Source organism: Cystobacter fuscus (genome assembly GCF_044360685.1).
Taxonomy (GTDB): Bacteria; Myxococcota; Myxococcia; order Myxococcales; family Myxococcaceae; genus Cystobacter; species Cystobacter fuscus_C.
The window spans coordinates 10,210,123-10,325,465 of the sequence record NZ_CP043491.1 but is presented as its reverse complement, the minus strand read 5'-3'; the positions used below and the strand labels follow the sequence as shown (position 1 = coordinate 10,325,465).

Here is a 115,343-nt window from a genome sequence, read left to right as displayed (position 1 = left end):
GTAGCGCGAGTCCTCGCTGGACACGAGCCGCAGGGGCTGGTTGGCGTAGTCCACGAAGAGCCGGCCACTGACGGTCAGGTGGTCCGGGACCCGCGCGGACTGGACGCCGAGGAGGTCATCCCGGCCGGGCTGCGCCTGGAAGCGCTGCACGAGAAACGAGCGACCCAGGTTCTCCTGGGCCTGGGACACCATGGGGACCGCGACCACCGCGGCGGCGGCGGCGGCCACCGTGCTCCGGCGGCGGCGCAGCCACAGGGCGAGCGAGCTGAGCAGCAGCGGCAGGCCCGCGCCGGCACCGCCCGTGCTGGAGCAGCCGCTGCCCTCGACGAGCAACGTGGAGCCCGGCTTGCACTCGCCGGACAGGCAGACCGAGCCCGTGGCGCACTGCGCGTCGGAGGTGCAGGAGGAGAGGCAGGCGACCTCACCGCAGACGTAGTCGCCGCAGCTCTGGGTCTCCTGGGCACAGGCGCCCGCGCCGTCGCAGGTGCCGCTGGTGATGCCGACGCCCTCGGAGCAGCTCGCGTTGCCACACTGCACGGACGCCTGCGGGTAGACGCAGGTGTCGCGCACCGAGCCATCGCAGACGCCACCGCACACGGTGCCATCCGAGCCGCACGCGGGACGTCCGCCCTGGGGCGCGCCCGTCACCGCGGTGCAGGTGCCGACGGAGCCCGCCGCGTTGCAAGCCTCGCACTGGCCCTGGCACGCGGTGTCGCAGCACACGCCATCCGCGCAGAGGCCGGTGGAGCACTCACTGTCCTGGGTGCACGCCCCGCCCTGGTCCGTACCCGGGCGCTGGGTGAAGAGGGCGCTCAGCTCGTGGGAGCCGGTGACGTGGGAGATGATGTACTGGCCGCCCGTGACGGACGTGGAAACCTGCACGCCATTGTCCGTGAGCGAGCTCAGCTCGTAGCCCGGCCGCGGGGTGACGGTGCAGGTGACGGACTGGCCGTACACGACGGGCGAGGGGCAGGTGACGGTGCCGCCCGGGCCGCTGCGGGTGGTGATGTCGTACCGGATGGGCTCGAAGCGCGCGGTGACGGTGGTCGCCTGGTCGACCGTGACGGTGCAGGGGTTGGCCGTGCCCGAGCAGCCGCCGCTCCAGCCGACGAAGACACTGCCGGGAGCCGCGGTGGCGGTGAGGCTCACCTGGGTGCCCGCGAGCACGTCCGCGCTGCTCGTGGTGCAGTTCACATCGCACTGGATGGCCGCGGGGCTGCTGACGAGGGTGCCCTGGCCTCCTCCCGCCGGATCCTTCTCCACCGTGAGGGTCGCGAGGGTGCCGATGCCATTGGAGTCGACGGCCACGTTGTTGGTGTCGTTCGGATCCTGGATGCCCGCGGGAGGCGAGATCTGCGCGCGGTTGACGAGCGTGCCCGAGCCCGAGCCGGGCACTACCCTGGCGTCGATCGAGTAGGTGACCTGGCCGCCCGGGGGGATGTCCAGGGTGGAGTGGATGGGGCCCGTGCCCGTGGCCGCCGGGCAGGTGGCGCCGCCGGTGGCGGTGCACGTCCAGGTGACGCCGGTGAGCTCGGGAGGGAAGTCCTCATCCAGGGAGGCGCCCGTGACGCCAGCGGGGCCGTTGTTGGAGGCGACGAGTGTGTAGTGGACGGGCTTGTCCCAGCCCACGCCCACGACGTTGTCACTGAGCGAGACGGCGAGATCCGCATAGATGACGCCCGTGCTCACGGTCGTCTCCACCAGGGGCCCGATGAGCGGGGACACTCCCTGGCCCTGGACGCTGTAGTTGCCGTGGGACACCTTCTCGGTGGCCGTCGGAGCGATGTGCACCTTCATGTCGAACTGGGTGCTGGCGGTGGGATTGAGCGTGCCCAGGTCACACGTCACCGTGCGGGTGGTGCCGTCGTAGTTGCACGTCGCGCCCGGCGGCGGATGGATGGACACGAACTCGGTCTGAGCCGGCACGACGATGGAGACCTGGGTGTTGTTCACCGCGCCGTCGCCCGAGTTCTTCACGAGATAGGTGTAGGTGAGATCCGAGTCCACGTTGGCCGAGCGGGGGGCGCTGGCGGCGATGGAGAGGCCGGGCAGGAACGCGCCGAAGCCGTCCACGTACACGTGGCCCCAGTGGCCACCCGGCTGGCAGCCGGCGGCGATGACCTCGAGTTCCACGGTGTCGCCCACGGCGAGGCGCGCGTCACCCGGCGCCACGTCGATGGCCTGCCAGTCGGTGTACTGCACGTCACCGAGCGTCTTCCACGGTACACCCGACTGGTTGGCGAAGTTGAAGGTGGACCAGAGCTGCGTGTCGCGCGTCACGTTGCGCAGGGAGATGAAGAAGTAGGGCTGCTGGTCCGCGGTGTGGGCCGGGGCCTGGAGCACCGGGGCGATGGCGAAGCGCACGTGCACCTTGCCATCGGCCGGATCCACGTCGGACGAGACGAGCTTGGTCGACTGCACCAGCCGGTTGACGTTCCTGTTCTTGCCCAGCTCGTTCACCACCGCGGCCCATTGGCCGTAGCGGGGCCAGCGCAGGGAGGCCGCCGCGGACAGGCCGGCGGGAATCTCTGTCTCCGGGCCTCCGGCGGCCTGCCGCGCGAAGGTGAAGGAGGTGCCACCGTTCTGGAGGTTGAGGTTGTCCCGGCTGGTGACGGGCAGGGTGATGCCGGGGTTGAGGTGGGTGGCGACACTCCAGCCGTTGAGCGTGCCTTCCTCGAAGCTGCCGTTGCTGAAGAGCGGCTGGGCGCTGTGGGTGTTCGCGGGGGGAGGCGGCGAGACGGGTTCGCCGCGCGTGCAACCCGCGGTGCTGGCCAGCAGCAGCGCGATCACCACGCAACGAGCACGATGGATCAGGGAGGTAGGGAGTCGGGTCATGGATGGCCTCGCGTCGTCCCCCGGCGGGCAGGTGAGCCGTCCGGGGGAACGTGCGGTGCCAACGCAAGGCCCATGCCGGGCACCGCTTCGAGGCACTCCAGAGGGAGACCTTCTGGAAGAAGGGCGCCCGAGCGCTTCCCGACATGTCACTGACATGTCAGAGACCGAGTGACCTCGGTCTCGGGCAAACCCTGGCTTCGCCGCGCCCCCTACTTGTTCTGGCAGGCGGCGCCGTTCAAGGTGAACAGCGCCGGGGTGGGATTCGGTCCCGCCGCCGGAGCTCCGAGGAAGCCGAAGGAAACCGCTCCACCCGGCGGGATGAGGGCATTCCAGGGCAGGTGGGTCGCGCTGACCGTGGCGCCGGACTGAGAGGCGTTCGCGCTCCACGCCTGGGTGACGGTCTGTCCGCCCAGGAATGACCAGCGCAGGGTCCAGCCGTTGATGGCGCTGGCGCCGGTGTTGTGGAGGGTGACCTGGACGTTGAAGCCGTCATTCCACTCGTCCTGTTTGACGTAGCTGACCTGACAAGAGGCGGCGGGAGCGGCCGACCCGTCCCCCTGACCGGCGAGGAACGCGGCGATCCATGCCAGAGGGGCGTTCCAGTTGATGGTCAGCTCGTTCGTGGAATAGGACTCGATGTCGTCGATGAAGCAGAACTGGGCCACACAGCCCTTCAGCTTCTGCTGGACGATCGGATCCTGGAGGGACGAGTTCGGACCACCCGACAGGGTGCCCCGTGGCGGGTGGGGCAGCGCCGGGTTGAGCTGGTGCGCGTACCACCGGCTGTGCTGGTTCTCGGCGCTCACCTCGCCGTAGCCCGTGACGTAGGAGATGTTCAGGGCGTTGCGGCCCAGGATGTAGTCCATGCCCTGCGCGACGCCGTCCGCGAAGCGCTTGTCGCCCGTGATGTCGTGCGCCGTCGCCAGGACGACCATGTTGTTGAGGACCTGGCTGGTGGAGCCCCATGCGAACATGTTGTCGGCGGGCGCGTAGGGCAGCCCGTACGCATGGGCGTTGAGCGTGTTCAGGTACTTCGTGGCGCCCGCCACGACGGACAGCCGCACCGCGGCGCGGTCCGGCAGGTTGCTTGGCACCATCGCCAGGTCCATGCGCGCCAGCGCGGCGACTTCCCGCCAGTTGATGCCCTGCTCGCTCCAGATGTCGGCGGTGTGCAGCGGAGAGCCCAGCACGAAATCACGGAACGGTGCCTCGCCCGTGGTCAGGAAGAGTTCCGCGGCGGCCCAGTAGAACTCGTCCCTGACGTCGGAGTCCTCGTACGCGCCTCCACCGGTGCTGTCGGACGGGCTGGCGTGGAGTGCCGGGTGGGCGAGCGCCGCGGCCCACGCCGCCCGTGCCGCCGTCAGACTCCGCCGCGCGAAAGCCGGATCATACGGGGCGAACAGACGTGCCGCTTGCGCGGCGGTCGCGGCGAGGTTGAGCGTCGCCGCCGTGGATGGCGGGTGCAGCTCGCGCTGCTTGGGGTCCAGGTGCGGAAGGAGCGGCAGGCCGGTCCATTCATTGTCGTGCACCTTGTGGTGGACCATGCCGGCCAGCGGCTTGCCCGCGGGCACCTGCATGCGGAGCAGGAATTCCATCTCCCAGCGCGCCTCATCGAGGATGTCCGGCACACCATTTCCGCTCTCCGGGATGGCGAGCTGACCGTCCGTGAACGGCTGGGCGGCCCGGGCGTAGCGGGTCCGCTCGAAGGCATTCATGAGCTGGAAGACCGAGATTCCGCCGTTGACCACGTACTTCCCATGGTCGCCCGCGTCGTACCACCCGCTGGACACGTCGAGCGTGTAATCACAGACGCCCGGCTGACACGGTACGGCCGTATCTCCGGCGTTCGGCGCGACCCCGAGGTGCCCGGCGGGACGGGCGTAGCCCGGCCTCAGGCTCCCGAGAATCTCGATGCCGTTGCGCTGCGGGTAGTAGAACTTCAACGCATCATCGCGCAATTGACCGTAGAGATTGCCGCCGAGGTCGAACGGGCGGCTGGTCTCACCATCGGCGACCAGGGTGTATCCAACTCCAGCCACGACGTATCCGCTGAAGTCGATGGAGTGGACGTTCTGGCCAGAGCTGATGTCCACGCCGCGAGGGGTGCTCGAGCCGCGCGCCACCACCGTGCCGGAGCCGTTGACGAGCTGCCAGGGCAACGCGTTCGTGGCCTCGGTGACGAGGGTCGCGTTCTTCGGACCGTGGGTGAGATAGCCCACCTGGTTGACCCTGACGCGGGGGCCCGTGTCCGGCTTGTAGACATCAGGCGGGGCTCCCCCTTGCAGGGACACGTTGTCGACACAGAAGCGCCACGGCGTGGCACTGCCGCCTATCTGGAAGGCCACCTGCGCGTTGGGCAGGCTCACCGGAGAGGTGAAGGTATAGGTGTACGTATTGGCCTCCGCGGTCATCTGCGGATAGACGGCCAGGTACTGCGTCCACGGGTCGACGGGGAGTTGGATCAGCGCCCTGCCAGGGAAGTCAGGCGCCGCGGTCGCCACGAAGCTGTACCGGTACGTCTCGCCCGCGACGAGCGGCACGTTGTCCTGGCCGATGATCACATCCCAGGGGTTCACCGTCGCCCCGGGGATGTCGGCGCAAAGTTCGCCACTGCTCGAGTCGAGAGTGATGTTGCTGGTGCCCCACCAGGGCGCGTGGCCGGAGTCGAAGGTGCCGTTGACGATCTGCTCGGGAGACTGGGCCAGGGCTGGCGCCGGAACCCATGTCAGCGTGGTGACGGCGAGCGCCAGCACGACCGGAGCACGGAAGGGAGCTGCGCGCGTGGGAGGCTTCCTCTCGAGGGTGCCTTCACGCAGTACACTCAAAGTGGAAAGTTCTTGAGATTTCATGGTTTACATGATTATCTCGAATTGGTCTGCCGTATGTCAATACGTTCAGGGTCCCCGGTGGGTGGGTGCGGCGAGAGGCGGGACCGTATGGATTGTTGCTTGACTGTTTGTGTTGAGCAGGCAGGGGCCTGGGCATCTTGGCTGTGATGGCTCGAGCCTCGACCCCCCGTGGCCAGGGGGGCCGTGAACAACTCGCCCCCCTCGCCGCTACTGCCTGTCAACGCGGCCGTGCCCGGCCCTCACAGCGTGCCGGCATACTCCGGCTCCGGCAGGCCGCATACGCCCGGCCTCACGGCGAATACCGCGCCGTCGTCATCCGAGGCACTGCCTGCTGGCTGGATCGATGTCACGAACAACGTATCCAAACCGTTGCCTCCGAAAGCGCACATCGACGGCTTCACGGCGGGCACCGCGATCTCCCGGTCCAGCTTGCCTTGGGGCGTGAATCGCAACAGCCGCCCCGCGTCGTTCGCGCATGTCCAGTAGCAGCCGTCGGCGTCGACGGCGGCGCCATCGGGCCGGCCGGCGTAGTGATGCAGATCGGCGAACAGGCGCCGGTTGTGCGGCGTGCCCGTCTCCGTGTCGAAGTCGAAGGCCCAGATCATCCGCCGTGTCGGATGCGAATCGGACAAGTACATGGTCGCGCCGTCCGGCGACCATGCCAGCCCATTCTGCGTGATGAGCCCGTCGACGATCGGCGCCGACAGCGTACCCTGTGTGTCGAAGCGGAACAGTGCGCCGGCCGGGCTGCCAAGCGACATGTCCTTCACCATGGTGCCGGACCAGAAGCGCCCCTGGCGATCGCAGCGCCCGTCGTTGAAACGCATGCCGGGCGCGGGGAAGGCCGGCGCGGCGAGCGGGCGAAGCCGCGCCTCGGCCGTCGCGCCGGGTGCTCCGCTGGCGGCGAGCGTCACCGCGAAGAGTCCCGTCTCGAGCCCGGCGAGGACCGTCCCGCCCCGGTCGAATGCGATGCACGCCACATGTTCCGGCAGGACCCATTCGGAGCGGCGGCCCGAGCCCGTGTGCATCCGGACGATCCGGCGGGCGGGGATATCCACCCAGTACAGCGCCTGCTCCGACGCGCGCCAGACCGGGCACTCGCCTACCTGCGCGCGCCCCGCCACCTCGATGCGCTCGACGCTCACCTTCATGCTCATCGATTGCGCTCCATCGGCTCGCCGATCACGAACGCGCCGCCCTGGAATCGTTGTGCCGGATCGTCGCGATCCGCGGTCGGCGCGCTCGGCGGAAAGCGCTCGGCGAATTGCTGCGAGCTGTCCTTCGGCCGGAAGCCGAGGAACGACGCCTTGGTGTTGTCCCACCATTTCATCGGGTTGTCCGACACGCCATAGACGATGGCGTGCCCGACCCGATTGGTGAACAGCGAGCAGCGCACCAGCTCGATGAAATCCCGGTAGCTCAGGTAGGTGACCATCATCCGCGGGTTCCTGGGCTCCTCGAACGAAGAGCCGATGCGCAGACACACCGTCTCGATGCCGAAGCGGTCGAAGTAGTAGCGCGACAGCGACTCGCCGAAGCACTTCGTCACGCCGTACAGGCAATCGGGCCGCAGCGGTGAATCGGCGTCGAGCACCTCGGTGACCGGATGAAATCCAATCGCATGATTCGAGCTCGCGAAGACCACCCGCTTCACGCCATGCTTGTGTGCCGCCGCGTACAGGTTGTAGGTGCCGCGGATGTTCGCCTCGAGCAGATCGTCGAACGGTGCCTCGACCGAAATGCCACCCAGGTGCACCACCGCATCCACATCCTGCAGCAACCCGTAGACGGCTTCCCGATCGGCCAGGTTGGCCTGTACGGCTTCCTCGTGTGCGGCGGCCTCGCCGAGTGGGGCGAGGTCGGTGACGCGGACAATGTCCGCCCATTGGGCGAGCGCACCACGCAACTGGCGGCCGAGATTGCCGGCTGCGCCGGTCAGAAGCAGTCGACGGAAGGGTTTGCGTGGCGTGGATGGGTTGTTCATCGAGAGCTCCTCGTACTCGGAGTGGACTGCGGACGGGTTCGCCCGGTGGAGAGATTCGCCGACCCGGGCGGGAAAACCGAGCCGAACTTTAACGGAGAAAACATGCGGGGGAAAACGTTTTCCGGCCCACGCGCGGTGCAGCGCGGGCGCGTGCGGCCCTGGGACACCGAAACTTTTGCCGTACCACGCTGGCTGCTTTCCTGCGAAAATTGGTTAACACTGCGAGGAAACATTACCTTCCAATGAAAAAACCCTCACCGACCATTCGCGACGTGGCGGCCGCCGCGGGCGTGTCGGTCGCCACGGTGTCGAAATACATCAACGGCGCGCAGCGCTTCTCCGCGCCGGTCGAAGCGAAGCTGAAGGCGACCATCGAGCAGCTCGGCTATCGGTCGAATCCGCTGGCGCGCTCGATGATTACCGGAGAGACGCGCACCATCGGCCTGACGATCCTCGACATCAGCAATCCGCATTTCACCGGTGTCGTGAAGGGCGCGAACCGCGTCGCGTTGCAGCACGACTACACGCTGCTGCTCGTCGATACCGAGGAAAACCAGGCGCGCGAGCGGCCGCTGATCGAAGCGCTCGCACAACGTGTAGACGGTCTGATCGTCAGCTCGCGCATGCCCGAAGAGGCATCGCAATGGCTGCTCGAGCTCAACAAGCCCGTCGTGCTGCTGCGCCGCAGCCAGCAACTGCCGATTCCGAGCGTCGGCATCGACAACCAGCTGGCGACCTACATGCTCGCGCGGCATCTGCTGAACCAGGGACATCGGCGCATCGCGTATCTCGGCTTCGGGCAGGCGCGCATCAACGACGAGCGGATTCGCGGCGCCCGCTCCTGCCTCGCCGAGTCCGGCCTGACACTCGAGGTCCATGATGCGCATGCACCCACCGCGCAGGCCGGCGAACGCGCGTGCTCGCGCGTGATGCTGGGGCCGAACCGGCCCGAGGCGGTCATCTGCTACAACGATCTGATCGCGCTCGGCTTCATGAAGGAAGCGGCCTCGCTCGGGTTCCGGCTGCCGCAGGACGTGTCGGTGACCGGCATCGACAACGTGCCCTACGGAGAGTACTCGGCACCGTCGCTCACCACGGTGGACATCCAGAGCGAGAAGATGGGCGAGCTCGCGATGCGCAAACTCCTCGACGCGCTGAGCGGCGTGACCGACAGTGGGTACGCGACCTTCGAGCCGCGGCTGATCGTGCGCGAGTCCACCGCCCGGCGCGGATGAGCCGCAGCGCGAGCGGCGGCCGCGCGGACGATGCGCGGCGCGCCGCCTCACTGCCCGCCGCTCACGTATCGAGTCTGGCGGGCTTCATGTCCGACACCAGCAGATGCATGATCGAGAGCGCGAGCAGATAGCCGAGGGCACCGATCACGAACAGCACCCAGTAGTGGCCGGTGCGCTGGAGCACCTGTCCGATGACTTCGGAGAACAGCACGCTTCCGAAGGCGCCCGCCATTCCGCCGATGCCGATCACCGAGGCGACGGCGCGCTGCGGAAAGAGGTCCGACACGATGGTGTAGAGATTGGCCGACCAACCCTGATGCGCCGCCGCCGCCAGTCCGATGATCACCACCGCGCCCCACAGGTTCTCCACCTGGGAGACGAAGGCGATGGGCAGCACGCAGCACGCGCAGATGAACATGGCCGTCTTGCGCGCGCGGTTCACGTTCCAGCCGTTGCGCAGCAGCGTGGATGAAATCCAACCGCCGCCGATGCTGCCGATCGTCGTGAGCGCATAGATGCACACGAGCGGCAGCCCGATGTGCTGCAGGTCCATGCCGCGCGCCTCGTTGAGCCACTTCGGCAGCCAGAACAGATAGAACCACCACACCGGATCGGTCAGGAACTTGCCGAGCAGGAACGCCCAGGTCTGGCGCTTGCGGATCAGCACTCCCCAGCCGGGGGAACCAGTGCCCGTGTCGGCGTGCACCGGCTCGGCGTCCTCGTACGCGGCCTGCGTGGCGGCATCGGCCGGACGGTAGATGGTGAGCCAGAACACCATCCACACGATGCCGATCGCGCCGATGATCACGAACGCGGCGCGCCAGCCGAGCGCGAGCGCCAGCGGCGGAATGATCGCCGGTGCGAAGACCGCGCCGATGTTCGCTCCCGAGTTGAAGATGCCCGTGGCGAGCGCACGCTCGCGGCGCGGGAACCATTCGGTGGTCGCCTTGATCGCGGCCGGGAAGTTGCCGCCTTCACCGAGGCCGAGCAATGCCCGCATGAACGCGAAGCCAGCCACCGAGCCCGCGGCCGCATGCAGCATCGCCGCCGCGCTCCACATCACCATCGCCACCGCGTACGACACACGCGTGCCGAGCCAATCGACGATGCGGCCGAAACACAACTGCCCGACCGCGTAGAAGGCCGAAAACGAGATGACGATGCGGCCGTACTCCACCTGCGACCAGCCGATGTCCTTCTGGAGGACCGGCGCGAGCAGGCCGAGGATCTGCCGGTCCATGTAGTTGATGACGGTCGCGAAGAACAGCAGCGCACACACGGTCCAGCGATAGCGGCTGGAGACGTGAGCGCTGGTGACGACGGCGGCGGGTTGCATGAGTGTCTCCGTGCATGGCACGGCTCGTCATGCCGCGCCAATCTCGTTGTTGTCGGGTACAAGCACCGGAACACCACAAGGCGGTCTGCCCGCGTGTGGGTGGCACGCTGGCTCACGGCTCGTGTCTACCAGGGAAAACGTTTTCCGGGGAGGATATAGCCTCCCTGGATGCGCTTGGATAGTCCGAAAAATCAATCTGGCGCGAGATACCGCGGAGGGCGGCATGTGTTGAGTTGCCTTGCCCTGCTGCGTCATGGCTATCGAGAAGCAGACGTCAGCGCTTGGACTCGCGGGCCCAGACGAGCAGGAAGGCGCTTGCCGCGATGCGGCATCCTGATCTCCGGAGAAGGTGTTCGGACTCGAATCACATGAGAGCTGAAACGAGACACCCAAGCAGCAGGTGTCAGAGAACTCGTCCCGGAGAACTCGTCCCACGGACTCACGGTTGACGTTGAGCACCAACCTGGCGGCTGGGAAGAGTTCCTTTTGCGGCGCGCGGTAGCGCCTCCACGCGGCGATGAAGGACGTGGCGTTGCTCGAGGTGACGAGGACAGCGCCCCATGCTCCACACGTGCCGCTTCCCCCCACCCAGAGCGAAATGACCTGACAAGGACGTTCTTTCGTGTCGGGGCGTGATGTCCGTCCCCGGTCACTCCGAGCGTTGACGAGTCATCGCCTCGGGGCGGCTCCGTTCACCAGCCCGGAGGCAGGGGGCCCCCTGTCTGGTGGCCTGGCGAGGCCGTGTTACCTCTTACCCATGCGTGAGCGTCCTTCGTCCCCGTTTTCCTTTCCCGCGCCGCCGAGCGGGAAGGGACGGGTGCGTCACGTGCTCATGAGCACGCAGTCCTCGCGAGAGGCGTGGACGTGCGCGCTGGAGCTGAGCCGGGCCCTGGGCGAGCGGGGTCTGGCGGTGACGCTGGCCACCCTGGGCGCTCCGCTCACGCTGGCACAGTGGGCCGAGGCGCGTGACGTGCCCGGGCTGCGCGTGGAGCAGAGCGTCTGGCGCTCCGAGGACATGCCGGATGCCTGGGACGACGTCGCCGAGGCGGGGGCCTGGTTGTTGGAACTGGAGGCCAGGTACCTGCCGGACGTGGTCCATCTCAACGGCTACTGCCACGGCGCGCTGCCCTGGAAGCGCAAGCCGCTGGTGGTGGGCCATGCGTGCCCCCTGGCGCGAGCACGGCGCGAGCCGCGCTATCTCGCGGAGGTGACGCGGGGGTTGAGGGCCGCGGGCCACGTGGTGGCGCCTTCCCACGCGTTGCTCGAGTCCCTGGAGCTTCAGGCCGGCGCCCTGTCCTCCACCAGCGTCATTCCGCCCGCGCGCCGCCATGTGGACTTTCCGCCCTCCCCGCTGCGCGAGCCCTCCCTCTTCACCACGGGGGCGCCGTGGGACGAGGCGGGCAACCTGGAGGTGCTGGAGGCAGTGGCGCCCCGGCTGGACTGGCCCGTGCTCGTGGCCGGCGCCCGCGAGCACCCCGCTGGCGGCCTCGTGCGCTCGCGCGCCCTGCACCTGCTGGGGGAACTGCCCCGCGCGGCGCTGGCGGAGCGCCTCGGCCGGGCCTCCCTGTTCGTGCTCCCCTCGCGCGAGGAGCCCTCGGGCCTGGCCGCCCTTGGCGCCGCGCTCGCCGGGTGTGCCTTGGTGTTGAGTGACATCCCTCCCCTGCGGGAGATGTGGGAGGACGCCGCCGTCTTCGTGCCACCAGAAGACACGGAGATGTGGGGGCGGGCGCTGCGCCGGCTGGTGTCGGAGCCTGTCCTGCGGGGCCGTATGTCCACCCTTGCACGGACGAGGGCACTGGAGTTCTCCCCGGAGCGCATGGCGGATGCCTACGTTGCGCTCTACGGCCGCATGGGGGAACTCTCCCAGCGGAGTGTGCCCTCCCAGCCCCAGCTGGCACGGGCGAAGACGGGAGCGGATTGGGGCCGCTCACGGGTTCTTTGAGGGGGAAGCCCGCGTCGACACCCGTCTGGGGGGGCTGGTGGGCGCGGGAAAAGGAGCGGACATGCGCAGCCAGGGACTTCGGATCGCCTTCTTTGGCGCGAGCCTTGCCTCGGCGTGGTGGAACGGGGCCTCGATGTACTACCGCGGTATTCTCCGGGCGCTGCACGCGCGCGGGCACCACATCACCTGCTACGAGCCAGCGCTCGCCGGCCATCCACTCCAGCACGCCATACCGACGCCGCCCTGGGCGCGCGTCGTGGTGTACCCGGCGGAGGACACTTCGGGGCTGGAGCGGTGTCTGGAGCAGGCGCGGGGCGCGGACGTGGTGGTGAAGGCCAGCGGCGGGGGCGTCCACGATGAGTTGCTCAACCACCGGGTGCTGGAGCTGCGCTCGGGCCGCACCCAGGTGGTGTATTGGGACCTGGACGCGCCAGTGACCCTGGAGCGCCTGCTGCGCGAGCCGGGGGACTCCTTGCGAGCGCTCGTGCCGCTCTACGATCGCATCCTCACCCAGGGTGGGGGAGACCGGGTGATGCTGGCCTACCGGGACCTGGGGGCACGCGACTGCGTACCGGTGTACAGCGCGGTGGACCCGGATGTGCACTACCCGGTGTCCATGGATCCACGCTTCGGTTATGCCCTGGCGCTGCTGGAGGATCGGCTGCCGGACCTGGATTCGCGCGTGGAGTGCTTCTTCCTGCGGGCCGCGGACCTGCTGCCGGACAAACACTTCCTGCTCGGGGGCGCGGGGTGGGCGGACCGGCCGCGCCCCGCCAACGTGCACTACCTGGGCGACCTCACCCCGTGCGAGCACAACGTCGTGCGGGGCTCGGCGCGCGCCGTGCTCGACGTGAGTCGTGAGGGAATGGCGCGCTTTGGCTTTTCGCCCACCTCGCACCTGTTCGCCGCCGCGGGAGCGGGCTCGTGCCTCGTCACCGATACCTGGGAGGGCATCGAGCTGTTCCTGGAGCCCGGGCGGGAGTGCCTGGTGGCCCGGGATGGATTGGAAGTGGCCGAGGCGGTGCTGTGCCTCACGGACGAGGGGGTGCGCGAGCTGGGTGACGCGGCTCGCCGCCGGGTGCTGGCCGAGCACACGTACGCACACCGGGCGGTGCAGGTGGAGCAGGTGCTTGGCCACACGGGGCGCCCGTCCGCCCCGCGCGAGCTTCGTGTCTGAGTCCCACCCGGGTCGTCGGCTGGCGGATTACAGCTTGCCCGCGCCGACGTTCGCCAGGACCGCCGTCTTGGCGGTGTCCGCCGGCTGCAGCGTGTAGCTGTAGGGCGGGGTCCAGAGGTTGGCCACCGGGATGCCGTCGCAGCCCTGCAACTGCACGTCGATCGTGGCCGTCATGGGCTTGCCGGCGTCGTCCTTGTTGCTGATGAAGCGGGCCCCGCTGCTGCGGAAGCTCACCCCCTTGCCGTGATCGGTCACCAGCTTGCCGCAGACCTCCTTCGGCTTGAGGGTCTTCATGTTGTAGTAGTTGTTCTCCGCCAGGATGTCGGCCTTGTAGCCCACGCCGATGGCGCTCTCGAACTTGACGTCCGACGCGGCCGCTCCGGCGGGAATGGTGCCATTGGCGGCGCTCGGGTTGGTGTCACCCGTCACCAGGTTGTTGTAGATGTGCACCTGGCCATAGCGCACTCGCGGCGTCCGGCTGTTCACGCCCTGCCAGTGGTTGCCGGTGAAGGTGACATGGAGACGGCCCTCATCGCTCCACTGCCGCCCGCCGTCGCTGTTGCCCACCAGGGTCGTCTTGCCGTGCACGGTGAAGTAGCTGTTGGAGATGGTGACGTAGTCGGAGCCACGTACCACGTCCAGGCCTCCGTCATGGCGCGTATCCGAGGACAAGGACGACGGTGTCGGGAGATCCGTCAGGGTGATGTGATCGATCCAGACATTCTGGGCCCAGGAGACGCAGATGCCGTCGGCATAGGCGTTGGCTGAATCCTCCGGATTCACGTCCCACATGGTGTCGATGGCCAGGTTGCGGACGATGACGTTGCGGGTCCAACCCGGGAAGGCATCCGGGTTCTTTCCCGCCGCCACCCAGGCCTTGAAGTCCACCTCGAAGTTGGCGTTCTCGTTGCCGATCAGCAGCTGCGTACCGGAAATCCTGGCGGGCTTGCCACTCGCGTCCTTGATTCCCACGAGCGTGGTGTTGGACGGAATGAAGAGGGAGCCGCCGCTCTTCAGGTCGTCATAGCTGGTGTATTCCTTGAACACGCCACCATCCACCCGGAAGTCGATGTGCCCGACCACCCGGATGATCTTGGGCTCGTTCCTGGCCTCGCGGATGGCATTGACCAGCTGCTCCTTGGTGTACACGGTGTAGATACGGTTCGCCGCCGCCGAGGAGCCGCCGGAGACCAGCACCTGGCGATGCTTGCCAGCCGCTCCGTCGCGGGCCCAGGCATGCCACCCTTCCAGGGGCGCCGTTTCACGCTCGAAGGTCAGCACGCCTCCCGTCGGATCACTCTTGGCCGGCACGATGCTCGGCACCAGGGGCGCCGCCTTGTAATTGGAGGGCTCATGCCCGCTCGACGTCTCGACCGGAGCGCTGTAGGTCCGGGTCCCGGCCAGCGGCAGCAACAGCGGCGCCGTGGTGTCCGTCAGGGTCTTCGCGTCGATCACCGCCAGGGGCGTGGAGGCGGCGCTCAGCAGCTCGCTGTCCGTGTCTGGGGTGACAGTGTTGTCGGCGCCTCCACAGGCCGACGCCAGGGCAACCGCCAGGAACACAGCCGAAGACACCCTTCCCTTTTGTGGGGATTTCAAGCGCATGGTTTTCCTTCTCTCTGAAGGCAGCAGTTGTTCCCGAGCGGAGGGGGAGAATCCGCTCGACCGCGCGAAGCTCGGCGGTGACGTGCGGGAGGGAGAGCCTCGGGCATGCCGGTCCCAGGACACCTACAGCCGAAACGGATGGAGAGACGCCACCCGAGGGCCATTATTACATGTTTTGCTGGGTAAGTATAGGAAAACGTTTTTCCTTGGAGAGAAATGGCTTTGGGGATGGCCGCACCTATGCGTTCTCGCTCTTCCTCGTGCGCCAGCGCGGTGGGCACTGGGAGACGGCCCAGCACAGGACGGTGTACCGCGCGCTCCGGCGCGTCGAACTGGATGCGGCGCTCGGCGCGGCGGGCTTCACGCACATCCGTTGGCACCCACCCGAGGCGTCGGGCTTCTATGAGCCCGTCGTGACCGCGCGCCGCTGAGCAGGCAGGGAGGCCATCAGGTGCCTCGTGGGGGGAAGGCTCGAATCCTCTGACACCTTCCCCCTTGTCTTCACCCTTCCATCACCGGGCGCCGGCGGGCTTGGTGAAGCGCAGCGTCATGCGGTCGCTCTCGCCGATGGCCTGGTACTTCGCATCGTCGGCCGCGTCGTGCCTGTTGCTGGGAGGCAAGGTCCACACACCGTTGGGATGGTCGGCGGTGTCCTTCGGGTTGGCGTTGATTTCGCTCCTGTCCGCGAGCACGAACCCGGCGCCCTGGGCCAGCTCGATGACCAGCTCCTCGGTCAGATAACCGGACTTCTTCATCACCTCGAGGTCGGTCCCCGGTTTGGCGCGGTGATCGACGACGCCCAGGGTGCCTCCCGGCTTCAACACGTCGAAGAACGCCTTGAAGTACGCCGGTGCGGTGCCGTCGCTGACCCAGTTGTGCGCGTTGCGGAAGGTGAGCACCGTGTCGGCCGACCCGGCGGCGCCGAAGTCCGGCTTCGCGGGATCGAACACGCGCACGTCGGGCGTGCCGTAGACCGCGGCGTTGCCGGCGAACCTCTCGCGCAGCTTCTGGTTGAGCTCGTAGCGGTACTTGGGCTGACCGGGGATCGCGTCGTCCCACACCGCGGCGACGTAGTGGCCCTTGTCGCGCAGATACGGCGCGAGGATCTCGCTGTACCAGCCACCACCGGGTGTGATCTCGATGACCGTCTGGTCCGGCGTGACGCCGAAGAAGCCCAGCGTCTGCTTCGGATGGCGGTACACGTCACGGGCGACATTCTTCGGATCGCGCCAGGCGCCAGAGAGCGCTTCGTCGAGCGCGGCAATGGTGGGGTGGGGCGCCGCCGAAGCGGGGCGCTCCGAGGGCGTCGCGGCGGTGGTGCTGGCGCAACCGGAGAGCAGCAGGGTGGGAATCACGGCGGTGAGCAGGACTCGTCTCATGTGACATCCTCCAGAAAGGGGCGTCACCCTAACCCGAGTCGCGGGAACGGCCACGCGACCCGTCGTGCCGCTCGCCGCCAGGGCGCAACGGGGCTCATCCACCCTTTAAGGCGAGGCGGGTCCTGGCCACCCACGCCTCGACGCGCTGCTCCAGGATGTCCAGCGGGAGGGAGCCGCCGAGCAACACCACGTCGTGGAACTCGCGGACGTCGAAGCGTGCGCCCAGCTCGCGCTCGGCCCGCGTGCGCAGCTCGCGGAACTTGAGCTGTCCCACCTTGTAGGCCAGGGCCTGACCCGGCCAGACGAGGTAGCGGTCGACCTCGTTGATGACGTCCAGGGACTGGCGCGGCGAGTTCTCCAGGAAGTAGTCGATGGCCTGCTGCCGGCTCCAGCGCCGGGCATGCATGCCGGTGTCCACCACCAGCCGCACGGCGCGCCACATGTCGTAGGAGAGCTGACCGAACTTGTCGTACGGGTCGTCGTACAGTCCGAGCTCGTCTCCCAGCGTCTCGCAGTAGAGGGCCCAGCCCTCGCCGTAGGCCACGTGGTAGCCGTAGCGCCGGAAGTCGGGGAGCTGCTCCTGCTCGGCGGCGAGCGACGTCTGCAGGTGGTGTCCGGGCATGGCCTCGTGCAGCGTGAGGGGCACCATCTCCCAGGTGGGCCGCGTCTCGGGACGATAGAGATTCACCAGATACGTGCCAGGGCGCGAGCCGTCGGACGCGGCGGGGTAGTAGAAGCCCGTGGTGGCATCCGGGGCCATGGCTTCCGGGGTCGGCTCGACGCCATAGGGTTGCCGCGGCAGGGTCTTGAACAGCTTCACCAGGCGCGGGTCGATCTGCTTGGCGAGGGCGCGATAGCGCAACAGCAACTCCTCGCCGCTCTTGCAATAGAAGCGGGGGTCCGTGCGCAGGAACTGGAAGAACTCGTGGAGCGAGCCCTGGAAGCCCGTCTTCTCCTTCACCGCTTCCATCTCGGCGTGGAGGCGTTGGACCTCGGCCAGTCCGAGCTCGTGGATCTGCTCCGGGAGCAGGTTCGTCGTCGTGTACTTGCGAGCGAAGAAGCCATACAGCGCCTGCCCCTCCGGCAACTGCCAGGCACCCACCTGCTCGGGCGCGGCGGGGATGTAGTCGGTGGTCAGGAACTGGTGGAAGCGCGTGAGCGCGGGCAGCACCCCGCGCGCGATGGCGGCATGGCCGGCGGCGGACAGCCGCTGTTGCTCGGACGCGGGGATGCTGCAGGGAAAGCGCGTGAAGGGACTGTAGAACCCGCTCTTCGTGGGGTCCTCCACGAGCTGCTTCTCGAGCTGGGGCGGAATGCGCTGCAGGACGATCCGGGGAAACATGAGTCGCTCACGCATGCCCTCGCGCATGAGCGCGATGATCTGCTCCACGTAGGTGCCGAAGCCGTCGAGGCGGGTAATCCACTCCTCATAGTCCTTCGTCGTCGAGAAGCGCAGCGTGTCGGCGAGCTGGTAGGCCGTCTGGAGGCCCGGAGGCTGCTTGATGCCCTCCGGGATCCCGCCCATATGGTTCGTGGGCAACAGGTGCCACTTGAGCCGGTGCTCCTCGATCCACAGCTCGTAGTCGCGGCGGAACAGGTCGTAGGTGAGCTGGTCCTCGGCGGGGAGCTGCTGGCGATCCAGCTCCTGGAGCCTCGCGAGAATCTGGAGGTTGTGCTGATGGTCCGCCTCGATGGCGGTGAGGCTCCGGTCGTCCCAGCGGTCGTTCCAGCGGCGGTCGCCCAGCACCGACGCATAGGTGGGGCAGTGCTCGAGCTGGTACTGCCACTCGCTCGCGATCAGCGCGTGGAGCGTGGCCGTGGCGGCGTTCTTCTTGTTCTCCTCCGCGGTGACTGCTTCCAACATGAACCGTCCTCTCTGTGGGGGCGGCCAGCATACCCCCGCCCTCACGAGGTGCCCCGGAGGAAAGGTGTCGAGGAAAGGTGTCAGAGGATTCGTCCCCGAGGAAAGGTGTCAGAGGATTCGTCGGGGGAAAGGTGTCAGAGGATTCGTCTCCGGCCCCCTACGAATCGTCTGACACCTTTCCCGGGGGGGGGTCCTACCGATCCGGCCGGTGGATGATCCGCAGGGCGTTGACGAGCGGCTCCCCGTAGCCCTCGCGTGGAATGAACCGGAGGTTGAGCTGGCCGTCGGTGATCTCGAGGAAGAAGCCGTGGTCATCCGCCGTCAACCTGCCCACCTCTCCCGCGATGTCATGCGCCGGCAGCAGGAGGGTCTGCTCCGCCACCACGTCGAAGAGGCGCTCCTGGCGCTGCTTGTCCTGGATCTCCGCGAAGCGCAGGTCGAGCTGGTACACGCCCGGCGGCAGGCCATCGAAGCGGTACTCGAAGAAGCCACGCCTCCCCGTCTGGTAGAGTGGATCCTCGTCCGTGTCGCGGATGGCGGCGCCGGTCCGCACCTCCCGGGACGAGTCGACGTATCCCCAGCTCCCGCTGTTGTACCGCCGGTCGGGCGCCCAGAGGTTGCCCGCGCGGTCGACATGGGAGCCGGCTCCCACGTTCACTCCCTGGTAGTACTCCGGCACGATGAGGACGACGCGCACCTGCAGCGTGGGCTCGCGCCCGCTGTTGCCCTGGAGGTACAGCGTGGCGTGGTAGATGCCCGGCTCCAGGCCCGAGGCATCGGCCGTGACGGCGATCCGCTGCTCGTGGCGAACGGGCAGCCTTCCGCGCTCGGGGCTCTCCGAGAGCCAGGGCACGTCCGAGAAGACCGGCACGCCGCTTTCGACGAGGTACGCCTGGGAGGTGCTCTGACTGACCATCCACAGGTGGCCCCGCTCATCCAGCTCCAGGCCTCCACCGCTGAAGCCGGGAGTGGGGTGCGCCAGGGTCGCCAGCACCGTGCAGGTCTCCGGGTTGAGCTCGTAGAGGGTGTCACTCGGGCTGTTGGTGGCCATCCAGAGCACTTGGAAGGACGGATTCCAGGCCAGGCCGGAGATGCTGCCATCCGGCGGGCTGCACTGGCCGATCACCGCGCCCCTGTCCGGGTAGGACAGCCCCTTGACGTGGTAGATGATGCCCTCGTTCCAGCCACCGACGTAGAAGGTGTCATCATCGGGCCGGTAGGCCAGGCCTCGTTGCGAGAGCCCGGTCCAGGGGAACTCGCCCGTGATGGAGTCCACCAGGTTGCCGGTGTCTGGCTCCCAGCAGTAGATGCCGTTGTCACCTCCGACGTTGACCTGGCACATCAGTCCGCGGCCCGCGTCGTGGGCCATGTCCGCCAGCCAGTCCCCCGCCCACGGCGTCAGCCAGCTGCGTCCCGTGGTCACCCCGTCCACGGTGAACTGGTGGTTGCTCTTGCCGGGAGCATCCGAGAGCCAGGCGTCGCCCATGTAGCCCACGCCCCAGGGCTGCTCGAGCCCCTTGGCCGGCCAGTTCCGCAGGACGTTTCCCGCCAGCGTCGGTGCCCAGCCGGGCCGTGCCCCGCCGCCGAAGACCTCCCGCGTGGTGTGGCTGTCCGGGTCATATTTCAGGCCGCGGATGAGCCCTCGCCGGGAGACGACGCCCACCCGGTCGCCGCCCGCCTCCTGCAACGTCCACCCGAGGGGCGCGGAGCCCGTGTTGCGCAGGGTCAGGTCCCGGGTCCGCCGCTCGCCTCGCGGCACGAGGAACTCGAGCACGGTGGGTTCGAGCACGGCGCGCGCCGTGCGCAGCACCCAGTCCCGTCTCACCACCTGGCCGTCCGTGGAGAGTGTCACCATGTCCGTCTCGGTGACGTAGTTCGGCGCGGAGACCTCCAGTTTGTACGTGCCCAGGAAGAGCTGCATGCGGTAGCGGCCGTCCGCGCCGGTGGTGACCGTACGCACCACCCCATCACTCTCGAGTGCGCGCACGGTGGCGCCGGAGAGCGGCAGACCGTCATTGGCGTCGGTGACCACACCTTCGATGATGCCGTTGGGGGGCAGGGTGAAGTGGATCGCCCGCTCATCGCGCAGCGAGGGCGTGTTGAACGCATACTGCAAGCCGACGGTTCCCGTCTCGTTCTCGATGCCCACCGTGGCCGACTCTCCCCTTTCGAACCCGGTGTCGGAGAGGCCGCGGTACTGCAGCAGGATGCCTCCCCGCTCGGAGAGGATGATCTCGAAGTCGACGCGCTGGGACGCGTCGCTGACGAAGGCCACGTTGCGCCACTCGATGACGAACTCGCGCGTGGGGGCCGAGCCCCTCGTCAGCGTCAGCACCCTGGACTCTCCGTCGACGAGGAGATCGTCCCAGAGCGCGTAGATGGCGGCGTTGGGCGGGAGCGGGCTGGGGATGGGCTCGTTGAAGAAGCTCGTGTTGAGTTCGAGGAAGTTCAGGTTGCCGTTGGTGGAGACGTAGGCGGCGCCGTATGTCTGGCCATAGAAGGTGAAGGGGAAGGGCAGATCCACCTGGACCCCGCTGTCATCCCCGTCCAGCGGCAGGGGCGTGGTGGCCTCGACGTAGGTGGGCGCCTCGTACCGGCAGGAGTAGCCGTAGGCGTCCGTCCGGGACTCCAGCACCAGGTCCAGCGACTCGTCGCCATCCACGACCAGGTGCTCGGTGCGCGGCAGGAAGCAGCCGTCCGCCTCCACCCGCACGTCGTACTCGCCTTCCGGCACGCCCTCGATGCGCCAGGTGCCGGCCGCGTCGGTGAGGACGGTGGGCAGGGGAGTGCCCGAGAGGGTGACGCGGGCGAAGGCGATGGGGGCCCCGGAGGTGTCGAGCACCCGGCCCGAGACGGTATGCACCGGCGCGGGGCGCAGCGCGAAGTCCAGGCGGACGACGCCGCCCTCGGTCACCACCACCCCCTCCACGCTCTGGCGCTCGTAGCCGAAGAGGGTGGCGGAGACGCGGTACGTTCCCACCGGCAGCGTCAGGGAGTACCGGCCCTCCGCATCCGTGACCGTTTCCCGTGAGAAGGGCCCCTCGGTCACGACCCGCGCGCCGGCCAGGGGGGCCCCGGTGGAGGCATCGGTCACCACGCCGTTCACGATGCCGGTGGGACCGACGGGAGCGAGATCCACGGCGGCGAAGGCGTCGAGTTCGCCCTCCCCCCAGACGTTGTTGTCTTCCGGCGTGCCTCCACAGCTCAGATCTTCCCGGTCCACCGCCGAGGCACCGAGCAGCGCGCGGGTGGCCTCCACGTCTCCCAGCAGCGACGGGGCCGCGGACCACATCAGCGCCACCGTGGCCGCCACGTGAGGCGCCGCCATGGAGGTGCCGCTGAGGACCCCGTAGCCATTGCCCGGCACGCTGCTGCGGACGTCCACGCCGGGCGCGGCGATGCCGGGCTGGGTGATGCCCTCGAACGCCGAGGGGCCCCGGGCGGAGAAGGAGGCGATGTTCCCGTGGCTGTCGAAGGCGCCGACCCCGTAGCTCTCGGGGTACGCGCCCGGCACGCCCACGCTGCCGCAGGTGGCCGGCTCGGGGTTGCCGACGGAGAAGACGGGGAAGATGCCCGCGGCGACCCAGGCCTGCACGATGGGCCGGAAGAAGGGATCCGTCGGCCCGTCACTCCATGAGTTGTTGATGATGTGCGGCCGCAGGTCCGGCCGCGGGTTGTTGCCGCTCAGATCCGTGGGGGCGAGCATCCACTGGCCAGCGGCCAGCAGCGCCTCGGTCGAGCAGCTCAGGCCCTCGCAGCCCTTGGCGGTCACCCACCGCACTCCCGGCGCCACGCCAATCTGGTTGCCGCCGTCGTCATCCCCCGCGATGGTGCCCATGGTGTGCGTGCCGTGGCCGATGTTGTCGCAGGGCGCCAGCGAGGGACGGTCGCAGACCTGGGAGGGATCGAACCAGTTGTAGTTGTGATCCAGACGCCCATCCGGCAGGTATCCGCGGTACTGCCGGGCCAGCGCGGGGTGGTCGAACTGGACGCCGGTGTCGATGCTGCCAATGACGATGCCCTCGCCGCGGATGCCGAAGGTGGACCAGACCTCGGGGGCGCGGACTCGGGCGATGTTCCACTCGAGGGCTCCGGGAGTGGGTTGCAGCCTCATTCCGGGGCGCGGCGTCGGGATGCGGTACTTCTCCTCCAGGAGGATGCGCTCGACGTCGGGCCGCCGGGCCAAGGCCTTGAGGGTCTCGTCGTCTGCTTTCACTCGGATGGCGTTGAGGAGCCAGTAGGGCTGGTGCTCCACGCCCTGGCTCCGCAATTGGGTGCGGAGATCTCCCTGGCTGGCGCGGGCCACGGACTGGAGTTGCTCCACGACGAAGCGCCCGCGTGCTCCCCAGTCCTTCATCTCGAAGGCCGGGCTCAGGTCCACCTTCTGGCGCAGGAAGACCCAGGCGGTGCTGTTGCTCAGGGGCCGCGCTTGCGGTGTGGGGGGCTTGCCCGGCGGCGCGTCTTTTGGACAGCTGGTGGGCAGGGCCACGGCCAACAGGAAGAGCAGTGCGAACGACCACGCATTCTTCCTGAAGGGTTCAAGGAACTTGAATCGCATGGGCGTCATGACTCCCCGCCGCTCCCCGGAAAGCGGCTGGCATTACAACGGGTGGCGATTGCCCGGAGAGAGGGGATGACGCAAGAGATGGTGCTTGCTTGGGATGGAGCGCGAAGGTGGGCCTGGCCTCGGTTGCCTGGCGAAGCCGGGAGCTACTCCCTGGGGCTCGCACGATATGCGCCTCCGTGCACCGGATGGCCATTGCTCGCCGGTGCCAGGGCTCGCCGCTCGGCCAACATTTCGAGCTTTCCAATGGCGGAGACGGCCGAAGACGAATGGAATGCCCGCGTCTTTCATTGAATCAGGAGCGTCCGTCATGGTCAGGTCGTCAGGAAGGTCGTGGTCGAAGTTCCTCCTCGTGTGCAGTGCCCTGCTGCTGTCCGCGTGCGCCTCTCCGCTCGCGCGGCGGATGCGGCCGGTGGAGGCGCTCCTGCGGGAGCAGGTGGACGCCCAGAAGATTCCGGGAGCGGTCGTGCTCCTCCAGCGCACCGATGGTTCGGACTCCTATGTGACGGCCATCGGCCAGATGGACCGGGAGCAGGGCAAGGCGCTGCGGGAGGATGCCCTGTTCCGCATCGCGTCCATGACGAAGCCCATCACCAGCGTCGCGGTGATGATGTTGGTGGAGGAGGGCAAGCTCGGCCTGGAGGAGCCCATCTCGAAGTATCTGCCCGAGTGGGGGAACGTCCAGGTGCTGGCCTCCCCGTCGGCTTCCAGCACCGTGCCGGCCCAGACGCCCATCACCGTGCGGCACCTGCTGACGCACACCTCCGGCATCTCCTATCGCTTCATGGGCGAGCCGCTCGGTCCCCTCTACCAGAAGGCCGGCATCGTCGACGGTTTCGAGCACACCTCGTGGACGCTCGCGGACCAGTCGCGCGCCCTGGCCTCGCTGCCGCTCGAGCATCAGCCGGGCGCGGCCTTCACCTATGGCCTCAACACGGACCTGCTCGGCTACCTCGTCGAGCAGGTCTCCGGCGTGCCGCTGGACCGGTTCTTCCAGGAGCGCATCTTCACGCCCCTGGGGATGAAGGACACGTCCTTCTTCCCGCCAGAGGATGAGGCCTCCCGCCTGGTCGCCCTGTACCGGCACGCCTCCTCGGGTGCGCTCGAGCGCGTGCCCGAGACGGGCACCAACGTGGTCGAGGGCTTCTTCTCCTACGCACCGGACTTCCAGACCACCGGCGCCAAATCCTACCGCTCGGGCGGCGCGGGGCTGGTGTCCACGGCGAGAGACTATGCGCGCTTCCTCCAGATGCTGGCCAACGGTGGCAAACTCGGCGGCGCGCGTCTGCTGAAGCGGGAGACGGTCGAGCAGATGACCCGGAACCAGATTGGCGCCCTGCGGGCGGATTTCTACGGTTCCGGCTTCGGTCTGGGATTCGGAGTGCAGGAGGACCCCGCTCTGGTGAAGGCGCAAGGCCCGGTGGGCAACTACTTCTGGTCTGGCATCTTCAAGAGTCACGCCTGGGTCGATCCCGAGCACAAGCTCGCGGGCATCATCATGATCAACCTGTGGGACATGGCTTCCGACACGCCCAACGACATCCGCGCCCGGATCTACTCCGCCGTGGAGGAGTGAGGCGTTCCTGGCGCTCAGGCCGGACCCGTCATGGGTTGCTTCTCCGCACGGACAGCGATGCCACGGAGGAGTTGCGCGCTCGCGGGGGACCCCCCTGGAGTCGCTGTGCTCGTGAAGTGTTCGACATCGGCTCCATCTTTGTCCGGGACGTCACTCCGTGTCCGCCTTCCGGTACGGTTTGTCCCCTGATGGGTGGGTGTTTAGCCTCCATGGTCTGGGCAAGGGGCCATGGACCGGGGGGGCATCATGGGTCAGGCACAAGGTGTTGTCACCGTGGCGATGGGCTTGGTGATGCTTCTGTCGGGCGCAGCCACCGTGCGGAGCGGGGGAGCGGAGGCAAGGCAGGTCGGTGTCCAATGTGGTGACACCATTACCGAGAGCACCCGGCTCACAAGCGATCTCTCGTGCCCGGGCACGGAGGTCCCCGCGCTTCGAGTCGCCGGGGCGGGCGTCATCCTCGATCTCGGCGGCCACACCGTGCGCCGCGTGGGCCCGGAGACGGGCGTGTCCGAGGGCATCAGGGTCTCGGCTAACAGCACGGTGAGGAACGGCACGATCCGGGGGTTCGACCAGGGCTATGTCGTCGGCGGCGAGTCGCTGCCTTCCCCGGAGCGGGTGGGGCTGTTCGGGCTCACGTTCATCGACAACACGGTCGCCGTCTACAACCGGGGAGGCGACACGACGTTGACGGTCACGGACTGCCGTCTGATCAGGAATGGCTCGGGACTGGGCAGTGAGCAGGACGCGAGCAGGGGCGTGTTCGAGGTGCGGTCCTCGTTCTTCCTCGGCAACCGGCAAGCGTTGTCCGCGAACAGCCATTCCGTCGACGTGGTGGGCTCGACCTTCCTCCAGAACGAGACCGTGATCTGGTGCCCCGATGGCCACGTCTCCTTCACGTCGAGTTCGATCATCCAGAACACGGTCGTGGGCGACTTGCGGCTCGGCCAGTTTGGTTACGGCGCCTGCCGGGAGGCTTCGTTCGTCCAGACGGTGCTCGCGCGCAACGGCTCACTCGCCGCCACCGACGCGCCGGTCTGGGAGCCGTTCGACTTCGTGCTGCGCGACTCGTGGGTCATCGAGAACAAAGGGGAACTCCTGGTCCGGGCCAGGACGGTCGACGTCCAGGGCAATACCTGGTGGAGAAACGGGAGCGGCCTGTCGCTGGCCGATCTGCCGGAGTATGTGCCACCCGCGCTCACCGGCACGGTGAGTGGCAACCACTTCCTGCGCAACCAGGGAGACGGTCTCCGGGTGTTGGTCCCCAGCACCCTCACGGTGTCCCGCAGCGTCGCGCTCGACAACACGGGCTGGGGTCTTCAGGTGCCGGGCGTGATCGACGGAGGCGGCAACGTCGCGCGAGGCAATGGCGCGGGCGACTGCGCCGGGGTCGTCTGCGCCGCTCGCTGATGCGCCGTTGTTCAGTGGTGGTCCTTCCCCTCCGTCTGACAGCCTGCTTGCCGCATTTCCATTCACACCCCACCGTCTAGCGGACCATGCAACAGATCATCTCGTTCTCCGAAGCGGAGCGGTGGGAGCGCGCGTACGCGCGAGCTTCATGCAAGGACATCTACTACCGCCACGCCTATGCGGAGCTGTGCCATTGCATGGGAGATGGTGAACCCCTTCTCTTCGTCTACGAGGACGATGCGGGCAACACGGTCTGCTATGCCTTCATCCGCAGGCCGCTCCAGGCCCTGCCCTTCGCCCGCGACGTGAGGCTCGAGGGGGAGTGGTACGACATCATCAGCCCCACCTATGGTTATGGGGGCCCGCTCTGCGCGGAGCCCCACGAGCAACTCCTCTGGGAATTCCGGGTGGAGTTCGAGGCCTGGTGCCGCGGCGCGAACATCGTCAGCGAGTTCGTGCGCTTCCATCCCCTGTTGGGCACCCACCGGTTGCTCGAGGGGACGATGGACATCGTCTACAACCGGGAGAGCGTCTTCATCGACCTGCGCCGGACGGAAGAGGAGCTCTTCGACCGCTATCACCCCAGCCACCGGCGGAACATCCGCAAGGCGCTGAAGAGCGGGCTGGAGTTTCGTGTGCTCGAAGGGCACGAGGCGTTTCCGCAACTGGAGGTGTTCTATCGCCTCTACCGGGCCACGATGGACAAGGTGGGAGCGCTTCCGTACTACTACTTCTCGACGGAATACCTGGAGCGACTCTTCTCCCGCCTGGAGCGGAGCGCTCTGCTCGGTGCGGTCTTCCTCGACGGACGGATGGTCTCCGCCGCCCTGTGCCTGCGCGAGGGGGACGTGCTCACCTACCACCTGGGCGCCTCGGAGACGGCGTCATTGCACCTCGGGACGAACACCTTCCAATTCCATCACATCGCGCTGTGGGCACGGCGCAACGGGCTGCGTGTCTTCCACCTGGGTGGGGGCCACCGGGGGAGGGACTCCCTCTTTCAGTTCAAGCACCGCTTCAACCCGGAGGGCACGTTGCCGCTCAACCATGGCAAGAAGGTGCACCATCCCGAGGTGTACGAGCGATTGGTCGAGAGCTGGAAGCATCACCATGCCCAGCCACTCGCCGAGTCCTATTTCCCGGCCTACCGGACCCCGCCGACGGTACGCGCGGACGCTCCCGCTCCGGGGGAGGAACCCTTTTCCGGGCATACACAGCGCTCGCACGAGCGCTGCCACACGGCCCCTCCGGAACTCTCTTCTCTTTGACGAATGAACGGGTCGGCGATGGGCTCAGGTCTCCTCTCGCTGGCGGTGAACGCGCGCGGGAACGCCAGCCACCACCACTCGGGAGGGGACGTCGGAGGTGACCACCGCGCCAGCGCCAACCACTGTTTCCTCTCCGACGGCCTTGCCAGGCAGGACCGAGGCCGCGAGGCCGAGGTGCGTGAGGGCGCCGATCCTCACGTTTCCCCCCAGTGTCGCGTTGGGTGAGAGGTGGGCGAACGCGCCGATCTCGCAGTCGTGCTCGACGATGGCGCCGCTGTTGATGATCGCCCCATTCGCGACGCGTGCGTCCGGGTTGATGACCGCCTGGGCCATGACCACGACGCCCGCTCCGAGCTGGGCGGACGCCGCCACGGTGGCGGTGGGGTGGATCAAGGTGACCAGCGTCACTCCCAGCCTTTCGCACAGCTTGTAGATGCGGCACCGCGCGCGGTTCTCTCCAATCCCCAGCGCGACACCCACTTCGGCCCGGCACATCTCGAGCCAGGCGGGCCCACCGAGGATGGGAAGGTCGAAGACCCTTTTCCCCTCGAGCGCTCTGTCGTCGAGGAAACCCTCGACGGTCATGCCGCGGGCCAACGCGATGTCGGCGACCACCTTTCCGTGGCCCCCACATCCATAGATGACCAGCCTGGGTTTTGTTTTCGTTTGAGCCACGAGCATTCACCGGAGTGGAAGATAGGGCTTGGATGGGCAATCGGCACCACCCACCTCGTCATTGATACGCATGCCTCACCTCCCGGGATGCCGCGTGAACAGTCTTCGTGTGGCAGCACGTGCGCGACCCGCGCCTTCGTCCGTGCAGATGTGGCGCGGCGCGCCCCGCGACTTGCCCGGCAGGACGAGGAGCGGGCTCATTGCCTTTCATGTTTTTCCTATCACAGTGGCATGCGCTCGAGGGCAGCTATCAAGCAATCTCATTTCTGTTCATCTTCCACTGTCAACCTAAGCGGGACGACGACACCGCGCGCGTGGTGCCCGCCTGAGTTCAGAGTGAGGAGAGCTGATGACTCGTGGAATGAGTGGGGGAGTAGTTTTATTGACTGGGCGCCCGATGGCGCAAGTGGAAGGCGGCCTGCGGTGTTTTCCACTCCTGCGTTCGTTGCTCGTGTTGTTGGCGGACGCGGCCCTCACCGGCAGTGCGCTCTTGTGCGCGATGCTGCTGCGCTTCGATGGGGTGTTGCCCAAGCCGTGGTGGTCGGCGTTCGTGCAGGGCTTGCCGCTGCTGGTCCTGGTGCGACTGGCCATGCTGACGTGGTTCGGGTTGCAGCGCTGGTCGTTTCACAGGTCCGGTCTCAACGAGGCGGTCCGGCTCGTCCTGGCCATCGCGTCCGCCACCCTTGTGTTCGAGGCGCTCCGGTTCTTCTCCCTCTTCGAGCTCCCACCGCGCTCGGTGGTCGCCATCGAGTTCATCCTCTCCACGGCGTTGATGGGTTTCTACCGCTTCGTCCCGCGGACGGCCCGGCTGTGGTACCTCGAACAGAAACGCTCCCGGGCCCAGGGCACGCAGCGGACGATCGTCGTCGGGGCTGGTAGCGCTGGGGATCTGCTGCTGCACGACCTGCTGCGCACGCCGAGCAGCCCCTGGCATGTCATCGGGCTCGTGGACGACGATCCGGCCAAGCACGGTACCTTCCTCAATGGCAAACAGGTGATCGGCCCCATCGATGCCTTGCCGGAACTGGTGGCCAGGCACCGCGTGACCCAGGTGCTCATCGCCATCCCCAGCCTGCCTCCCGAGCGCATCCGACACATCCTCGGCCTGTGCAAGAACCGGAGCGTTGGCTTCAAGATCATTCCCGCCTCCTTCGCCTACCTCGACCAGAAGATCACCGCCGCGATGCTGCACGAGCTGAGCCCGGAGCACCTGCTGCCCCGGGATGTGGTCTCCTTCGATCAGGAGGAGGTGCACCGGCGCGTCGCGGGCCGCCGCATCCTCGTCACCGGGAGCGCGGGCTCCATTGGCAGTGAGATCGCCCGTCAGGTCGCCGCGCATGGGCCCGCTTCGCTCGTGTTGCTCGACATCAACGAGAACGAGCTCTACTTCCTCGTGCGCCAGCTCCAGGAGCGCTACCCGCGGCTGCCGGTGAGCGCCATCGTGGCGGACATCCGGGACCAGGAGCGACTGATGCGTATTGGAAGGGAGCACGCCCCGGAGTACGTGTTCCACGCGGCCGCGCACAAACACGTGCCCTTGATGGAGGACTCGCCCGAGGAAGCCATCAAGAACAACGTCTTCGGCACCCTGAACGTCGCGCGCATGGCCGATGTCTGTGGCGTGGAGCGCTTCGTGCTCATCTCCACCGACAAGGCGGTCCATCCCACCTCGGTCATGGGGGCCTCCAAGCGGCTCGCCGAGATGGTCATCCGGGACGTCGCGGCCCGTTCTCATACCGCCTTCACCGCCGTGCGCTTCGGCAATGTGCTTGGCTCGGCGGGCAGCGTGGTGCCGCTCTTCAAGCAGCAGATCCAGCGGGGTGGGCCGGTCACGGTGACGCACCCGGACTGCACCCGCTACTTCATGATCATCCCCGAGGCTGTCGGGCTCGTGGTGCAGGCGGGGCTGGCGGGCTATGGAGAGCTGTGCATCCTCGACATGGGGACCCCCGTGCGCATCGCCGAGCTCGCCGCGAACATGATCACCATGTCGGGCCTGGTGCCGGGCAAGGACATCCACATCGTCTACACCGGACTGCGTCCGGGCGAGAAGCTCGAGGAGACGCTCATGAGCGAGGAGGAGGAGCGCACCCATCAGGTCCGCAACCGCATCAAGGTGGCCCAGAGCCCCTTGCCCCCCGCGGACTTCCAGCTCCAGCTCGAGCGGCTGCGGCGGGTGGCGCAGGCGGGTGACTCGTCCGGAGTGATGCTCGCCCTGTGCCACCTCATCCCGACGTACAAGCCGGCGAGGCTCGCGCTGGGTGAGCAGTCCGAGTCGCGGTGAGTGCTCGGTGCCGGGCCCGGTTTCCAGGCCCGGCTCCCCCGTTCAGCGCCGGGGTGCCCGGTAGGTGGGAAAGTAGTTCGAGGAGAGGCCGCCCTCGGACAATTGGGCATACACCGCTGGATCGCAGATGAGTTCGTGGGTGTAGAGCTGGAAGCTCGCGTTGGCGAAGCCGCGCTTGAACGCTTCCAGGCTGTCACCCGGTTGCATTCCTCCCCCCAGGTTGAGCGGCATCCCAAGCTGCCTGCCGAGCTCGAGCAACGCGGTGAAGGTATTCTTCGCGGGCGAGCGTGACAGGTAGGCGTCGGCTGTCCCACCGAGATAGTAATGCAGCACGCCGTCGCTCGAGACGCCAATGGCCGCGGACACCACGTCGCCGCTCGGTGCGCGGGTCGTCGCCAGCCAGGCGGCGGGTGAGGAGAACAACTCCTCGAAGTAGGTGTCCGGGAAGAAGTAGCGGGCGCTCGCCTCATCCCGGACCATGGTCTGCCGGTAGACTTCCTTGAATCCCTCCCGCTCCTCGAGCGAGGCCTCGCGCGCGGGGCCGTAGGTGCTCACGAAGCCCTGCCGGAGGTTGCGTTGGATGTGCCGGCGGTGCATCTCCCGGAACTCGACGGGCAGGCGGGGATCGATGAAGAACACCTGGTTGCGTCTCGTTCCACCCGCGAAGCACTGGGGACCAGTCAGGCGGTCGCGGACGAAGATGCTGACGAGTTCGGTGCCCTGCCAGTCCACCGCTTCCTTCGGCACCTCGCTCAGCCCGTTCATCGCCCCGCTCGGATAGCCATAGGGGGAGACGGCATCCCGGTAGGGCGTCTGCTCGATCGGCCGCACGATGAGCGGAACCCGCAGTGAGCCTGCTCTGGCTCCTTCGATGACGAGCGTGTGGGTCACGCCCTCCGCGCGCAGGTGGTGCTGCGAGCGGAAGTAGTCCTCCGACAATGCGAGCTTTCCCGCGTCGGGAACCAGGACTGCCTTCAGCCGGGTCGTCGTTATCATGTGCTCCGCCATCGTCATGGCCATCTCGCCCCGTCCCACGCTCTCCTACCAGAGTTGCCTGAGAGCCAGGCCCATGGCGGCTCGCACCATGGAGCGAGCAACCTGTCTGTCACATCCCAAGGCACATGCCGGAATTCAATTCGTGGACGCACGTTCTTTTCTGCCGTTAACAGAACGCAATTCAGCGTTCACATCACAGGGTAACCCTCCAGCCGAGCGTCGGGTTACCTCCCCAAAGGACGCCATTGATGTCTGGTTTTCGTCGTCGAAGCACTCGTGGCCTCGCTGTGTCCTCGCTGATGTTGCTCTCCGTTCTGTTCGGAGCGGCCTGTGATCCCAACGCCGGGCTGGATGCCACCGGTGAGGAGTTCGCGCAGGAGCTGAGCTCGAATTCGGACGCGCTCGCCGCCCTCCCGACGCCCGCTGGCCTGCGCTCCGTGGCTGATTGGGAGACGCTGTTCCAGAAGAACTGGAACTCGGAGCACACCTCGAGCTTCCTGCCCAAGAGCACCTCGCTCGACAGCTGGCAGTTCTACGATCTCGCCTACGGCATCGATGGGAACACCGCGATGTTCCGGGCCACGGGGAAGACGCAGTACCTCGACCGCGCTCTGCTCTATGTCAACAACATGGTGAACAACGCCAAGAGCTCCGCGTCCCTCCCGAAGAGCCAGTTCAAGGACGCGTACCTGGGCTGGGCCTCGGCGCGCTCGGACACGTTGGGGCAGGAGGTGCCGCTGTTCGAGAGCTACTGCTGGCGGTACGTGACGCGCCTGCTGCGCGCCATGCATGATACGCCCGAGGTCTACGGCAATGCCAACTACCGCGCGCAGTACGACAAGCTGCTGGCGTTCTCCGAGAAGAACATCTTCGAGAAGTGGTTCAAGCGCGGGGCGAACAGCTACATCTACCGCAACAGGACGCACATGGCCGCGCACTGGGCCTACATCGCCATGGATCTGTCGCTCATGACGACGGACGCGGCGCGCAAGGCCAACTACGTGGCTGTCTTCAACAACATCAACCGGGACAACCTGCCCAACGCCGCGTCGTCCCTGCGCAAGCAGCTGGCTCCCAACCCCCTCAACGCGTCGGCCTTCTTCTGGAGCGACGTGTGGGCCTCCCGCGCCCGCCCCGGTCAGGACGTGGCCCACGGCAACGGGGTGATGGCCTTCATCGTCGAGGCGCGCGACGCGAAGATGGAGTGGACGGATCAGGACGTCCGCGCCTTCTCCGCGACGCTCAACTCCGTCATCTGGCCCTCGGCCGGCAAGTACGCCGAGTATGTCGATGGCTCGGGGAGCGGCACGGGCTGGTTCAACGACGGTCTGATGAAGCTCGGCCGTTACGACACCAACCTCCAGAAGCGGCTCGAGACGCACTCGGTCGGAAACAACACCCAGTTCTTCGGCAACGGCGCGCTCAACGTGCGGTTGCTGTCCGAGTCGGCGCGGTTGTCGGCGCGGTAGACGACAGTCTCCCCTCCCTGTCGCCCGAGTGCGCGACAGGCAGTGGGTAGGCAGGCTCCTGGGCGTGCCGGGCGAGTGTCCGGCACGCCCCTTTTTTTCCCTCAGGAGCTTCGAATGCCCCCACGCATCTACCTGTCTTCCCCCCATCTGGGCTCCCTGGAGCACGGCTTCGTCGACGATGCGTTCGCGAGCAATTGGATCGCGCCGCTGGGTCCGCACGTCGATGCATTCCAGGAGGAGTTCGCCCGGTGCGTCGGCGCGCCGCACGCCCTCGCGCTGAGCTCCGGCACGGCCGCGCTCCACCTGGCGCTGCAACTCGTCGGGGTCTCCGCCGGAGACGAGGTGCTGGTGAGCACGCTCACCTTCTCGGCCTCGGTGAACCCCATCCGTTACCTGGGCGCGTCTCCCGTCTTCATCGACAGCGAGCGCGGCTCCTGGAACATGGATCCCGCCCTGCTGAGCGAGGAGCTCGAGGCGCGCGCCCGCTCTGGCCGGCTGCCCCGCGCGGTCGTCGTGGTCCACCTCTATGGGCAGTGCGCCGACCTGGATCCCATCCTGGCCGCGTGCGACCGCCATGGCGTGCCCGTGGTGGAAGACGCGGCCGAGGCCCTGGGCAGCACGTACAAGGGGCGGACTCCGGGCACGCTGGGCCGCGTCGGCATCTACTCCTTCAATGGCAACAAGATCATCACCACCTCGGGAGGCGGGATGCTGGTGTCGTCGGACGAGGAGCTCGTCCGCCATGGGCTCAAGCTCGCCACCCAGGCGCGCGACCCCGCGCCGCACTACCAGCACTCCGAGATTGGCTACAACTACCGCCTGAGCAATGTGTTGGCGGCGATCGGCCGCGGGCAGCTCCGGGTGCTGGAGGATCGGGTCGCCGCGCGGCGCAGGAACCACGATTTCTACGCGCGGGCGCTCGCCGGGGTGCCCGGAATCACCTTCATGCCCGAGGCGCCCTGGGGACGCCACACGCGCTGGTTGACGACGCTCACCATCGATCCGGAGCGCTTCGGCGCGAACCGGGAGGCGGTGCGGCTCGCGCTGGAGCGTGAGGACATCGAGGCCCGGCCCGTGTGGAAGCCCATGCACCTGCAGCCGGTCTTCGCCGCCTTCGCGCGGAGGGGAGGCCAGGTGGCGGAGGAGCTGTTCCACGATGGGCTCTGCCTCCCCTCCGGCTCCAACCTCACTCCAGACGACCTGTCGCGTGTGGTGGAGGTGGTGCGGGCCGTGCACACGTCTCGTTGCCGAGAAACTTGAACATCGTCGCGTCCCCCGCGTGGGAGATGCCCTGGCGCTGCACCACGCGGAGGATCGTCATCGCGAGAATCCGCGTGTCCAGCGCCAGGCTCCAGTGGTCCACGTACCAGACGTCGAGCCGGAAGCGCTCCTCCCATTCCAGGGCGTTGCGCCCGTTCACCTGCGCCCAGCCGGTGATGCCGGGGAGCACGTCGTGGCGCCGCGCCTGCTCGGAGGAATAGCGGGGCAGGTACTCGACCAGCAGCGGCCGGGGCCCCACCAGGCTCATGTCGCCGCGCAGCACGTTCCACAGCTGCGGCAACTCGTCCAGGCTCGTCGCGCGCAGGAACTTCCCGACACGCGTGAGGCGCTGCGCGTCGGGGAGCGGCTCGCCGTCCGCGTCCAGCGCATCGAGCATGGTGCGGAACTTCACGAGCTGGAACGTCTTGCCTCCGCGGCCCGGGCGCACCTGCCGGAAGAGGACGGGTCCGCCCATCGTGGCCCGGATGACCAGCGCCGTGATGGCCATCACCGGAGCGAGGCACACCAGCCCCACGGCCGCCAACAGCCGATCGATGCACCGCTTGAGGAACAGCCCCGCTCCATTCTGTCGCCGCATGTGTTCTCGCTCCGGTTTCCGGCGGGGGGCTCCGTGCTCGACTCCGTCCCCGGTGGAGGGAGCTGGACCCGCGCGCACGCACCCGCTCGAATTCGAGGGTAGAGGCCCCGCTGGTTGCTCACCAATCACCCCGGAGCCCGGGCCTTGTGTTGGTGTGCGTGCATCCGCCGGCTCCCGCCTCCTGGAGCGCGAGGCGCCTCCAGGCACGCACGGCGAGCCACGCGCCGCCGCTCAGCTCGACGAGCCAGCCCAGCGCCAGGGCCCAGGCCGCGCCCATGGTCCCCACGGTGGGCACCCACCACGCGCTGCCCAGCGCGACCACCAGGACGGAGAGGACGAGCAGCGGCGCCTGCGCCTTCAGCTCCCGCGCCGCCGTGAGCCCGAATTGCAGGCTCACACAGACGTACTCCAGCGCGGCGGCGCCCATGAGCCAGACGAACAGCTCCAGGTTGCGCGCGTAGGCGGCCCCATAGAAGAACGTCAGCACGGGGCGTCCGAGCAACGCCGCGCCGGCGATGGCACACACGCCCACCAGGGCCGCCCCTCCGGTGAAGCCCGCGAGCGCCCGGCCGTAGCGCGCCGCGTCCCCCGCCGCGTGGTAGCGCCCCAGCCGGGGGCTCACCGCCTGCCCGAGCGCATGGACCACCCGGCCCCCCAGGGCCGTGAAGTAGGCGAGCGCGGCGAACATGCCCAGCTCGGCCTGGCCGGCGTGCGCCTCCAGGAGGTAGCGGGGCACGTTGGGGCGCAGCGAGCCCAGCAGGGCGGTGATTCCCAGTGCGTAGGCGAGTCCCAGCAGGCTCTTCAGGCGCGCGCCCTCTTCCCGCCACGGGGTGCGCCACAGCCGGCCCCAGGGAGACTTTCCGCCGAACACGCTCCGGTACGCCTGGGCGTCGAACAGGACAAGCACGAGTGCCCAGGACAGCCCCAGGGCGGCGGCCGCGGCGGCCGCGCTCCTCGTGAGTACGAGCGCGAGCACCACGAGCACCACGGAGAGCACGCTCTTGGCGATGATCGACCGGGCGATGAGGCCCATCCGCTCGGCCTTCTGCAGGGCGCCGTAGAATACCTCGCTGAGGGCCTCGAAGCCCTTGGCCAGCGCGAGCAGCGCGATGACGAGACCGGTGCGCGCCGGATACCCCCCGAGCCAGCCCAGGGCGCAGCACAGCAGCACGCCCCCGAGCACGTTGAGCACCATCAACCCGAGGTAGTGCTCGAAGCCATGGGCGCTCCGGGCGTCGGTGGCCTGGAGCGTGCGCAGGTTCATCCGCGCGAGCAGCATCACCGGGGCGGTGAGGGCCAGGCCGAGGGAGAACTCGCCCAATAGCTCCATGGTGCCGAGCCGGGCACACGCCACCAGCACACCCCACTGGGCGAGCGCGTACACGAGCCCGGAGGAGAGCGTCCAGGCGAAGTTGCCTCCCAGCGACCGACGCGTCACGCGCTGGCCACCGCGCGCTGGAGCACCTCGGCGAGCCGGTGGGCCGCGGAGTCCGCGGAGAAGCTCTCCCGGCCGAGCCGTCCCGCCCGCGCCCCCGCCTCGGCGAGCCACTGGGGGTCGCGCAGCCTGCTCTCCAGCAGCTCGCTCGCGGCGGCGGGGTCCTTGGGGGGCAGCTTCAGGCCGAACCGCTCCCGCTCGAGCAGCTCCGCCTGCCAGCCGCCGTAGTTGAGCGCCAGGGGCCGGCTGGCGGCGAGCGCGTCGAAGAACTTGTTGGCGGAGTTGTCCTGCATGCCCGGCACGTCGGTGAAGAGCGAGGTGGCGATGGTGGCCGCGGAGAGCACCGCGGGGATGTCCGCCTTGGGCACGCTGGGCAGGAAGAAGAGGTTGCGGTCACGCACGCCCAGCCGCTCGGCGAGTCCGTGCAGGGCCTGCTCCTCGCGCCCATGTCCCATGATGACGAAGCGCACCTCCGGGTCTCGCTTGAGCATGTCCGCGGCGACCCGCACGAGGTAGTCCACCCCATTCACCAGGCCCAGGGTGCCCGCGTACAGGACCATGGGCCGGTCCCCGAGCCACGGGTACTTGCTCCGGAACTTCTCGCCCGCCGAGGCCGGGACCTGGAAGCGCTCCGGGTCGCAGAGGTTCGGGATGACGGTGATCTTCTCCGGGGAGACGCCCGCCGCCTCCACCCCGGCCTTCATCCCCGGCGAGAGCGCGACGATGTGCGCCGCTCCCGCGTAGGCGGCGCGCTCGAGCAGCTGGGCGGCGAGGATGGCGGGGCGGCTCTTGAGCGCGCCAACCGCGATGGGCAGGGCGGGCCAGAGATCCCTCACCTCGAAGACCATGGGCTTGTTGTTCCAGCGCGAGGCGAGGATGCCCGGGACGGCGATGGTCAGCGGGGTGCTCGTGGCGAAGACCACGTCCCCCGACAGCCGCATCGCCCGCTGCGCGGAGTTGAGGGCGAAGTGGCTGAAGGCGCGCATCCGGTCCGTGTAGTTCATCGAGTTGGAATAGGGCACCGGGAGCCAGTGCACGTGGATGCCGCTCTCGTTCGTCTCGCGCCAGCCCTTCGCGTTCCGGGTGGGCTCGGTGTCCGAGGTCACCAGGTGCACCTCGTGTCCCATGCCGACCAGGCGGCGGGCGAGCTCGTAGGACCGCGTCCCGCCGTGCATGGTGGGCGTGGTGAAGTACTGGTGCAGGTAGATGATCTTCATGTCGTGGCTCCGTGGACGGCGGGATGGGTGATGAGACGGGAGGGGACGAAGGCGGTCCTCGTGGCCAGGGTGCACGAGGACATGACCATCAGCAGGAAGAGGGCCCGGGTGTCGTAGAGGTCGCCACTGGACTGGCTGCCGAGCAGCACCAACACCACCGCGCCCACGGTCGCGCCGTCGATGCGGTGGCGGCCTCGCCACGCCGAGCGGAGGAAGGCGAGCAGGGTCCAGCCGAGCAGGGCGAGGCCCAGCGCGCCGCCCTCGCAGAACACCTCGAGGAAGAGGTTGTGGGGGTAGACGCCCAGCCCGAGCGCGGGGAAGGCGGCGAGCCCCGCTCCCGCCACCGGGTTGTCGAGCCCGAGCTCGTACGCGGCGGCATACAGGGACTCGCGTCCCGACAGGTACACCTTGCTCTCCGTGTCGCTGCCGCCCTCGTAGTTCAGGGTGAGGCGCAGGAAGCGCTCCTCCATGGACCGGCTGAGCGCCTTGCCCAGGGGGGTGAAGGTGATCACCACCAGCACGGCGGCCGTGGCGAGCAGCGACAGCAGGGCGAGCTGGCGCAAGGGGATGCGCCCCACCACGAGGAAGGTGAGGACGCCCGCGAGGATGGCGGCCGTGCCTCCCCGGGAGCCGGTGAGCAGCGCGAGCAGCACGCCGGCGGCCGCCATCGGAACCCAGAGCCACGTCTGTCCCCGCCGGTGCCAGAAGTACAGGGCACCGAGCGCGAACAGCCCCATGAGCCGGGCGAAGATGTTCGGTCCTCCTCCCAGGACCGCCAGCCGCGCGCCGCCCCCGCCGCCCAGCAACTGGCTCACGCCGGTGAGCGCCAGCAGCCCCGTGGCCAGGACCACCACGCCCCAGAACGCGTCCAGCACCCGCACCGCCGGCTGCCGGAGCGCGGCGAGCCCGAAGCCCACGCTCATCACCCCGAGGAGGACGAGATCGTAGAGCTTTCCCAGGGCGAACTCCGCGTCGGGCGCCCAGAGCGAGCTGGTGCACAGGTAGCCGAGGAACAGCAGCAGCGCCTTCGCGAGCCGGGTGTCGGGCCGGCTCTCTCCGGGCCTCGCCGCGCGGTGGGCGCGGTGGAGCAGTCCCAGGGTGGCGAGCACCACGCTGGCCAGGACGATCCACAGCCGCAGCTCCAGGAACGGGTCCGGCTCGGGGTTGGCGGAGGCCAGCCGGTGGAGGCCCCAGCGCCCCGCGAGCACGTAGAGCGCGGCGATGAACCCCAGTCCTGAGCATCGGATCCATGTCATGGGGTGGCGCTCGCTCGTGCTCAGCCGGTGGTTGGGGAGTCGTACTGGTAGATGCCGCTCACCACGCGTCCCACCGAGGAGCGCGGCACGCCGTTGAAGATGATTCCGCGCACCGGGACTCCGTCCTGCTCGAGCCGGTGGAGGGCCGCGCCGAGCTCCCTCATCGGGTGGATGCCCGCGCGCACCACGGCGAGGTTGATGCCCGCGTGCCGGCCCACGAGCGCCGCGTCGGTCACCGCGAGGATGGGGGGCGTGTCGATGAGGACGAGGTCGTACCCGGCCGACATCCGCGCCACGAGCGCCGTGAACGCGTCGCTCTGCAGCAGCTCGGCGGGGTTGGGCGGGAGGGCGCCCGTGGACAGCCAGGACAGGCTCTGGCCGGGGATGTGCCGCACCGCTTCTTCCAGGCCGACCTTGCCCCCGAGGACCTCGGAGAGGCCCTGGGCGCGCTCGGCCCGGAAGCCGAGGTGGAGCGTGCCTCCGCGCAGGTTCGCGTCCACGAGCAATACGCGCTTGCCGGCGTCCGCCAGCACCCAGGCGAGGTTGAGGGCGACGAAGGACGTGCCCACTCCGGGACTCGGCCCGGTGAGGGCGATCACGTTGTTGGGCGAGTCCCGCAGCGCGAGCTGGAGGCGGGTGCGCAGGCCGCGCAGGCTCTCGGTGACCGGGTGGCGCGGATGGGTCTGGGCCAGGAGGGCGCGCGCCTCGCGGCTGGACGCGAGGGGGAGGGTGGCGTGGATGGGCACCCCGAGCCGCGCCTCGACCACGGCGGGGTCCGTGACGCCCTTGCGCAGCGCCTGCCGGGCGAAGGCATGCGCCACGCCGAGCGTCAGCCCCAGCACGAGGCTGAGCGCGAGCACGCCCGGCTTGCTGGGGCGCACCGGCTGGCGGGACACCACGGGCTCATCGAGGATCCGCGCGTTGCCGACGATGCTCGACTTGAGGACCCGGTACTCCTGGGCCTTGTTGTTGAGCTGGAGGAAAAGCTCGGTGGCGACCGTCACGTCCCGCATGAGCTGGGCCGACTTGAGCTCCGCGCCCGGCAGGCCCTTGAGCTGGGCATTGATGGCGGCCCGGTCCGCTTGCAACCGCTCCAGCTTGTGACTCGTGGTGATGAGCACCGGGTGGTTGCCGGTGAAGCGCTGCCGCAACTCGGAGCGCTCGAGCGAGAGCGCGGAGATCGACTTCTCGATGTCGACGCTTCGATCCAGGATCGCCTGGGCCTCCAGCCCGAGATCGACGATTCCACTCCCGGCGCGGTGGGCGCTCAGGGCCCCCTCCGCCCGCTCCAACTGCTCGCGCAGCCCGGGCAGTTGGGTGTCGAGGAACGCCAGCGTCCTCTCGACCTCCTCGCTCCTGCGCTCCACGTTCTGCCGGACATAGTGGCGCGCGATGGCTCCGAGGGTCGCGGACAGCCTCGTGGGCTCCTCTCCCTCGAGGACCACGGAGAGCACGCCGGTGTTGGTGCCCTTCTCGCTCAGGCGCAGCGTCTGCTGGAGTTCCTCCACCACCTCGAGGCGCGCGTGCCGGATCACCTGGAACCGCGTGCCCGGACGGGCGTCGAGCTCGGAGACGAGGATCTCCACCTGCCAGCGGGAGTCTGGCGGCGCCGTGGCGGGTTGCCTGGCGTGCCCGTCGAGGATCGGCTGGGAGTCCGGATCGAGGAGCGTGTAGGCACCCGCCTCGCCCGCCACGAGCGTGAGCGGCAGTTCCTCCAGTTCCGGCGGCACGCTCATCTGGGTCACCTGAAGGCGTTCTTCCTTCGAGGTGAACGGGAAGCGTCGTGGACCGGCCTCCACGCCCAGTTGGAGTTCATCGACGACCTTTCCCAGCAGCGTCCGCGAGCTGATGATCTCCATCTCCGTGGACACCTCCCCGGAGAGCTCCGCGAGCAGCTCGTCGAGTTCTCCGAGCCGGCTGCCTTTCTTGTCGATCTGGAGGATGACGTTCGCGCGATAGACGGGCGGCGCGGCGAGCAGGTACAGCGAGCCCGCCACGAGTGTCAGGACGAGCGTCACGAGGATGGATCCGCGGGACTCCAGCAGGATGCCCAGGTGGCCGCGCAGATCGAGTTCGTCTTCAATTGCCCCGGGGTTGGTGCGAGCGGGGTCCTCGCGGCTGGGCGCGCTCGTCATGGCGATGTGAATACGACAGATCTGTTACCGATATCGACTGCCTGCCAGAGCATCTGAACTGTTGGCTGGATTTGAGTGATGATGCGATTCCAGCGTGTCAAGTTGTGCGCCGAGACGAAGACAACGTCATGGGGTTGAAGTTGGAATTGCGTGGCGAGCAGGAGCGCGTCCGGTGACCGGGCATCGAGCTTGTAGATGGTGGGCCGGTCGAAGTTGCCGCGGATGACATAGACCTTCGCCGGGTTGGCGCTGACCGGATCGAACCCCTCCGTGTCGCCAATCGCCTCCGCGAGGGTCATCCGGCCCTTCACCATGACGCGAGACGAAGGCTTGCGGACCTCGCCGAGAACGAAGACCTTGTTGCGGCTCCGGTCGGGGACGTGAAGGATGTCTCCGTCCTGGAGGAGCCAGTTCTGGCTGATGTCCCCCTGTTCGTAGAGCGCCTGGACATCCAGGATGGATGTCTTTCCGCCCCGGGTGAGCGTGACGCCGCGCAGGTTGGCCTCGGGGGTGGGCCCTCGTGCCTGGCTGATGGCGTCCTGCACCCGCATGGGCACGTCCGTGATGGGCAGGCTGCTGGGGGCGACCACCTCCCCGGTGACCTGGACCTTCTTCCCCCGGAAGCCCACCACGCGCACATCGAGCTGGGGCTTCTCGATGACATGGTTCAGCCGCTGTGTCAGCAGCTCCCGGATCTCGGGCAGCGTCTTGCCGGCGACCTGGAGGATCCCCGCGTAGGGGAAGAACATGGTTCCATCGGTGGACACCGGGTGGCCGGTGGCCTCGGCGGAGCGGAACTCGCCCGCTGGGATGGTGAGTTCGGGGTGATCCCAGACGATGACACTCAGCACGTCATGGGCGGTCACCTGGTAGTTGTAGTTCGCCGCGAACTCCGCCAGCGGATCCCGGAGGGGGGCGGGTTGCGTCTCCAGACGTGCCTTGTGTTGCTCTTCCAACAGGGCCACGTCGATGGGGACGACCTTGAACTCGTCGCCGGTGCCCGCGTCGGCCTTGCCGGCGTATCGGCCCCGGATGGCCCCTTCGTCCATATACATGCCTGGGCCCCATGCGCACGCGCTCGTGCACAATACCCAGACCAGCAAGAGGACGCGCCTCATCGACCAGCTCCGAGGGCTCTCCGAGGCCCCCCGCCTCTACGAGCCGATTGAACACGTCTTTCGAGGGGAGGGAGTGTTTGCCTCGAGACCGCTCGATTGTTCTATCCCAGGGGGCTTGTGTAAACGCACGCGCACCCGTGCTGTCCGGAAGGCAATAGGGCGCCGAATCCAGATAACGGAGCACCTGCCCTCCGGGGTGATTGACTCTCCCGGCCCGGGTCCGTCGGGAGCCTCGCGCGCGACACGGTCACGGGGCTCGGAGTTCCTGGAGCCGAGCGAGCAATCCCTTGCAAGCACCCGTAGAGGAATTTTCGTCCGCCGACTCGTGTCATCACCGGCCGGTCACCGTTTACTCCGTGGTCGGCCAGTTACCTTGCGACCATGCAGCCCTCGTCCCGCCTTCGTGCCCCCCTGGCCCGTTCGACGCTCCTCAAGATGGGGGTGCGCATTGGGGTCATCATCGCCCTGTCCACGCTCTTCAGCTACCTCCACATGCTGCACACCCTGCGCGCTGAGGCCCTCGAGCGGATGCAGCAGCATGTCGTGGAGCGCGGCGAGCGCGAGCAGGCCATCTTCCTGCTGGCGGAGGACAACCACGCCCTCTTCAAGAAGACCCTGAAGGAGCGGGTCCGGGAACTCCAGCAACACGAAGAAGAGGTGAGTGCGCGCTTCGACAAGCTCTTCGTGCGGCGGCCCGATGGCACGGTCCGCAGCCCGCCTGGAACCACCGATGGCACGAGGAGGGTTCAGGCCTTCATTCCAGCCAAGGTGAACCTGGACATCGGGTTTCGTACCCGGTTCCTGGCCGTGTACGACGTTCTCTCCTGGTACGCCCCTGCTTTTCACGTCCGCTTCTCGACGACCTACGTGACCTTCCCCGAGGGCGCGATCGCGGGCTTCTGGCCGACGCTCCCCACCTGGGTCCAGGACCTCCCGCCGGATTTCTCGGTGGCTTCCTACGAGGATTTCCCCCTTGCTCTGCCCGAGAACAACCCCCAGCGGCGCACCGCCTGGACCGGCATCTTCAAGGAGGTCGTCTCCAATATCTGGCTGACCTCGGTCACCACACCGGTGGACCTGGACGGCCGCCATATCGCCTCGGTCGGCCACGATGTCTTCCTGAACGAATTGATGACTCGTACCATCAATGATCACCTGCCGGGTGCCTACAACCTGCTCTTCCGCGACGATGGGCAGCTCATCGCCCATCCCGAGCTGAAGCTGGAGGGCACCACCAGCGCCTACGACATCTTGAGCAACACCCGTCAGCCCGAGGCCGCCGCCAGACTGCTTGGCTCCGCGGGGAAGGCGGCCCACCTGCGTGCCATCTTCGAGCGGGTGAAGAATCGCCAGCCCGGCCAGACCCTCCTGGATCTGCCGGAGTATGGCGAGTATGTCGCCGTCACCCAGTTGCGTGGCCCTGGCTGGAATCTCGCCACGGTGCTGCCCGAGCACGTGGTGTCCCAGCCGGCCCTGCTCGCGGCGCGCTACGTGCTGCTGCTGGGCATCCTGTCGCTGCTGCTGGAGCTGGTCATCATGTACCAGGTGCTTCGCCAGCAAATCACCCAACCCCTGCATGCCTTCATCCAGGCCACCGACAAGGTAGCGGCCGGAGATTTCCACGGAGATTTCCAGGTGGAGCTGGACACCGCGCGCCGTGATGAGCTGGGGCAGTTGGCCCAGGCCTTCCGGCTCATGGCCGACGAGGTGCAACGGCGCGAGGTGGCCCTGCGCCAGGCCAACGAGGGACTGGAGCAGCGCGTGGAGGAGCGCACCCGCGAGCTCAAGGACGTCCACCTGCAACTGGTGCAGACGGCCCGGCGCGCGGGCATGGCGGAGATCGCCACCAACGTGCTGCACAACGTGGGCAACGTGCTCAACAGCGTCTACACCTCCGCGCAGATGGCCAAGGAGCGGGTGGGGGGAATGAGGCTGGAGCACGTGGGGCGGGTGGCCCACCTCATCCAGGAGCACCAGGCGGACCTGTCCAACTTCCTCACCCAGGACGGGCGGGGGCGCAACCTCATGCCCTTCCTGGACAAGCTGGGGCAGAGCCTGGTGGAGGATCGCCAGGAGGTGGTGTCGCTGCTGGATGACGTGGGCCGCTATACCGAGCACATCGGTGACATCGTCAAGGTGCAACAGAACTACGCCCGGATTCCCCGAGTGCAGGAGCAGGTGTCACTGCCGGAGCTGCTGGAGGATGCGTTGCGCATCAACTTCGCGGGACTGAAGCGACACCAGGTGAAGGTGCTGCGTGACATCGCGCCCCTGCCACCGGTGATGACCGACAAGCACAAGACGCTGATGATCCTGGTGAACCTGGTGAGCAATGCCAAGTACGCCATGGACGAGGTGGCACCGAGCGAGCGGCTGCTGACGGTGAGGCTGGCGCAGGTGGGCGGACGGGTGCGCATCTCCATCCATGACAATGGCATGGGGATCGCGCCGGAGATGCTCACGCGCATCTTCCAATACGGTTTCACCACGCGGGAGGAGGGACATGGCTTCGGTCTGCACTCCAGTGCCATCGCGGCCCGGGAGGAACTGGGCGGTTCCTTGACCGTGCACAGCGATGGGCCCGGCCGTGGCGCCACCTTCACCCTGGATCTTCCCTATGTCCCCGTCGAGCAGGATTCCCAAGGCGTGTCGTGAAGTATCTCAGGAGAGGTATCCTGTCTGGCGATTCCCACATGGAGGGCGGGGAATTCCTTTGACCTGCTTAGTGTCTTTGCGGGCACACCAAACCTCCTCGCCCGTGTAGGTAACGTCTGATCTGCTGACCACAACGTGCGAAGCCGGGTCAGCCAGTCACCATGCAGCCATCGTCCAATCTCCCCGCCCCTCTGGCCCGCTCGACGCTCCTCAAGATGGGGGCGCGCATCGGGGTCATCATCGCCCTCTCCACGCTCTTCAGCTACCTCCACATGCTGCACACCCTGCGCGCCGAGGTCCTCGAGCGGATGCAGCAGCATGTCGTGAAGCGCGGCGAGAGCGAGCAAGCCATCTTCCTGCAGGCGGAGGACAACCACGCCCTCTTCAAGAAGACCCTGGCGGAGCGGGTCCGGGAACTCCAGCAACACGAAGAAGAGGTGAGTGCGCGCTTCGACAAGCTCTTCGTGCGGCGGCCCGATGGCACGGTCCGCAGCCCGCCTGGAACCACCGATGGCACGAGGAGGGTTCAGGCCTTCATTCCAGCCAAGGTGAGCCTGGACATCGGGTTTCGTACCCGATTCCTGGCTGTGTACGACGTTCTCTCCTGGTACGCCCCCGCCTTTCACGTCCGCTTCTCGACGACCTACGTGACCCTCCCCGAGGGCGCGATCGCGGGCTTCTGGCCGACGCTCCCCACCTGGGTCCAGGACCTCCCGCCGGATTTCTCGGTGGCTTCCTACGAGGATTTCCCCCTTGCTCTGCCCGAGAACAACCCCCAGCGGCGCACCGCCTGGACCGGCATCTTCAAGGAGGTCGTCTCCAATTTCTGGCTGACCTCGGTCACCACGCCAGTGGACCTGGACGGCCGCCATATCGCCTCGGTCGGCCACGATGTCCTGCTCGACGAGTTGATGACTCGCACCATCGATGAGCACCTGCCGGGTGCCTACAACCTGCTCTTTCGCGACGATGGGCAGCTCATCGCCCATCCCGAGCTGAAGCTGGAGGGCACCACCAGCGCCTACGACATCCTGAGCAACACCCGTCAGCCCGAGGCCGCCGCCAGACTGCTTGGCTCCGCGGCGAAGGCGGCCCACCTGCGCGCCATCTTCGAGCGGGTGAAGAATCGCCAGCCCGGCCAGACCCTCCTGGAGCTGCCGGAGTATGGTGAGTATGTCGCTGTCACCCAGTTGCGTGGCCCTGGCTGGAATCTCGCCACGGTGCTGCCCGAGCACGTGGTGTCCCAGCCGGCCCTGCTCGCGGCGCGCTACGTGCTGCTGCTGGGCATCCTGTCGCTGCTGCTGGAGCTGGTCATCATGTACCAGGTGCTTCGCCAGCAAATCACCCAACCCCTGCATGCCTTCATCCAGGCCACCGACAAGGTAGCGGCCGGAGATTTCCAGGTGGAGCTGGACACCGCGCGCCGTGACGAGCTGGGACAGTTGGCCCAGGCCTTCCGGCTCATGGCCGACGAGGTGCAACGGCGCGAGGTGGCCCTGCGCCAGGCCAACGAGGGACTGGAGCAGCGCGTGGAGGAGCGCACCCGCGAGCTCAAGGACGTCCACCTGCAACTGGTGCAGACGGCCCGGCGCGCGGGCATGGCGGAGATCGCCACCAACGTGCTGCACAACGTGGGCAACGTGCTCAACAGCGTCTACACCTCCGCGCAGATGGCCAAGGAGCGGGTGGGGGAATGAGGCTGGAGCACGTGGGGCGGGTGGCCCACCTCATCCAGGAGCACCAGGCGGACCTGTCCAACTTCCTCACCCAGGACGGGCGGGGGCGCAACCTCATGCCCTTCCTGGACAAGCTGGGGCAGAGCCTGGTGGAGGATCGCCAGGAGGTGGTGTCATTGCTGGATGACGTGGGCCGCTATACCGAGCACATCGGTGACATCGTCAAGGTGCAACAGAACTACGCCCGGATTCCCCGGGTGCATGAGCAGGTGTCATTGCCAGGGCTGCTGGAGGATGCGTTGCGCATCAACTTCGCGGGGCTGGTGCGCCATCAGGTGAAGGTGCAGCGTGACATCGCGCCCCTGCCGCCGGTGATGACCGACAAGCACAAGATGCTGATGATCCTGGTGAACCTGGTGAGCAATGCCAAGTACGCCATGGACGAGGTGGCACCGGACGAGCGGCTGCTGACGGTGAGGCTGGCGCAGGTGGGCGGACGGGTGCGCATCTCCGTCCATGACAATGGCATGGGGATCGCGCCGGAGATGCTCACGCGCATCTTCCAATACGGTTTCACCACGCGGGAGGAGGGACATGGCTTCGGTCTGCACTCCAGTGCCATCGCGGCGCAGGAGATGGATGGCTCCTTGACCGTACACAGCGATGGGCCCGGCCGTGGCGCCACCTTCACCCTGGAGCTTCCCTATGTCCCCGTCGCGCTGTCCGCCTGACGTGGGGCGCGCGGAAGGACACGGTTCCCTCGGCATGGCATTTTTTTGAGGGGCTCCTCGGATTTTCGTGGGGCACGGGCGTGTCGTGCCGGTGGCCACGTGGTGGTACCAGACTTGCTGATGCACACTCCTGGATTCGAATCACCAGGAGGAAGCATGCCGCGTCTGATTGTCATGGCGGTCGTTTTGATGGGTCTGAGCGGGTGTGGCGTCGAGCCCCCCGACGCCACCGGAAGGAAGCCCGAGCTGGTCGTCTCCCTGAAGCTAGAGCAGGTCCCGCCGGGAGCGCGGGATTCCATCTCCATCGAAGGGGCCTCCATCTCGCGGGACGAGCTGGTGCTGGACATCTCCCACGGAGGCGGTTGTGGGGAGCACATGTACGGGCTCTCGTGGGACGGAAGCTTCGCCGAATCCAACCCCGTCCAAGCGCGACTCATCCTCCTCCACGATTCGCATGGCGACATGTGCCTCGCGCTCCTCCACAAGAAGCTCCATGTCGACCTGACTCCCATGAAGGAGCGCTGGCGGGAGCAGTATCGCCGCGAGCACGGGGTCATCGAGCTGCGCTTCGCTGACTCCACTGCCACCGCGCGTTACGAATTCTAGGCTGCCTATTCTGTTCAGTAATAAGGAATAGTGGTTTTCCTGTTAATTCGCGGAAAGTTCAGGTAAACGGGGCCTGAAGCGGACCCGTGCCGAAGGCCCTCCCATGCCGGCTCCGCGGAGGAAACCATGACCCGACCCCCTGGATTCTCGCGTGCGGGGAGCGCTGCCCTGCGGCTGCTGCCCCTGTTGTGTGGCTTGTTCCCGCTGCATGGCGCTCAGGCCGCCTGGGCGCCCAAGACACCTCCCCTGGCCACGCAGTGGACCGCGCAGGTCTCCCCCACCAACGCCCTGCCGGAATATCCCCGGCCCCAGCTGGTCCGCTCCGACTGGCTCAACCTCAATGGGGAGTGGCAGTTCGGCAACGCCACCGCCGGCCAGACGCCTCCCTTCGGCCAGAACCTCGCCGAGAGCGTTCTCGTCCCCTTTCCCATCGAGTCCGCGCTCTCCGGCATCAAGCGGCACCAGGGTCGCATGTGGTACCGCCGCACCTTCACCGTGCCCACCGCCTGGAGCGGCCGGCGCGTCCAGCTCAACTTCGGGGCCGTGGACTGGGAGGCCAGCGTCTACGTCAACCGCCAGCTCGTCGGCACCCACCGGGGTGGTTTCGACGCCTTCAGCTTCGACATCACCGACTTCCTCAATGGCGGCACCAACGAGATCATCGTCGGTGTCTATGATCCCACCGACGCGGGCAGTCAGCCGGTGGGCAAGCAGACCAACAATCCGCAGGGCATCGAGTACACGGCCGCCTCGGGCATCTGGCAGACGGTGTGGCTGGAGCCCACGCCCTCCGCGCGCATCACCCGGCTGGACATGACGCCGGACGTGGCCGGTGGCGCCCTGCGTCTCACGGTGCAGGGGGCGGGCCTCGCCGGTCAGACCGTCGAGGCCGTGGCCTTCGATGGCTCCACGCAGGTGGGCAGCGCCACCGGCGCCGTGGGAACGGAGATCCGCATCCCCGTGTCCTCGCCCAAGCTGTGGTCTCCCGAGAGCCCCTTCCTCTACGACCTGCGCGTGTCGCTCAAGAGCGGCACCAGCACCGTGGACCAGGTGTCGAGCTACTTCGGCATGCGCTCCGTCGCCCTCAAGCTCGTGGGCGGCGTGCTGCGCCCGGTGCTCAATGGCCAGTTCGTCTTCCAGGTGGGCACGCTGGATCAGGGCTACTGGCCGGATGGCGTCTACACCGCGCCCACGGACGCGGCGCTCAAGTTCGACATCGAGAAGCACAAGGAACTGGGCTTCAACCTCATCCGCAAGCACATCAAGGTCGAGCCCCAGCGCTGGTTCTACTGGGCGGACAAGCTGGGCATCCTCGTGTGGCAGGACATGCCCTGCATGGACTCGGGCAAGTCGCCCACCACCGCCGCGCGCACCCAGTTCGAGCTGGAGATGCGCGAGATGATCGATGAGCACCGCAGCTCGCCCTCCGTCATCACCTGGGTCATCCAGAACGAGGGCTGGGGCCAGTACGACCAGAACCGGCTGGCGGCCCTGGCGAAGAGCTGGGACTCGAGCCGCCTGGTGGACAACATGAGCGGCATCAACTGCTGCGGCGCCGTGGATGGTGGCAACGGGGACCTGGCGGACTGGCACGTCTACGTGGGCCCGGGTTCCCCGCCCGCGTCGTCCACGCGCGCCGCGGTGCTGGGCGAGTTCGGTGGCCTGGGCCTGAAGATCGACGGCCACGTGTGGAGCCCCACCGGCCAGTTCTTCTACTACGAGGCGGTGCCGGACAGCGCGACGCTCACCAGCCGTTACCTGGGGCTCGTCCAGGGGCTGCGCACCCTGATGAACCGGCCGGGTCTGAACGCGTCCGTGTACACGGAGATCACCGACGTGGAGGGAGAGGTCAACGGCTTCTTCACCTATGACCGGGCCGTCCTCAAGATGGACGCCGCCCAGGTGCGCACGGCCCACCTGAACCTGATCGCCGCCTCGCGCCAGCTCAACAACCAGGGCCTGCTGGGCTCGGGTCAGCACCGCTCCCTGCAGGTGATGACGCCTGGCTACACCAACCGCTACCTGCGCCACGCCGACAGCCTGGGCTACACCGAGGTGGTGGACAGCGCGAGCACCGGCACGCTCAAGCAGGACGCGACGTACAGGCTCGTGCCCGGCCTGGCGGACGCTTCCTGCTACTCCTTCGAGCCGCGCAACTTCCCCGGCAGCTACCTGCGTCACTTCAACAGCCGCATCCGCCGGGACACGCGGGATGGCACGGCGCTCTTCGACCAGGACGCCACCTTCTGCGCCCGCGCGGCGCTCGACGGCTCGCAGGGCGTGTCGTTCGAGTCCAAGAACAAGCCCGGCTCCTACGTGCGTCACCGTGGCGGCGAGGTGTGGGTGGACGCGCTCGAGAACACCACGGGCTTCCGTCAGGACGCGTCGTGGGGCATCGCGTCGGCGTGGTGGCAGAGCGAGGCGAACGTGCCCATGGGCGCGTTCCAGTCCATCCAGGTGACGACGTCCGGTTACACCAACCGCTACCTGCGCCACTACGACAGCCTGGGCCACACCGAGGTGGTGGATGGCAACAGCAACGCCACGCTCAAGCAGGACGCGACGTTCAAGCTCGTGCCCGGCCTGGCCGAGTCGAGCTGCTACTCCTTCGAGTCGCGCAACTTCCCCGGCAGCTACCTGCGCCACTCCAACAGCCGCATCCGCAGGGATGCCTCTGACGGCACGGCGCTCTTCAAGCAGGACGCCACCTTCTGTGCCCGGCCGGGCCTGTCGGGCACCGGTGTCTCGTTCGAGTCCTACAACTACCCCGGACGCTACCTGCGCCACTACGCCGCCGAGGCGTGGATCGCGTCGGGGTATGGGACGGGCTGGGACTCGGCCGGTGGCTTCAACGCGGACGCGACCTGGAACGTCGTGGCGCCCTGGGCTCCCTGAGTCGCGACGTCCGACGCGTGGACCTGGGAGGTGGAGGCCCCTCGGCTGGGCCCTCTTCCCAGGTCCGTTGTTCCCGCTCCTCAGTGAGTGGAGCGGGGCCGGGTCAGCTCCTCGCGGAAGGCCTCGGCGATTTCCTGCTCCGAGGGAGCGCGCTCCCGGTCGCGCTCGAACAGGCGGGTGAGCACGGACACGTAGGCCTCGCCGAAGATGGTGGTGATGGATGCCGCCGTGGTGCCGGAGATGAGCGCCCCGGCGAGGGTGCCCGCGCCGGGCACGAACTTGAGCAGGCCCGAGACGATGGACTGGCCGGACACGGTCGCCATGAAGCCGCCGCTCGCCGCGCTGATGAGCGTCGTCAGGAAGAGCTGGCTGGGCGACAGGCCGAAGGTGGCGCTGATGCTGGCGAGCATGCCAACCTGGATGGGCACGAGCACGAGCGCGTCGGAGAAGGGGATGGGTGAGGCCCCCGTGAGCGCGGCCGTGGTGGCGGCTCCCGCGACGATGAGGCGGGCGCGCGTCTTCTTCTGCGCCACACTGACCTTCTGCGCGGCGGCTAATGCATCGCGCTGGCTCTCGGGGACGAGCTGCATGGTGAGATCGATCAGATCCACCAGGCCGCGGGGCTCGAGCACATGCCCCTCGTCGTCCTGCTCGCGCAGGGCGCGCACGCGCACGACGTTGCGCGCCATGGGCAGCAGCCGCTGGACCTCGTCGCGGAAGCCCCCGTCCGCGCGCGCCTTGGTGATGATGGCCACGACGGGCATGTGCCGGGCGAGCATCGCGGCCATGGCGGATTCGCCGGGCTCCACGCGGCGCGAGTCCTCGGAGACGCACACCCAGGCGATGTGCAGGTGGTTCCTCGCGTCCGGGTCCTGGGCGCGGGCCTGGACCTCGCGCTCCAGTTGCTCGACGGTCTCCCGGTAGCGCTCCATCTCCAGCCCGCGCGTGTCGAGCAGGGCGACGGGAATGCCCTCCTTCGTGTACTCGCGCGCGCTCTGGGTCACGGGACGCCCCTGGCCCGTCTCCGCGAGGTTGCCCTGGAAGACGGCGTTGATGAGGGTGCTCTTGCCCACGCCGCTGCGGCCCGCGATGACGATGTTGACGCGGCCCCGCTTGCGCAGGGCCTCCTCGAGCTGCCGTCTGACTTCTTCCGCGAGATTGAATTCCACGTCTGGCGCTCCGGGAGGGAGGGTGTATCGGGTTGTGGCCATCTGGGGCTACGCCGGCCCGAGAAGAGAACTCTTGGGCAGATCTTTCGAGGTCAATGCTCTGGGGGCGGTGGTCGGGACGAAGCCGATGGCCCACTCATACATCGAGAGACACATCTCCACCGTACAGAGTGTTCCGTCCGAGAGCCGCATGCCATCCGCGACCACGAGCGCCTTTTGTCCCTCGTAGACCAGGATGCCCACGTGGCCCGCGTGCCCTCGTCCGCCGACGGCGTAGTTGCCTCCGGTCAGTTGGACACTGCGGTTGAGGGCAGGGCCAAAGACAATCACGGCACCCTCCGGCAGGGTCCGAAGAGCCTTCACGCTTTCCGCTGGGGCCGTTCCTCCCCAGCCATTGCCTGGCAGGAGCTTCGTGCCATCGGCGAATCCGAGCATCCGCAGGGTGTGGGCGAAGAATTTGGCGCTTTCGTAGGCGAAGGCGAATGACTGTCTTCCGGGAAGAACCCTGCCCTGCTTGTCAAGGCAATTGCTTCTGTTCTTCACGTAGTAGCCGCGGGTGGAGCCCGAAACCCAGGTGCCCGTGCTGTAGTCATATGCCTGGTCGTTGATGAGCCCATGTATGACACGTGGCCGAGCATTGTTGAAGGAGTAGCCGGCTTCATGCAGCATTTCGCTGACGTCCGTGGCGCAATATCCCTGGTTGTGCGACTCACGCCTCGTTTTCTTCTTCTTATTCTTCTCATTCTTCTGTTTCTTGCTTTGGTTGTTGGTCGCATTCGCGAGTTTCGCGAGGGCAGTGGCATTCCCCGTGGTCGATGGGGCTGGGCTGGGGGCTGGGTTGCTTGTTCCAGTCCCCGAAGGCAAGGGCAGTTCCCAAGGCATTCGCTGGCCCGGTATGTTCCGGGCGTTGGCGCAGAGAGCCTTGAGCGTGGCGCCGTCTGGATCGACGCGGCCGTCAGGATTCTTCATGCCTATGGAGCCCTGGAACTGGATGATGGCGTCGAGCAACTGCGAATCCACGCGGCCGTTGGCCGGCAGTTGCGCGTACAACAGGGGTCTGTTCGCGTTGATCAGGTGCTGCACCAGCCAGACGTCGGCGGCCGCGTTGTGACCGCCCTTTCCGACTGACCCCGCGAGGGCCAGTTGTTTCCCGGTGGAGGCCGGGACGGCGTCCAGGCCGTAGACCTTGCGCCCATCGTGGATGAAGAGGATTCCATTCCGATCACCTCGGAGTTGGAAGTTCTTCGCGTCCACCAGTTCCTGCAGCTTTGCCACTCGTTTGCGCGAGTTCTGGCGCGCATTGGCTTTTTCTTTCTGGTCCTTCTTTAGCGCGGACGCCACGAGCCCCGCCAGGCGAAGATCCCGCTGGCGGTTAAATTCCGCGAGGAATTCTCCCTCCGTATAGTTCTTGCCTCTCAATTCCTTCGCGGTACTCGCTCGGACATCCGCCAGACCGCCATGGATGTGGGTGTCGTAGTAGAGGATCAGCGCAAGAGGGGTCTTGAGCTTGTCCTCCTTCGCGAATTTCTCGGCCGCGGACCAGTACATCTTGCCGAACACCTCATCCTGAATGGTGCTCATCAGGGGGTCGGCCGCCGCCTCCAGGAGCAGCTTCTTGAAGGCCTCGTCCTTGCCCAGCACGGGATCCTTCCTGCTGATCTTGTCCTTGTATCTGGCCAGACCTTTCGCCGCCGGAGTACGGGACCGCTCAACATACTGGGTGATGATGGCTTCGAGCGTGCCCGAGGCCAGGGTGGCCTGGTGCTTTCCGTAGCTGACGATTCCGCCGTCATCAATGTTCTGGTAGGTGGATGCCTTACCTCCCTCGAAGGCGCTGGTCACCGCGAAGGCTACCTCCTTGATGGACTGGGACGAGGGAGGGGATGCGGTCGGGGGGGATTGTTTGTGCGGAGGGGCCGGGTTGCCAGTGTGCGAGGCCTCGTTGTTCGACTGCGCAGGTGGCTGAGCGGACCGCGACGATGGGTGTTCAGGAGGGATGTTCAGCTCCTGGCCGATCCAGAGCAGGCGGGGATCCACGAGGCCATTGGCCTTCGCCAGCTCCGAGACCGAGAGCCCGTAGCGCTGCGCGATCTGCGGCAGGGTCTCCGCCGGGCGGACACGATGGGTCCGGGGCCGCACGGAAGAGGGCAGGGGCGGGAGAGTGCGGGCTGGGGGCGGGGCCATGGGCGCGGACGGGGCCGTTGGGTCGCTCTTCACCGGAATCCGCAGGGACTGGCCAACCCGGATGCGGTCGACATCCTTGATGCCGTTGATGTGAGCGATGTCGTCTACGGTGACATGGTGATGTCGGGCGATCTCGGACAACGTGTCGCCCGGTTTGACCTTGTACTTGGTTGGGGTCATGCGCCTTCACCGCCGGAATGAGGGCCCGAGTCTATCGGATCCACCCCTTCTTGGGGGCCACCCGACCCCAGACCCGACTGGTTGCTCCGCCGCCTCCCGGATGGGCTGGGTTTCGTGATAGCGCGACACCGTGGAGACGTGGTTCACCCCCTTCGAGCCGCAGCCGGCCCCGGACGAGCTTCCCGCGGCCTTCCCGAGTCCTTTCGACGAGCAGGGCCCGCACGCCCTGGCTCAACGGGCCGCGGAGGTGATGCGGGTGGAGCTTCGCTCGGGCTTCGTGGCCCCGGGCGTCCCCACCGGCCCGCTCGAGGGCGCCGAGGGCGGCAAGATGTTCGGGGTGCTCGTGGTGCGCGAGCCCGGAGGCCGTATCGGCTTCCTGCGCGCCTTCTCCGGCATGCTCGGGGGCCGGTGGAACCTGCCGGGTTACGTCCCGCCGCTCTTCGCGGCCGAGGCCCGTGCCCTCATCGAGTCCCCGGGCGAGGCCCAGGTGAAGCGGCTGATCGCCCGCGCCGAGGCCTTCCAGTCCTCGTCCGAGCTCACCGCGCTCCGCGACGCCCACGCGCGCCAGGAAGCGCGCCATGCCCGGCGCAGGGAGGAGCTTCGCCTCGCGCACGAGGAGCGGCGGCGCCTGCGCCATGTCCGGCGGGCCGAACTCGAGGCCCCGGGGGCGCTCTCCGGTGACGCGCGGCGCGAGGCCCTCCACCGGCTCGATCAGGAGAGCCGGGGCGACAAGGCGGAGCGGCGCCGCGAGGACGCGGCCCAGGACGCCGAGCGCCGGGAGCTCGCTCCGAGGCTCGCCCGGCTCGAACGCCGGGGGCGGGCGCTCGAACGTCTGCGGCACATGTTCTGCCGCGCGCTCATGCGGCGCCTGCACGACACCTATGGGGTGGTCAACGCACGGGGCGCGCGCCGCCCCCTCCGGGCGCTCTACGCTCCGGGCGAGCCTCCCTCGGGCGCCGCCGATTGCGCCGCTCCCAAGCTGCTCGCCCATGCCTTCGCGCGCGGCCTGACGCCCCTGGCGCTCGCCGAGTTCTGGTGGGGCGCGCCGCCGTCCTCGGGGGGCCGCGTCGCGGGGGCCTTCTACTCCGCCTGCCGGGACAAGTGCGGTCCCCTGTTGCCCTTCATGCTGGAGGGGCTCGAGGTCGCCCCTCCCCGGCGCTTCGCTCCCCCCGCCCGCGTGGCCGGGGAGCTGTCCGTCGTCTTCGAGGACGCCTGGCTCGTGGTGATCGACAAGCCCTCGGGCCTGCTGTCCGTGCCGGGCAAGGACGAGGCGGTGACGGACTCGGTGCTGGTCCGGCTGCGTGCCCGGTATCCCCGGGCCACGGGGCCGCTGCTGGTGCACCGGCTCGACCTGGACACCTCGGGGCTGATCGTCGCGGCGCTCGATCCGCGCACGCACGCGGCCATGCAGCGGCAGTTCCTCCACCGGGACGTCCACAAGCGCTACGTGGCGTGGGTGCAGGGCCTGGTCCAGGGCGAGGAGGGCACCATCGAGCTGCCCCTGCGCGTGGACCTGAACGACCGGCCCCGGCAGATCCACGATCCCGTGCATGGCAAGGCCGCCGTCACCCGCTGGCGGGTGCTCGAGCGGTCCGGGGCGCGCACCCGCGTGGCCTTCTTCCCGCTCACCGGGCGGACCCACCAGTTGCGTGTCCACGCGGCGCACCCGCTCGGCCTGGGCGCGCCCATCGTCGGAGACCGCCTCTACGGGCACGAGGACGCGCGCCTGATGCTGCACGCGGAGGCGCTCGAGTTCACGCACCCGGAGACGGGCGGGCGCGTCCACTTCGAGCGGCGGGCTCCCTTCTGAGCCGCACCCCCGCGCGTGGACGCGCCCGAAGGGACTACGTGCCGTTGATGAGGCGGATGGCGAGGTCGGGGCTGAACTGGCCCGCGGGCGTGTTCGGGGCGATGCCACACGTGCCGTCGGAGTCCCCGGGGATCTTCGCCCACACGAGCAGCTCGGCGCCGCCGCCCACCTGGGACGGGGTGCCGAGCTTGCGCCCGGCGGGATTGCACCACTCGCCATTGGAGCCGTTGCCATTGCGGCTGGTGTCCACCACGAAGGGCTTGCTGTAGCCATAGCGGCTGGACAGCGCGGCGCTGACGGCGTTGCCATACGAGATGGACTCGGCGGTGGTGTAGAAGTTGGAGATGTTGATCACGAAGCCCCGGATGTTGCTCACGCCCGCGGACTGGAGCCGCTGGGCCATGGTGTCGGCGGCGATCCACCGCGCGTTGCCACCGTCGAGATAGGCCCACGTGTTGGGGGCACGGTCACGCAACTGCTCGGTGGCGTAGCGCAGCAGGCCCAGGCGGGTCTGCCGGGCGTTGTCGTCGGGCAGGCAGTCGAGCTGGGCGACGGCATCCGGCTCGATGAGGACGATGGCGGGGCGGTTGCCGATGCCCGCGGCGAGGCCGGAGATCCACGTCCGATAGGCCTCGGGGCTGCCCGCGCCACCTCCCGAGTGGCTGCCGCAGTCGCGGCCGGGGATGTTGTAGGCCACGAGCACGGGCAGCTTGCCGGCGGCCGCCGCCGCGCCGACGTAGCTCGACGCCTCCGAGGTGATGTCGCTGTTCCAGTTGCCGAACCAGCGCGCCATCGGCTTGCTCGCGATGGCCGACTGGATGCTGGCGGCTCGCGAGTCGCCACTGTTGGCCCTCGCCCAGGCGGCGGGGTTGGAGTTCGGATCCACGTAGAAGCCGTTTGTCATCGCGAGGGGCCCGCCCCCGCCGGTGCCCCCGTCCGTGCCTCCGCCGGTACCGCCATCCGTGCCTCCGTCCGTGCCCCCGCCCGTCCCCGTCGTGAGCGAGATGTCATCGAGCCGGATGGTGCGGGCCGCCGCGCCGCCGAGCTGGAAGGTCACCTGACCCTGGCCCGTGCTCAGGGACGAGGTGAAGGGGAAGGAATAGCGGCGCGGCGTGGTGTCGACCGTGATCCGCTGGTTCAGCGTCGCGGTGTACGGGGCGGCCTCCGTCTGCACCGTGGTGACCAGCGCCCCGGCCGCCGAGGCCGACGCGGTGAAGGACAGGGTGTAGCTCTGTCCGCTCGTCAGGGAGATGCCATTCTGGCCGACGATCGCGTCCCAGGGGTTGGCGGTGCCGGTGGTGACATCGATCCGCCACTGGGCGTTCTCGACGCGCGACTGCGTATTGGCGCCATTCCACCAGGGCGAGGTGCTCCCCGCGTTGAAGTTTCCGTTGACGATGAACTCGGTGAGCGCCTCCGTCTGGCTCGCGGACTCCGCGGGAGACTCCTCGCCCGTGAAGGGTTCGGGCTCCTGGATACAGGCCGAGACGAGGGCCGATGCCAGTGTCAGCGCGGTGGCGAGGAACGGGCGGAAGGTGGTTCGGCGGGGATTCATGGAAACCTGCCTGTCGGGTTTTAATGTTTAAGCTACAATAACGTTATTATTCTGTTTTGAAGGGATGCGTCAAGGCATGAAATCCACCTCGGAAATCCGAGGGGGACCTAGGAGGAGGCCCTGTAAGTCATTGAAGTCCCTGGTGGGCCGCGCGCGCATGTCTTTTGCTATCGGACCGTGTGAACACTCTGTCCAAGGGAGAATCATATGGTTGCACTGCGTCAGGGATTGATGGGCCGTCTCACCACCGGGTGGTTGTTCGCGGCCTGTGCCTGTTCCTCCGGGGCGCCGCCCGGCAATGGGCCGGGCCCCTCGGGAGACGAGAGCGCCCCCGGTGAGTTCATCTCCGCGGGCAAGGAGCGCGTGGCGAACCCCGAGGTCCCCGCCTCGGACCTCGAGGCCGTTGCCGCGGGGAACACCGACTTCGGGGCCGAGCTGTACCGGGAGCTGCGCGAGCCCGGGAAGAATCTCTTCTTCTCGCCGTACAGCGTCTCGCAGGCGCTGGCCATGGTGTACGCGGGCGCGCGCGGGGAGACCGCGAGCCAGATGGGCCAGGGACTTCGTTTCTCCCTGCCCCAGGACCGGCTCCATCCGGCGATGAATGCGCTGAACCAGGCGCTGCTCGCCCCCTCGGCAAGCACGGGGCAGGCGACGCCGCCCCAGTTCCACGGGGTGAACGCCACCTGGGGCCAGAAGGGCTTCGCCTTCCAGCCCGGGTTCCTCGACGTGCTCGCCCTGCACTACGGCACGGGCATGCACGTGGCGGACTTCTCCACCAACCCGTCCGGCATCCGCGAGGACATCAACACCTGGGTCTGGGCGCAGACGCAGGAGCGCATCAAGGATCTGCTGCCTCCCACCGCGGTGACACCCCTGACGCGGCTCATCCTCGTCAACGCGTTGCACTTCAAGGCCGCGTGGCAGTCTCCCTTCTGGGAGAAGGGCACCCAGGACGCGCCGTTCCATACGCTCGAGGGCACGACCCGGCAGGTGCCGATGATGCGGGGGGGTGGAGCCCGGCACATGAAGGGCGAGGGCTTCGAGGCCCTCGCGCTCGAATACGTGGGGGGCGGCTTCCGCATGCTCATCGTCCTTCCGGACTCGGGCCGGTTCGAGGAGATCGAATCGCGGCTGTCCGCGGACTTCCTGGATGGCATCCGCGGGGCACTGACGAGTCGTCAGGAGGACGTGCACCTGCCGCGCTTCGAGGTGGAGACGTCGGCGTCGCTGATTCCGAAGCTGCGGGAACTCGGCATCCGGGACTTGTTCGACGAGCACGCCGACCTGTCGGGCGTGTCGAGTGCCGAGTCCCTCGTCATCTCGTCGATCGAGCACAAGGCCTTCGTGTCCGTGAACGAGAAGGGAACGGAGGCGGCCGCGGCTACGGCGGTGGTGGCGGGACCTCCCACCATGCCCGTGCCCTTCCTCGTGGACCGGCCGTTCCTCTTCCTCATCGAGCATGTGTCCACCAAGAACGTGGTCTTCCTCGGCCGTTATATGACTCCGTGAGCCGGAGGCCCGGGCCCGGAAGGGCGCGGGCACCCTCGAGGCTCCCGTGCCTGTATTCCCGGCGCTGATAGGCGGATGCTTTCAGTGCGATGCGGAACTTGTCTTGGCACTATCAACGCCTGGGACGCATCTTTCTCCTCGTGACCGGGCGGCGGGAGCCGCTCCGTCGCGGATGGGAAGGAATGTCATGGTCGCAGCTCTCGTCGGACTGGGTTCGGGTGCGCTCCACGCGGTCTCCGGACCGGATCATTTGTTGAGTCTGGCGCCTCTGTCGTTGGGGATGCGCCGGAAGGCCTGGCGTGTGGGGTTGTTGTGGGGCCTGGGTCACGCGTTGGGCACGCTCGTGTGCGCGGCGGCCGTGCTGGCCGTGGCCTCGATGCTCGAGCTCGAGGTGGTGAGCTCCTGGGGTGAGCGCCTGGCGGGAGGGGCCTTGTTCGTCATGGGCGTGGTGGGCCTGCGCCGCTGGCGTGCCCTGCGTACTCCCCCCAAGGAGGCCACCCCGGCGAGCAAGGGCAAGGTCTCTTCCTGGGAGGTGCTGTCGATCGGCCTGCTGCATGGCGTGTCGGGCGCCGCGGCGGTGCTCCTCCTGCTGCCCGCGGCGCTGTCCAACTCGACCGTCTGGAAGGCGCTCTTCCTGGGCGGCTTCGCCCTGGGGAGCACGCTGGCCATGGCGGCGCTGACGGCGGCGCTGGCGGCCGGCTCGCGCGCCCTGCCCAGGCCCGAGGTGCTCCTGCGCAACGTGCCGGCGGTGGCGTCGGTGGGCTCCCTGTGCCTCGGCGGCTGGTGGGTGATGGCCTGAGGCGGTTGGGGGTAGCATCGTCGCGTGCACCTCTCCGAAGAGCCCCATCTCCCGTTCGGGGGACCTCCGCCGCTCTGGCCGCCCCTGCTGGCCTCGCGAGGCCCCGGCACGAGCAGCACCGGCCATTCCCACCACGCCATGCACCTCGTGTTGGGGCTGGATGGGCCCGTGCGGATGCGGGCCGCGGATGCGCCCTGGACGAGCCTGGCCGGAGTGCTGACGGCGCCCGATATGCCTCACTCCCTGGACGCCGAGGGCCGGGAAATACTGCTCGTCTTCCTCGACCCGGAGAGCGAGGCCGGTGCCGCGCTCGCCGCCACCCTGACCGGCCCCTTCCGGGCGCTCTCCACCGCCGAGCGCGACCTCCTCGCCCAGGACGCCGAGCCCGCGCGTCTCATGGGCCCCGAGGGCGCGGCGTGGACCCGGCGGGTGGTCGAGGTGCTGGGGGCCGGAGTCATTCCTCCGCCCCGGTCCATCCACCCCCGCGTGCGGCGCGTGCTCCGGCTGCTGCACGAGTTGCCCCCGGGGGAGGACGGCTCGCTCGCCACGCTCGCGGCCCAGGTGGGGCTGTCCCCCGGACGGCTGATGCACGCTTTCACCGAGTCCATCGGGCTGCCCCTGCGGCCCTACCTCGCCTGGCTGCGGCTCCAGCGGGCCGCCACCGCCATCGTCTCGGGCATGCCCCTGGGCGAGGCCGCCCACGCGGCCGGGTTCGCCGACTCCGCCCACATGTCGCGCACCTTCCGGCGCATGCTGGGCATGCCGCCGTCGGCGTTGCGAGGCGCTCGCCGTAGCCAGCTCGTTCAAGACGGCGGGGCCCGGCGCTCGTAGGTTTGCCCCATGATGGAACGCTCCGAGAAACTCCTCCCCTGGCAGTGGAAGCTCTACCCGGACAACCACGCCGCGCGCCGCAACCTGCTGCTGCACGCGGTGTCGGTGCCCGTGTTCCAGCTCGGCACGCTGGGCCTGGTGGCCGCGCCCTTCACCTCGCTCGCGTGGGGGATTGCCGGTGCCGTGGCCATGGTGGGCGCGATGGCGGTGCAGGGGCGCGCCCACCGGATGGAGCGCGTCGCGCCCGTGCCCTTCCGCGGCCCCTGGGACGTCCTCTCGCGCATTGTCGCCGAGCAGTGGGTGACGTTCCCCCGCTTCGTGCTGTCGGGAGGGTTCGCCCGCGCCTGGCGCGCGAGTGCTCCTGCCTCCGCGCCTCAGACGTCCGCGTCCTGACGCCGCGTCAGCTGGCTACCTGGGGGCGAGCTGGGTGAGCTTTTCGAGGAGGCCCGAGCGCTGGAGCCACAGCATGAGGGTGAAGTTGAGGGTGTTGAAGGCCGCGTGCGCCAACATCACGGAAGGCAGGCGCGCGCGGTGGACGAAGACGAGGCCGAACCAGGCCCCGAGCACGGCCGTCTGGAAGACGGCGAGGGTGCCCTCGTAGACGTGCCCCAGTCCGAAGAGCACGGCGGCCACGCCTACCGCCGCGTACCAGTGGCCGAGCACCACCCGGAGCCTCGGCACGAGGAAGCCCCGGAAGGTGAGCTCCTCGAAGCCGGTGACGAGCACCATCATCAGGGCGAAGGCGGGCACGCCCAGCCCCGTCTCCACGAGCGAGGTGGCCACCTCCTTGCGCGCGGCCATCTCCTTGCCGGACAGGTGCAGGAGCGCGCCCAGGAAGGCCAGGGGCAGGGACGCGGCGATGTGGACGGCATACGTGCCGGCGAGCACGGGCAGGCCCCAGAGCAGCTCGCGCCCCAGCCCCGCGCGCACGAGCCCCACCTGGGCGGGCCCCTGGCCGTTGCGCCACAGCAGCAGGGCCACGAGCAGGCTCATCCCGAGCGCCCGCACGCACAGCCAGGTCATCGCCTCGCCCTGGAAGGGCCGGGGTTTGGGTGAGGCGGGGCCCACGGGGACGCTCACCTCGTGCGCCTGGCCCGCGCGCTCCAGGGTGAAGCGGAGGGTGGTCGGCTGGCCGCCCCCGGCCTCGCTCACGCGTGTCTGGAAGTCCAGCTCGGGCTCGCTCGTGGACAGGGGCGTGCCGTCCACGGCGAGGATGCGATCGCCCACTTGCAGCCGTCCGTCGGCTGGCAGTCCCGGCTTCACGTGGGTGAGCTCGAGGCCCGCGCCGGAGGCGGGCCGGGTGTGGCTCACCCCGAGGCGGGGAGGCGGTGTGGGCCGCTCCATGAACCAGGCGCTCCCGAGCGAGGCGCCGAGCGCCAGGGGCCACAGGAGCAGCGTGCCCACGGCCCGTCCCCGTTGCCCCGCGCGCCACTGCGTCCAGGGATGCAGCAGGGCGAGCCCCCAGAGGGCCAGCAGCGAGGTGGCGGCGATGAGGGCTCCGCGTCCGAAATCGGCGAGGTTGGCCGGGAGGAACACGGTGGCGAGCACGAGCGCCGCTTCGGCCAGGGCCCGCCTGCGCGAGGGGGCATTGTCACAGAGGGGCGCGGCGTCTCGCACGGTCCATCTCATGGGTAGGGAGCCCGGTGCACGCGGGGGCTCCAAGTGTCCCGGGGCACGTTAGTGGAGAGTCCAGCCTGCTTTCCGCTTTTGCGTTGCCGTCTCGTGTCGCTAGTGTCTTTCGCATGAAACGTTCGCGCTACAACCTGAGCCTGGGGACGGTGGTCGTCCTGGGGGTGCTCTTGTCCGACGCGGCGGTGGCGCCGTGACAATTTTCGACCAGATCCTCGAAGCGCAGGAACTCCTCGGCAAGAACCGTGAAAACGCGCAGTCACCGGAGGAGAAGAAGTGGCTTCTCCTCGCCAGCGAAGCGCTCTGGTTCGTCTGGAGGAATGGTCAGTCGTATGAGTTCGAGAGCTACCTCAAGGATGTCGATGCCAACGCCCCCCACCGGGTCATCGCCGCCTTCAACACGCGTGACGAAGCGGACGCCTGGCTCAGGACCCAATCCAAGCCACCCGATCTGGCCCTGGTGCTGATCGCGGACGAATACCACGTCGTCCTCTCTTCTCGTGATGGAACGCGTTGCTCGCTCGTTCCAGCTCCCGATCTTGAATACCACCTCGAGGAGATGATGAGGGACGGCCTGCCTCCAGCGGGGGTGACGTTCAACACGCGTGAGGAGGCGGACATCTGGTTCAACGGTCAGGCCGAGCCCCCGGCCCAGACCGTTATACAGATTGGCGGCGAGCACTACCTCGCGGTGTATTACCGGAACATCAATCACCGCGCCCTGTTCCCTTTCTCTCGTGTTGAGCGGCTCCACGAGCGACGCAAGCGGAGAGCGGAGGAAGGGCTGGGAGAATAGACGCGGTCGACTCCACTACGGGCTTTTCCCTACCTGACCCAGGGCCGCCCGCTGTTGACGCCGTTCCTCCCGGGTTCTATAAGTTGGTCGACCAACCAGGAAACAGGGCCCATGAAGACCGCGCTGAAGTCCTCCATGAAGCTCGGACTGCTCACGAGTCTCTACTTCTCGCAGGGGCTGCCCTTTGGCTTCTTCACCCAGGCGCTCCCGGTGCTCTTGCGCAAGCAGGGCCTGTCGTTGCCGGCCATCGGACTGGCGAACCTGCTCGCGCTGCCGTGGGCGCTCAAGTTCCTCTGGGCTCCGGTGATGGACCGGTATGGCTCGGAGCGGCTGGGGCGGCGGCGCGGCTACATCCTCCCGCTCCAGCTCGGCTCGGCGGCGCTGCTCTTGGGGCTCGCCCTGCCCGAGGGGAGCGCGAGCGTGCCCACGCTCCTGGTGGCCATGCTGCTCGTCAACCTGCTGGCGGCCACGCAGGACGTGGCCACGGACGGGCTCGCGGTGGACCTGCTCGAGCCCGAGGAGCTGGGCTGGGGCAATGGCATCCAGGTGGCGGGCTACCGGGTGGGGATGATTGTCGGCGGCGGGTTGATGCTGCTCATCTTCGATGCGCTGGGTTGGCGTCCCACCCTGGTGAGCCTGGGCGTGCTGCTGCTCGTGGCCACGGTGCCGGTGGCGCTCTTCCGAGAGCCCCCCGCGCGCGCGCCGCGGAGTGCCAATGAGAGCCTGGGGCACTGGCTGCATGAGTCCCTGCTGTACTGGGTGCGCCGCCCGGGTGCCGGCACATGGTTCACCCTGCTCGTGCTCTTCAAGGCGGGGGAGAGCCTGGCGACGGGAATGCTGCGCACCTTCCTGGTCGACGCGGGGCTGGGCCTGTCGCAGGTGGGCTGGATGCTCGGGTTCGTGGGCTTCACCACCGGGCTGCTCGGCGCGCTCGTGGGAGGGGCACTCGTGCACCGGTTGGGGCAGCGGCGCGCGCTGCTCGTCTTCGGCACCCTCCAGGCCGGTGCGGTGCTGCTCTACGCCCTGGCCGCGCGCGGGGGCGCGGGCCTCGTGGTGCTCACGCTGGTGTGTGGCGTGGAGCACCTCACCAGCGGCATGGCCACCGCGGCGCTCTTCACGGGGATGATGGGCCTGTGCCGCGCGGAGCACGCCGCGTCCGACTACACGGTACAGGCCTCGCTCGTCGTCCTGGCCACCGGAGGCGCCGCGGCCGTGAGTGGCTTCAGCGCCCAGGCGCTCGGCTACGCCTGGCACTTCACGCTCGCGGCGGCCCTCTGTGCCGTGGCCGTGGCCTGGGTCGCGCTCACGTTGCCTTCACCCCGGAGGCTCGTTCCCAGCCCTCCGGGCTCACCGTGACGGCCCGCCCGATTACTGGGGGATGAACTGGAAGTCCCGGATGATGATCTCGACATTCTGGCCATTCGAGGGCGGGGCCCCGAAGCACCACAGGTTCATGCCCAGCGGCATGGCCCGCTGGGGAATGTTCGTGGTGGGGCTCGTCGGCGCGTAGGTCCAGCTCTTGATGAGGCCGCTGGTGTCCCCGTTCGCCTTGAAGCCCTCCTGGAACGAGAACGCGATGTTGCTGCTCTTCCAGACGAAGGTCGAGGTCGTGTAGGTGCTTCCCAGGGTGAAGTTGAAGGTGCTTGAGCCGACCTTCGTCCCCGAGTTGGGATAGATGGTCCAGTTGCCATTGGGCCAGGCGGAATTGCCCCAGCGAGCGAACTCGATGTCGATCTCGTTGGTGCCGTCCCCGCCGATGCCCGCGGCGGGACCGTAGGGGAACAGCCCCACCACGACGTTCTTGTCCAGCTTGTCCACCGGGCCGTCGATCTGCCAGCGGTAGGTGCCAAAGCCGAGATTGGTCGTCGTGAACAGCTCGGCGGCCGTCCACGAGCTGCCGGACTTGGTGATCTTCAGGTGCAGGTAGCCATTCGCATCCACGAAGACGTTGCTGGGGCTGCCGGGAGCAACGCCGGCCATGCCGCCGTTGGTGACCCGCCACGTATAGCCCTTCCAGGAAATCGTGGTGGCGAGTTCGGCGGCGACCTGCTCCGTGGCCTCGGGGCTGTTCTTCGCGTCCGACAACTCACCCGGGCCGCAGGAGGACAAGAGCAACCCAGCGACGGTGCCCATCACGCACCCCAACGCCTGCTTCTTCATGACACCGAGGACGTTCATTCCATCTCCTTGGAAAATAAGAAGCCGGGTGCTTGAAAGCACGGACCCTCAACACCGCGGCATCTTCCTTCGAGGAACAGCGGAGCTGCCGTCCAGAGTAGTCAACGGAAGACCATCAATCAAGGTATTTCGTGGAAAGCCGAAATGTTGTGATTTCCAAGTAAGAGGAGGTCGGGGATCGGGGCCCTCCATGGCCTCTTTTCGCGGGCACGGCTGCTCGTGGGGTTCCTTCGTCACAAGGCCGGCGGTGATCCATGCCTACTCGTATTGATTGACCACGAAACCTGTATAACGGGTTCCGTATTCACTGACGTGCCCCTCGAGCAGTCTGCGCAGGTTGCGGCTGTCACGCGCGACGAACTCGCCGGTGTTCGGGTCCATGAGCTTGAACGAGCCATCCTCCCGATGCGAAATGCCGATGACATGGCCGTCGCCAGTTTGGAGGTTGGACAGTTCGAGACGGTAGAACCCTTCTGCGGAGGTCTGCCTCTCGACAGACTTGGCGAATTCACGGGGATCAGGAGAGATACGGATGCCGCCCGACGTATAGACACGCTCCATTCCGCCACCGCGGAAGGAGGCCACGTCATTCTTTGCTTCTTGCACGTCCTCCTCGAGTTGATCGAGTTTGTGCTCGCCCTCGTTGAAATCCGCTGTCAGGTTGGCCAGCCGGCGTTCCGTGCTCGCTCGGGACCCTTGCATCATCATCCGCATCCCCGGATTCTGTGCCATCTGCTGGTCCATTCTCCTGAGCTGTTCAGTTGTATGCGCGATGTCCTGGTGGAGGGTTTTCTGCTGCGTGAGAAGCGCCTGCTGATCCTCGTGCAACCTTCTGGCAGTGCTCACCAACCGCCTCTCTTCTGCCTGGATGCCGATGAGTTGGTCGCCGCAGTTCCTGAGTATGCGGTTGAAGGCGGCACTCGGCTCGGAGGCTTCATTTTCCGCCCTGAGCCACTCCGAAGTTATCGCACTGCACGCGCCCGCGCCCACACCCCGAAGCGAGACTTGATCAATGATCTGGGAGAGGCGGGCGTTCGGGGCGCCATCCAAGATGCGATCGCAAAGCTGTGTTGCGGCCTGGCTGTGCGGCCACGGGGATGGGAATTGGGGTGTACGCCTTGGCGAAGTCGCACGTGAGCTGTGGTGACTACCCGACGAATACCCCCCATACCCCGCAGCCGGAGCCCCCAGGTGCACTTCTTTTTCGAACTCCTTGCGCTGCGTGGCTCCACCGTATCCCACGGTCCCGGTCCGCCTGGTATACGCGGCATGCTCCTGCGGGGTTGGAGCCCTGCTGGGGGTGGAAGGAGCGCCCGCCTGCTTCTTCGTGTCGAAACCGCTCTTCTCCGGAGTGCCGGAGGGGGCGGACGGGTGTTCAGCCTTGGCCTGAGGTGCAACCTGGGCGGGCGCGGAAGTGTGGGTTGTCCTGTTGGTTCCTCCCACGGAGGAAAACCGGGGAGGAGGCGAGTTGCCCGTGACTTTCATCGGTGTCTCCGGCGTGAGGTGTTCAGGAGAGGGGTCTATTCAGTCCGCACTTCTTTGGGGCCCGTGACTTCCTCGAAGTCCATGCCCGAGAACCTGGAGCGCGCCAGCTGTTGCTGGATGTTCTCGGACACGATGAGCGCCACGGTCCATCCCCAGGGACGGAAGACCTGGGGCTGCCCCACTTTCGTCGGATCTATCCGCAGGCCCTGGATGGCCTTGTACTGTCCGACCACCAACTCGTACCCGTCCTTCGGCGTCCAATGCTTCACCTCCACGCAGTTCGGGTCGTCGATGCACCGGACGGTCCTGGTCGCGACGAGAATGGAGTGGGGCTCGGACTGGCCCTCGACATCCACTGGGAGGAGTTGCACGTCGTCAGGCGCGCCCTGCGCGAGGAGCTTCGCGAGCCGCTCGCTGACGATGGGCGTGTTGCTGGCGCCCGCCAGGGAGAAATCAAGTGGTTTGCCCGCGGTGGTCACGGCAACCTTGAGTCGGCCCTCGACGCTCACGGGCTTCCCATCCGTGAAGATGTAGGGATTTCCGAGCTTGTGGCCCTGGGCATCCACTGGCTCGGCCAGCCGCCAACACTGGCGGCTGGCCGGGCCAGTGAGGAGCGTGAAGTAGCGCATGGTCATGAACGTGGCCCGGGGTGGAGGGGAGTCTGTGTATGGACGGGCGACAGGGTCTGGCCTCTCGGGAGGGGAGCGCAGGCGCTGTTGCTTGATTCATTTCCTAGCCCAATGTCTGTAATTTTACAACCCCTCTGCCCGGGAGTATTGGCTTTCCTGGGGTTTGAGATTTCGTTTGGACTGAGATGTGGTGTATGGGTTGATATGTGCTTTTCATGTAAAGCATGAAAAAGCAGCGGGTTGGCAGAGGAGGGCTCCGGACTTTGAGATTTTGTTTGGGGATTGAGACGGCGCGTGTGCGGGGATGTGGGGCTCCACTGTCTTCAATCCAAGGCGCGAATGGTAATTGATGATATTGGATTGCTCCTCCACGGACGGGTGGAGGTGGATGACAATGAATTGCGTCACGCCGCGAGAGCCAGGCAAGCCCTGGGCGTCGCGCAGGGCGCGGCCGTCACCGGGGCGGGCCCGGTGCGTGACGAGGCCCCCCGGAGCGACCCTCAGTTGCGGATTTCCGTCGGCGCCACGAGGTGCTCCGGCTCGGGCCGGGCGCTCTTCTGGCCGGTGTGGTGCGAGTTGAGGAAGCGCCGCACGCGGGTGCGCGTGAGCAGCCCGCAGGTCTGGCCGCCGGGAGGCCCCTGGACGGGCAGGGCGTCCACGTCCTCCTGGTCCATCAGGAAGAGCGCCTGCGCCAGGTCAGTGTCCGGCGACAGCAGGGGCACCTTGCGCGCCACGTCGCTCGCGACGAGCACGGGGTAGAGCGTCTCGTCGCGCCAGATGTCCTGGAACTGGTCCGCCTGGACGATGCCGTAGAGCTTGCCCTCGCCATCGAGCACGGGGAGCGTGCCGTTCTCGGTGGTGAACACCTGGTCCATCAGCGGGCGCAGGTGCATGTCGGCGGGCACCGGGGCCAATTCGCGCATCAGCGCGCGCACGGGCGTGGTGGACAGGAGCTCCGCGTCCGTCTGCGGCTTGGGCGCGCGGCGCTCGATGAGGTAGTGGCAGAGCGCGGAGGAGATGGTGCACGTCACCATGAGCGGCAGGATGATGGCGTGGTTGCCGCTCAGCTCGTAGAGCATCATCATGCCCGTGAGCGGCCCGCGGGTGAGCGCCGCCATGGCGCCGCCCATGCCCACGATGGCGTAGGCGCCACTGGGCCCGGTGCTGGCGGGAAAGAAGTAGTGCACCACGGTGCCGAAGGCGCCCCCGAGCATCGCCCCCATGAGCGCCGAGGGGAAGAAGGTGCCGCCCGAGCCGCCCGAGCCCAGGGTGATGGCGGTGGCCACGAGCTTCACGGCACACGCGGTGACGAGGAAGACGAGGCTCAACTGCCCGATGGCCGCCAGGTTGATGTAGTCATGCCCGCTGCCCCACACGGTGGGGCTGAGCATGGCGAGCACGCCCGAGCACAGTCCGCCGAGGGCCGCGCGCTTGGGCAGCGTGCGCTGGCCGAGCCACGCCGACAGCCGTCCCTCGAACCGGCCGCCGAAGAAGTCCTCCGAGTGGTGCAGCAGCCGCACGAAGGCATACGCGAGCAGCCCGCAGAGCAGCCCCAGCCCCACGTAGCAGATGACCTCCCAGCCGCTCACCATCTGGTAGCCGAGCCGGTTGATCATCGACTCGGTGCCCACGGTGCCCCGGCCCACGAGCGTGCCCGCCACGCTGGCGAGGATGATGGGCGAGAAGACGCGCAGCTCGAACTCGCGCAGGATGATTTCCATCGCGAACACGGCGCCGGCGATGGGGGCGTTGAAGGACGCGGCGATGCCCGCGCCCGCGCCGCAGGCCAGCAGGATGGCCAGCTCGCGCCGGGAGAAGCCCAGGGTGCGGCCCACGGTGGAGGCGAACGCGGCGCCGCCATAGACGATGGGGCCCTCGCGCCCGGCCGAGCCTCCCGTGCCGATGGTGAGCGAACTGGCCACCAGCTTGAGCAGCCCGAACCCGCCGGGCAGCGCCTGGTTGCCCTTCACCGCCTTGACCACCTCGGGCAGGCCGTGGCCACGCGTGTCCGGATAGTCGCGCAGCAGGCGGCCCACCGCGAGCCCACCCAGCGTGGGCATCAGCAGGAAGACCCACCAGGGCAGGTGGGTGAGCACCTCGGTGGTTTCGTGGCCGTGATTGAAGACGCGGTTGAGCGCGGTGAGCGCCACCAGCGGGTAGTAGAGGGCGAGCGCGCCGAGCACCAGCAGGGCGAGCAGGCGCAGCCGGCGCTTCACCTCGTCACGCGGGCCTCCGGGCTCGATGATGCGCGCGAGCAGCAGGGCGCCCAGTGCCAGGGGCGCGCCGATGATGACGTACTCCAGGTGCCAGCGCGCCGTGAGCAGCATGTCCCAGACGGACAGCAGCATGCGCGAGCCGGGCTGCCGCATGGCATCCAGCAGCCAGACGACGTTGAAGGCGGCGCCGCGGATGACGCCGATCAGGTTGGAGAAGATGCCCGCGGCCAGCCCGCTGTACAGGCCCACCACCGCTCCGGCCACCGGCAGCACCGAGGGGCCTGGCAGGCGGATCCGGTTGAAGGCCTGCAGGGACGCATGCGTGAAACGCTCGAGCTGCGCACGCAGCGCGAATCGGGAAACCGGCGGAGGCTCGTCCTTCATTGGGGTACCTAATAAACGTCCACCCCCTGGCGGTTTCAAGGTGCTTTGATTGGAAAGGAACGCCCTCCTCGGGCCGGGACGGCAGCGGCGGGGCTGTCCCGGGCAAGGTGGGTGGACGGCTCACCTCACGGCTTGAGCAGGCCCTGGGGCTCCTGGGCGGAGGGCAGGCTGTCGGCCGCGGCGGCCAGGGCCTCGCGCACCTTCTCCTCGGCGGCCTTGACCTTCTGCTCGGCCGCCTTCCTGCGGGCGGCCAGGGGGGCGGACCAGGAGACGAGAGGGGCGTTGAGCGCCGCGCGCTCCTCGGGGGTGTACTTGAGGTAGACGTTCTTCACCTGCTCGGAGGGGGTGCGCAGCTTGCTCACCAGCCCCACCCAGGAGAGCACCTTGAGGGAGTAGTAGCTCAGGTCCACCTCCCACCAGAACCAGCCCTGGTTGGCGGTGTTCTGGTAGTAGTGGTGGTTGTTGTGCCAGCCCTCGCCCAGGGTGATGAGCGCGAGCAGCCAGTTGTTGCGGCTGGTGTCCGTCGTCTTGTAGCGGCGCGAGCCGAACACGTGGCTGAGCGAGTTGATGGTGAAGGTGCCGTGGTAGAGCAGGGTGGTGCTCACGAAGAAGCCCCACACGAGCATCGAGAAGCCGCCGAGCAGGTAGAGCGCCGCGGCGAGCAGCACCCCGGGCAGCACGTGCAGCTTGTTGAGCCACACCAGCTCCGGGAAGCGCGCGAAGTCCTTGATGCTCTCGTAGCGGGTGTCCCCGTACTTGTCGCAGAGGATCCACCCGGTGTGGCTCCACCAGAAGCCCTTCTGCAGGGGCGAGTGGATGTCCTGCTCCTGGTCCGAGTAGCGGTGGTGGTGGCGGTGGTGCGCCGCCCACCACAAAGGGCCCTTCTGCATGGCCAGCGTGCCCACCAGCGCGATGAAGAACTGGAAGCCCCGGCCCGCCTGGTAGGCGCGGTGGCTGAAGTAGCGGTGGAAGCCCGCGGTGATGCCCCACATGCGCAGCACGTACAGCCCCACGCACACCGCCACGTCCACCGGCCGCGCCCCCGTGACGAACACGAAGAGGCACATCAGGTGCACGCCGATGAAGGGGATGGATGCCACCCAGTTGATCTTCTCGTCTTGAACGGACGCGGGAGAGGAAGCAGTCAAGGGAGCCCTCGGACCAGGAGTCAGACCGAGCCGGAAGGTGCTCAGTCTCGAGCCCCATCAACACTCCCTCGTGTCATGGCCGTGTCAGGCGGGCAGAGATTTCCGCAGCTCCCCGAGCCAGCGTTCGAAGTCCGGGTGTCCGTGCAGCGGGGCCAGGTCCTCGTCGGACGCCGCGTAGTGCACGTCCTGGAAGCCCAGCTCCGTGGCCCGCCGCAGCATGCGCACCGCGTCGAGCGGATGACGCGCCCGGGCATGGGCGCACGCCGCGTCATAGGCCAGGCGAGCGCCCGGCGCGTGCTGGAGTCCCGCCTCGGCGATCGCCGCCGCCTCCGAGTAAGCCCCGCGCGTGAACAGGGGACGCCCGGCGCACAGGAACGCCGTCTCGGCCTCCACGCCGGGCAGGCGCAGGGCGCTGTGCACCTGGGCGGCGCGGATGAGCGAGCCGGCGTACTCGTGCAGCACCGTGCGGTCACCCGTCTCGTTCCAGGCCATCTCCCACAGGGCGAGCGCCCGGGGCTCGTCGCCCACCAGGGAGAAGGCCGCCGCCACGGCATGGGTCTCCACCGGCTGGCGCCTCGCCTGGGAGAAGTGCTCGAGCGCCAGGCGCCCCTGGCCTTCCTTGAGGGCCACCCAGCCGAGCAGGTGGTGGGCGCGCGCGGCGAGTTCCGAGGTGGCCTCCCTGGCCTCCAGCACGCGGGCGCCCCGCTGCCGCGCCTCGTCCAGCCGTCCGTGATCGAGCGCCGCCCGGGCCTGCTTCAGCTCCTCGACGAGGGGCCGCGGCGCCACGCCCGAGGACACCTGGAGCTCACCCCGGGCGGCGGCCAGCAGCAGCCGCAGGGCCTGCAGGCCATAGAGCGCGAAGAGGATGCCGAGCACGGGCGCATGGCCGACCCCGTAGGCGAGCAGGGCCACGCACAGCACGAGCGCGAGTCCCTGCGCGCCCAGGAAGCCCGCCTTGCCGAACAGGCGCGTGGCCACGGCGCTCAGGAGCACGCCCCCGTCGAGGCTGGGCACGGGCAACAGGTTGAAGAGGCTCCAGAGGATGTTGGTGGCGAAGAGCCCGTCGAGCAGGAAGCGCGCCACCTCGGCGCCGGGGGGCACGCCGTGGTGCCACAGGCCCAGGGCGCCCAGCCCCACGAGCAGTCCGGCGAGCGGCCCCGCGGCGGTGGACAGCACGTGGTGGTGCCACGGCAGGAGCGAGCGGCCCCGGGGGCGGGTGTGGCCTCCCAGCCAGACGAGCTGGATGCCGGGCCGGTGGCCGAAGGCCCGGAGCATGAGCGCGTGACCCGCCTCGTGGACGAACACGGTCAGGGAGACGATGCCCATCCAGGCGAGCGCGACGAGCAGCGCCGTGCGGGTGTGGTCCGGACCGCTCGCGTCCTGGAGTTCCCGGTAGGGCCAGGCGCCCGGGTCTCCTCCCGGCAGATCCCTCGCCATCAGCGTGCCGAGGAGCGCGGAGAAGAGCAGGTGCGAGAAACGGATCTCGACGGGGATGTCTCCGAGCCGGAAGCGCAGCATGGGGCCGAACCTTAACCAAAGGCCCGCCCGCGCGCAGGGCCTGGCCGCCCCTGGAACAATCCATTCAATCCGCTAGGTTCTCGCCCCCATCATGCCGCGCCTCGGTCCCTATACCCTGCCCAACCCCTACATCCTCGCCCCCATGGCGGGGGTGAGCGAGATGCCGTTCCGCGTCATCGCCTTCCAGCTGGGCGCGGCGCTCTGCCCCACCGAGCTGGTGAGCTCCCAGGGCCTCATGCGCGCCAACCAGCGCACCCTCAAGTACCTGCGCTTCAACCCGGAGGTGGAGCGGCCCTACAGCCTGCAAATCTTCGGGGGAGAGCCGGAGGCCATGGTGCGCGCGGCCCTCGTGGGCAAGAGCCATGGGGCGCAGATCATCGACATCAACATGGGCTGCCCCGTGAAGAAGGTGACGCGCAATGGCGCGGGCAGCGCCCTCTTGTGCGAGCCGCAGCGCGCGGCCACGCTGGTGCGCGACATCCACGCGGCCACGGGCCTGCCCGTCACCTGTAAAATCCGCTCGGGCTGGGACGAGCACCAGCGCAACTACCTCCAGGTGGCCCACGCGCTCTTCGACGCCGGGTGCGCGGGGCTCGCCATCCATCCGCGCACGCGCGCCCAGGGCTACTCGGGCCAGGCGGACTGGCGTGTCATCGCCGACCTCAAGCGGCACTTCCCGGACCGGCCCATCATCGGCAACGGCGACGTGAAGACGCCCGAGGACGCGCGGCGGATGCTGGAGACCACGGGGTGTGACTTCGTGATGGTGGGCCGCGGGGCGCTCGGCAACCCGTGGCTCTTCCGCGAGCTGCTCGGCGGCGCGCCGCCGGAGCCCGAGGAGCGCTGCGAGGGGGTGCTCCGGCACTTCGCCGCCCACCTGGACTTCGTGGGCGCGGGGCTGGAGCTCGCCGCGGTGCGCTCCTTCCGCAAGCACCTGGCCTGGTACGGCCACGGCCTGCGCGGCGCCGCCCTCTTCCGCTCCGAGGTCAACCAGCTCGACTCGCCCGACGAGGTGCGCGACGCGGTGCGCCGCTTCTTCGGCTCGGCGAGCGCGGACCCCGAGGGGCCCGGCGAGGAGCAGGACGTGGACTACCGCGCCGCGCTCGGCTGAATGATGAGGTTGGGCTGGGCGACGGGGCCCGGCGGGACGAGGCTCGGCAGTTGCCGCGTGGTGGCCACCTCCCGGTAGAACTGGCAGGCGGGGGTGGGGCGGCGCTCGAGCGTCTCGAAGTCCACGTGGTACAGGCCGAAGCGCGGCCCCCAGCCCTCGAGCCACTCGAAGTTGTCCAGGAGGCTCCAGTAGAGGTAGCCGCGCACGTCCACGCCCTCGGCGCGCGCGGTGAGCACCTGCTCCAGGTGCTCGCGCAGGTAGGCCGGGCGGCGCTCCCCGCTCCGGTCATCGATGCCGTTCTCCGTCACCCACACCGGCAGCCCGTAGCGCTTGAGCTCGCGCAGCACCTGGCCGAAGCCCTCGGGCCACACCTCCCAGCCGATGTCCGTGAGGCCCCGGCCGTGCTTGTCGCGGAACTGGAAGGAGAGGAACGGGGCGCGCGGCAAAAAGCGCAGGTGGGCGCGCGTGTAGTAGTTCACCCCGATGAAGTCGCACGAGTCCTTGGCCCCGGGGATGTCCTGCTTCGTGGAGCCGATGCCGGGCATGTTCACCCGGAGCTTTCCGGACACCAGCGCCTCGTGGAAGGAGTGGTTGTAGGCCTGGGCGCCCAGGCGCACGAGCGCGCGATCCAGGGGATTCCACGCGCGGTCCGGCGCGAAGGCGAGCGTGTTCTGCGAGATGCCGATCTCCACGTGGCCGAGCGCCGCCCGGAGCTCCTCGCGCGCGGCCACGTGGGCGCGTACCATGTTGCCCAGGGCCGCCATCGTCTTCGCCCCGTCGCAGATGCCCGGCGGCATCAGGCCCTGCAGGTAGCCGCCGAGCAGCAGCACCATGGGCTCGTTGAGCGAGATGACGAGCGCGTCCAGTCCCCGGAGGATGGGGGCGCAGGCGCGCACATAGGCACGGAAGGCCTCGACGCTCTGGGGCAGGTGCCAGGGGGTGTCCCGGTGGAACCACGTGGGGTGGGTGAAGTGATGGAGCGTCACCACCGGCCGCAGGCCCCGGGCCTTCATCTTCAAGAGCCGCTCGCGGTAGGCCTCGAGCACCGCGCCGTCGATGCGCCCGCGCTCCGGCTCGATGCGCGCCCACTCCAGCGACATGCGGAAGGCGCTCGCGCCCACGTCCCGCGCCAGGCCGTAGTCCTCCTCGTAGCGGTTCCAGTGGTCCACACCCCGGCCGCAGCGCACGTGCGGCTCCTTCAGCTTCCCGGCCCGCTCCCACTCGGCCCAGTCGTTCTCGATGCCACCCTCCACCTGGTACGCGGATGTGGCGACACCGAAGGTGAAGGAGTCAGGAAAGGTTCTCACGTGAGCATTCATCGCGAAGGCCACGGTAAGCACGTACGTGCCCGCTCGCACCGTCGAACTCCGCGAAGTTCGCGCCGATTCGCGTGTGAGTGCGCGCGGGGTGACACTGCCTCGGGCCTCGATGACACGGCCGGAGACACACCCGGAACGCGGCGGAGGCCGGAAAATCGGCTCCGGAGCGCCGTGGTCGCGGCCTGTAGCACCGTCCGGAGGGTCCCGATCGTGCGCGAGATGCCGAAAAATCGGCTCGCCACGCGTTGCACTACATCACCATGCGTTGACACACTGGCAAGGCATCTCTACTCTTCACCACAAGCACTCCCCATGCGAGTGCAGGCCCCACTCCTAGCGAGTGGCGGTAACCCACGGAGGCTTTAGATGGCCGCGAAGAAGAAGACCGCGAAGAAGGCCGCGACGAAGAAGACCGCCGCGAAGAAGACGACCCGCAAGAGCGCCGCTCCCCGCACCGCCACGAAGAAGGCGGCGGGCAAGACCACGGCCAAGAAGGCCGCTGGCAAGAAGACCGCCACCCGCAAGGCTCCGGCCCGCAAGCGCACGGCCAAGACCACCACCGAGGCCGCCCCGTCCGAGGACGAGGGCTAGACTCAAGCCAGTCACCTGGCGCAATTTGAACGGCTCGGCGGACTTCCCGCCGGGCCGTTCGTGTTTTTCGCGCCAGTGAGGAGGCTGAGGTGTCGCTGCGTCCCTCGGAGTTGGAGCAGGTGGTGGCGGAGGTGGCCGCGCGGCTGACGGGCGCGGTGGTGCAGAAGGCGTGGTGTCCCCTGCCGCGCCTCGTCTACCTGGAGCTGCGCGTGCCGGGGCGCTCGGTGCTGCTGTGCCTGTGCGCCGAGGGAGAGCTGGCGCGCATCTCCGTGGCCGCGGATCGCTTTCCCACGCCCGGCGAGCCCGCCCCCTTCCAGCGCTGGTTGCGCCAGGAGCTGGTGGGGTTGAAGCTCGCGGGCCTCGCCTGGCGGGACACCGAGCGGCTGGTGGTGCTCGAGCTGCAGAGCGACGAGTCCCGGCGGCGGCTCGTGCTGGAGCTGGGCTCGCCCGGGGGCCTGGTGCTGACGACGGAGGCGGGACGGGTGTTGATGCTCTCGGGCGAGGGCCTCGCGCAGCGGCGAGCGCTGCACCCGGGCGCCCAGTGGTCGCCTCCCGAGCCCCTCTCGCCCGAGGTGCTCGAGCGGACGCGGGGCCAGCCCTCGCGCCTCACGCCCGTGGAAGGCGACTTCCTGCCCCTGGCCGAGGCGGCCGAGCGGCTGTTGGGCGCGCGGGACAAGGCGAGCCGCGCGGAGACGATCCGCCGACGGCTGACGCTGCCGTACCGGGCGCGGCTCAAGCGCTCGGGGCGGACGCTGGAGAAGGTGCGCGCCGAGGCCGCGCGGGGCCCGGAGGCCGAGCGTCACCGGCAGGTGGGCGAGCTGCTCACGCAGAACCTCCACCGCCTCAAGCGTGGGGTGTCCGAGGTGACGCTCACCGCGTACACCGAGGAGGGGGTGGAGGAGGTGAAGGTGACGTTGGATCCCAAGCGCACGCCGAAGGAGGAGGTGGACTGGCACTTCCACCAGTACCGGCGCTTGCTGCGGGGCGTGGAGCATGCGCGGCAGCGCGAGGCGGAGCTGGCGCGGGAGGTGGAGCACGCGCAACTGGCGCTGCGGCAGTTGGAGGCGCTGGACGAGGCGGCGCTGCTCGCGCAGGTGGAGGTGCTGCGCAAGGGGGTGGGCGAGGACGGCCCACCCGAGGCACGGCCCTTCAAGGAGTACGTGGGGCACGGGGGCCAGCGCATCTGGGTGGGCAAGGGCGGCGAGGACAACGACACGCTCACCTTCAAGGTGGCGCGTCCGGGCCACCTGTGGCTGCACGCGCGGGGACTGCCCGGCAGCCACGTGGTGGTGCCCCTGGAGAAGGGCGTGGAGGTGTCGCAGGAAGTCCTCCTGGACGCGGCGCACCTGGCGCTGCACCACTCGGGGGCCAAGGGCGAGCCGCGCGGTGAGGTGAGCTGGGTGCCGGTGAAGTTCGTGAAGAAGGTGAAGGGGGGCGCGCCGGGGCAGGTCCTCTACAGCCGGGAGAAGACGCTGGTGGTGCGCCTGGAGCCGGATCGCCTGGAGCGGCTGCTCAAGACGCGCGGGGGCGAGGCGCCCGCCGTTCCATGACGGACACGCCTCGCATGGGCCCGCCGATGGGCCCGGTCTGCGCCCGCTGTCCGCGGCTGCTGGGCAGCTCGTGCTGCGAGGTGAAGCCGGGGGAGCAGCTCGCCACCCTCACGCGCTCGGACGTGGAGCGCATCGCCGGGCACACGGGGCTCGCCCCCCGGCGCTTCGTCGCCGAGGAGTACCTCACCGAGGAGGACGCGGCGGGCTACGAGGCGCGCCGTCCTCTCTACCGGGGCTATTTCCGTCGCGGGCCGGTGCGGCTGACGCTGCTCGTGCGCGCGGGGGCCTGTGTCTTCCACGAGCGGGGCCAGGGGTGTGGCCTGCCCTCCGAGGTGCGGCCCCTGGCGTGCCGGCTCTACCCCTTCGAGCGCTGGCCGGACGGGAGCTGGAGCGTGCAGATGGGGCGCTATGGGGACCTGGAGCAGGCCCGGCTGGGGGGGGACGCCTGCCTGGCGGTGGAAGAGGCGGGCGGTATGGAGGAGGTGTGGGCGGCGTTCAACACCACGCCGGAGGCGGTGGAGGCCTTGGGGGAGCGGCTCGCGGAGGAGAGCAGACGACACGGCCGGGGTTGACGGGGCGACGCTGGGCGGGCGGGCAGGTGCCGCCGGTCTTGAGTCCCGGGAGCCGCTGGGTACGATACCCCCCGCGTGTCGTCGCTCCCGACCCAACCCTCCTATCTCCTTCCGCGAGCGCCCTCCGAGCAGGGCGCCGAGTCGCAGCCCGCGCGCCATCGGGCCGTGGAGGCCTCGCATCGGCTGGCCACGCTCTCACGCGAGGAGGCGCCCCTCGTGGAGCACGTCTCGTCCGAGGCGGTGGCTCCCGAGGAATGGCCGATCGTTCCCCAGCCCACCCGGGACGAGCTGTGGGCCCGGGCGGAGACGCTCGCCTACTGGCTGTCGGCGAACCTGCGCATTCCGGTGCGCCTGTCGGTGACGGACAACCGCTCCACCATGGTGTCCTTCCGCCGCACCGCCCACGCGCTGCAACTGCGGCTGCACCACATGTTCCTGGATGCGCCAGAGGCCGTGGTGCGCGCGGTGGCGGACTACGCGGGCCGCGGCAACCGCATGGCCGGCGTCATCCTGGACGACTACATCCGGGGTCAGCAGCCGCGCATCCGTCAGGAGCGCCACGCGGCCGAGGCCGACCTGGATCCCCAGGGCCGTTGCTTCAACCTGCAGGAGATGTTCGACCAGCTCAACCGCACCTACTTCCAGGACACCATCCGGGCGCGCGTGGGCTGGGGCCGCCTGCCGCCCCGCCGGCGCCGCAAGTCCATCCGTTTGGGCGTCTATGATCATCAGACGCGGGAGATCCGCATCCATCCCGCGTTGGATCGCCCCGAGGTGCCCGCCTTCTTCGTGGAATTCATCCTCTTCCACGAGATGCTCCACCAGCTCTTTCCCAGCTCCAACGCGACGGGCCGCCGGGTGCATCACCCACGGGCCTTCCGGGAGCGGGAGAAGGCCTTTCCGCTCTACGCTGCCGCACTGCGTTGGGAGCGCGAGAACCTCAACCTGCTGCTGCGCGGTTGAGGGGGCGCTGCTTTACGGATTTACCGATCGGATGCGGTGACGCTGTCGCTGCTTGACCCTATGCGTGGCTCGGATTGATTCTCCCGCGCCATGCGACGCGCGAAGATTGTTTGTACCCTGGGCCCTGCGAGTCAGAGCCAGGAGATGCTCGAGGCCCTGATCGAAGCCGGAATGGATGTGGCCCGGCTCAACTTCTCCCACGGCAGCCACGAGCAGCACGCCGAGAACATCGCCAAGCTCCGGGCGGCCTCGCTCAAGTGCCGCAAGGCGGTGGGCATCCTGGGCGACCTGCAGGGTCCGAAGATCCGCACCGGCCGCTTCATCACCGGCAGCACCGAGCTGAAGTCCGGCGGCGAGTTCCACATCACCACCGACGAGAGCGTGAAGGGCACGGACGAGATCGTGTCCACCACCTACGCGCACCTGGCGTCGGACGTGAACCCGGGCGACCGCATCCTCCTGGATGACGGCCTCTTGGAACTGCGCGTCATCGAGACGGACAAGAAGCAGCTCATCCGCACCAAGGTCATCCACGGCGGCACGCTCAAGAACAACAAGGGCATCAACCTGCCGGGCGTGGCGGTGCGCGCGGATGCGCTCACCCCCAAGGACCGCGAGGACCTGGTGTTCGGCATCAAGGAGGGCGTGGACTTCATCGCCCTGTCCTTCGTGCGCCAGCCGGCGGACATCGACATGGCGCGTGCGGCCATGGCGCAGATCGGCCAGTCGGTGCCCATCATCGCCAAGCTGGAGAAGCCCGAGGCCATCGCCCGCCTGGACGCCATCCTGGACAAGACGGACGGGGTGATGGTGGCGCGTGGCGACCTCGGCGTGGAGATTCCGCCCGAGGAGGTGCCCTCGGTGCAGAAGGACATCGTGCGGCGCTGCAACTCGCGCGGCCTGCCGGTCATCGTGGCCACGCAGATGCTCAACTCGATGATCGACAACCCGCGGCCCACGCGCGCCGAGGCCAGCGACGTCGCCAACGCCGTCTTCGACGGGGCGGACGCGGTGATGCTCTCGGGCGAGACGGCCAGCGGCAAGTTCCCCATCGAGTCCGTGCAGATGATGGACCGCATCGTGCTCGCGGCCGAGTCCACCATCCGCGCGCAGGACCTCTTGCGCGCGCCCACCTCGCCGGTGGGTCTGCCCACGCACTTCCCGGACGTGATCGCCGCGAGCGCGTGCCAGGCGGCCAAGCAGTCCGGGGCCTCGCTCATCGCGGCCTTCACGTTGTCGGGTGTGACGGCGCGCCTGCTGGCGCACTACCGGCCCCCGGTGCCCATCGTGGCCTTCAGCCCCAACCAGGAAGTGCGCCGCCGGCTGGCGCTGCTCTGGGGCGTGGTGCCGCGCGTGCTCGAGCCCATCCAGGAGACGGAGGCGATGGTGCGCCGGGTGGAGGAGGAACTCGTCGCCCGCGGCCTCGCGCGCAAGGGTGACCGCGTCGTCATCGTCTACGGCGCGCCCGTGGGTCAGCCCGGGAAGATCAACAGCCTGCGGCTGCACGTCATCGGCAGCTGAGGCGCACGGCCCTCGCCCCGGGCGACCGGGGCCGGGGGAGTGGCCGGGTCACTCGCGCGCGGGCTGCTGGGCGCGCTGGGGCACCTCGGCCTCGACGAAGATGCGGAACAGCTCGGCGTCGAGCTGTCCGCTCTTCACCTCGCGCTGGAGGATGTCGAGCGCGAGCGGGTGCGGCACGGCCTTCTTGTAGGGACGGTCGCTCGCGGTGAGCGCGTCGTAGATGTCCGCGATGGCCATCATCCGCGACTGCACGGGGATGCCGGCGTCGGGGATGGCGCGCGGGTAGCCCGTCCCATTGAGCTTCTCGTGGTGCGCGTAGGCGATCTCCGGCACGCGCCGCAGGGTGCGCGTCCAGGGAATCTGCGACAGGAAGCGGTAGGTGTGCTCCACGTGGCTCTCGATCTCCAGGCGCTCCGCCTCGGAGAGCGTGCCCTTGAGGATGGAGAGCGACTGGATCTCCCGCTCGAGCAGCAGGGGCTGATTCTGATCGAACCCGTCCTGGAAGCGCAGGTGCTTGAGCTCGTGCAGCCGCTCGAAGTTGCCCTGGGCGAGCACGCTGGGCCGGTTGCAGGTGAGGACGAACTCGAGCACCTCGTCGAGCTGCTTGGACTCCTGGGCGAGCCGCGCCTCCTCCTCGGCTTCGATCTCCGCCAGGTGCGGGGTGCCGCGCAGCTTCACGGCGGCGATGCGCCGGCGGTAGCTCTGCAACTGCAAGTCCTTGCGCGCGAGCTGGAAGCGGGCGCGCAAGCCCTCCAGCTCGTGGGGATAGAGCTTCTCGGCCTTGACGAGCACCGGCTCGCGCACGCCCACCTTGCCGAAGTCGTGCAGGAGCGAGGCGTAGCGCACCTCCTGCAGCTCGGTGGCGCTGAAGCGCGTGTGGGCGTAGGGCCCGGTGTGCACGTGCTCGAGCGCGCGCGCCAGGGAGACGGTGAGGTTGGCCACGCGGCCCGAGTGGCCCGCGGTGGTGGGATCCCTCGACTCGATGGCCACCACGGAGGCGGAGACGAAGCCCTCGAAGAGGCTGTTGATCTCCTCGTGGAGCAGGGCGTTCTCGATGGCGCCGGCGGCCTGGGCGCCGAGCGCGAGCAGCAGCTCCTCGTCCTCGGAGTCGAAGGCGCCGCCGCTCAGCTTGTTGAGGGCCTGGATGACGCCGGTGACCTCGCCGTTGGCGTCGCGCATGGGCACGCACAGCACGCTCTGGGTGCGGTAGCCGCTGATGCTGTCGAAGGTGCGGTTGAAGCGCTCGTCGGCGTAGGCGTCCGGCAGGTTGATGACCTCGCCCGTCTCCGCCACCCGCCCGGCGATGCCGCTGCCCACGGGGAGGCGGATTTCGCTCTTGGAGCCCTGGGCCACCTTGCTCCAGAGCTGGTTGCGCTCGCGGTCCAGCACGAAGAGCGAGCAGCGATCCGCCTCCACCACCTTGCTGGCCTCGTAGAGGATGAGGGGCAGCAGCAGATCCAGGTCCCGCTCGGCGCTCATCGCCTTGGTGACGTCCAGGATGGACGTGAGCTTCTTGAGGCGCCGGTTGAGATCGACGGGCTCGGATGGCTGGGTCTGTGGAAGCACCAGGAAAGGCTCCGGAGAGGAAACGGCGCGCGGACTGTAAAGGTGCTTCTTACCACGGCCTCGGGAGCCATCGCTTCTCCCCCGGCCGGATGCTTCCCCTCCGAGTGAAACCCCTTCTTCGTCTGTTCGCTCTCCAACCGAGCCAGTACCCATGAGGTGGGGAAGTGGCTAAGTAGCGCCCATGACCCGCCGTGTGCTCGTGTCGCCCTCGCTGCTGTCCTCGGATTTTGGCCGTCTGGCGGAGGAGGTCCGCGCGGTGGAAGCCGCGGGCGCGGACTGGATCCACGTGGACGTGATGGACGGGCGCTACGTGCCCAACATCACCCTGGGGCCGGTCATCGTGCAGGCCATCAAGAAGGCGGCGACCCGGCCGCTCGACGTGCACCTGATGATCGTCGAGCCGGAGAAGTACGTCGAGGCGTTCGTCAAGGCGGGGGCGGACATCGTCACGGTGCACGCGGAGGCGTGCACGCACCTGCACCGGGTGTTGCAGCAGATCCGCCACGCGGGCGCCCGGCCGGCGGTGGTGCTCAACCCGGCCACGCCGCTGTCGGCGGTGGAGGAGGTACTGGGCGACGTGGACATGGTGCTGCTGATGAGCGTGAACCCGGGCTTCGGGGGCCAGGGCTTCATTCCCCATACGGTGGACAAGGTGCGCCGGTTGCGCGCGATGCTCGATGCGCGCGGGCTGCACACGCACATCCAGGTGGATGGGGGCATCAACTCCGAGACGGCGCGCCTCGTGGTGGCGGCCGGGGCGGACGTGCTGGTGGCGGGCTCGTACGTGTTCGGCGCGAAGGACTACGCCGCCGCCATCCACTCCCTACGCTCCTGAGCACAGGCTCCCGGGCAAGACGCCCGGCAGGCCCGCCATCCTCGCCACCCGGGTCATGAAGGTGTGATCGAAGGGCTTCACCTCGTAGGCGTCCGCGCCCAGCTCGAAGCACACATGGCGGGTGAACTGGTCCTCCACGCCACTGAGGATGATGACCTTGCAGTCCCGCGTCTGGGGGTCCTGCTTGAGCTGGGCGAGCAGATCCCTCCCATCCTCGTGCTGGTGGATGTCCAGGATGATGACCGCGGGGCGGTGCCGCCGGGCCAGCTCCATCACGTGCCGGGAGGTGGTGTCCGCCACGGAGGTGAGGCCCGTGCGCCGGGCCTCCCGGGCGAGCGCGGACACGACGAGCGGCTCGTCGTCGGAAATGAGGACAACCGGAGAAGGCATGGTACCCTGGCGGATGGCGCGGTTCGGTGGATGCTCAAAGCAAGCGGCGTTCCGGTGTGAATTCCCTGCAAGATGAGGGGGTTGGCGGTCGGGGCCATGGGTTTTTTTTGACCTATGGGTCGTGGCGGACTCCAGACGTGCACGAGGGAATGGAAAGCTGTGCGTTGGGCGTTGACTCAGCCGGGTGGGTCGGGTACATCCCCGCCCACTTCGTCGGCCCGAGAGCAGTCCCGGCGGAGTTCGTACCGGTAACGGGGAGTGGCTCAGCCTGGTAGAGCACTTGGTTCGGGACCAAGGGGTCGCAGGTTCGAATCCTGTCTCCCCGACCATCAGAAGGGCGCGGAATCCTTGGAGAAATCCTCGGAGTCCGCGCCCTTCGTCTTTCTCTCTGCTCTCTACGGCGGTCCTCCTCGGCCCCTCCGCCTACACGGAGTCGAAGGAGTAGTGGATTCCGCTCAGGTCCTCCCGGAGCCGCTCGACCTCGGCGCGAAGGACAGTTGAATCGAGCTGTCCCTCCACGATGTTGGCGATGAGGTCCGCGAGATAGTCCATGTGCTGCTCCTTCATGCCCCGGCGGGTGACCTCCTGCACGCCCAGGCGCAGAATGGAGCGTCCGGCCCAGGGGCGGGAGTTGGCGTTGATGGAGCACTGGATGAGGCGGCGGCAGGCCTCGGCCGGGGCGACGCCAGGGCACTCGGTCACCACCAGCATGTGGGAGCGCGTGTACTCGCCGTTGCGGCTGAACAGCTTGAACCCCCTTTGGGTCAGCGCTCGAGCCAGGGCCTGTGCGTTGCTCTGCACCTGGAGGGCGTAGGCCCTGCCGAACGTCTTCATCTCCAGCAAGGTCCAGTAGAGCGCGAGCGAGTGATTCGTGTGCTGGCTCGACACGAGCGCCTCGGACAGCATTCCACGGAAGGTGTCTCCGAGCTCCTTGGACTTCGTGGCGACGATGGCCTTGTGGGGACCGGGGAGCGACTTGTGCGTGTTGCCCTGCACCACGTCGCAGCCCTCCTCGAGCGGGGACTGGAAAACGCCCCCCAGGATCAGACCGAGCGGATGCGAGCCGTCGTAGGCGATCAACGGCTCCGAGCCGAGGACCGCCCTCAGTTCCCGAAGGTTGAGCGGGAACAGGCAGATGCTCGGGTCGAGGAAGACGATCCGGGGCCTGCCATGCTCCGAGAGCCCCTGGCGCAGGGCCGCGATGTCCACTTCCTGGCGCTCATGGTTCCAGGGCAGATAGCCACTGCGCCTGCCCGCCCGGAGCAGGATGGGCGCGGTCGAATGGTGGCCACCCGCCTCCGGAGGGAGGCTCAGGACGAGGTCCCCGGGCTCGCTCAGCGCGAGGAGCGTTGACATCATCGCGTGCACGCCCGAGAGCGGGCGGAAGTCCACGCTCGCGGCGCCCAGCGCCTCGCACAGCGCATCGCGAGCGAACTTCTCGAGCGAGAGGACTCCCGGGAACGCGCGGAACTGGAGTTCCCCGAGCTGGCCGATGCTCGAGGTGGGCACGGGGCCCGTCCCGTCACCCAGGTGATAGCGCTGGCCCAGCGAGTAATTCACCAGCTCCATCGCCGAGCGCGACATGGTGTTTTCGTTGGCGGTCAACGACAGAATCCTCTCGTTGACCGCTGCGTCCGCCTTGACCAGGCCCCGGATGTGGCTGAGCCAGTCCTCATGCGCCGTGATGGAAGCTGCCGTGCTGGAAGTCGCCGCGGTATTGGTTTTCATGCCTAGACTCGATTCCGGCTGATAGGGGTTGAGCGCTCTCCATCGACTTCGAACTCGAGTTCATCCAGCGCACGAAGGAGTTCTTCCTCGATCCGGTCGAACGCCTGCTGCGCCGTGCTCTCGCCTGGAGGCGCGCGGTAGATGACATGACCCTGCGCTCGCGAGCTCAGGGGTGCTCGCTTCACCCGGGTTCCCAGCTCGTCGTAGAACTGATGTTCGACATAGTAAGGCGTGGTGTCGAGATGGGTGTAACCGCGAACGCGGGTCAGCTCCCCTGTCTTGGGCGCCCAGAGCGCGTGTGCGATCGTCGGACGGGTGGGCCCGGGCTGGACCTCTGGCGTCTGTCCCATCGAAATGGAGATCAGCAGCTCGAGGAAATCGATGCCGGTGGACAGCCGCACCGTCTGGTAGATCTGCGCTCCGCCCATGCGGATGCCGAACTCCAGCGGCATCAAACCATCGGCGAGCGTGCGGAACTCGGTGTGAAGCACATACGAGCCTCCCCCGAGACCCCGGTGGATCCGGTCGACATAATCCCTGGCCTGCTCCTGCAGCGCCGAGGGAATACGGCTGGGCGTCGAGGAGACGAACTCCTCGAAGTAGGGTCCGTTGGAAGGCAGCGGCTTGTCGTGGATCGCGAGCACCCGGGTCTGTCCTCCGAAGTGCACGCTCTCGACGCTGATCTCTCCTACCCGGTAGGGCAGACGCGTGGGGAAGAGAACCTCGCCACCGATGAGCTCCTCGGCGACGAATGGGAATTCATTGGACCCGGCCTTGTCGGCTCCAGCCAGCAGGCTATCGCCCGAGTAGGTCTTGCGCGCGTCGAGCTCCATGCGGGCGAACTCGCGCTCCGCCTCCTCGTAGGTCTCGCACCGCTGCACGAGTGTCGAACCTCCGCCGAACGCGGGCTTGAGGACGATCGGCAGACGCAGCTCGCGGAGCGCGCCCAGATTGGAGCGCGAGAGCCGATGGAACCGCGGCACGGGCAGTCCGATCTTCTGGAAGAATGCGCGCATCCGCGACTTGTCGCGACCGATGAGCGCGGCTTCCCGGCTCGGTCCGAGCAACTGGTAATGCTCGGCGAGTTCCGCCTGGAGCGGGACACAGAACTCCGAGAGGTTGATGATGCCGGCGGGCTTGCCGTGGCCATCGATGGCCTTCACCAGGGACGGAACGCTCCGCTCCAGATCGCTCAGGTCGCACAGCAGGTGTTCCGGGAGGAATCTCGTCTGCCATCCGGCGGGCGCTCGCGAGTCGAGGACGAGCAGGAGACGGTAGCGTTCACCGAGCTCGTGGAGCTGGCGCAGATGGCTCAACCGGCCCGGGTTCCCGGAGTTGAGCACCAGGATGAGAGGCCTCGGATTGGATGAAGTCATTGTCTTCATAACGTGAACAGACCACGAGAGAGGGCAAGGCCTAGGAATGCGAGGAGAAGGCAGAGGGTGGGCTTCTTGAGCTTGAGCATGAGCGCGAACGCCAGCACCGTGAAGAACGCGCGAAGCCCTATCTCGGCCGTCCGCTGAGGAGCGAAGATGGCCTCGCCCATCAGGCATCCCACGATCGCGATTCCCGAGAACTCGAAGAACCGCACCAACCCCGGAGGCAGCTCGTCTGGCAGCCAGCGTGAGGCCATGAAGGGAACGGCTCGAAGCGCATTCGTACAGAGCGCGCCCAGGACAATCATCCACCAGACCTGCGAGGACGCGAATTCAGTCTGCACGGCGGACCTCCTTCTTCTTGCCCGTGAACCAGGCGAACCCGGCTGCCACGAGCAGGGCGGAGAGGATGCTTCCCCCCGAGGGCAAGATGCGCTCGGCGAGTGGGGCGCTCAGCAGTGCCGTGCCCGCGCAGAGCAGGATCGCCGGGCGGGCAATGTCCTTGCTCAGCATGATGGCGAAGTAGATGGGCAGGATGGCCGGCGCGCTCTTGAGGATCGCCTCCGGCAGGGCATGGGCGGACATATTGCCGAGTGCCGTGCAGACCACCGCGACCGGGAAGCTCCCAAGCGAGACGCCGAGGAAGTAATCATGCGCCGCGCGCCCCGAGTTCTGGTCTCGTGAGCCCAGTTGGGTCACGGCGAAGGTGCTCGCGCTCAGCATCGGCACTCCGGCCAGGATGCGCAGCAAGGGGACTCCCCGGAACGTGGGGAGCAGGTTGAGCGCCATGATGAAGAAGCGGAAGTTGATGATGAGCACTGCCAGCAGCGCCTCGGTGGCGGGCTTTCCCGCCACCAGCAGGCTCATGACCGCGAACTGCGCCGGACCCGCGAACATCAATGCGGTCATCGCCGTCGCCTGGACCGCGTCGAGGCCCGCGCCCCGGGTCACGGCTCCCAGGGCGAAGAAAGAGAAGACGAACGAGGTCGCTACTGGCAGGCTGCTGCGCAGCCCCTGCGCGAACGGTGTCGGTTCGGCAGAGGGCTGGGCCTGGTCTGAAGCCGCGGGAGTCATCACACTGGCCCCGACTGAAGGGATTTGCGGAAGGCGATCGCGCGATCCAGGAAGACCTCGGTCGTGTACGGCCCGCCGAACTCCTCCACGATGGCCGGCCCCGCGTAGCCGAGCTGCTTGAAGCGCGCCAGAATCTCCTGAAGGGGGAGGTTTCCCGCGCCAATCGGGATGTGGACGTGGTCGGGGATGTTCATGTCGGCCACGTGCATGTTGGAGACGAAGGGAGCGACAATCTCGACCGCTCGTTCGAACTCCTCACCCTGCGGTACGACCGAGGCGAGGTGAATCACGTCCATCGCGATCCGGGCGCCGCTCTTGCGGCAGATCTCCGCCTGTTGCTCAGGGGTGTAGACGATGTAGGTGGGACGATCGGCTCCCATGTTCTCCAGGCAGAGCGTGATGCCCCAGTCGGAGAGGGTGGGCATGCACTTCTCCAGGGACCTGAGCAGCGGCTCGATGGTCTTCTCCGGGGTCCTCTTGCCGATGATGCCCGGATGACAGGTCACCCGCCGCGAGCCGAGGTCCCGGGCCACGCGACAAGCCTTCATCAGGCGCTCGACGGCGGCCTCTCGGGTCCCCGCGTCATCGGAGGCGAGGTTGTGCGCGAGATACGGAGCATGGACGCTGAGGTCGGTGCCGTGGGTGGCGATGAGCTCGCGGAGGGCTCCGACGATTCTCGTGTACTCCCCCTCGGGAATCTCCATCACCGCGGTCTCCGCTCGCTCGCCCAACTCGAGCTCGATGGAGTGGAAATGGGGAGCCAGTCTGGCCACCGAATCCACCACGTCGGGCGGGTTGTCGAAAACGTTGGTCGAGAAGCCGATGTCGGGGTAGCGCGCGTTCAGCATGAGGTTCATCCTTTCTGAGAGGAGGTCTGGTGGGTGGTCTGGTCTGGCGCTTGGGATGCGGCCGTGGCGGGGCGGCTGACGGCACTCCGCGCCCCTTTCTTGCCTACCGGAAGGAGCTGGGCATCGTCGCGAACGACGAGCTGACATGCCAATCGCATGTGCATGTCCTCGGTCACGCCCAGTGCATCGAGCAGCTCCTGCTCGGCTGGGCTTGCAGGCGCAAACGAGTCCCAGCCTTCGAGCACCTGGGAGAGGCAGGTTCCGCAGACTCCTTTGCGGCAGCCAAACGGGACAGGCCGTGCTGGATGGGCCAGTGCATGGTGTAGCAGACGCTCGCCCGGAGTGATCTCAATTGTCGACTTGGTGGCGCCAGCCCCAACTTCAATCTTCGCCATGCGCGCAGCTTTTACTCGAAGTCCGACGAATACAAGCCTTTTTTCCACTCTGAGTACGTTGGGGCTGTCCGGTCCTGGAATCATAAGGGTTTGCTATTTTCGAAATAAGGGCGGCTAACTCAAATGAGGCCGCGGGCGGGCTGGACGAGCGCGAAGTGGATGTTGTTGCATGTTTGTAAATCTTTGTGACCAACGGATGGCGGGCACTGCTCCAGTCCTGTCCCCGGCATCAGCTGGTCAAGCCGTCCAGGCCGAGCGCTTCAGAGAATCTTCTGGGATTTCCATCGATATGGATTATCCGGGGGAAAGGCACCTGCCAAAGCCAATCAATGTCTCGGAATCCAGAAGCGCGCACTCATCAAGGGACGAGTTCCTCAATGTGAGTGAGCGCGACCGCACCCACGGCTCGAGCGGCTGCCAGGATTTTTCATGAGGCACCGCCGAAGGCGCGGTCGATGCGCTTTCCTCTCATTGGAGGGAGTCGCTTGCAGGACCGTCCCTCCTGCGAATTTGTCCTTGTCATCTCGGCGTCGTGGCGGCCAGGGTGTGTGCGTCTTCACGTGTTTCGTGTGAAATGATTCACTGACAAAGACAACCCATGCCTTTATTCTTGGCCCTGCTCAATGCGTGGTCCCGTCGAGGAGTCAGAACGTGATTTCGATCAAACCTCTTGTCCGGAGTTCGGTGGAGTGGAAGCAGGCAGCGGAGAAGCTGGGGAACAAACGTCACCCGCTCATCCACCCGATGCACGGCCCGAAGAAGCCGGCGGGGTCCTTGAACGCGGAGCGCTTCACGGTCTCCATCCCCGAGCACGTCTTGGCGGATCTCCGCCAGCGCCTGACGCGGACCCGCTGGGCGGGAGACCATGGCAACGAGGACTGGGGCTATGGCACCGAGCAAGGGTATCTCGCCGAGCTCGTGCGCTACTGGGCGAAGGACTTCGACTGGAGTGCCCAGGAGCGGGCCATCAACGCCTTCTCCCACTACCGCGTCAGTCTCGAGGGGGTGCCCATCCACTTCATCCACGAGAAGGGACAGGGGCCTCACCCCATCCCGCTTGTCCTGTCCCATGGCTGGCCCTGGACTTTCTGGGACATGCACAAGGTCATCCGGCCTCTGACCCACCCGGCCGAGTTCGGGGGGAATCCGGAGGACGCCTTCGACGTGGTGGTGCCCTCGCTGCCCGGCTTCGGCTTCTCCACGCCCCTGAAGCAGACGGGCCTCAACTTCATGCGGACGGCGGACCTCTGGGTGCGGCTCATGGAGGGGCTCGGCTACTCGCGCTTCGGCGCGCAGGGCAGTGACATCGGAGCCTTCGTCTCCTCGCAGATCGCTCACCGCTACCCGGAGCACGTGCTCGGCCTCCACGTGACCTTCCCGATGCCGCTGGATGCCAACACCAATCCCAACGGCATCCCGGCTCCCGAGGCCTACGCCCCCGACGAGCAGCAGGCCCTCACGCGGACCGTGAACTTCCTGCGGGATGGCACCGGCTACGTGAACATCCAGAGCACCCGGCCGCAGACGCTCGCGTATGCCATGCACGACTCACCCGCGGGCATGTGCGCCTGGTTCCTCGAGAAGCGCCGGGCCTGGAGTGACTGCGACGGTGACGTGGAGAAGGTCTTCACCAAGGACGAGCTGCTCACCGCGATGACCCTGTACTGGGTCACCGAGAGCTTCGGCAGCGCCGCGCGCTTCTATTATGAGACCGCCCACCACCCCTGGAAGCCCTCGCACCCGGATCCCCGCGTGGTGAATGTGCCGACGGGCGTGGCCATCATGCCCAATGACGTCGTCCAGATGCCGCGCAGCTGGGCCGAGAAGTACTACGATCTGCGCAGCTGGAATGTCTTCCCCACTGGCGGCCACTTCGCTCACATGGAGCAGCCGGAGCGCCTGGTGAAGGACATCCAGGACTTCTTCCGTCCGCTGCGCGCCCAGCAGGGCTGAGCCGCGCCGAAGCCGCGCGGGCCCGCCCCGTGGAGTCCCAAGCGAGCCCTCGGGCGCGCTCGGATTTCTACGCTCTCGGGGCGGACTTCCCGGCGGCGTTGCTCTTCTCGCTCGTGGCGCGTTGGCGCGCCGTCTTCCCGGCGGGGGCGCTCGCCTGGCGACTCACGCTTCCCCGGTGCCTTGGCGGCTGGGACGTCTTCGCGCGGTGGGCGCTCGCGCCATTGTGGCGTGGCTCCCCGTTTCCCATCCGGGGAGTGGCATCATTCGCCGCCTGCTCCGCCATGCGCCGGACATTCCGGCTCGCGTCGCGCGCCATGCCCCGGGTCTCCTCGAGCACGTCGCTCGTCACCTTCAGTCCCCGGCCAGGGGCCTCGAGCGTCCACTTGCGTACCTCCTCGCCCACCTCCTCCGCGCGCTCGCGTCCCACCTCGGTGAGTTGCCGTGCCCACGCCAGGCCGCGCTCCACCAGCTCGGTGACCAGGTCCCAGCCCCGGTCGAACACCGCCACCAGCGGCATCACCAGGTTGCCAGGAGGCTCGTCCGGGAGCATCGGGTGCGGGTGCGTCGGCACCGCTCGCTTCGCGAGGGCGAGCGCGTCCGCCATGGCGTCGAGCTCCTCCTGGGTGAAGGTCTGGTGGATGCGGGCGAACAGCCCGTTCTCCTCCTCCTCGATGTGGTGCAGCACGTTCTGCACCAGCACCGTGAACCGGGCGTCGAACCGCGGATCCTCCGGGCTCATCCGCTGGAGCGCGGCGAGTTCCCACTTCGCGACCCGGTGCTCCTCCAGCGCCTCGTCGATCCGCTTGATCCACCTCGGATCGTGGGCCTTCACCGAGGGATAGAAGACCTGCTCCTCGATGGCGGCGTGGATGGAAAGCTCCAGGATGATGCGCCGGGAGATCTCCTGCTTCTTGCTGACGTCCCCTCCGTGTTTGAGCGCGTCGTAGCGCTTGAACAGCTTCCGGAGGGTGGCGTGGTCCTGTTTCAGTAGAGAGATGGCGTCCATGGCGCAATGGGTAAGCATCATGACGCGATGCGCCAGGGCCGCTTGCTCGTACGCTTCGTACGGGTGTTTCAGAAGGGCAGAGGGCTCGGACCTTCCTCTCCCTTGGAGAAGCCGAGGCTTCAGCCGCCCGACGTGAGCTTGTAGGCCAGGCGCGAGGTGATGCGCGCGATGTAGTTCTTGAAGACGGGCTCGTCCAGGCCGGGCGCGCCGAACTTCGCGGCCCAGGCCAGCGAGGACCCGACATAGACGTCGGCCGCGCTGAACTGCTCCCCGAGGATGTAGGGGCCGGGGACGAGCATCTTCTTGAGCGCGCCGATCGTGTCCTCGTAGCTGCCGTAGCCCAGGGCGCCTTTGCGCTCGACCGGCGGACGCTTGAACATGGTGTCGATCAGCGCCGGCTCGAAACAGCCCGCGCCGAAGAAGAGCCAGCGCAGATAGGTGCCGCGGCGCGGGTCACCGGGTAGCGGGGCCAGGCCGGCCTGGGGGAACGTGTCGGCGAGATAGGTGATGATCGCGGCCGTCTCGGTGATGACGGTGCCGTCGTGCACGAGCACCGGCAGCTTGCCCATTGGATTGATGGCGAGGAACTCCGGCGTCTTGTGCTCCTGCTTCTCCATGTCGATGAGCACGGTCCGGTAGGACACACCACCGAGTTCCTCGAGCATCCAGTGCACCATCTGCGCTCGCGACTTGGGGTTGTGGTAGAAGACGATCTCGTCGCTCATGTGGCGTTCTCCTGGGGTTGAGGGCGCGGAGCGTACGCTGGCCGCGCTGCTCCCAGAATCGGAATCCTCCTGGCGCGGGGCAGGCGCCTGTGTGCACCTCTGGAGCGCGGTGGCAGCGCTCGATGCATGCGCGCACTGCCCTCCCGCCGTGAGGGCCTCGCGGCTACTGGCCCTTCGGGGACTCGTCCTTCTGGGACTCGCCCTTCGGCGGCTGGCCCTTCGGGGGAGCGTCCTCGCCGGGCTTCTTCTTGAGCGTCCCCAGGCTCGAGCTCCACCACTCCGGACCCAGAAGCAGGAAGACGCCGCCAAACGCCAGCACACCCACCAGCGACACGATGATCACTTCCATACGTTCCTCCCGGGCCCGGTGCCCAACATATCGATGCGCTCGGCGGTGGTCCGGAGCGACTCGAGTTCGAGCAATGCCATGGGGGTCCGCCGTCCGCGCGACCAGGGGAGAGCCGGGGGACCTGGGCCGCGAACAGGCGCCACCCGGGCGTCCTACGGCCGGGCAGCGGGCGCCCGAGCCGCCATCGGAACGCCAGGTGGCCAGAAGGGGCGCGACCTTAACGTGAACCTCGGAGGGGGACAACCCGAGGCCGCTCCGACCCGATGTCTTTTTCCCGTCGAGCTGAAGCAGCCGGGCGAGTACCGGCTCCAGCTTCGAGGGGAACTCGTTCCTACCTTCGGCGGATGAACCTGAACCACACGTTGCGAAGCCTCGTCCTGGGCATGCCCCGGATGTTGCGCGGACGTCCCGGCGAGCGAGCGGGGGAAGAGCGGCTCGCCCAATACCGGCTGGACTTGAGCCATGTGGCTCCCCTGGTGGTGATGAGTCCCGCCTTCGTGAAGGGGCGCGACATTCCCGTGCATTACACCGCCGATGGAGCAGGGCTCAGCCCGCCGTTGCGCTGGGGCGCGGGCCCCGCGGGCACTCAATCCTTCGTGGTCTGGATGGAGGATCCGGACGCGCCCACCCCCGAGCCGTTCGTCCACTGGCTCGTCGCGGACCTGGACGCCGGGCGCGACTCCCTGCCCGAGGGCCTCCCGGCGCAGGGCACGGACGTGGCGGTGCAAGGTCGCAACAGCTTCCTGCGCGTGGGCTACACCGGCTGTGCTCCGCCCTGGGGGGACATCCCGCACCGCTACCACCTCCAGGTGTTGGCGCTCGACCGGCGCCTCGAACTCGAGCCGGGCTTCGGACGCCAGCAGCTCCTACGGGCCGTGCAGGGTCACGTGCTCGCGTTCGGCGAGACGGTGGGCGTCTACGCGCGTCCGGAGTGAGCCTGCCGGGGTGGGCGCATGGGCGCCTTGAGCGGGGGGCGCCCGCCTCCTCCATCGAGGCCGCCAGCAGGCGTCTCTCGTGGCGCCGTCCCCACTCGATCATGAGGCGGATGATGGGCTCGAGGCTCTTGCCGAACGGGGTGATCTACTTTTACTGACTATATGCGAAAATCATGAGTACTTGATCGGGGGAAGATGAAGCGAATAAGAGGAGCCTCCAACCGAGAGGTCTCCATGAATGTCTTCATCGTGCACGCGCACCCCGAGCCCCAGAGCTTCAATGGGGCGCTCACCCGTCAGGCCCAGAAGGTGCTGACCGCCCAGGGGCATCAGGTCGTGGTGTCCGATCTCTACGCGATGGGGTGGGATCCCGTGTCGGATCGCCGCAACTTCGTGACCCGCAAGGATCCCGCCTTCTTCAAGCAGCAGCAGGAGGAACTGCACGCCGGGGAGAGCGGGGGCTTCGCTCCGGACATCAAGGCCGAGCTCGAGAAGCTCCTGCGGTGCGATGTGCTCATCTTCCAATTCCCCCTCTGGTGGTTCTCCCTTCCGGCCATCCTCAAGGGGTGGGTGGATCGGGTGTTCGCCAAGGGGACCATCTACGGCGGTGGCCAATGGTTCGACACCGGGGTGTTGCGAGGCAAGCGGGCCATGCTCTCGTTCACGACGGGAAGCGGGGAGGGCCCGTACTCCAGTGACGGGTTGTTCGGCCCCCTGGAGCAAATGCTCTCCCCCATCCACCACGGCATCTTCCGCTTCACGGGATTCGACGTCCTGCCGCCGTTCGCGGCCTGGAGCGCCGCGCATGTCGGGGAGGAGGCAAGGGCTCGCTACCTCGAAGCCTATGGCCAGCGGCTCGTCTCGCTGGAGACGACGGAGCTGCTGCGCTTCCCTTCGTTCTCGGAGTTCGATCCGAAGACGTTGATGCGCAAACGGGCCTGAGGTCCACGAGAGGCCGATGCGAGCGATTGCCGGAGTGGAGGCGCCCCCGGTTGACGGGAGCGGGGAGCGTCTCACCTTGAGAGGGGAGGGGGGGCAGCCTGACGGTGCTCGTCATCGACCACGCGGTGGGCCAGAAGAAGCCGGACGCCAGACGTGAGGCCACGGAGGGTTTCGGCACCGCCTTCCGGGGCAGTTCCGAGGCGCTCATCATCATCTCGGTGCTGGCCGTGCTCGCCCTGCTCACGGGCATCGTCGTCCGCCCGACCGGCTGAGCTGGGAGGGCCTGGCTTTCCGAGCGGCGGTGTCAGCGCTTCACGGGCTCGGCCAGGCCCTTGCGGATCGCGTCGTCCAACAGGGCCCGCACCTTCTTCTGTGCCTCCTGGGTGGCCAGCTCCATCTGCCGGCCGAGCTCTTCCATCGGCTTGCCGAGTTCCTCCATCTGCCGGCCAAGCTCCTCCATGGGCTGGGTGAAGACCTCCATCTGCCGGCCGAGCTCCTCCATCTGCTTTTCGAGCGGTTCCATCTCGCGCTCCAGCTCCTGCTCCTGGCGCTCGAGCTCCGGGGACACCTGCGCGCTCGTTCTCTCCAGCCGATGCCGCTCGAGGGCGAGGTCGCTTCGCTTTCGCGCCACTTCCGCCATCTTCCTTCCGATGGTCGCCTGCTGGTGGCCCAGCTCGGATTGCTTGTGGCCCAACTCGGATTGCTTGTGGCCCAGCTCGGATTGCTTGTGGCCCAGCTCGGACTGCTTCTCGCCGATTGCCCGCTGCGGGTCGAAAGACTCCTCGACGGCCTTCAGCGTCGCCGCGTCCCGGATGATGTACGCTTGGCCGTCCTGGCGCACATAGAGGAGAGGCTCCTTTCCCCCTCCGGCCAGCGCTTGTGCCGCCCTCAAGTCCTCCGTCGAGCCGGACATGGTCGTGTGGTGGGGGGGATCGATGAGCACATAGGAGAGTGCGGAGTCTTCGTCCGCTCCTCGCGGGGCGCTCCGCGGGGAATGGGGCACGGCGAGTTTGCCCGGGACACCGGGAGCCGTGGCGGCGGCGGGGGCTTCTCGGGCGACTACCTGGAAGGGGACGAGCGCCACCAGGGCGAGTCCTCCCAGCACCCAGCGGGCCCAGTGGGGGTGACGCTTCGCATCGGTCTCGGCGTGTTCCAGCATGGCGATTCTCCGTTTCAGGGCCGCGAGGTGTGACGGTGCACCGGATGCCGCCGCCGCGGCCGGCGCGCGGGCGACACCAAAGAGGATCAGAAGCCGTCCGTAGTCGTGGGGCTCGGCACCGGTGGCCTGGAGCGCGGCGGCGTCGCAGGCTTCTTCACGGGCGAGCGCGTACTCCTGGCAGGCCCGCCGCACGAGCGGGTGGAAGAAGAACACCGCCCGTGCGAGCGCCGGCACCCACCCGAGCCACAAGTCCCGGCGCCGCACGTGGGCGAGCTCGTGCGCGAGTGCCATGCGCTGCTCCAGGGGGGACAGCGACTCCAGCGCGCGGCGCGGCAGGATGACCTCGGGGCGCAGCAGGCCGAGCGCCAGCGGGCTGGGCGCCTCTTCGGAGACGAGCAGGGCGGGAATCCGCGTGAGACCCAGCTTTCGCCCCAGCACCCTCGCGGCCTGGTGGAGCGTGTCGTCCTCGAGCGGCCGGGCCTCGCGCCGGAGGTGGCGCAGGCGCACCAGCCCTCGGAGCAGTTCCCGCCCCTGCCACGCGAGACCCCCGAGCCACAACAGCAGCACCCCCTCCTTCCAGGGCACGCCCTGTATGGGCGTCTCGTCGCGCACGGGCACGTGCGGAGCGTCCACCGGCCGCGCGTCGTCGTGAGCCAGCGCGGGCCCGGGGGCCACCGTCTCCATGTGCGCCGGGGACGCCTCGGGCGCGGGCAGCAGTGGCAGGCGCACCGCCCCCACCACGCACAGGCCCACCAGGCACTTGAGCCCCACGAGCCACCACAGCGTGGTCCGCGCGGAGGCGGGCAGCTTCGGCCACACGCGCGTGAGGGCCCAGACCCCCAGCGCCCAGAAGGCGGCCTGCCAGGACACCTGCCACAGCGTCCGCGCCACGGCGAGCGCCAGCTCACGTCCCGCGTTCCAGTCCAGCGCGCTCATGATTCCCCCTCCTTCTTCGACTTGAGCCGGGCGACGGCTTCCTCGAGCTGGCGCAGCTCCTCGTCGCTGACCTCGTCGGTCTCGGACAGCCACGTGGCGAAGGGCGACAGCGAGCCCGCCAGCGACTTCTTCACGAAGTCCCCCACCACGCCGCGCAAGAGCTCCGCCAACGGCATGCTCGAGCTGTACTGGTAGACGCCCTCCACCTTGCGCCGGGTGAGGTGCCCCTTGCCGCGCAGCCGCTCCATCACCGTGAGGATGGTGGAGCGCGCCAGCCCCTGCGGCTCGCCGAACTTCTCCGCCGCCTCCCCCACGGTGACGGGGCCGTGCTCCGCCACCCAGCGCAGCAGCGTCAGTTCCTGTTCTCCCACCGGCTTCTTCATGTTCCCGCCCGCGTGACTACAAGTGTCGTCACGAAGCAAGGTACGTCCTGACTACCGTTGTAGTCAAGCCGGTGGGACGTGAAGCCGTCGCACGGGGGAGGCCAGGCGAGCGCTGGAGCACCGGCGTTGTCATCTGAATGTTCCGACGACTTTTTCTTGTGGGCCGGTTCGCTTGTGGTGGGGAGCCGTTCCGAGGCATTGGATGCTGCTCGCCATGAGCTCACTGCAGAAGCGGATCGAGAACGCGGAGTTGTTGGCCAAGGTCGTCCCGGTGGAAGAGGCGGTCAAGCACGTCACCGACGGCAACACCGTGGCCATCAGTGGTTTCACCAAGTCGGGCGAGCCGAAGACCTTCTTCCCGGCCCTGGCCCGGCACTTCACCGAGACCGCCCCCGCCTCGCGCATCACGCTGCTCAGCGGCGCCTCGCTCGCCGACGACGTGGAGGGGCCCATGGCGCCCTTCATCCGCAAGCGCGGGCCGTACATGTCCTCGGCCGCCTCGCGCAAGCTCATCCACTCGGGGGAGATGGACTTCACCGACGTGCACCTGTCCGCCTTCGCGCGCAACCTCATGTACGGCTTCTACGGGGACATCGACGTCGCCGTCGTCGAGGTGTCGCGCATCCTCGCGGACGGCAGTGTCATCCTCTCCTCGTCGGTGGGCATCTCCGCCGAGGCGCTCTCCCGGGCGCGCAAGGTCATCCTCGAGGTGAACACCGCGGTGCCGGACTACACGGGCTTCCACGACATCGCCCTGCCCGCGGTGCACCCCAAGGTGGGCTGGCCGCTGCCGCTGCTCAACGTGCGCGACCGCATTGGCACGCCCAACGTCGAGTTCGATCACCGCAAGGTGGTGGCCGTCATCGAGTCGCGCACGCCCGACCATCCGGTGCCCTTCAAGGGCACGAGCGAGACGGACCGCCGCATCGCGCAGAACGTCATCGCCTTCCTGCTCCAGTGCCGCGATCAGTTCGGCTGGGGTGAGCGCCTGCCTCCCATCCAGTCCGGCGTGGGCAACGTGGCCAACGCCATCATCGGCGAGCTCTACACGTCCCCCTTCCAGAAGATCCGCTTCTGGACCGAGGTCTTCCAGGACGGAATGCTGCGCTACCTGGAGGACGACGCGAAGTTCGAGAACGCCTCGGCCACCGCGGTGTCCTTCTCGGCGGACGGGCGTCGGCGCTTCATGGAGCTGTTCGAGCGCTGCCGGGACAAGCTGGTGCTGCGGCCCATGTGGTTGTCCAACAGCCCGGAGATCATCTCCCGCCTGTTCGTCATCGCGATGAACACCCCCATCGAGGTGGACATCTACGGCCACGTCAACTCCACCCACATCGACGGCTCGCGCATCGTCAACGGGTTGGGGGGCTCGGGAGACTTCTTCCGCAACGCCTACGTGAGCATCGTGCACACGCCGTCCACCCGGCCGCTCAAGGACGGGCGCACGGTGAGCTGCGTGATGCCGTACGTGCGGCACATCGACCACACCGAGCACGACATCAAGTGCGTCGTCACCGAGCACGGCTACGCGCTCAACATGGACATCCGCTCGCCCAAGCGCCGCGCCGTGGACATCATCGACAAGTGCGCGCACCCGCACTTCCGCCCGCTGCTGCACGCCTACCTGGACATGGCGGGCGCGGGCGACGAGCCCCGGCCCACCGACCTCAAGGCCCTGGAGGGCTGGTGGCGCGAGTACGGCGAGGCCTGCGCTTCCTTCCCCAAGGGGGGCTGAGCCGCGCCCGACTTGTCAACACCGTGCGCTGACACGTCAGACACGGGGTGGGTGGCCCCCTCCGAGGCGGGGGGAGGGGGGGGCGGACACGTGGGTATGGGGCTTGCTAATGTGCGCGGAGCCGCCGATCCAAGGACGGCGGCCTCATCCTCAAAGGCATCCCAGTTCCCATGGAATCACTCATCGAGCAGCTCAAGACGCTGGCCCTCACGCAGGCCCTCCCTTTCTTCATGAAGCTGGGCGCCGCGATCGTCCTCTGGTTCGTGGGGCGCTCGCTCATCGCCGGTTTCCAGCGTGTGCTGAACCTCGCGCTCAACAAGCGCAAGCTGGACGCCACGCTCATCCGCTACACCGAGTCGCTCTTCTCGGGCGCCTTCACCATCCTGCTGCTGCTGGCGCTGCTGGGGATGATGGGCATCGAGACCACCTCGTTCGCCGCTCTGCTGGCCGCGGCGGGCATCGCCATCGGCTCGGCGTGGTCGGGCCTGTTGAGCAACTTCGCCGCGGGCGTCTTCCTGCTCGTGCTGCGGCCCTTCCGCGTCGGAGACTCGATCTCCTCGGCGGGTGTGTCCGGCACGGTCCATGAGGTCGGTCTGTTCGTCACCTCCATCGAGACGCCGGACAACCTGCGCATCGTCGTGGGCAACAGCCGGTTGCTCGGCGACAACATCGTCAACTACAGCCACCACGCCACCCGGCAGGTCGCCATCAAGGTGCCGCTGCGGCACGGCGCCGACGTGGCCGCGATCAAGCGGGCCCTGGAGGAGCGGGTGGCCGCGGTGCCGGGGGTGCTGGCGCAGCCCTCGCTCTCCATCGGCTTCGCGGAGTTCACCGTGAAGGGCCCCGTGCTGATGGTCCAGGCGTGGTGCCAGAACGCGTCGTTCGGCCCGGTGTCGGGCGCCATGGGCGAGGCCATCGCGGAGGCCCTGATCCTCTCGGGCTACGCCGCTCCCCAGGACAAGGCCGCTTCGCAGATCTCCAAGGCCGGCTGAGGACCAGGGCGGGCAGGTCCCTCCCCTGGAGCGTGTCCAACGGCTCGTGGGGAGCACGCTCATGACCTGAGTGGAGTCGAACAGGACTCGGGGTGGAGCGGAGTTCATTTGCGGTGGCGCCCCGGCGGTCCACCCGCTAGGCAGGGCGGATGCGCACCACGCACCGCCCCCTGAGTACCCTGGCCCTCGCCCTGTGTCTCTTCATGGCGGCCCTGGAGATGACGGTCGTCTCCACGGCCATGCCCACGGTGGTGAGCGACCTCGGCGGGCTGCACAGCTACGCGTGGGTCTTCACCGCGTACATGCTCGCCTCCACCATCACCGTGCCCATCTACGGCAAGCTCTCGGATCTCTACGGCCGCAAGCCCGTGCTCCTCTTCGGCGTGGGTCTGTTCCTCGTGGGCTCCATCGCCAGTGGCCTGGCCACGTCCATGGGCATGCTCATCGCCTTCCGCACGCTCCAGGGGCTCGGGGCGGGTGCCATGCAGCCCGTGGCGCTCACCGTGGTGGGGGACCTCTACACGCTCGAGCAGCGCGCCCGCGTCCAGGGCGCCTTCAGCGCCGTGTGGGGCATCGCCGGCCTGGTGGGCCCGCTCACCGGCGGGCTCATCGTGAAGTACCTCACCTGGCATTGGATCTTCTTCGTCAACGTCCCCATTGGCGTGGGCGCGATGTTCCTGCTTGGCGTCTTCTTCCATGAGCGCGTCCAGCGCAAACCCCAGCGGCTGGACATCGCGGGGGCGGTGTTGCTCTCCGCGGGCGTGGTGCTGCTGCTCATCGGGGTGCAGGGCATGGAGCACCAGCTCCCCGCGCTCGTGGGGGCGGGAGTGCTGCTCGCCGCCTTCGTGTTCGTGGAGCTCCGGGCGGCCGAGCCCCTGCTGCCGATGTCCCTCTTCCGGATTCCCGCCATCGCCATCTCCTCGGTGGCCGGCGCGCTCTTCTCCTCCGCGCAGTTCGGTGCCACCACCTACGTGCCGCTGTACGTGCAGGCCGTGCTGGGCGGCTCACCCACGCTGGCCGGGGGGATGATCACCCCGATGATCGTCGGCTGGCCCCTGGCGAGTCTCCTGGCGGGACGGCTCATCCTCCGGATGGGTTTCCGCCCGCTCATCATCGGCGGCTTCGGGATGGCGGCAGCGGGCACGGCGCTGATGGCGCTGCTGCTCAAGCCGGGCGCGCCCCTGCTCGTCCCCGAGGTGGCCATGGGGATCTTCGGCCTCGGTCTGGGCTTCGCCTCCACGTCGTTGCTCATCGCGGTGCAGACGAGCGTGGGCTGGGAACTGCGAGGCGTGGCCACCGCGAGCAACATGTTCTTCCGCACCATCGGCGGGGCGCTGGGCGTGGGGTTGATGGGCGGGGTGATGGTGTCCAGGCTGATGGAGGACTCCCGCATTCCCCTGTCCGCGGCCAATCAGATCCTCAGCCCCGAGCATGGCCGGGGCCTCGCGCCCGAGGTGCTGCGCACGCTCGGTGACGCGCTCGGCCGTGGCCTGTCGCTCAACTTCTGGCTCATCTGCGTCTCGGCCCTGGGCGCCTTCCTCGCCGCGCTCTTCTTCCCCCGGACCCATCGCCCCACGCCCACGTCCCTGCCCTCCAGTGACGCGGTGGCGCCGCACTGAAGGGTTCCCCTCGCGCGCATGGGAGTGGCACGCTTGCTCCCATGTCCCGGATCATCCTGCTTCTTCGCGGCGTCAACGTGGGCGGTCATCGCAAGGTTCCCATGGAGGAACTCCGTCAGACGTGCCGCGACATCGGCTTTGGCGACGTCGAGAGCTACATCCAGAGTGGCAACCTCGTCGTCACCGCTCCCGGGGGCGCGGATGAAGCGGCCGCGATGCTCGAGACCGCGCTGCAACAGCGCTTCGGCTTCGCGGTCGATGTGATCGCCCGGACCGCCCGGCAGTGGGCGGCCTATGCCGCTGGCAGCCCCTTCCCGGACGCCGCCGAGAAGCAGCCGAACCTCCTGCACCTGGCGCTGTCCAAGCAGAAGCCCAAGCCGGGCGCGGCCGCCGCGCTTCGCGAGCGCGCCAGTGCCGGCGAGCTGATCGAGGCCGCGGGCGACGCGCTGTGGGTGCACTATCCCAATGGCGTGGCCAGGACGAAACTCGCCCCGGCGCTGTTCGACAAGGTGGTGGGCTCCCCCGTCACCGCGCGCAATTGGAAGACGGTGCTGATGCTGCACCAGCTGGCGGGGGGCTTGCCCGCCTGACCGCTCGCGGGGTGGGGGAACGGCCAGACGCGGCTCCGTTCCCCGAGGCGCTTGTCCCGGTTCCAGGCACGTCCTCACCTTTCCTCCCATGGAGGTCATCTCGATGAAGCGTGAGCGTCTGCCGTGGGCTCTCGGATGGGCGAGCCTGGGAATTGGACTGACGGAGCTGGCTTTCGCGGAGGGCATCTGCCGCGTGCTGGGCCTGTCGAAGTACCGCGCCGACCGGGTGCGGGCCCTCGGCCTTCGTGAGCTGGCCAGCGGATGGGGCCTCTTGCGTGAGCCCCAGCGGCGGGACTGGGTCTGGGCGCGCGTGGCGGGGGATGCCATGGATCTCACGCTCCTGGCGGTGACCTTCGGCAAGCCGCGCGCGAACCGTGTCTGGCAGGGCGTCATCACCGCTGCGGTCGCCGGGGTGACGCTCGTGGACCTCTACGCCGCCCTGAGGCGAAGCGCGCCGCTCGCACGCTCGGAGTCCGCGGCGCCGTCGCTGGGAACGAACGGGGGCCGCGGCGTCCCCGCCGAGAGCTGGCGGGGAAGCGGCCTGGCCGAGGACGTCGGCTTGAACGGCTCGCGAGGCGAGGAGGGCGAGCCGGAAGAAGTCCGGCAGCGCATGATGGATGAGGCCGCGAAGCGATTGGGGCTGCCGGAGGTGAAGGAGCCCGGCGTTTCCCACTGACCACGCGGCCAGCCGTACTGATTGGAGTGGCGCCTCGAGCCCTCAGGGCACGGTGAGCACGGGCGTGTCGTCCAGGACGAGAGGCGACGTGGCGCCATCCGCTCCCCAGAACTTCCACTGCTCGGACGCGGGGACGAGGGGCCGGTAGCCGTTGTCGTAGTCCCAGGTGGTGACGTAGACCTTCACGCCCTGGAGCGTCGACAGACCGCCGAACAGCTCTCCGGACAGGGTGAGGAAGACGGTGCTGGCGCCCTTGTCCACCTCGATGGCGGCGGTGGGGGAGACCGGGGTGCCCTCCACGGTGGCGGAGGCGCCCCGGGGGTCGAACAGGGCGTTGGACCAGCCGTGGACGCGCAGTCGGTAGTCCCACGTCATGCCGGTGGGGAGCGACGCGTTCTGCTGGGGCATCACGGTGAGGCCCGAGCGTCCGGGCACGTCGATGTAGATGGTGAAGGCCACGTGGTCGAAGCCGTTCTGCGGATTCCAGGTGGTGGTGACGGTCTTCGTCTGGAGCGCCAGCTTGAGTGTGTTGCCCGAGCCCAGGAGGGTGACGCGGCGCAGGTCTCCCTGGTGGTTGACGCCCCAGGTCTCATCGGTGGGGTAGTGGTAGTTCTGCGTGGGGCCCACGTCATCCCCCTCGGGATCGTCGTGGGTGAGCAGGGCGGTGAAGACGCGCTCCACGCGGAAGGTCCACGTGTCGGAGAGCACCTGGTCCTCCCCGGCCCACGCGACGAGCGAGTGCTGGAGGGTGCTGTCCGTCATGCCCTGGGTGCTGACGAGGGTGCTCCAGGAGCCATCCGTCCGCACCGTCACGAGGGGCGCGCCCCCGAGCATGCCATCCACCACGAGGCGGAACGAGGACACGCCGGTGGCGGTACCGGACAGCTCGAAGTCGCCGGGGACGGTGCCGCCGCTGGCGTTGGAGAGGGTGACGCGGGCGGTCTGGGCGGGGGGCGGAACGACGTCTCCCGAGGGCTGGTAGACCCGGGCCGCGCGGGCAGGGAGCTTCAGGGACAGCCGTCCGTCCGCTCCGGTCCGGGTGTCCCGGGCCTCCGGGTCCAGACCCGCGAGCACCTTCAGCCCACTGCCCGCGGCGAGGCCCGTGGGCAGGTTGTCCAGCAACACCTCCTCGTCCGAGGTGTTGAAGACGACGAACGCGACCTGTCCCGCGTCCTCCATCTCGTAGGCGAACACTCCGGCGCGAGCTTCGTTCTGCCGCAGCACCGTGGGGGTGCCATGACGGAAGACGGCGTGCGTCTTGCGCAGTGCCGTCAGCTCGCGGACGAGGGCGTACAAGGGCGCCGTGGTGTCGAAGCGATCCTTGCCTCCCGAGGCGAACCCCTTCTGGAACATGGCGCCGCGCTGCTCGGTGAAGCCCTGCTCGGTGCCGTAATAGAGGACGGGAATGCCCGGCACGGTCATCATGAACAACAGCGCCTGCCGGAGCGCCGCCTCCGAGCCTCCCTTGAGGAAGCGGTCCACGTCGTGGTTGTCCAGGAAGGTGGGCATCAGGTGCGGACGCGGGAACGCCGCCGCCGAGCGCGTCATCCGGTAGCCGAGCTGGGACGTGGGGGCGCCCCGGGCGAACACGTCACCCGTCGTGCGGTAGAGCGGGAAGTCGAGCATGCCCGGCAGCAGGGCGTCACCCGTGGACTCCTCCGTCATGTACGAGGCGATCTTCCGGGTCGCGGTGTCCTGGAAGGGCAGGTCGGTGGCGTAGCCTTCGCCGAACGCGAGGAAGCCCTCCTTGCCCAGGCTCCGGGCGAACGGGACGACGCCCGGGTGGGCCGCGTCCGTGGAGTAGAGGAAGTCCTTGATGCTGGCCGGGGGCACGTAGAAGACCGTGTCCATGCGGAAGCCATCCACGCCCACCTCGCGGATCCAGAAGTCATAGCTGTCCCGGAGGGCCGCGCGCACGGCGGGGTTTTCCGTGTCGAGGTCATCCAGGTCCGACAGCTGCCAGTTCAGCTCCTGGTCGCGCACGCCGTAATCCTGGATGGAGGGCGTCCAGTGGAAGACGTGGGCGTCGCGGTGGGCGGGGCGCGTGGGATCCCACTGATCGAAGGGCGCCTGGGTGGGGCCACACGCGGGCCTGGCACCCGTGTTGAGCTCCACGTGGGCGGACACATCCGCAGGGTCGTAGCGCGTGTACCGGAAGCAGTTGGCCATGTGGTTGAGGACGATGTCCTGCACCAGGTACATGCCGCGCGAGTGCAGCTCCCGCGACAGGCCCTGGTAGTCCTCCAGCGTGCCCAGGTGCGGGTCCACCTGCTTGAAGTCCCGCGCCCAGTAGCCGTGATAGCCGCCGTAGTTGACGAGCGGATCCCACCACTGGTTCGCCACGGGCGGGGTGAGCCACACGGCCGTGGCGCCCAGGCCCTGGATGTAGTCGAGCCGCTCGCGCAGGCCCTTCAAGTCCCCGCCGCTGTACCTCGCCCCATCCGCCGGGTCGTACTCGCCGGCGCCCTGGTCATCGTTGCCTGGATCACCGTTGGCGAAGCGGTCGGTCACGACGAAATAGAGGATCTGATCCCTCCAGTCCGGAGAGGGCACGTGGAGTGGATCCACGGGCGGAGGCGGCGGTGGATTGGGAGGCGTGATGGGGCCGGGCTGGGGGTCGCTCTTGCAGGCGAGCCACGCGGCGGCGGCACACACCGCGGCCAGACGCTTCGAGAAGAGGGAGGGCATGGCGTGGGAGCCTACCCGGGCACGGACGGCGTGGGAGGGCAGGGTTAATGTGCCGGGCGCGGCCGTCCATGGAGTGACGGTCCACGGAGACGCCCATGTACTGCATGCTCGAGCACCTTCACCAGGAACCGGACGCGACGCGCAGCCCGTTGGTGTTGCTGCATGGCTTTCCGGACTCGCCCCGGATGTACGACGCGTACGTACGGGCCGGGGAGCGCGAGCAGCCGTGGCTCCGGGGCCGTGACATCTACGCCATCGCCTTCCCCAACCGCCTCACCCATCCCCACTTCCCCAAGCTGAGCGAGCTGGTGGGGGACGTCCTGCTCGAGGAGGTGACGCGCCTGTTCGATGACCTCGCCGCCGCGAGCCCCACGGGCAAGCTGGTGGTCATCGCGCATGACTGGGGCGCGACCTACACGTGGGCCTATGCCCGGGAACGCCATCCCCAGGCGCCCATCGAGAAGCTGGTGGCCCTGTCGGTGGGCTCCTCGTTCCGCTACGACCTGGGCGAGCACGGCCTCCGGGCCCTGGGGTGGTTCTACGCCCTGTTCTTCAGCCTGCCGTATTACGTGCGCGTGCCGTTCCTCCAGCGCGCCGTGTCCGAGGCCATCCAGCGCTCCGCGGGCTATCGCGGCGAACGGGCCGACCAGCTCCACCAGGACTGCTACCACTACTGGCACGGTCCGCTCTGGCTGGTGCGCTGGCCCTTCGCCTTGCTGGGCGCCGAGTACCAGACGCCGTACACGGACTTTCCCTTCCCCGTGCTCTACATCCGCAGCCCCTTCGATCGGATGGCCTCCACGGACGCCTTCGAGCGCGCGGTGCGCGAGCGCGAGGATTGCCGCTTCCGCCTCTTCGAGGACGTCAACCACTGGTTCCCCGAGCAACACGCCGAGCGCGTCCTGGCCGAGGTCCGCACGTTCCTGTAGGCCGCCGGCCTCGGATTGTTCTCGGGACAATCGGCCGCCCACTCCCTGTCCAACCGGTCAAATGAAATTTTTCCAGTTGATCATGGAGATTGAGGGCTCCGGGGAATCCGGGTAGAATCCCTTGCATCCGTCCGGCGTGTATCGAGAACGTCAAACGACGCGCCAGCTGGCCTTTCGACGGAATCTTCACGCGACTTTTTCCTTTTTTCGTCGCTGATGTGTCGTCCCACTCATGAACGACTGTTTTGACGAGGTGTTCTCGTGTTTCGACGACTCATTGTAGGGGCCGCCGTGTTCCTATCCGGGGCGGCATGGGCCATGCCTCCCGCGGGCGGGGCGTTCTGCTCCACCTATCCCACAGCGCCCGCGTGTACGGGCCAGCAGCCAGCGTGCACGTACTGTCACGTCGCTCCGCCGCAGCGCAACGCCTTCGGTGCCAGCCTGGAACCCCACCTGGTGCCCAACGCGGCACGTCCCCTGTCCTACGGGGACTTCGCGGCCGCGCTTCCCTCGGCGCTCAAGGCCGTCGAGGCGCAGGACGCCGACGGTGACGGCGTGCCCAACCTGGAGGAGATCCAGCGCGGCACCTTCCCGGCGGATGCCAACAGCGTGCCCGTGGACACCGGCCGCTGCCAGGCGGGCGAGAATTCCCAGTACGACGTGTGCCATTACGACGCGCGCTTCGCCTACAAGCGCCTGCTGCTCGACTTCTGTGGCACCCCGATCACCTACGCGCAGCTCCAGGAGTTCAGCGCGTTGAGCGCCGATGCGCAGCTCGCCCGGCTCGACACCGAGCTGGACCGGTGCACCCAGAGCGAGTTCTGGCGCGGCAAGAACGGGCAGCTGTGGAAGCTGGCGCACCCGAAGGTCCGCCCGGTGGGCTCGCTCAAGGCCGGAGAGGACAAAGGTGCCGTTCCCCTCGCCGACTACTATGACGACTACGCGCTCTACGCCTACGCGCAGCTCGACGATCACGACGCACGCGCGGTGATGACGGCGAAACACTACGTGCTCCGGGAGACCAATCCCACCCGCTACTCGGCGGTGCCCTCGCTGCCGATGCAGGCCGTGGATGAGCTGCACCGCGCGGGCAACATCACCTCCACGTGGAGCCTCATCTACTTCGTGATGTTCAGCGCGCTGCCGCGCAACGCCGCGTCCCAGGCCTACCGGGCGTATCTGGGTCTCGACATCGCCAAGCAGGAGGGCCTCTTCAGCATCCCCGGTGAGCCCCGCGACTACGACGGCAAGGGCGTGACCGCGCCCGCCTGCGCGGCCTGCCATGCGACGCTCGATCCGCTCAGCTACCCCTTCCGCAACTACGAGGGCCTGTCCTTCCCGCGCAATCCCGAGGTGCCCTGGGCGAGCTACGTGCCCGGCCGCATCGAGAAGCGCTTCCCCAACGCCACGCCCATCATCACCCAGATGCCGGAGACCGGTTACCTCTTCGGCCAGCCGGTGAGCAACCTCGTCGAGTGGGCGCAGGTCGGCGCCAACAGCGATGCCTTCGCCATCTCCGCCGCCACCGACTACTGGAAGCTGCTCGTGGGCCACCCCCCCACCGCCGAGGAGCACACCGAGTTCGTCGCCACCTGGAAGCGCTTCAAGGACACGCACCAGTACCGCGTGCAGCGCATGCTTCATGACCTGATCCGCACGGAGGCCTACGGTGCGCCCTGATTTCCTTCGCGTGTTGCTGTTGTCCTCCGCTTGTGTCCTCTCCGCGTGCCCCGCGCCCGCGCCCTCGGGGCCGGATGCCGGGACGCCGCCCGCCGATGCCGGCACGGGTAGCTCCGGTGAGGTGGCTCCCTCCTCGCGCAACAACCTGCGCTTCAAGAATCCGGAGCAGCTCACCGCCCACTTCGCCTCGGCGCTGTCGCTGCCGCCGGAGCAGGTGTGCAACGAGCTGGGCCTGTACCCCTGCACCACGTACGTGCACACCGTGGCCCTGGGCGGTGTCGAGCCCTACGGCGTCGGCCTCTACGAGCCCCTGACGTCCTCGGGCGTGACGACTCCCATCGCCATCGATCGCGTGGCGCTGGCGGCGTGTATCCAGCGCGTCTCGCTCGACGCCGCCACCCCTGGGGAGGCGAGCGTGTTCAAGGGCATCGAGCTCGACGCGCAGGGGCGCCTGGCGAACCGGGAAGGCGCGCCGGTGCGCGACGCCATCACCGCCCTCTACCAGCGCGCCCTGGTGCGCAACCCCACGGAGCACGAGGTGGGCACCCTGTCGCAACTGGCCACCGAGATCGAGTCCAAGGGCAGCCAGACGCCGGGGCGTGACTGGATGATCGCCTCCTGCTTCGCCGTCCTCTCCTCCGCCGAATCCGTCTTCTTCTAAGGGAACGTCATGTCACTGAGAAACAATGGACGGCTCTCGCGCCGGGAAATGTTGAAGGCGTTGTCGATGTGCGCGGCGGGCACCGCGATGAGCCCCCTGCTGACGGGTTGCCGGGACGCGCTCACCACCCCGGCGGCACTCGAGCAGCTCGGAGGCGTGCGCCAGGCGCGCCTGGATGGCAAGCCCCGCTTCCTCATCGTGGTGGGCGCGGTGGGTGGCGCCTCCATCATCGACAGCATGCTGGCGGTGCGCGCCGCGGAGACGACGGCGGCGGGCGGCAACGCCGCCAGGCTCAATACCTTTGCCGACTCGCAGCTCGAGGTGGTGGACGGCTCGCCGTTCCGCGCCGTGAAGGTGCAAGGCCAGTTGGGCAACATCCCCTATCCGGTGAAGACGGACCAGTCGGCCTTCGTGAAGAAGTACAAGGACTCCATGCTGGTGGCCACCTCGGTGGGCACGTCGGTCAACCACGTCATCGCGCAGAAGCGCAGCCTCACCGGCAACGGCGCCTGGCGCGGCCGGACGTTGCAGGAGTGCGTGGCCCTCCAGTACGGCGCGGGCTTCCCCATTCCCAACGTGAACATGGGCAACTCGGGCTTCTCCGAGCGCGGCACCGACAGCTCCCTCCCCTCGCACTGCTACGGCGAGGTGGTGGCCAACCCCTCGCTCTGGCCCCTGGGCCTGGATGGCATCAAGGGCCTCAAGGGCGCGCCTTCCCGCGACGTGATGGCCCTGGCCCGCGGCGTGCGCAACTCGCTCGATGCCCAGTCGGTCTTCGGCAAGACCTTCGACGACGCGGCGGCGCTCAAGCTGTGGAACGAGCAGCGCACCTCGGGGCAGCCCGCCCTGGAGGCGCAGGATCTCATCAGCCGCCTCAACGTGATGCGCGACGATCCGTCCAAGACGCCGCTTTCGGAGTATGGCCTGTCGAGCTCCGCCGACGCGGAGCGGTTGCGCGCGGTCTTCCCGTTCTTCGAGACGGATCCCGTGGAGGCGCAGGCGGCGCTGGCCTTCCTGCTGATCAAGCACCGGGTGTCGGTGACGGTGACGCTGGGCCCGTCGTTCAACGTGGCGTTGACCCAGCCGTTCACGTTCACCAACCCGCCGCTGGCCTTCGACTTCAGCCACAATGATCACCGCGCCATCCAGGCCTTCATGTGGTCGCGCCTGATGGGCACGATCGACAAGCTCATCGAGCTGCTCAAGTCGGAGCCCTTCGACTCGAGCGGCGAGAGCCTGTGGGACCGTTCGTTGATCTACATGGCGACCGAGTTCGGGCGCACGCGCAACCGGACGGAGGGCGTGGAGGTCTTCGGCACCGGGCATGACCTCAACAACGGGTTCATGATTCTCTCGCCGAGGGTCCGGGGCAACACGGTGCTCGGAGGCGTGGATCCGAAGACCACGCTGACCTATGGCTTCGACCCGCGCACCGGCGCGCCCCAGCCCGGCAAGGTGGAGTCGAACGAGCCGGACATCTTCTCGGGCATCCTCACCGCGATGGGCGTCGACACGTCCGGCAGCGGACTGCCCGACGCGAGCGCCTTCCTGCGCACCTGAGCCGCCCGGGACCGGGGGGCGCCTTCCCCCCGGCCCGCGTGCGGGTTGGTTTGAGCCGCCATGGTGACGCGGTGCGTGTGGAGCATGCGCTCGCCGACGACCCGTGAATACTCGCGGACTCCAGGAGGAAGATCAAGGTATCCGTGTTATGCCGGGATTGCTGGTCCCGACCATCACACGAAAGGCGGTGCCTTGGTGATTCCAAGCAAGAAGATGCTGGGCGTGCTCCTGCTGTGTCCACTCTGGGCGGGGGAGGCGTTGGCGCTTCCCTCGGACTACGTGAACACGCTGCGAGGGAGCAATTCCGGTGGCGGCTACTCGCGGGGGAACACGTTCCCGGCGGCGGCGGTGCCCTTCGGCTTCAATTTCTGGACGCCGATGACGGATGCGAACTCGACGAGCTGGATCTACGACTACAACCGGAGCGCGATCCAGGCCTTCACCATCAGCCACATGCCGAGCCCGTGGATGGGGGATCGGCAGACGTTCCAGGTGATGCCCCAGACGGGCTCGGTGACGGCGGACCGCGCGAGCCGCGCCGCGGCCTTCAGCCACGCCAACGAGATTGCCCGGGCGCACTACTACAGCGTGAGGTTCAACAACGGCCTCCAGACGGAGATCGCGCCCACGGACCACGGCGCGTCGTGGCGCTTCACGTTCCCGGGCACCAGCTCCTACGTGTTGTTCGACACGGTGGATGGCAAGAATGGCTCGCTCACGATTGACCAGGCCAATGGCGTGGTCTCCGGCTACACGGACCACGCGACGGGGTGGGGTCCCGCGCCCCGCATGTACTTCTACGCGAGGTTCAGCAAGGCGATCGCGGAGTCCCAGAAGGTGACGGGGCAGCGCGCCGTGACGTCCTGGGTGCGCTTCAGCACCTCCCCGGGCGAGAAGGTGACGATGGCGATCGCCACCTCCTTCCTCAGTGTGGCCCAGGCCCAGGACAACCTGGCGCAGGAGATTGGCACCAAGAGCTTCGACACCGTCAAGCAGGAGGCGCAGAACGCCTGGAACGCGCTGCTGGGCAAGATCGAGGTGGAGGGGGCCACGGAGGATCAGAAGACGATCCTCTACTCCAACATGTACCGGACGTTCCTGTACCCGAACTCCGCCTGGGAGAACGTGGGAGGCACGCCCCGCTACGCCTCGCCCTACGCGAGCGGCCATCCCGTGAAGACGGGCAAGGTGTACGTCAACAACGGGTTCTGGGACACGTACCGCACGACCTGGCCCTACTACTCCCTGCTCATTCCCACCCGGGCCGGCGAGATGATCGACGGGTTCGTCAATGGCTACAAGGACGGGGGTTGGGTGACGCGCTGGTCCGCGCCGGGCTATGCCAACATCATGGTGGGCACGAACTCGGACGTGATCTTCGCCGATGCCTACCTGAAGGGCGTGCGCAACTTCGACGTGGCCGCGGCGTATGACTCCATGCTGCGCAACGCGGCGACGTACAGCAGCGATGCGGCCCGGGGCCGCAAGGGAATGGATCGCTCCATCTTCCTCGGCTACACGCCGCAGGATCGCGTGGGCGAGTCGACGTCCTGGTCCCTGGAGGGCTACCTCAACGACTTCGGCATCGGCCAGCTCGCCCAGGCGCTGGGGAAGACCGAGGACGCGCAATACTTCCTCAACCGCTCCCTGAACTACGTCAACCTCTTCTCGCCCTCGGTGGGGTTCTTCCGGGGCAAGAACACGAATGGCACGTGGCGGACCTCGGACGCGGACTTCAAGGCGAACCGGTGGGGCTGTGAGTACACCGAGGGCAATGCCTGGCATTACAGCGTGCTCGCGCCCCAGGACGGGCAGGGGCTCGCCAATCTCTATTCAGGGCGGAGCGGGCTGGCCAACAAGCTCGATGCCCTGTTCTCGGCGGCCCGGGATTACGACGTGGGCTGCTACGGCGGCGTCATCCACGAGATGAAGGAAGCCTACGACGTGAACATGGGCCAGTACGGCCACTCCAACCAGCCCACGCACCACACGCTCTACATGTACAACTACGCGGGGACGCCGTGGCGGACCCAGCAGCGCGTGCGGGACGTCTTGAATACCCAGTACCAGTCCGGTCTCTCCAACGGGTACGGCTACCTGGGTGACGAGGACAACGGCGAGCTGTCCGCGTGGTACCTCTTCAGCGCGATGGGCTTCTATCCGGTGAGCATGGGCCGGCCGGAGTACGCCGTGGGCGCTCCGTACTTCACGAAAATGACGGTCCACCTGGAGAACGGGAAGGACCTCGTCATCAACGCCCCGAACGTCAGCGACACGAACCGGTACATCCAGGGCGTCTCCCTGAATGGGCAGGCGTATACGCGCAACTACCTGCCCCACTCGGCCCTCGTGAACGGCGGCACGCTGGACTTCACGATGGGCGCGTCCGCGACGAACTGGGGCTCGGGCGCGAGTGATCTGCCTCCCTCGCTCACCACGGGCAGCGCCGCGCCGCAACCGCTGGCCGATGTCGCCAAGGGGGGAACGATCTCCGCCAGCGCGGACAACGCCGGGAGTGGTGAGGGCGCCGCCCAGGGCTTCGACGACGACTCGTTGACGAAGTGGCTCGCCTTCCAGTCCACCCCGTGGATCCGCTACCAGCTCACCGGGGCGAAGACGGTGAAGATGTACACGCTGACGTCCGCCAATGACTTCCCCGGGCGGGATCCCCGGAGCTGGTCGCTCCAGGCCTCCAATGACGGCTCCACCTGGGTGACCCTGGATACGCGCACCGGGCAGGACTTCCCCTGGCGGTATCAGACGCGGGCCTTCGCCGTGAACAACAACACGGCCTACAGCCAGTACCGGTTGCAGATCAACGAGACCCACGGCGACTCGATCACCCAGTTGGCGGAGATCGAATTGCTCGGCCGGTAGCCCGCCGCGTCAGGGCCGCGGTTGGTATTCCAGGGCCTCCGACCGGAGTTGCTCGTACTCGCGAGGCAACTCCGGTCGGCGTTGGACGGGAGTTCGCTGTTGCTCCGTCCCTCAGAATTCCTGCGGGTCGCTCCATTCAAAGTCTTCCTCTTGCCAGTTTGTGCGAGAGTTCAGTGTCTCACCAAATCTCTTGATGAAATCCTGGAGGGCTTCGACCTCTGTCCGTCCCAGTCCAGCTTCTCCATCGGGGGCTCCATTGGCGTCTCTCACGCACACATTCGCGACTGCGACGAAGCCTCCGGAGCTTCGCTCAAGGACCTTGATCTTGTATCTGGTCCATGGAATGCCTCGCATGTCGCAGATCTCGAAGAGGCCCACCACCCGCGAAATGCTCGCGGCACCATGTAGATCGAGTGTCCTCCAATCCATCTGACTGCTCCCTTCTTGTTTGTTTTGCCGATTTGAGCGTGATCTTGTCGCCCATGCGATGCCTCAACGTCAGTTGCCGAACTCGACATCAGACGCGGCGGCTACAATAGGGGCGATGGCAAGGGCCGCTTTTCGTGGGGCAGGTGAATCTCGTTTTCCAGCCGTAGCCCGTCCGTCCAGTTCTTGGAGTCTTCGTTGAGCACCAGGTGCCCGCTGAGCCTCTGCAAAACGATGTGCTCCCCGTTGAAGAGCAGGACCCCATCTCGCCCATGCTCCAGCAGGAACATCGTCGCGCGCAGCATGATGCGATTTCCCTCCTTGTATTCGCCGCTATTGGGGTCGAGTCGAAATCCAACGGACAGGTCTGGTCTGAAATGAAATGCCTCCTCAATCATGAGCTTGAAATCTTGATCTGGTTCAATCGCGCTGACCCATATTGCCGGCCCGAGTAGATGGTCATCATCGCTCCACTCGAGCCCGAATCTCTCGGCCATGAGGCGCAATACTTGCGCGGGTTTCAAATCGGTTGATAGCTCAAGACTGTTGTCCAATCCCATGTGATCCCCGCTTTGGTGGACCGGGTTCGTGGCATTCTGACTATGGCCACGGTCTCACTCCCCCAGCCAGTAGAGGCTACGCCGGGTGCGCAGCACCTGCTCCAAGAACTCCGAGAACGAGCGGGCGATCTGCGTGCAGTATTCCAGGTTGGGCCACGTTTCACGGTCTCCATCAATGAGCGGATACCGCCTGTCTACCTGTCGTCTCACGTCCACGACGACATAGTTGCTGTCGCGCACGTAGCAGAGCGCATACATCGAGGCTGGGCCACGCGAATCATCATCCTTTCCACGGATGGCCACTCGTGCCCGGACGATCTTCGACAGGGGAAAGAACTCATAGGGCGAGTCCGGCCTCCGAAGCAGAGAGGCTCCATTGCAGTGCAGGTAGAAGGCTCGCAGGTCCGGGTCCAGCTTCCAGCCCATCCGCCGCTCAAACGCCTCGATCTCCTCGAGCGTGGCAGGAGGATTTGGGAAGTGCTCGCGGGAGACTTCTTCCAGCAAACGGCTCATGGGCGTGGCCATCGTCAGTCCATATAGGGATAGGGGCAGGTTGGGTATCGACGACAGCCGGACCCCTCAACGCCCGGCGGCACGCTTCAACCAGTACTGGCGCCCCTTGCTCCGCAGTGCTTCCTCCAAGAACTCCGAGAAGGAACTGGCAATCTGGCCGCATTGCTTCGGGTCTGGCCATGCTTCATGCCAGCCATCGACGAGGGGGTAACGTCCGTTCTCCTGGCGGCCCACATCCACCACCACGTAATCGCCGTCCTGAACATAGCAGAGTGCATACACGGAAGCGGGACCCCACTGGTCATCGTCTTCGTCGTAGATGGCCACCCGCGCCCGGATGATCTCGGACAAGGGAAGGATGCGGTAAGGGCAACCTGGCCGCTGCTTGAACAACTCCGCCCCGTTGCAATGCAGATAGAAGGCCCGCAGGTCCGGGTCCAGACGCCACCCCCCCCTCCACTCAAACTCCTCGATCTCCTCGGGCGTGGCGGGTGGATACGGGAAGTGCGCGCGGGAGACCTCTTCGAGCAGGCGGCTCATCGGTGTGGTCATCATCAGTTGTCCGTGTAGGGCAAGTCGGGCCCCACTGTATTCCAGGGCGATTGGCCACCGTAGCAAGCGGGGTACGCCTTGGAGAAGACCTTATGCACACCCGGCTGCGCGGGAATGATGTTGTTACGGTCCACCGGGTTGCCACCGTGCTTCAGGTCATGAACATGGTGCCCTGGCCAATTCTCCCCGTTTTCGAAGGGCCACTGCCCGAACTTTTTTGACCAATCATCCCGGAATGAGACTCTGAAGGCGTCCCATGTATCGCGCTGGGTCTCGTTTTCTTCCTTCGATAGTTCTGTGTAGTTGCAGCAGCAGTGATAGATGCCGTAACGGCTCCCGCCCTTGACGGGAACGGGCAAGGCAACGAGGCGTCCCTCCCAGTCGAACTTGAAATCGGCCAGCCACATGCAGCCCATGAGCTTGTAGCCCTCGCTAGCGCACTCCCTCTGGCACCCGTTCATGAACTCCCGGCGACACTGCCAGGGGCCATAGAAGAGGGTCGTCTTCATCCGTCCGCCGGGCACGTTCAACCAGGGCAGTTCCTTCTTCACGGCGGGCTTGGCCCCCGGTGAGGGCGAAGGGCCAGAACCTCCCGTCCCCTGGGTTGTCGCGCATCCGGTGAGAAACACCAACAACACCACCGCTTCGGCCAGCTTCATGGGAACTCCCGTGGTGATGGCTATCCCCTGATGGGTTGCCAGTCCGAGGAACTACCCAGTGAGTCTGACACACGCAGGAGAGCCAGGAATCACGGGAAGGTCACGTTGCCGAGGGTGATGAGACGCTTCCCACTCTGGTCCCACAGCTTCAAGGTGAAGGGGCCTTGGGCTTCCCGGGCCGTCAGTTCCCACTCCACCACGACCACTTCCGCCTCATTTGCGCCCGGCAGGATGGGCGAGGGCTGCCAGCTCACTTTCATCGGCTTGGGCTCCTGGTCCTTGCCAACCAGCGCCGCATCTTTGAGCGCCCAGGGCTGAGTGCCCTGGTTCACCAACTGCATGGCCACGGCTACCC

90 protein-coding genes and 1 tRNA gene (2 of these 91 only partly in view) are annotated in these 115,343 nt (G+C 67.8%); 44 read left to right on the top strand and 47 right to left on the bottom strand.

Annotated features, from left to right (window positions below; translation table 11 throughout):
* From F0U63_RS42325 to F0U63_RS42310, 4 genes are all read right to left on the bottom strand, one after another.
* On the bottom strand, window positions 1-2,835 hold the 5' portion of the coding sequence (locus tag F0U63_RS42325) for an OmpA family protein (RefSeq protein ID WP_395839716.1). It extends 1,404 nt beyond the left edge of the window; only the first 2,835 of its 4,239 coding nucleotides appear in the window; the start codon lies at window positions 2,833-2,835; its stop codon lies off the left edge, out of view.
* 209 nt (window positions 2,836-3,044) lie between these two features.
* Entirely contained in the window at window positions 3,045-5,660 is a 2,616-nt protein-coding gene (locus F0U63_RS42320; protein ID WP_395839714.1) for a glycoside hydrolase family 9 protein, read from the bottom strand.
* 263 nt (window positions 5,661-5,923) lie between these two features.
* Window positions 5,924-6,841: an SMP-30/gluconolactonase/LRE family protein gene (locus tag F0U63_RS42315; protein ID WP_395839711.1), complete on the bottom strand. Its 918-nt coding sequence runs from the start codon at window positions 6,839-6,841 to the stop codon at window positions 5,924-5,926.
* Window positions 6,838-7,668, bottom strand: a complete 831-nt coding sequence (locus F0U63_RS42310; RefSeq protein ID WP_395839708.1) for an NAD-dependent epimerase/dehydratase family protein — start codon at window positions 7,666-7,668, stop codon at window positions 6,838-6,840. The genes F0U63_RS42315 and F0U63_RS42310 overlap by 4 nt, the downstream gene beginning before the upstream one ends.
* Window positions 7,669-7,910: 242 nt before the next feature.
* On the opposite strand from F0U63_RS42310, the gene F0U63_RS42305 reads away from it, so the two are divergent.
* Complete coding sequence (locus tag F0U63_RS42305; RefSeq protein WP_395839706.1) at window positions 7,911-8,903, top strand: LacI family DNA-binding transcriptional regulator; 993 nt, start codon at window positions 7,911-7,913, stop codon at window positions 8,901-8,903.
* Window positions 8,904-8,964: 61 nt separating this feature from the next.
* On the opposite strand, the gene F0U63_RS42300 is transcribed toward F0U63_RS42305, so the two are convergent.
* Complete coding sequence (locus tag F0U63_RS42300) at window positions 8,965-10,239, bottom strand: MFS transporter (RefSeq protein ID WP_395839704.1); 1,275 nt, start codon at window positions 10,237-10,239, stop codon at window positions 8,965-8,967.
* Window positions 10,240-11,056: 817 nt separating this feature from the next.
* On the opposite strand from F0U63_RS42300, the gene F0U63_RS42295 reads away from it, so the two are divergent.
* Together F0U63_RS42295 and F0U63_RS42290 are read left to right on the top strand one after the other, a co-directional pair.
* On the top strand, window positions 11,057-12,181 hold the full coding sequence (locus F0U63_RS42295) for a glycosyltransferase family 4 protein (protein ID WP_395839701.1): 1,125 nt from the start codon (window positions 11,057-11,059) through the stop codon (window positions 12,179-12,181).
* 61 nt (window positions 12,182-12,242) lie between these two features.
* A complete protein-coding gene (locus F0U63_RS42290) occupies window positions 12,243-13,358 on the top strand; it encodes a glycosyltransferase (RefSeq protein ID WP_395839698.1) in 1,116 nt (371 codons plus the stop codon).
* A gap of 27 nt (window positions 13,359-13,385) precedes the next feature.
* Here F0U63_RS42290 and F0U63_RS42285 read toward each other — a convergent pair whose 3' ends face one another.
* Window positions 13,386-14,930, bottom strand: coding sequence for a polysaccharide lyase family 1 protein (locus tag F0U63_RS42285; protein ID WP_395839695.1), 1,545 nt, complete (start codon window positions 14,928-14,930; stop codon window positions 13,386-13,388).
* Window positions 14,931-15,166: 236 nt separating this feature from the next.
* On the opposite strand from F0U63_RS42285, the gene F0U63_RS42280 reads away from it, so the two are divergent.
* On the top strand, window positions 15,167-15,391 hold the full coding sequence (locus tag F0U63_RS42280) for a hypothetical protein (RefSeq protein ID WP_395839693.1): 225 nt from the start codon (window positions 15,167-15,169) through the stop codon (window positions 15,389-15,391).
* Window positions 15,392-15,472: 81 nt separating this feature from the next.
* Here F0U63_RS42280 and F0U63_RS42275 read toward each other — a convergent pair whose 3' ends face one another.
* The 3 genes from F0U63_RS42275 to F0U63_RS42265 all read right to left on the bottom strand — a co-directional run bounded on the left by F0U63_RS42275 (window position 15,473) and on the right by F0U63_RS42265 (window position 22,761).
* Window positions 15,473-16,339 carry a class I SAM-dependent methyltransferase gene (locus tag F0U63_RS42275; protein ID WP_395839692.1) on the bottom strand — a complete coding sequence of 289 codons (867 nt, stop codon included), beginning with the start codon at window positions 16,337-16,339 and terminating at the stop codon, window positions 15,473-15,475.
* Between the two features lie 94 nt (window positions 16,340-16,433).
* Complete coding sequence (locus tag F0U63_RS42270) at window positions 16,434-18,203, bottom strand: DUF885 domain-containing protein (protein ID WP_395839689.1); 1,770 nt, start codon at window positions 18,201-18,203, stop codon at window positions 16,434-16,436.
* 193 nt (window positions 18,204-18,396) lie between these two features.
* Window positions 18,397-22,761 carry a carboxypeptidase regulatory-like domain-containing protein gene (locus F0U63_RS42265; protein WP_395839687.1) on the bottom strand — a complete coding sequence of 1,455 codons (4,365 nt, stop codon included), beginning with the start codon at window positions 22,759-22,761 and terminating at the stop codon, window positions 18,397-18,399.
* A gap of 316 nt (window positions 22,762-23,077) precedes the next feature.
* On the opposite strand from F0U63_RS42265, the gene F0U63_RS42260 reads away from it, so the two are divergent.
* The 3 genes from F0U63_RS42260 to F0U63_RS42250 all read left to right on the top strand — a co-directional run bounded on the left by F0U63_RS42260 (window position 23,078) and on the right by F0U63_RS42250 (window position 27,018).
* Entirely contained in the window at window positions 23,078-24,343 is a 1,266-nt protein-coding gene (locus F0U63_RS42260) for a serine hydrolase domain-containing protein (protein ID WP_395839684.1), read from the top strand.
* A 273-nt stretch (window positions 24,344-24,616) separates the two neighbouring features.
* Window positions 24,617-25,750 carry a right-handed parallel beta-helix repeat-containing protein gene (locus tag F0U63_RS42255; RefSeq protein WP_395839681.1) on the top strand — a complete coding sequence of 378 codons (1,134 nt, stop codon included), beginning with the start codon at window positions 24,617-24,619 and terminating at the stop codon, window positions 25,748-25,750.
* Window positions 25,751-25,836: 86 nt separating this feature from the next.
* Entirely contained in the window at window positions 25,837-27,018 is a 1,182-nt protein-coding gene (locus F0U63_RS42250; protein WP_395839679.1) for a lipid II:glycine glycyltransferase FemX, read from the top strand.
* A gap of 24 nt (window positions 27,019-27,042) precedes the next feature.
* Here the strand turns inward: F0U63_RS42250 and F0U63_RS42245 are convergent, their stop codons facing one another.
* Entirely contained in the window at window positions 27,043-27,699 is a 657-nt protein-coding gene (locus F0U63_RS42245; protein ID WP_395839676.1) for an acetyltransferase, read from the bottom strand.
* A 391-nt stretch (window positions 27,700-28,090) separates the two neighbouring features.
* On the opposite strand from F0U63_RS42245, the gene F0U63_RS42240 reads away from it, so the two are divergent.
* Window positions 28,091-29,977 carry a polysaccharide biosynthesis protein gene (locus tag F0U63_RS42240; RefSeq protein ID WP_395839674.1) on the top strand — a complete coding sequence of 629 codons (1,887 nt, stop codon included), beginning with the start codon at window positions 28,091-28,093 and terminating at the stop codon, window positions 29,975-29,977.
* A 42-nt stretch (window positions 29,978-30,019) separates the two neighbouring features.
* On the opposite strand, the gene F0U63_RS42235 is transcribed toward F0U63_RS42240, so the two are convergent.
* Window positions 30,020-30,973, bottom strand: a complete 954-nt coding sequence (locus F0U63_RS42235) for a GNAT family N-acetyltransferase (RefSeq protein ID WP_395839672.1) — start codon at window positions 30,971-30,973, stop codon at window positions 30,020-30,022.
* 299 nt (window positions 30,974-31,272) lie between these two features.
* Here F0U63_RS42235 and F0U63_RS42230 point away from each other — a divergent pair, with 299 nt between their 5' ends.
* Both F0U63_RS42230 and F0U63_RS42225 read left to right on the top strand, forming a co-directional pair.
* Entirely contained in the window at window positions 31,273-32,442 is a 1,170-nt protein-coding gene (locus F0U63_RS42230) for a hypothetical protein (protein ID WP_395839671.1), read from the top strand.
* A 114-nt stretch (window positions 32,443-32,556) separates the two neighbouring features.
* Window positions 32,557-33,702: a DegT/DnrJ/EryC1/StrS family aminotransferase gene (locus tag F0U63_RS42225; protein WP_395839669.1), complete on the top strand. Its 1,146-nt coding sequence runs from the start codon at window positions 32,557-32,559 to the stop codon at window positions 33,700-33,702.
* Here the strand turns inward: F0U63_RS42225 and F0U63_RS42220 are convergent.
* From F0U63_RS42220 to F0U63_RS42195, 6 genes are all read right to left on the bottom strand, one after another.
* A complete protein-coding gene (locus F0U63_RS42220; RefSeq protein WP_395839666.1) occupies window positions 33,629-34,300 on the bottom strand; it encodes a sugar transferase in 672 nt (223 codons plus the stop codon). The genes F0U63_RS42225 and F0U63_RS42220 overlap by 74 nt on opposite strands.
* A 118-nt stretch (window positions 34,301-34,418) precedes the next feature.
* Window positions 34,419-35,738: a lipopolysaccharide biosynthesis protein gene (locus tag F0U63_RS42215; RefSeq protein WP_395839663.1), complete on the bottom strand. Its 1,320-nt coding sequence runs from the start codon at window positions 35,736-35,738 to the stop codon at window positions 34,419-34,421.
* A complete protein-coding gene (locus tag F0U63_RS42210; protein WP_395839661.1) occupies window positions 35,735-36,952 on the bottom strand; it encodes a glycosyltransferase family 4 protein in 1,218 nt (405 codons plus the stop codon). The genes F0U63_RS42215 and F0U63_RS42210 overlap by 4 nt, the downstream gene beginning before the upstream one ends.
* Window positions 36,949-38,208 (bottom strand): O-antigen ligase family protein, encoded by a 1,260-nt coding sequence (locus F0U63_RS42205; protein WP_395839658.1) that lies wholly within the window; start codon window positions 38,206-38,208, stop codon window positions 36,949-36,951. The genes F0U63_RS42210 and F0U63_RS42205 overlap by 4 nt, the downstream gene beginning before the upstream one ends.
* Window positions 38,209-38,228: 20 nt before the next feature.
* The gene (locus F0U63_RS42200) at window positions 38,229-40,343 is read right to left on the bottom strand and encodes a polysaccharide biosynthesis tyrosine autokinase (RefSeq protein ID WP_395839655.1); all 2,115 of its coding nucleotides are present in this window, start codon (window positions 40,341-40,343) and stop codon (window positions 38,229-38,231) included.
* The gene (locus F0U63_RS42195) at window positions 40,340-41,461 is read right to left on the bottom strand and encodes a polysaccharide export protein (RefSeq protein WP_395839653.1); all 1,122 of its coding nucleotides are present in this window, start codon (window positions 41,459-41,461) and stop codon (window positions 40,340-40,342) included. Before F0U63_RS42195 ends, F0U63_RS42200 begins: the two co-directional genes overlap by 4 nt.
* Before the next feature lie 435 nt (window positions 41,462-41,896).
* On the opposite strand from F0U63_RS42195, the gene F0U63_RS42190 reads away from it, so the two are divergent.
* The 5 genes from F0U63_RS42190 (at window position 41,897) to F0U63_RS42170 (ending at window position 50,024) form a co-directional block, all read left to right on the top strand.
* Entirely contained in the window at window positions 41,897-44,116 is a 2,220-nt protein-coding gene (locus F0U63_RS42190; protein ID WP_395839651.1) for an ATP-binding protein, read from the top strand.
* Between the two features lie 161 nt (window positions 44,117-44,277).
* A complete protein-coding gene (locus F0U63_RS42185; protein ID WP_395839649.1) occupies window positions 44,278-45,813 on the top strand; it encodes a HAMP domain-containing protein in 1,536 nt (511 codons plus the stop codon).
* On the top strand, window positions 45,810-46,523 hold the full coding sequence (locus F0U63_RS42180; RefSeq protein WP_395839646.1) for a sensor histidine kinase: 714 nt from the start codon (window positions 45,810-45,812) through the stop codon (window positions 46,521-46,523). The genes F0U63_RS42185 and F0U63_RS42180 overlap by 4 nt, the downstream gene beginning before the upstream one ends.
* 156 nt (window positions 46,524-46,679) lie before the next feature.
* A complete protein-coding gene (locus tag F0U63_RS42175; RefSeq protein ID WP_395839644.1) occupies window positions 46,680-47,129 on the top strand; it encodes a hypothetical protein in 450 nt (149 codons plus the stop codon).
* A gap of 126 nt (window positions 47,130-47,255) precedes the next feature.
* Window positions 47,256-50,024, top strand: a complete 2,769-nt coding sequence (locus tag F0U63_RS42170) for an AbfB domain-containing protein (protein WP_395839642.1) — start codon at window positions 47,256-47,258, stop codon at window positions 50,022-50,024.
* An 80-nt stretch (window positions 50,025-50,104) separates the two neighbouring features.
* On the opposite strand, the gene F0U63_RS42165 is transcribed toward F0U63_RS42170, so the two are convergent.
* Both F0U63_RS42165 and F0U63_RS42160 read right to left on the bottom strand, forming a co-directional pair.
* A complete protein-coding gene (locus F0U63_RS42165; protein ID WP_395839640.1) occupies window positions 50,105-51,193 on the bottom strand; it encodes a YcjF family protein in 1,089 nt (362 codons plus the stop codon).
* A gap of 48 nt (window positions 51,194-51,241) precedes the next feature.
* A complete protein-coding gene (locus F0U63_RS42160; protein ID WP_395839637.1) occupies window positions 51,242-53,557 on the bottom strand; it encodes a LysM peptidoglycan-binding domain-containing protein in 2,316 nt (771 codons plus the stop codon).
* A gap of 130 nt (window positions 53,558-53,687) precedes the next feature.
* Here F0U63_RS42160 and F0U63_RS42155 point away from each other — a divergent pair, with 130 nt between their 5' ends.
* Complete coding sequence (locus F0U63_RS42155; RefSeq protein ID WP_395839635.1) at window positions 53,688-55,367, top strand: pseudouridine synthase; 1,680 nt, start codon at window positions 53,688-53,690, stop codon at window positions 55,365-55,367.
* Between the two features lie 34 nt (window positions 55,368-55,401).
* On the opposite strand, the gene F0U63_RS42150 is transcribed toward F0U63_RS42155, so the two are convergent.
* The gene (locus F0U63_RS42150) at window positions 55,402-56,922 is read right to left on the bottom strand and encodes a glycoside hydrolase family 6 protein (protein WP_395839633.1); all 1,521 of its coding nucleotides are present in this window, start codon (window positions 56,920-56,922) and stop codon (window positions 55,402-55,404) included.
* Between the two features lie 207 nt (window positions 56,923-57,129).
* Here F0U63_RS42150 and F0U63_RS42145 point away from each other — a divergent pair, with 207 nt between their 5' ends.
* From F0U63_RS42145 to F0U63_RS42130, 4 genes are all read left to right on the top strand, one after another.
* The gene (locus tag F0U63_RS42145; protein ID WP_395839631.1) at window positions 57,130-58,431 is read left to right on the top strand and encodes a serpin family protein; all 1,302 of its coding nucleotides are present in this window, start codon (window positions 57,130-57,132) and stop codon (window positions 58,429-58,431) included.
* A 187-nt stretch (window positions 58,432-58,618) separates the two neighbouring features.
* Window positions 58,619-59,230 (top strand): hypothetical protein, encoded by a 612-nt coding sequence (locus F0U63_RS42140; protein WP_395839628.1) that lies wholly within the window; start codon window positions 58,619-58,621, stop codon window positions 59,228-59,230.
* 24 nt (window positions 59,231-59,254) lie between these two features.
* Window positions 59,255-60,061: a helix-turn-helix domain-containing protein gene (locus F0U63_RS42135; protein ID WP_395839626.1), complete on the top strand. Its 807-nt coding sequence runs from the start codon at window positions 59,255-59,257 to the stop codon at window positions 60,059-60,061.
* A gap of 9 nt (window positions 60,062-60,070) precedes the next feature.
* Window positions 60,071-60,454 (top strand): terminase, encoded by a 384-nt coding sequence (locus F0U63_RS42130; protein WP_395839624.1) that lies wholly within the window; start codon window positions 60,071-60,073, stop codon window positions 60,452-60,454.
* 15 nt (window positions 60,455-60,469) lie between these two features.
* Here F0U63_RS42130 and F0U63_RS42125 read toward each other — a convergent pair whose 3' ends face one another.
* The gene (locus F0U63_RS42125; protein ID WP_395839622.1) at window positions 60,470-61,678 is read right to left on the bottom strand and encodes a type II CAAX prenyl endopeptidase Rce1 family protein; all 1,209 of its coding nucleotides are present in this window, start codon (window positions 61,676-61,678) and stop codon (window positions 60,470-60,472) included.
* Window positions 61,679-61,883: 205 nt separating this feature from the next.
* On the opposite strand from F0U63_RS42125, the gene F0U63_RS42120 reads away from it, so the two are divergent.
* Together F0U63_RS42120 and F0U63_RS42115 are read left to right on the top strand one after the other, a co-directional pair.
* Window positions 61,884-62,486, top strand: coding sequence for a head protein (locus tag F0U63_RS42120; protein ID WP_395839620.1), 603 nt, complete (start codon window positions 61,884-61,886; stop codon window positions 62,484-62,486).
* 111 nt (window positions 62,487-62,597) lie between these two features.
* Complete coding sequence (locus F0U63_RS42115) at window positions 62,598-63,842, top strand: MFS transporter (protein ID WP_395839618.1); 1,245 nt, start codon at window positions 62,598-62,600, stop codon at window positions 63,840-63,842.
* Window positions 63,843-63,854: 12 nt separating this feature from the next.
* Here F0U63_RS42115 and F0U63_RS42110 read toward each other — a convergent pair whose 3' ends face one another.
* The 6 genes from F0U63_RS42110 to F0U63_RS42085 all read right to left on the bottom strand — a co-directional run bounded on the left by F0U63_RS42110 (window position 63,855) and on the right by F0U63_RS42085 (window position 72,044).
* Complete coding sequence (locus F0U63_RS42110) at window positions 63,855-64,664, bottom strand: glycoside hydrolase family 16 protein (protein WP_395839615.1); 810 nt, start codon at window positions 64,662-64,664, stop codon at window positions 63,855-63,857.
* A gap of 258 nt (window positions 64,665-64,922) precedes the next feature.
* The gene (locus tag F0U63_RS42105; protein WP_395839612.1) at window positions 64,923-65,714 is read right to left on the bottom strand and encodes a hypothetical protein; all 792 of its coding nucleotides are present in this window, start codon (window positions 65,712-65,714) and stop codon (window positions 64,923-64,925) included.
* A 470-nt stretch (window positions 65,715-66,184) separates the two neighbouring features.
* The gene (locus F0U63_RS42100; RefSeq protein WP_395839609.1) at window positions 66,185-66,784 is read right to left on the bottom strand and encodes an imm11 family protein; all 600 of its coding nucleotides are present in this window, start codon (window positions 66,782-66,784) and stop codon (window positions 66,185-66,187) included.
* Window positions 66,785-67,278: 494 nt separating this feature from the next.
* The gene (locus F0U63_RS42095; protein WP_395839607.1) at window positions 67,279-69,378 is read right to left on the bottom strand and encodes a chloride channel protein; all 2,100 of its coding nucleotides are present in this window, start codon (window positions 69,376-69,378) and stop codon (window positions 67,279-67,281) included.
* Window positions 69,379-69,503: 125 nt separating this feature from the next.
* A complete protein-coding gene (locus F0U63_RS42090) occupies window positions 69,504-70,526 on the bottom strand; it encodes an acyl-CoA desaturase (protein ID WP_395839604.1) in 1,023 nt (340 codons plus the stop codon).
* Window positions 70,527-70,610: 84 nt separating this feature from the next.
* Window positions 70,611-72,044, bottom strand: a complete 1,434-nt coding sequence (locus F0U63_RS42085) for a TPR end-of-group domain-containing protein (protein WP_395839602.1) — start codon at window positions 72,042-72,044, stop codon at window positions 70,611-70,613.
* 91 nt (window positions 72,045-72,135) lie between these two features.
* Between F0U63_RS42085 and dusB the strand changes: the two genes are divergently transcribed.
* On the top strand, window positions 72,136-73,155 hold the full coding sequence (dusB, locus tag F0U63_RS42080) for a tRNA dihydrouridine synthase DusB (RefSeq protein ID WP_395839600.1): 1,020 nt from the start codon (window positions 72,136-72,138) through the stop codon (window positions 73,153-73,155).
* Here dusB and F0U63_RS42075 read toward each other — a convergent pair.
* On the bottom strand, window positions 73,134-74,474 hold the full coding sequence (locus F0U63_RS42075) for a glycoside hydrolase family 1 protein (protein ID WP_395848510.1): 1,341 nt from the start codon (window positions 74,472-74,474) through the stop codon (window positions 73,134-73,136). The genes dusB and F0U63_RS42075 overlap by 22 nt on opposite strands.
* Before the next feature lie 366 nt (window positions 74,475-74,840).
* Between F0U63_RS42075 and F0U63_RS42070 the strand changes: the two genes are divergently transcribed.
* The 5 genes from F0U63_RS42070 (at window position 74,841) to pyk (ending at window position 79,671) form a co-directional block, all read left to right on the top strand.
* The gene (locus F0U63_RS42070; protein WP_002628809.1) at window positions 74,841-75,065 is read left to right on the top strand and encodes a hypothetical protein; all 225 of its coding nucleotides are present in this window, start codon (window positions 74,841-74,843) and stop codon (window positions 75,063-75,065) included.
* 89 nt (window positions 75,066-75,154) lie between these two features.
* The gene (locus F0U63_RS42065) at window positions 75,155-76,615 is read left to right on the top strand and encodes an NFACT RNA binding domain-containing protein (protein ID WP_395839598.1); all 1,461 of its coding nucleotides are present in this window, start codon (window positions 75,155-75,157) and stop codon (window positions 76,613-76,615) included.
* Window positions 76,612-77,187 carry a YkgJ family cysteine cluster protein gene (locus F0U63_RS42060; RefSeq protein WP_395839597.1) on the top strand — a complete coding sequence of 192 codons (576 nt, stop codon included), beginning with the start codon at window positions 76,612-76,614 and terminating at the stop codon, window positions 77,185-77,187. Before F0U63_RS42065 ends, F0U63_RS42060 begins: the two co-directional genes overlap by 4 nt.
* Window positions 77,188-77,262: 75 nt before the next feature.
* Entirely contained in the window at window positions 77,263-78,150 is an 888-nt protein-coding gene (locus F0U63_RS42055) for a hypothetical protein (RefSeq protein ID WP_395839595.1), read from the top strand.
* A 90-nt stretch (window positions 78,151-78,240) separates the two neighbouring features.
* Window positions 78,241-79,671 (top strand): pyruvate kinase, encoded by a 1,431-nt coding sequence (pyk, locus tag F0U63_RS42050; protein ID WP_395839593.1) that lies wholly within the window; start codon window positions 78,241-78,243, stop codon window positions 79,669-79,671.
* Between the two features lie 48 nt (window positions 79,672-79,719).
* Here the strand turns inward: pyk and F0U63_RS42045 are convergent, their stop codons facing one another.
* Window positions 79,720-81,237, bottom strand: coding sequence for a GAF and HD-GYP domain-containing protein (locus F0U63_RS42045; protein ID WP_395839591.1), 1,518 nt, complete (start codon window positions 81,235-81,237; stop codon window positions 79,720-79,722).
* Window positions 81,238-81,418: 181 nt separating this feature from the next.
* Between F0U63_RS42045 and rpe the strand changes: the two genes are divergently transcribed.
* Window positions 81,419-82,072, top strand: coding sequence for a ribulose-phosphate 3-epimerase (rpe, locus tag F0U63_RS42040; RefSeq protein WP_395839589.1), 654 nt, complete (start codon window positions 81,419-81,421; stop codon window positions 82,070-82,072).
* Here rpe and F0U63_RS42035 read toward each other — a convergent pair.
* Complete coding sequence (locus tag F0U63_RS42035) at window positions 82,061-82,462, bottom strand: two-component system response regulator (protein WP_395839587.1); 402 nt, start codon at window positions 82,460-82,462, stop codon at window positions 82,061-82,063. The genes rpe and F0U63_RS42035 overlap by 12 nt on opposite strands.
* A gap of 252 nt (window positions 82,463-82,714) precedes the next feature.
* Here F0U63_RS42035 and F0U63_RS42030 point away from each other — a divergent pair.
* Window positions 82,715-82,791 (top strand) — tRNA-Pro (locus tag F0U63_RS42030).
* A gap of 94 nt (window positions 82,792-82,885) precedes the next feature.
* Here F0U63_RS42030 and F0U63_RS42025 read toward each other — a convergent pair.
* From F0U63_RS42025 to F0U63_RS42000, 6 genes are read right to left on the bottom strand one after another with little or no spacing between them, the layout of a single operon-like run.
* A complete protein-coding gene (locus tag F0U63_RS42025; protein WP_395839585.1) occupies window positions 82,886-84,190 on the bottom strand; it encodes a hypothetical protein in 1,305 nt (434 codons plus the stop codon).
* A gap of 2 nt (window positions 84,191-84,192) precedes the next feature.
* Window positions 84,193-85,566: an ATP-grasp domain-containing protein gene (locus F0U63_RS42020; protein ID WP_395839583.1), complete on the bottom strand. Its 1,374-nt coding sequence runs from the start codon at window positions 85,564-85,566 to the stop codon at window positions 84,193-84,195.
* 5 nt (window positions 85,567-85,571) lie between these two features.
* Window positions 85,572-85,910 carry an AzlD domain-containing protein gene (locus tag F0U63_RS42015; RefSeq protein WP_395839581.1) on the bottom strand — a complete coding sequence of 113 codons (339 nt, stop codon included), beginning with the start codon at window positions 85,908-85,910 and terminating at the stop codon, window positions 85,572-85,574.
* Window positions 85,900-86,640, bottom strand: a complete 741-nt coding sequence (locus F0U63_RS42010) for an AzlC family ABC transporter permease (protein WP_395839579.1) — start codon at window positions 86,638-86,640, stop codon at window positions 85,900-85,902. The genes F0U63_RS42015 and F0U63_RS42010 overlap by 11 nt, the downstream gene beginning before the upstream one ends.
* Window positions 86,640-87,488 (bottom strand): sugar phosphate isomerase/epimerase family protein, encoded by an 849-nt coding sequence (locus tag F0U63_RS42005; protein ID WP_395839577.1) that lies wholly within the window; start codon window positions 87,486-87,488, stop codon window positions 86,640-86,642. The genes F0U63_RS42010 and F0U63_RS42005 overlap by 1 nt, the downstream gene beginning before the upstream one ends.
* 5 nt (window positions 87,489-87,493) lie before the next feature.
* A complete protein-coding gene (locus F0U63_RS42000) occupies window positions 87,494-87,883 on the bottom strand; it encodes a 2Fe-2S iron-sulfur cluster-binding protein (RefSeq protein ID WP_395839575.1) in 390 nt (129 codons plus the stop codon).
* 651 nt (window positions 87,884-88,534) lie between these two features.
* Between F0U63_RS42000 and F0U63_RS41995 the strand changes: the two genes are divergently transcribed.
* Window positions 88,535-89,836: an epoxide hydrolase family protein gene (locus F0U63_RS41995; protein WP_395839573.1), complete on the top strand. Its 1,302-nt coding sequence runs from the start codon at window positions 88,535-88,537 to the stop codon at window positions 89,834-89,836.
* A gap of 67 nt (window positions 89,837-89,903) precedes the next feature.
* On the opposite strand, the gene F0U63_RS41990 is transcribed toward F0U63_RS41995, so the two are convergent.
* The 3 genes from F0U63_RS41990 to F0U63_RS41980 all read right to left on the bottom strand — a co-directional run bounded on the left by F0U63_RS41990 (window position 89,904) and on the right by F0U63_RS41980 (window position 91,916).
* Entirely contained in the window at window positions 89,904-90,863 is a 960-nt protein-coding gene (locus F0U63_RS41990) for a hemerythrin domain-containing protein (protein WP_395839571.1), read from the bottom strand.
* A gap of 98 nt (window positions 90,864-90,961) precedes the next feature.
* Entirely contained in the window at window positions 90,962-91,567 is a 606-nt protein-coding gene (locus tag F0U63_RS41985) for a glutathione S-transferase family protein (RefSeq protein ID WP_395839569.1), read from the bottom strand.
* Between the two features lie 163 nt (window positions 91,568-91,730).
* Window positions 91,731-91,916 (bottom strand): hypothetical protein, encoded by a 186-nt coding sequence (locus tag F0U63_RS41980; protein WP_395839567.1) that lies wholly within the window; start codon window positions 91,914-91,916, stop codon window positions 91,731-91,733.
* Between the two features lie 362 nt (window positions 91,917-92,278).
* Here F0U63_RS41980 and F0U63_RS41975 point away from each other — a divergent pair, with 362 nt between their 5' ends.
* From F0U63_RS41975 to F0U63_RS41965, 3 genes are all read left to right on the top strand, one after another.
* Window positions 92,279-92,851 (top strand): YbhB/YbcL family Raf kinase inhibitor-like protein, encoded by a 573-nt coding sequence (locus tag F0U63_RS41975; RefSeq protein ID WP_395839565.1) that lies wholly within the window; start codon window positions 92,279-92,281, stop codon window positions 92,849-92,851.
* Window positions 92,852-93,085: 234 nt separating this feature from the next.
* Window positions 93,086-93,793, top strand: coding sequence for an NAD(P)H-dependent oxidoreductase (locus F0U63_RS41970; RefSeq protein WP_395839563.1), 708 nt, complete (start codon window positions 93,086-93,088; stop codon window positions 93,791-93,793).
* Window positions 93,794-93,897: 104 nt separating this feature from the next.
* Entirely contained in the window at window positions 93,898-94,065 is a 168-nt protein-coding gene (locus F0U63_RS41965) for a hypothetical protein (RefSeq protein WP_395839561.1), read from the top strand.
* A 32-nt stretch (window positions 94,066-94,097) separates the two neighbouring features.
* Here F0U63_RS41965 and F0U63_RS41960 read toward each other — a convergent pair whose 3' ends face one another.
* Together F0U63_RS41960 and F0U63_RS41955 are read right to left on the bottom strand one after the other, a co-directional pair.
* Window positions 94,098-95,888, bottom strand: coding sequence for a M56 family metallopeptidase (locus F0U63_RS41960; protein ID WP_395839559.1), 1,791 nt, complete (start codon window positions 95,886-95,888; stop codon window positions 94,098-94,100).
* The gene (locus tag F0U63_RS41955) at window positions 95,885-96,271 is read right to left on the bottom strand and encodes a BlaI/MecI/CopY family transcriptional regulator (protein ID WP_395839557.1); all 387 of its coding nucleotides are present in this window, start codon (window positions 96,269-96,271) and stop codon (window positions 95,885-95,887) included. The genes F0U63_RS41960 and F0U63_RS41955 overlap by 4 nt, the downstream gene beginning before the upstream one ends.
* 214 nt (window positions 96,272-96,485) lie before the next feature.
* On the opposite strand from F0U63_RS41955, the gene F0U63_RS41950 reads away from it, so the two are divergent.
* The 5 genes from F0U63_RS41950 to F0U63_RS41930 all read left to right on the top strand — a co-directional run bounded on the left by F0U63_RS41950 (window position 96,486) and on the right by F0U63_RS41930 (window position 101,883).
* The gene (locus F0U63_RS41950) at window positions 96,486-98,006 is read left to right on the top strand and encodes an acetyl-CoA hydrolase/transferase C-terminal domain-containing protein (RefSeq protein ID WP_395839555.1); all 1,521 of its coding nucleotides are present in this window, start codon (window positions 96,486-96,488) and stop codon (window positions 98,004-98,006) included.
* A 170-nt stretch (window positions 98,007-98,176) separates the two neighbouring features.
* The gene (locus tag F0U63_RS41945) at window positions 98,177-98,998 is read left to right on the top strand and encodes a mechanosensitive ion channel family protein (protein WP_395839553.1); all 822 of its coding nucleotides are present in this window, start codon (window positions 98,177-98,179) and stop codon (window positions 98,996-98,998) included.
* Window positions 98,999-99,147: 149 nt separating this feature from the next.
* Complete coding sequence (locus F0U63_RS41940) at window positions 99,148-100,617, top strand: MDR family MFS transporter (RefSeq protein WP_395839551.1); 1,470 nt, start codon at window positions 99,148-99,150, stop codon at window positions 100,615-100,617.
* A gap of 41 nt (window positions 100,618-100,658) precedes the next feature.
* Window positions 100,659-101,207, top strand: a complete 549-nt coding sequence (locus F0U63_RS41935; protein ID WP_395839549.1) for a DUF1697 domain-containing protein — start codon at window positions 100,659-100,661, stop codon at window positions 101,205-101,207.
* A gap of 103 nt (window positions 101,208-101,310) precedes the next feature.
* Window positions 101,311-101,883, top strand: a complete 573-nt coding sequence (locus tag F0U63_RS41930) for a hypothetical protein (protein ID WP_395839547.1) — start codon at window positions 101,311-101,313, stop codon at window positions 101,881-101,883.
* A 42-nt stretch (window positions 101,884-101,925) separates the two neighbouring features.
* Here F0U63_RS41930 and F0U63_RS41925 read toward each other — a convergent pair whose 3' ends face one another.
* The gene (locus F0U63_RS41925) at window positions 101,926-104,571 is read right to left on the bottom strand and encodes an alpha-amylase family glycosyl hydrolase (protein ID WP_395839545.1); all 2,646 of its coding nucleotides are present in this window, start codon (window positions 104,569-104,571) and stop codon (window positions 101,926-101,928) included.
* 95 nt (window positions 104,572-104,666) lie between these two features.
* Between F0U63_RS41925 and F0U63_RS41920 the strand changes: the two genes are divergently transcribed.
* From F0U63_RS41920 to F0U63_RS41900, 5 genes are all read left to right on the top strand, one after another.
* Complete coding sequence (locus F0U63_RS41920) at window positions 104,667-105,500, top strand: alpha/beta fold hydrolase (protein WP_395839543.1); 834 nt, start codon at window positions 104,667-104,669, stop codon at window positions 105,498-105,500.
* A gap of 318 nt (window positions 105,501-105,818) precedes the next feature.
* Window positions 105,819-107,180: a hypothetical protein gene (locus tag F0U63_RS41915; protein ID WP_395839541.1), complete on the top strand. Its 1,362-nt coding sequence runs from the start codon at window positions 105,819-105,821 to the stop codon at window positions 107,178-107,180.
* Window positions 107,170-107,841, top strand: coding sequence for a hypothetical protein (locus F0U63_RS41910; RefSeq protein WP_395839539.1), 672 nt, complete (start codon window positions 107,170-107,172; stop codon window positions 107,839-107,841). Before F0U63_RS41915 ends, F0U63_RS41910 begins: the two co-directional genes overlap by 11 nt.
* 9 nt (window positions 107,842-107,850) lie before the next feature.
* Window positions 107,851-109,401 carry a hypothetical protein gene (locus F0U63_RS41905; RefSeq protein WP_395839537.1) on the top strand — a complete coding sequence of 517 codons (1,551 nt, stop codon included), beginning with the start codon at window positions 107,851-107,853 and terminating at the stop codon, window positions 109,399-109,401.
* A gap of 195 nt (window positions 109,402-109,596) precedes the next feature.
* Window positions 109,597-112,278 carry a GH92 family glycosyl hydrolase gene (locus F0U63_RS41900; protein WP_395839535.1) on the top strand — a complete coding sequence of 894 codons (2,682 nt, stop codon included), beginning with the start codon at window positions 109,597-109,599 and terminating at the stop codon, window positions 112,276-112,278.
* 530 nt (window positions 112,279-112,808) lie between these two features.
* Here the strand turns inward: F0U63_RS41900 and F0U63_RS41895 are convergent.
* The 5 genes from F0U63_RS41895 to F0U63_RS41875 all read right to left on the bottom strand — a co-directional run.
* On the bottom strand, window positions 112,809-113,264 hold the full coding sequence (locus F0U63_RS41895; RefSeq protein ID WP_395839533.1) for a SitI3 family protein: 456 nt from the start codon (window positions 113,262-113,264) through the stop codon (window positions 112,809-112,811).
* Between the two features lie 54 nt (window positions 113,265-113,318).
* A complete protein-coding gene (locus F0U63_RS41890) occupies window positions 113,319-113,789 on the bottom strand; it encodes an SMI1/KNR4 family protein (protein ID WP_395839531.1) in 471 nt (156 codons plus the stop codon).
* 54 nt (window positions 113,790-113,843) lie between these two features.
* Window positions 113,844-114,329, bottom strand: coding sequence for an SMI1/KNR4 family protein (locus tag F0U63_RS41885; protein ID WP_395848509.1), 486 nt, complete (start codon window positions 114,327-114,329; stop codon window positions 113,844-113,846).
* A gap of 2 nt (window positions 114,330-114,331) precedes the next feature.
* Window positions 114,332-114,988 carry a hypothetical protein gene (locus tag F0U63_RS41880; protein WP_395839529.1) on the bottom strand — a complete coding sequence of 219 codons (657 nt, stop codon included), beginning with the start codon at window positions 114,986-114,988 and terminating at the stop codon, window positions 114,332-114,334.
* An 89-nt stretch (window positions 114,989-115,077) separates the two neighbouring features.
* Window positions 115,078-115,343 carry the 3' portion of a DUF2381 family protein gene (locus F0U63_RS41875; RefSeq protein WP_395839527.1) on the bottom strand. 676 nt of this gene lie beyond the right edge of the window, so only the last 266 of its 942 coding nucleotides appear in the window; the start codon falls outside the window, past its right edge; the stop codon is at window positions 115,078-115,080.

Excerpts from the sequence above, each read along its gene's own strand:
- F0U63_RS42315 (WP_395839711.1), bottom strand. The coding sequence starts at position 6,841 with ATGAGCATGAAGGTGAGCGTCGAGCGCATCGAGGTGGCGGGGCGCGCG.
- F0U63_RS42310 (WP_395839708.1), bottom strand. The coding sequence starts at position 7,668 with ATGAACAACCCATCCACGCCACGCAAACCCTTCCGTCGACTGCTTCTG.
- F0U63_RS42305 (WP_395839706.1), top strand. The coding sequence starts at position 7,911 with ATGAAAAAACCCTCACCGACCATTCGCGACGTGGCGGCCGCCGCGGGC.
- F0U63_RS42300 (WP_395839704.1), bottom strand. The coding sequence starts at position 10,239 with ATGCAACCCGCCGCCGTCGTCACCAGCGCTCACGTCTCCAGCCGCTAT.
- F0U63_RS42290 (WP_395839698.1), top strand. The coding sequence starts at position 12,243 with ATGCGCAGCCAGGGACTTCGGATCGCCTTCTTTGGCGCGAGCCTTGCC.
- F0U63_RS42275 (WP_395839692.1), bottom strand. The coding sequence starts at position 16,339 with ATGAGACGAGTCCTGCTCACCGCCGTGATTCCCACCCTGCTGCTCTCC.
- F0U63_RS42270 (WP_395839689.1), bottom strand. The coding sequence starts at position 18,203 with ATGTTGGAAGCAGTCACCGCGGAGGAGAACAAGAAGAACGCCGCCACG.
- F0U63_RS42265 (WP_395839687.1), bottom strand. The coding sequence starts at position 22,761 with ATGCGATTCAAGTTCCTTGAACCCTTCAGGAAGAATGCGTGGTCGTTC.
- F0U63_RS42260 (WP_395839684.1), top strand. The coding sequence starts at position 23,078 with ATGGTCAGGTCGTCAGGAAGGTCGTGGTCGAAGTTCCTCCTCGTGTGC.
- F0U63_RS42250 (WP_395839679.1), top strand. The coding sequence starts at position 25,837 with ATGCAACAGATCATCTCGTTCTCCGAAGCGGAGCGGTGGGAGCGCGCG.
- F0U63_RS42245 (WP_395839676.1), bottom strand. The coding sequence starts at position 27,699 with ATGCTCGTGGCTCAAACGAAAACAAAACCCAGGCTGGTCATCTATGGA.
- F0U63_RS42240 (WP_395839674.1), top strand. The coding sequence starts at position 28,091 with ATGGCGCAAGTGGAAGGCGGCCTGCGGTGTTTTCCACTCCTGCGTTCG.
- F0U63_RS42235 (WP_395839672.1), bottom strand. The coding sequence starts at position 30,973 with ATGATAACGACGACCCGGCTGAAGGCAGTCCTGGTTCCCGACGCGGGA.
- F0U63_RS42230 (WP_395839671.1), top strand. The coding sequence starts at position 31,273 with ATGTTGCTCTCCGTTCTGTTCGGAGCGGCCTGTGATCCCAACGCCGGG.
- F0U63_RS42225 (WP_395839669.1), top strand. The coding sequence starts at position 32,557 with ATGCCCCCACGCATCTACCTGTCTTCCCCCCATCTGGGCTCCCTGGAG.
- F0U63_RS42220 (WP_395839666.1), bottom strand. The coding sequence starts at position 34,300 with ATGCGGCGACAGAATGGAGCGGGGCTGTTCCTCAAGCGGTGCATCGAT.
- F0U63_RS42210 (WP_395839661.1), bottom strand. The coding sequence starts at position 36,952 with ATGAAGATCATCTACCTGCACCAGTACTTCACCACGCCCACCATGCAC.
- F0U63_RS42205 (WP_395839658.1), bottom strand. The coding sequence starts at position 38,208 with ATGACATGGATCCGATGCTCAGGACTGGGGTTCATCGCCGCGCTCTAC.
- F0U63_RS42200 (WP_395839655.1), bottom strand. The coding sequence starts at position 40,343 with ATGACGAGCGCGCCCAGCCGCGAGGACCCCGCTCGCACCAACCCCGGG.
- F0U63_RS42195 (WP_395839653.1), bottom strand. The coding sequence starts at position 41,461 with ATGAGGCGCGTCCTCTTGCTGGTCTGGGTATTGTGCACGAGCGCGTGC.
- F0U63_RS42190 (WP_395839651.1), top strand. The coding sequence starts at position 41,897 with ATGGGGGTGCGCATTGGGGTCATCATCGCCCTGTCCACGCTCTTCAGC.
- F0U63_RS42185 (WP_395839649.1), top strand. The coding sequence starts at position 44,278 with ATGCAGCCATCGTCCAATCTCCCCGCCCCTCTGGCCCGCTCGACGCTC.
- F0U63_RS42180 (WP_395839646.1), top strand. The coding sequence starts at position 45,810 with ATGAGGCTGGAGCACGTGGGGCGGGTGGCCCACCTCATCCAGGAGCAC.
- F0U63_RS42175 (WP_395839644.1), top strand. The coding sequence starts at position 46,680 with ATGCCGCGTCTGATTGTCATGGCGGTCGTTTTGATGGGTCTGAGCGGG.
- F0U63_RS42170 (WP_395839642.1), top strand. The coding sequence starts at position 47,256 with ATGACCCGACCCCCTGGATTCTCGCGTGCGGGGAGCGCTGCCCTGCGG.
- F0U63_RS42160 (WP_395839637.1), bottom strand. The coding sequence starts at position 53,557 with ATGACCCCAACCAAGTACAAGGTCAAACCGGGCGACACGTTGTCCGAG.
- F0U63_RS42150 (WP_395839633.1), bottom strand. The coding sequence starts at position 56,922 with ATGAATCCCCGCCGAACCACCTTCCGCCCGTTCCTCGCCACCGCGCTG.
- F0U63_RS42145 (WP_395839631.1), top strand. The coding sequence starts at position 57,130 with ATGGTTGCACTGCGTCAGGGATTGATGGGCCGTCTCACCACCGGGTGG.
- F0U63_RS42140 (WP_395839628.1), top strand. The coding sequence starts at position 58,619 with ATGGTCGCAGCTCTCGTCGGACTGGGTTCGGGTGCGCTCCACGCGGTC.
- F0U63_RS42130 (WP_395839624.1), top strand. The coding sequence starts at position 60,071 with ATGATGGAACGCTCCGAGAAACTCCTCCCCTGGCAGTGGAAGCTCTAC.
- F0U63_RS42115 (WP_395839618.1), top strand. The coding sequence starts at position 62,598 with ATGAAGACCGCGCTGAAGTCCTCCATGAAGCTCGGACTGCTCACGAGT.
- F0U63_RS42110 (WP_395839615.1), bottom strand. The coding sequence starts at position 64,664 with ATGAACGTCCTCGGTGTCATGAAGAAGCAGGCGTTGGGGTGCGTGATG.
- F0U63_RS42100 (WP_395839609.1), bottom strand. The coding sequence starts at position 66,784 with ATGACCATGCGCTACTTCACGCTCCTCACTGGCCCGGCCAGCCGCCAG.
- F0U63_RS42095 (WP_395839607.1), bottom strand. The coding sequence starts at position 69,378 with ATGAAGGACGAGCCTCCGCCGGTTTCCCGATTCGCGCTGCGTGCGCAG.
- F0U63_RS42085 (WP_395839602.1), bottom strand. The coding sequence starts at position 72,044 with ATGCTGCGCTTCCGGCTCGGAGACATCCCCGTCGAGATCCGTTTCTCG.
- dusB (WP_395839600.1), top strand. The coding sequence starts at position 72,136 with ATGCCGCGCCTCGGTCCCTATACCCTGCCCAACCCCTACATCCTCGCC.
- F0U63_RS42075 (WP_395848510.1), bottom strand. The coding sequence starts at position 74,474 with ATGAATGCTCACGTGAGAACCTTTCCTGACTCCTTCACCTTCGGTGTC.
- F0U63_RS42070 (WP_002628809.1), top strand. The coding sequence starts at position 74,841 with ATGGCCGCGAAGAAGAAGACCGCGAAGAAGGCCGCGACGAAGAAGACC.
- F0U63_RS42060 (WP_395839597.1), top strand. The coding sequence starts at position 76,612 with ATGACGGACACGCCTCGCATGGGCCCGCCGATGGGCCCGGTCTGCGCC.
- pyk (WP_395839593.1), top strand. The coding sequence starts at position 78,241 with ATGCGACGCGCGAAGATTGTTTGTACCCTGGGCCCTGCGAGTCAGAGC.
- rpe (WP_395839589.1), top strand. The coding sequence starts at position 81,419 with ATGACCCGCCGTGTGCTCGTGTCGCCCTCGCTGCTGTCCTCGGATTTT.
- F0U63_RS42035 (WP_395839587.1), bottom strand. The coding sequence starts at position 82,462 with ATGCCTTCTCCGGTTGTCCTCATTTCCGACGACGAGCCGCTCGTCGTG.
- F0U63_RS42025 (WP_395839585.1), bottom strand. The coding sequence starts at position 84,190 with ATGAAAACCAATACCGCGGCGACTTCCAGCACGGCAGCTTCCATCACG.
- F0U63_RS42020 (WP_395839583.1), bottom strand. The coding sequence starts at position 85,566 with ATGACTTCATCCAATCCGAGGCCTCTCATCCTGGTGCTCAACTCCGGG.
- F0U63_RS42010 (WP_395839579.1), bottom strand. The coding sequence starts at position 86,640 with ATGACTCCCGCGGCTTCAGACCAGGCCCAGCCCTCTGCCGAACCGACA.
- F0U63_RS42005 (WP_395839577.1), bottom strand. The coding sequence starts at position 87,488 with ATGCTGAACGCGCGCTACCCCGACATCGGCTTCTCGACCAACGTTTTC.
- F0U63_RS42000 (WP_395839575.1), bottom strand. The coding sequence starts at position 87,883 with ATGGCGAAGATTGAAGTTGGGGCTGGCGCCACCAAGTCGACAATTGAG.
- F0U63_RS41990 (WP_395839571.1), bottom strand. The coding sequence starts at position 90,863 with ATGATGCTTACCCATTGCGCCATGGACGCCATCTCTCTACTGAAACAG.
- F0U63_RS41985 (WP_395839569.1), bottom strand. The coding sequence starts at position 91,567 with ATGAGCGACGAGATCGTCTTCTACCACAACCCCAAGTCGCGAGCGCAG.
- F0U63_RS41980 (WP_395839567.1), bottom strand. The coding sequence starts at position 91,916 with ATGGAAGTGATCATCGTGTCGCTGGTGGGTGTGCTGGCGTTTGGCGGC.
- F0U63_RS41970 (WP_395839563.1), top strand. The coding sequence starts at position 93,086 with ATGAATGTCTTCATCGTGCACGCGCACCCCGAGCCCCAGAGCTTCAAT.
- F0U63_RS41960 (WP_395839559.1), bottom strand. The coding sequence starts at position 95,888 with ATGAGCGCGCTGGACTGGAACGCGGGACGTGAGCTGGCGCTCGCCGTG.
- F0U63_RS41955 (WP_395839557.1), bottom strand. The coding sequence starts at position 96,271 with ATGAAGAAGCCGGTGGGAGAACAGGAACTGACGCTGCTGCGCTGGGTG.
- F0U63_RS41950 (WP_395839555.1), top strand. The coding sequence starts at position 96,486 with ATGAGCTCACTGCAGAAGCGGATCGAGAACGCGGAGTTGTTGGCCAAG.
- F0U63_RS41945 (WP_395839553.1), top strand. The coding sequence starts at position 98,177 with ATGGAATCACTCATCGAGCAGCTCAAGACGCTGGCCCTCACGCAGGCC.
- F0U63_RS41940 (WP_395839551.1), top strand. The coding sequence starts at position 99,148 with ATGCGCACCACGCACCGCCCCCTGAGTACCCTGGCCCTCGCCCTGTGT.
- F0U63_RS41935 (WP_395839549.1), top strand. The coding sequence starts at position 100,659 with ATGTCCCGGATCATCCTGCTTCTTCGCGGCGTCAACGTGGGCGGTCAT.
- F0U63_RS41930 (WP_395839547.1), top strand. The coding sequence starts at position 101,311 with ATGAAGCGTGAGCGTCTGCCGTGGGCTCTCGGATGGGCGAGCCTGGGA.
- F0U63_RS41925 (WP_395839545.1), bottom strand. The coding sequence starts at position 104,571 with ATGCCCTCCCTCTTCTCGAAGCGTCTGGCCGCGGTGTGTGCCGCCGCC.
- F0U63_RS41920 (WP_395839543.1), top strand. The coding sequence starts at position 104,667 with ATGTACTGCATGCTCGAGCACCTTCACCAGGAACCGGACGCGACGCGC.
- F0U63_RS41915 (WP_395839541.1), top strand. The coding sequence starts at position 105,819 with ATGCCTCCCGCGGGCGGGGCGTTCTGCTCCACCTATCCCACAGCGCCC.
- F0U63_RS41905 (WP_395839537.1), top strand. The coding sequence starts at position 107,851 with ATGTCACTGAGAAACAATGGACGGCTCTCGCGCCGGGAAATGTTGAAG.
- F0U63_RS41895 (WP_395839533.1), bottom strand. The coding sequence starts at position 113,264 with ATGGGATTGGACAACAGTCTTGAGCTATCAACCGATTTGAAACCCGCG.
- F0U63_RS41890 (WP_395839531.1), bottom strand. The coding sequence starts at position 113,789 with ATGGCCACGCCCATGAGCCGTTTGCTGGAAGAAGTCTCCCGCGAGCAC.
- F0U63_RS41885 (WP_395848509.1), bottom strand. The coding sequence starts at position 114,329 with ATGACCACACCGATGAGCCGCCTGCTCGAAGAGGTCTCCCGCGCGCAC.
- F0U63_RS41880 (WP_395839529.1), bottom strand. The coding sequence starts at position 114,988 with ATGAAGCTGGCCGAAGCGGTGGTGTTGTTGGTGTTTCTCACCGGATGC.